The sequence below is a fragment of the Peribacillus sp. NPDC101481 genome (assembly GCF_044767165.1).
Taxonomy (GTDB): Bacteria; Bacillota; Bacilli; order Bacillales; family DSM-1321; genus Peribacillus.
Window position 1 is genome coordinate 825,720 of sequence record NZ_JBIWNJ010000001.1, and the last position, 115,343, is coordinate 941,062.

Genomic DNA, 115,343 nt, shown 5'->3' on the forward strand with positions numbered 1-115,343 from the left:
GGTTTCCAAATTGCCTGTTCAAAAGTAATATCCTCTAGCACTTTTTCAAGTGGTGGAAACCAGTCTTCTTCATCTAAGCAGCTTGCCCATTGTTGTAGCAAAAGTGTCTTTACATCCATTTTCTATTCCCTCCAATTTAACCCCTTTAATAGATAATCCCTTTGGTCAAAATTCATTTGCGGCGTGTTGTAGATAGCTCACGGTGTCGTGCCAATTCCTTGTTCAATTAAACTGGCCCTTTAACGGAACAATGAACGCTCCGTTATTTGGAAAATTCTGATAATATTAGTTTATCATAAGTTATGTTAAGTGAGAAAGAACAACTGTCTAAAACCATTTTGGTTTTCGTAAAGTTATCTTTTATATGTTTGATGGTGTCTAAGAATTGGAACCAGCTCAAAAAATGGTCTAGATATTAAGTCGCTACATCATCATTACTTAACGACCATTCGATCAAATCAAATAACAACATTATTCTTTAACAAAGCCAAATGAAAGGACCCCATCCCAAGATGGAGTCCTTTTTCAAATTAATCTTCTTCCCTCATTCCTGTATACATAAGCAGAAGACGAACTAATTCCAGTACGGCTACAAGAGCGGCAGCAACATAGGTCATCGCAGCAGCACTTAATACTTTTTTCGTTTCCCGTTCTTCATCATTCCGGATGACCCCAGCGGAAACGAGTTGATCCATAGCCCTAGAAGAAGCATTGAATTCAACCGGCAGTGTTATCACTTGGAACAATACAGCAGCTGACATAAATACGATACCCGCCAAAAGCAAATTAGGAATTGAAGCTAGCATCCCGATTAAAATCAAAATCCAAGATATGTTAGAGCCAAAATTAGCTACCGGTACTAATGCATGGCGGAAACGCAAGAAAGCATATGCTTCTTTATCTTGAATCGCATGTCCCACTTCATGGGCTGCAACAGCTACGCCGGCAACTGAATGGCCGTGATAGTTATCCGTTGATAAACGCACCGTTTTGTCCCTTGGGTCATAATGGTCCGAAAGCATTCCAGGTGTCTCTTCGACCCTGACATTGAACAATCCATTTTGATCCAAAATGGCACGAGCCGTCTCAGCACCATTCATTCCGGAAGAGGCCGATACCTTTGAATATTTTTTATACGTGCTTTTCACTTTCATTTGTGCATAAATCGGGATTAAAATAATAATCGCCAAATAAATGAAATACATGGAATCCTCCTATAAATCTTATTACCCTTAATTCTATGGATTGAAGGCAACCCTGTCAAATATAGTGTTCTCTACCCGTGTCTTTTTAATCATTATGCTCTTTCCTTGGTTTTTCCCTATCACCTTTATATTTTCTCCAGCCTACATAAGAAAGCGTCATGATAATAATTGAGCCTGTCGAAATGATGACCCACCAAAGGGAAGGATCTGCATCATCCTCACCCATATCATCAAAAATGGAGGTTAGTTCGTTTTGCAACGCATCCAGTTCCTCTTGATTATCTCCATCACTGATTACCTCCGGGCGGTATTGGTTGATGTATTGAATCCTCGTGTCCAGTTGCTGCATCGTTTCTTTTGAAAGGTCGACTTTCAAGCTTGGATATATCATTTCATATTGTGATAGGAATAAGTTCAATTGGCTATTGAATGTAATTGTGTCTTGTTTGATGGCGGCATTCTTTGTCTGCTGGAAAGAATTCATCATTTGATCCTCCATCTCTGTCCAAAGTGGCTGATGAGTGGACTTGACCGCATCAACAACAAGCCGGAACTTTGTAACAGAATTAACCTTTTCGGAATCTCCCTTGTTCATATCCTTTATTGTCATCAACGCCTCATTATGAGCTACAGTGATAATTCGAAGTTCGTCCATGTCAAGGATCTGCTCTTTCGCTGTATCTTTTAAAAACCGGTCAGAAAAAAACGTCAGCATCTTTTCCGAATCTCCATATCGCTTCAACTTGGTCATTTCCAAGGCTCTATCGGAAATGTCATCTAATTGCTCCAAACTTGAAGAGGATTCTGCATAGACAGGGAAATGTAAGACGACAAATAAAACAGCAATGGTTAATATGAATTTTTTCAACATGCTACTCGTCCCTCCTCATATCTCTACTAAAACGATATGAAAGAAAAAACATGAGTAGACCTCGTTCAACATAAAAAAGTTAACCATGCTTTTACAAAGCTGTATTTAGTGTTGATTTTTAAGAGATGAAGGACAGGGTGAACCGCTTTTTCCTATATCCAAAGAACCAGCCGACAAAAATGGAAAGTATGCTGAGCCAAAAAGTGAAATAACCTATCGAGTCCATATACACCAATAAATCACGGTATATTGGCATCATTTCAAAAACATAGTCGATTATGTCATTATGTATGGTCCAAATCCCTGCAACTATCAAATGCCAGGGTTTTATTCGATAAAACGGTGCATATAATACCCCTTGAATCGCCATCCCCAAATGAGAAGCCATTAACATATAACCTTCCCAAGGCAATGAACCTGTTGTCACGAGGGTCATCAAATTCATTGCAACTGCCCATATGCCATATTTGAATAGTGTCATTATCGCCAAGGCTTCAATAAGTCCAAAATTCCTTCTTAACAGGAACCCCAATAAAACAAAAACAAAAAACAGGCTAGCTGTCGGACTGTCTGGTACAAATGCCAAAAAAATCGCAGGAGTGTTTTCCAATTGACTGCCATACCAATAATATCCATAGGCAGTTCCGAATATATTTATTATTAATAACAAAACGAGCATTTGCCGATTTGCAAGCCAACTGTAGATAACATTCATTCTTTTACCCTCACTAACATTCTCATGTATTCTCATTTTACAGGCCATCAACCAGAAAACCAAGCATTCATTTCAATTTCTTCTCATTTACACTTCAATTTACCAATAAAAAAGCCGACAACCGTAGTCGTCAGCTTCATTTGCAGCATATGAAAGAAAATGCTGTGGATGGATATATTATTTTGCCGATAAACCAGATACAAATTCAGCTAATGTTGCCAATTCTTCATCTGTACCTTTGAACATGCCAGCTGGCATATTGCCCTGGCCTTTGACTGCGATTTTAGAGATTTCTTCTGGGCTCAAGCCAGTGTCAATTAAGCTTGGCGCTCCTGCTCCACCAGTTAATTCTGCTCCATGACAGCTAATACAGCCATTAGAATCCATCAATTTATACCCATCGCTCTCTTTATCAATATCTGCACCTTCCACGATTGCTCCTTGCTTCTTGGAGGCTTCCCAATCGTGATGGGCTGCGGACTCCCATGTTAAATAGAAAACGCCGGCCATTGCCAATAGCATGAAGCCTACAGCAAAAGGACGTTTCGCCGGGCTCCGCTCTGGACCACGATCTAGAAAAGGTGCCAAGAGCAATGCCCCGAAAGCCAAACCAGGTATTACCATGGACCCGATTGCGTTATAAGGACCTGAAGCATAGGTATACTTAAGTAATTGGTAAAGGAATAGGAAATACCAGTCCGGCAGCGGAATATACCCTGTATCTGTAGGATCTGCTATCCTTTCCAATGGTGAAGGATGTGCAATTGTCAGGCAAAGATAACCTACAAGAAATACGGCTCCTACCATCCATTCTTTTAAAAGGAAATTAGGCCAAAATGCTTCAGTTTTCCCAGGATATTCTGAATAATCTTTCGGAATATTCGGTTTACGGTCCGCGGAGATACGCGAGTCACCTACGAATTTCATACCTTTCCCACGATGCATTGAACAATTCCCCTCCTTTATGAAAAGGTTTTTTTGGTTTTTGGTTCACCATTCTTTTATAGCGGACCTGAAATACCTTGTTTTCGGATCATCAGGAAATGAGCCGCTAGTAAAGCAAATAATGCTGCTGGCAGGAAGAATACATGAATCGCAAAGAATCGTGTCAATGTCTGTGCACCAACGATTGTTGGATCTCCTGCTATCAAAGTCTTGAGTGCCGGTCCCATTAACGGTACCGATTCGACAATTGTCAAAGTAACTTTCGTTGCGAATAGCGCTTTCATATCCCATGGCAATAAATAACCAGTCAAGCCTAGCGCCAGCATAATGAAGAAAATCAATACGCCGACCATCCAGTTCAATTCACGCGGTTTTTTGTAAGCTCCCTGGAAGAAGACACGAAGAGTATGTAAAAACATCATAACGATAACTAGACTTGCTCCCCAGTGATGCATACCACGGACAATTTGACCGAAGGCAACTTCATTTTGTAAATAATAAACAGATTCCCAAGCGTTTTTAATGTCCGGGACATAGTACATCGTCAAGAACATGCCTGACAAGATTTGGATGACCGTAATAAAGAAAGTTAACCCACCAAAACAATATACGAATGCAGAAAAATGATGTGCGGGGTTAACATGTTCAGGAACCTCATGGTCAGCAATATCCCGCCATAACGGCGTAATATCTAAACGCTCGTCCACCCAGTCATATAACTTTGTTAGCAATGTTTACGCCTCCCCGTGCGGTTTTAGTTGACCCAAATAAAGTATTCCATCTTTTTCTTTCGTGTCAAAGACATCCAATGGTGAAACCGGCGGTGTCCCTTTGACATTCATCCCATCTTTCGTATACCTGCCATAATGGCAAGGACAGAAAAATTGATTCGGATTAGTCTTATCCGTATTCCAGCCTACCGTACAGCCTAAATGCTTACAGATTGGAGATAAAGCAACGATCTTACCGTCATCCGTTTTGTAAACCCAAGCTGTATTTGTTTCTTCAGACTCATACCACCCATCGACCTGTTTAAAACTAAAATCGACACGGGTTGGTTCGGTAGTCAGTTCACCTACCTTCTGTTTAGTTGCAACGTAATCCCCGCCTTTATCTGCTGATAATACAGGATCAATTGCAAACCTAACCATAGGCATCAACATACCGGCCGCCATAAATCCACCAACGCCAGTAAGTGTGTAATTAAGGAATTGACGTCGTGAAACATTATGCTTGCTCATGCGTTTTCCCCCCCTCTATTACTATACTGAGAGCCCAAAGGACCAATAAATAGCGACACTATAAAACTAGGACATTTCCATGATATCTCAATAATTTACCAAGGTCAATATTTGTAAAACCCAAAAGGTGGCAACTATGTGTCAAATAATGCGAAAAATCCTACTTTTTTTCATTTTTCCAATTATAAGAGAAAATATCAAGGATTTGGAGAACTTGCTGGTTAATCATTTCCCTTGCTTGTTCAATTTCAAGCCCTTCCAAGGGGATGGCAGGAATCCAAACTAAATTATTTTCTAATTCCCGCTCTTCCTTTTTCCACTCGAAATCCGATGTAAGAAAAAAAACATGCTCGAAATTATTTTCTTTCACTTCATTGGCCCAACGCTTTAACCGCTCAACCTTATCCAATTCACCACTTAAGTAGTGAAATGTTGGCAATAGAAGAATCCTTCCTTTCATCTGCTTTTCAATTTCCAAGCTTAAAATGGTAAGAAATTCATTCATTGAACCCGATTGCTTCATTTGCCCTCGAAAAGAAAGGGGAACCAAAGGAATTAAAACGGTATCCACATACTCTTTTGACTGCAAATACATGTCAAGATCTTTTGCTGTCCACTTCATGTTTTTTCTTCACTCCCGATTTTTAAATCAACTCCTTATCATTTTACCATTATTTTTATAACATCTTTACCATATACCCATAGTCTTTACAAAAATGTGGATTTTATCAATGTTTTATAAAAAATAAAAACCTTTCCTGATTACGGAAAGGTCAATTTATTTCATCCAAGTACTTTTAATTGATTCAATTGTTCGGTTAAGTTCTTAAATGCTTGTTCATCATGCTTATCAAGGGCTTCATCGATTTCCTTAAGCAGACGGTCCCTTTGAAAATACAACATGCTTCTTTCCAAAAATTGTTCAGCAAGCAGCTGGTCTTTTTCATTCGATGCCGTTGATTTCGGCATGAAGGGATTGTTCTCGAGTACCGCTGCATATTGATAGGAAGAATAAGACGATTTAAAATTAAGCTGAATATAAATGTCTTCATCTCGATTTAAACGGATATCATGAAAAGATTTCTCTGCATCGGTCGTCATGATATTGGACTTATAGAACCTGAAAGGGACCTCATCCACACAATGTGTCGACATAATCAATCCACGTGGGCAATATTGTGCATTTTCTACAAAATGAACCTTTTTCATTAGTTGATCATGACTCATTAAGTAATTCAATATCCACACACATTCTCTTCGTTTCAGTTGATAATGATTTAAAAACCACCGAATAAAATCCTTCTTCTCATTCACAGAAACAGGGGCAGCCACCATGAATTCCCTCCTCTGTCTAGATTTAGTTTCGTTTCACTTATCTACATTTCATCTTTGCTTTCACCTAGCCGCTCCAAAATCATCGCATACTCATCATTCGCCGGGTTCATCTCAAGGAGCTTATTAAATACTTCTCTAGATGTGGCTCTGTCTCCTTCTTCAATTAAAAAGAAACCATAATCTTCAAGGAAATCTTGATTGTTCTTGAATGAATTATATGCTTTATGATAGCTGGTTAATGCCTCTTTAAATTGTTCAGTATGCTGATATGATACAGCAGCTATCCATTCAAACTGCGGATCATCCTCTCCATATCGCCTTACTTCACCAATACACTCCAATACATCTTCATACCTTTCGTGGTGCATATACAATTTCAAGAGGGTGAGTGCAGCTTCCAGGTATCCCGGATCAATGGCTAGTGCTTCTTTAAATAGATTTTCCGCCTCTTCATCAAGCCCGCTTTTCAAGGCAATCTTTCCACCGAAGAAGAAAAGTTCCTTATTGAATTCATCAGCCTTGATTCCTTCTTTGACTGTTTTCAAGGCATTTTCCAAATCTTCAAGATGTTCATAACTCTTTGCCAGGTACAAATATAAAGAATGGTATTCATGATCTAATTCTTTCAGTTCAATGAACTTTCGTACGGCTGTGTCATAAAGACCTGCCTGAAATGCTGTAAATGCATATTCAAATAGGGTATTGATTTCAAGTCCATCCTTTAAGGCCTTTTCAAAATGCGGAAGGGCCTCCTCGAACTTCCCCGAACTGCTTAATGCTTCAGCAAGCCTCTGATTGACATTAACACCAGCGATTTCTTGTTCCTGTTCCAAAACCTTTATGTAATTTGCAATGGCTTCCTGATCCCTTCCTTGATGAAAGAACAGTTCAGCTAGTGCAAAATCAATGATGATCTCATCTGGAAGCATTTCCTTGGCCTGCAGTAATTTCCTTTCGCTGACCTCGTCCATCCCCTGTAATTGATAGAGGTCCGCTTCCAAAAGCAAAGCACTTGGATATACTTCATCATCTGCACTTACTTTTTCAAGCATCAGCATCGCTTCATCTTCCTGGTCCATGTCAATCAGGATTTCTGCCAACGAAACAATTAATTCTCCTTCATTGGGATAGAGTTGCAGCAGATGTTCAAAAAGATCCTTTGCCTCCTCCGCAAAACCAAGCTGGAGCATTTCTTCGGCCAGCAACAATATGTCCTCTGCTGACTCTGATGATTTAATTCGATTTATATGTTTAAGAGCTTCTGTTAATTCCCCTTTTTTTAAATGCTGTATAACTTGTTCCACTGTGTTCATTGTTGAATCCTTCCTTTTGCATGATAGACTTGGTCCCTAGTCATACACACTCACGCCATAATGTAACATACTCTGCCATTAAGAACAAAATACCATATAATCGCGAGATGCATAGTAAACAGTATTCATTAGTTTACCATACTGTAGCCCTGTATTCCATCGATGAAGTCCCCTCCCATTCTCATTAAAAAAAGGTTACTAGTTAATTCTCCACGCTATGGTAAATCTCCTTTTTGATCATGAACACCATTCTCATTATTTTCATGATCAATACAGATAGAAAAAGCCCAAATGTTAGCGCTTTCAACACTTTCCAGCATTTAAAAAAAGTTTACAGACCAAATAAGGTATGTAAACTTTTTTTATATTCACTTTATCAATTGCGTCAAATGCCCAAAAAATTGTGGATATGATACATCTATGGCATCAGGGTCGGCAAGTTCCACTTCCCCATCCGTTATCAAAGCCGCTACAGCAAGCATCATCCCGATACGATGGTCCCCATGGCTTGTAACCTTACCACCATTCAAGGCTTTACGCCCTTTGATGATCAATCCGTCTGCTGTCGGGGTTATATCTGCGCCCAGGACGGAAAGCTCATTTGCAACAGTATCAATTCGATTCGTCTCTTTCACTTTAAGTTCTGCTGCATCCTTGATTGTCGTTATCCCTTCAGCCTGTGTTGCCAGGAGTGCAATTACCGGTATTTCATCGATGAGACGGGGAATTAAATCACCGCTGATGGTCGTTCCCTTTAGCCGGGAGCTTCTGACAGTGATGTCTCCTGCAGGTTCACCCTTACTCGTCTTCTTCTCAATCGTAATATCCGCCCCCATCGATTTCATGACTTCGATGATTCCAGTCCTTGTCGAATTAAGGCCGACATTCTTTAAAACCACTTCACTATTTTCCGTAATCGCTGCAGCCACCATGAAGAAAGCCGCTGAAGAAATATCACCCGGGACATGGATGGTAGTCCCCTTGAAGACTTGGTTTCCGCTTACTTTAATCGTTTGACCGTCTTTTTCGATTTTTCCGCCAAACTCTTGAATCATTCGTTCTGTATGATCCCGGGTCTCTTCCGGTTCGATAATGATCGTTTCACCTTCTGCCTGTAAACCGGCCAAGATTATCGCTGATTTCACCTGCGCACTTGCCACAGGCAATTCATAGCGAAACCCTTGTAACTTGCCTCCTCTAATGAAGAGGGGGGTGTATTCGGCTCCTTTTCGACCGTCAATGACCGCTCCCATTTGACGAAGAGGGTTGACTACCCGGGTCATTGGACGTTTAGCTATCGATTCGTCACCTGCCAAAACGGCCGAAAATTCCTGTCCTGCCAAAATGCCCATCATTAACCTGATCGTGGTACCAGAGTTTCCGACATCCAGTACTGATTCCGGTTCCTTTAATCCATTAAAACCTTTGCCTTCAATTTTGACGTGCTGGCCATCTTGTTCAATATGAACTCCAAGCTGCTTAAAACAGGAAATCGTACTTAAACAATCGGCTCCTGGAAGAAAATTAGTGACTGTCGTTTCCCCCTCGGCAAGGGCTCCGAACATTATCGAACGATGGGAGATCGACTTATCTCCAGGTATGGCAATCGAACCACGTAATGATTGGATGTTCGTTTGTAATTTTTTTGTATTCATAAAACCATCCTTCCCTATAAATGTTATGCCAGGATCGTTTCATAATCTGTATGTCTTGAAATACACTCTGCAGCTTTTATGCGGTCAACATCCGTTTGGAAGCTGATGACCAGCACACCGTATATCTCTTCCCTGGTTTCAATGATCCTTATGTTTGTAATGCTGATACCTTCTTGTGCCAAATATCCGGTAATCTCAGAAATTATTCCGGCATAATCCGGTATATCGATATATAAATCATAAAACGCTGGTATGGCGCCTTTTGCATGTGTTGGCAAATCATCCCTGAAGATCTTGGCATCGGTAAAGAATCGAAGGATTTCTTCACTATCTTCATTCGCGACCAGGCCTTTTATATGCTCCATTTCATTCAGCCAATCATTCATTAATTCAAGTAACACATCCCGGTTATGTAACAAAATGTCACGCCACATTTCCGGACTGCTTGAAGCAATTCTTGTAATATCCCTAAATCCACCTGCTGCAAGCCTTGAAATCAACTTATTTTCCTTACTGTAATTTTCTGCCTGCTTAACGAGCCCTGATGCGACAATATGCGGGAAATGACTAATGACCCCAGTCAGCTTATCATGCATGGCAGGACTCACAACCAGAAAGTTCGCTCTTGTTCCTTGCAGCCACCCTTTCAGCTGCTCGACTTTTTCTTCTTCGATGGAATCTCCAGGAGTAAGCAAATAAAATGCATGTTCGAATAAATGCAATTTGGCTGCCGCAGCACCGCTTTTATGGGAACCAGCCATAGGGTGCCCCCCGATGAAGGCCACCCCTTTATCCATCAATGGTTTTGCTGCCTTAACGACTGTATCCTTCGTACTTCCTGCATCCGATATAAGGACATCACTTTTTAAATCCATTTCAGCCAATTGAGCTAAAATCTTCACGGTTTCATTGACAGGCACAGCAAGTAGAATCAAATCAGCATCACATGCTCCCGCTTCCAATGATGATACAGAATCATCAATGATCCCCAATAGCATCGATAGTTGAATATTCTTTTCACTTAGGTCCGTACCAACAATCACGGCTTCAGGATGTGCATGGCGTACAGCCATGGCCAATGATCCGCCAATTAGACCTAGACCTATTACAAAAACCTTACCTTTCACTCTTCTCTCCCCCGCATCTATTGTGCTCCTCTAGGTTTGATGAAACGTTAAAGCAGCGAATCAGAAGGTGCCTCAACTTCATTCAAAAAAGTTTTAATAGCGTTAATCATTCCTTCATTTTCTTCCGTCGAACCAACCGTGACCCTTAGGCTGTTAGGAAAACCGAAAGATTTCCCCGACCTTGCAATGTATCCGCGCTCAAGCAAATATTGAAACACCACATCGGCATCCTGTTTAAAATGGATAAAGATGAAATTACCTTGTGACGGGTAATAAGCTAAATTTACCTTATTGCAAAATTCATAGTACTGCTTGAGCCCTTTTTGATTTTCTTCCTTGCATTTTTCAATGAAGGCTTGATCTTCCAAAGCGACGATAGCAATATTCTGTGCGAATGTGTTGACATTGAATGGTTCCCGGGATGGATCCAGTTTCTGGATGATATCCTCATCCGCCAATCCGTACCCTACCCTAAAACTGGCAAGTCCATAGATTTTTGAGAATGTCCGGAGTATGATCAAATTTTTATATTTATTAATCCATTGATTCGTTCTCGGGTAATCCTCAGCCGTTGCATATTCACAGTAAGCTTCATCCAAAACGATAAGTACATCTTCCGGCACTCTTTCAATGAATGATAATAAGTCCTGTTCCGAAATGTATTTACCTGTTGGATTATTTGGTGTACAAAGCCAGACAACAGCTGTTTTTTCATCTATAACTTTAAGCATTCCTTCTAGATCATGAGCACCATCAATATGAGGAACTTCCCTGATTTCCGCACCTTCAAGCGTGGCATTATGGCGGTACTGTGAAAAAGTGCCTGTTGCCATGACCGTATTCTTTCCAGCTCCCAAAAGGCTTCTGGAGATGATTTGAATGTTCTCATCAGATCCATTTCCAAAAATAAGCTGAGTTTCTTTCACACCTGTATGTTTTGCAACAGCTTCCCTTAGCATCGTTGCATACCCATCTGGATAGATGGCAAACGAATGGGTTGAATTCCTAACGGACTCCTGTACCTTCTCCGAACAGCCGAAAGGATTTTCATTTGAAGCTAATTTCGTGATTTTTTCCAATCCGTATAATTTTTTCACTTCATCAGTGGATTTTCCCGGTTGATAAGACTTCAAGGAAAGGACCGCTTCATTCCATTTCATGTCAATCACCTCTATATTTTTATCACTTTAAAGTAAGAAAGTGTGAGAATAGTATATCATATTCATAGATTTAAAATCATCTTATATCTGCTTTGTCAAATCTGGCCGTAATACCGTAGCCCCTGCCTGGTATACATGCTGTATCTCTTTTTGAGATTTCGTCGTATTTACATGGATCATGACCCGAATGCAAAATGGCAAGGAATTGCTGACCGGTATTTCCTTCATGCATGTAACCGGTACATAAGTCCAGCCTTCGAATTTCCTCAAGGCTTTGGCAGGGAAGACAGAACGAATCTCTTCCGTAGCAGAAAAAAACACAGAAGCTACCATTTCGGGATCAATCTCGTTGACCTGAATGATCTCTGCCATCAACTTTTCGGCAGCGGAAATCACTTCCATTTCCGTGTCTCTTTCTACAGTAGTGGCACCCCTTATTCCTCTTATCACACATAGTCCCCCCTTCTCCTGAACTCTATATCATATCGGCCATTTCCTCTATCAGCTCAGTGTCGGCTATATCCATTAATAGCGGTGACCCCACTTCGTTTAGCAGGACAAAAGTAGCTGAATCATTGACCGATTTTTTGTCTGTTTTCATTAATTCAAGCAGCATTGCATGTTCAAGCCTGGTCGGAATCGTTATTTGATAGCCTAAAGAAGATACCCAGCAAATAAACTCATCCAGTTTAAAATCGAGATCCACTTTCTTTTTGCTTAATCTAAGAGCATATACCATCCCGATTAAAATGGATTCCCCATGCGTGAAGTTTCCGTATCCCATTGAACCTTCCACTGCATGACCGAGCGTATGACCAAAATTCAAAAAGGCACGAATGCCGTTTTCCTTCTCATCCTCTTCGACAATTTTAGCTTTGATTCCAATCCCTTTTGTAATCATTGTCAGGAATTGCTCATCCGTTATATCATTCAAATCAACAATATTCGACTTTAACCATAGATAAAATTCATTATCTGCTATCAATGAATGTTTAATGACTTCTGCAAAACCTGACCTTAATTCTTTAAGGGGCAGAGTTTTTAAAAATTCAAGATCATAAATGACCGCTTCAGGCTGATGAAAGGCCCCAATCATATTTTTCCCTAGCGGGTGATTGATGGCAACCTTGCCGCCCACTGCACTATCGTGGGCGAGTAAAGTCGTCGGAACCTGTATAAATGGAATCCCTCTCATAAATGTAGCCGCAACAAATCCAGCCAAATCACCTACTGCACCACCGCCAAGGGCGATAATCAATGACTTGCGATTAATCTGTTGAGTTAAGCAGAAGCTTTGGCATTCATAAAACACATCGAATGTTTTAGCATGCTCCCCTTCTGGCACTACATGATGCAGAACAGGTTTCCCCGTCTTGATCAGGGCGTTTTTCACGGTATGCAAATGAAGTGCCGCCACTTTCTCATCAGTTATGATCAGAATCTTGTTTAGATGATTTAATTCTTGTGATATTAATTCGGGCAATTCATTTATTGCCTTCTTGCCAATTAAAACCGGATATTGCTTGGAAGCCGTTTTTATTTGGATGGATTCCATGATTTAAAACCCCTTTACTTCTTCCCGATATGATCTTATGTATTCCGCTAATTGCTCATAACGATCTGAAGGGAATTGATCAACGATGGCAGCCGCCAGTTCCCATGCTACTACCGCCTCAGCAACCACCGCTGCTGCAGGAACCGCACAACTATCGGAACGTTCGACACTTGCTTCAAACACTTCCTTCGTATCAATATCAACGCTTTTCAAAGGTTTATATAAAGTGGGGATCGGCTTCATCACACCGCGTACAACTATCGGCATTCCAGTTGTCATACCGCCTTCAAAACCGCCAAGGCGATTGGTTTTCCGGTAATAGCCCTGTTCTTCGTCCCATGCTATTTCATCATGGACATCACTGCCAAATAGATGGGCAGCTTCAAATCCAAGACCTATTTCCACCCCTTTAAATGCATTGATGCTCATTATCGCTGCGGCTAGTTTTGCATCAAGCTTACGGTCATAATGCACATAACTTCCTACACCTACCGGCATTCCTTCTACAATCACTTCAACGATGCCGCCGATGGAGTCTCCTTTTTGTTTCGCTTCATCAATTGCATCCTTCATCTGCTGTTCTACGTTCTTGTCAAAACATCTAACAGAAGATTCTTCTGTTACTTGTTGCAATTGCTGAATATTTTCGTATTTTGGCGGTTCTGCCTTCACTCCGCCAATTTCCAAGACATGAGATGCCACTTCTATCCCCAATAAAGACAATAGTTTTTTAGCGACAGCTCCTGCTGCCACCCTTACTGTCGTTTCACGGGCTGAAGAGCGTTCCAGAACATTTCTCAAATCGCGGTGCCCATATTTAATCCCGCCGTTCAAGTCGGCATGACCAGGACGTGGCCGGGTGATTTTACGTTTAATTTCTTCAGCTTCCTCTTCTGAAAGCCCTTCGCTTCCCATAATCTTTGTCCAATGCTTCCAGTCATCGTTCTCAACCACCAAAGCAACCGGTGAACCGAGTGTGTAGCCATGTCTGATTCCCGAGGAAATAAAAGCCTGATCTTTCTCGATCTGCATCCTTCTTCCACGTCCATGCCCTTTTTGCCGGCGTCCTAATTCTTGATTGATATCCTCTTTCGAAATCGGCATTCCTGCCGGTAATCCTTCAATGATAGTAGTCAGTTGCGGACCATGTGATTCTCCCGCTGTTAAATATCTCATCTTCCAGCCCCCTTTTAGCACTTTAAAGTGTATATGTATCAATATACCACAATTTTATGAAATGTGGGTATATGTAAAACGTAAAAACCATATTGTTTGAATTTAATCACTTTTCTTTCTATTTTACAAGTACTTAAACATTTTCGATATAGTTTATTCTTTCAATTTAGAGTTCTACTGGAATTGCTATTACACGGCAAACGAAAAGGGACTGAATGCGCACGTGCAGAATCAGTCCCTTTTTTCTAAAGTATTTCCTTTTTCTTATAAAAAAATGTATCGATCGTTTCAAATTGATAGTTTCCTGGGGTGAATATTTGCTCTGTACTTCCTACAAAAAATACACCGCCGCTTTTTAGCGATACACTGAATTTTTCATATAATAAATTCTTGGCTTCTTCAGTGAAATAAATTAAAACATTGCGGCAAACGATTAAATCGAAGCCTTCGTCGAATCGGTCAGCAAGAAGGTTTTGTTTTTTAAAGGTCACCCTTCTCTTGATTTCATCATCGACACGATAATAATCCGCTTTTTTTTCAAAGCATTTCCTTTTTATTTCCTCAGGCACTTCATTTAAGGAACGTTCGGGATACATCCCCAATTTCGCTCGCGCCAATACATTTTCATCGAGATCCGTTGCCAATATCTCTATTTGGCTAAGTGGGACCAGATTGGATAATATCATGGCAATCGTATATGGTTCCTCACCAGTTGAGCAGGCAGCACTCCAAATTTTCAACTTTTTTTTGCTTTCTAATAACCTAGGCAGGATTTTCCGCTCCAACACTTCCCATCTTTTCGCATTTCTATAAAATTCGGAAACGTTGATTGTCATTCTATCCAAAAACTCATTTAAAACACCGGGATTGGCTTGCATGTCTTTGTAGTATTCACGAAATGAATGATATCCTCTTTTTTCATATAGAGATGTTAGTCGCCTTTTCATTTGTCCTTCCTTATATAATGCCAAATCAATACCTGTCAGCATTTTGATATTACGAATAAACTCTTCATATTCTTGAGGCATTCCCACGACTCCCCTGCACATAATTATTTTAGTAATTCTTACCTTTATATATATCGGAGAGTGCCATATTTTCTTTAAACTAAAATATCCCTTACGTTGCTGCTTGAAACTAAAAAAGCAATTAAAAAAAGCGGGTTCCATCGCATAATGACGATGGAACCCGCTTTTTTAAAGAGATCGTATTAATTAATAAACCCACTCGTTAACAAGTTTAGAGTACTCAACAAGTTCTTCTTCTTTGAAGAATAAACCGATTTCGCGTACAGCGCTTTCAGCTGAATCAGATCCGTGAATGATGTTTTTGCCGACAGTTACGGCAAAATCGCCACGAATTGTTGCTGCTGCTGCATCTTTAGGGTTAGTGGCACCCATCATTTGACGTGCAGTAGCGATTACGTTTTCACCTTCCCAAACCATTGCGAAGACAGGACCTGAAGTAATGAAGTCCACTAGTTCGCCAAAGAAAGGACGTTCTTTGTGCTCGCCATAATGTTGCTCAGCCAATTCTTGAGAAATGACCATTAATTTTGCTCCTGCAAGAAGGAAGCCTTTCTTTTCAAAACGGGAAACGATTTCACCGATTAAATTGCGTTGAACGCCGTCAGGCTTTACCATTAAAAATGTTCTTTCCATGAATGTCACTCCTAATATGTATCATTGTTATTTGCCTATATAAGGCAATACTTTTAGAATATTACCATTGTTTGATGAGTTTCGCAACTCCCATTATCAAAACTTTCTTTTTCCGATATTTTTCGCGATATCCGATAAAGTTTTTCTAGCTTTAATGGCAGGAAGACCTTTCAACTCGGTAAAAGCCTTTTCTAAATACATATCACTGATCCTCGCTGCCTGTTCAATGGCACCGGAAGTTTTTATAGCATGAATTATATGGGACATTTCGTCTTTTGGCGTATCTTCCCGAACTGTTTCGATAAGCTTTTTTAACTTTGGATCTTCCATAGCAATCAATACGGGTAAAGTGATATTACCTTGAATCAAATCACTGCCGGCAGGTTTCCCAAGTTCTTCTTCCGAAGCAGTAAAATCCAATATATCATCGGTGATTTGATAAGACATACCGACATAATATCCGAATTTAAATAGCTTTTGGTGAATTCTCTCTTCAACACCCGCTGAAATGGCTCCCAACTGGCAGCTAGATGCAATGAGCAGTGCTGTTTTCCGTTTGATCCTTCTAAAGTATATCCGCCAATTCTGTTCGAAATTGTATTTATCTTTTATTTGTTCAATCTCCCCAAGACATAGTTCAACCATAGTATCAGCGAGAATTTGATGCGCTAGCGGAGACTCGATAACCGCCATCATTTCCAGTGCACGAGCAAAAATGAAGTCGCCTGTGTACATGGCGACACGATTATCCCATTTTGATTTAATGGTAGCAGATCCCCTGCGTAAATCCGCATCATCCACAACATCATCATGCACAAGGGAAGCTGTATGAATTAGTTCCAAAGTCGCTGCGACATGCTTTACGACATGAATATCATAGTTGCCAAACTTCGCACCCAATAGGACGAATACCGGACGGATCCGTTTTCCACCGGATTGCAGCAAATGCAGGGAAGCTTCCCTTAAAACCGTGGAATCCGCTTCGATTGCGGCTTCCAGTTCTTTTTCTATTAATTGCAAATCTGCATTCAAAAATGAATACATCATTTTAAATTTCATACATTCCACCCAGCTTTGTCCATTGCTATTATGCTTATTTTGAAGGCTTGTACCCGAAATGTGTTGCTGCTACCCCACCGAAATGGGCCTTAAAACTGACTTTTTCCATTCCCGCCTGCTTGAACATGTTTTCAAGCTTTTTCATGCCAGGGAAATCCCGAGCCGATTCTTGCAGCCATGAGTATTCACTATAGCTTTTTGCGAATAATTTACCGAACATGGGCATGATGAAACGGAAATAAAAATAATAGCCCTGTTTAAAGCCAAGCATCGTAGGCTGTGAAGTATCCAGGCAAACGATCATTCCACCCGGCTTGGCTACCCTGTTTAACTCTTTAAGCACTTTCATGTAATCGGGGACATTCCGCAGCCCGAAACCGATCGTGACATAGTCAAAGCTATTATCCTCAAAAGGAAGCTCCATTGCATTCCCATGCATTAGGGACACTTGCTCTAGATTGAGTTCATTTACCTTTTGTTCGCCGATTTTCAGCATGTTCTTACTAAAATCCAGACCAACAACCTTTCCTTCTGGTCCTACTTCATTAGCAAGGGCAATGGTCCAGTCCGCTGTTCCACAGCATACATCCAGTGCATGGGCGCCTTTTGGGACATTCATGATGGCCATTGTAGCCTTCCGCCATTTAAGATGCTGTTTAAAGCTGATGAGGGAATTCATCTTGTCATAATTTCCGTAGATCTTTTCAAAGACATGATGAACTTTTTGCTCTTTAGACTGCTCCATGATTCACCCTTCTTTCACATATGAATTTGCTATACTCTCTGTTTGTTCCAAGATGGCCTTCACTCTTTCAAGAAGTTCATCATCCAACTTTGCCAGCTTCCGCATCGAGCACTGTACGGATTGCCTGGCATCCCTCAGGCACTTGTCGAATTGGGTGCGTACCTGTTCTTCTTTTTCCGAAATGGTAACTTCCCCGCCAATCGAGTCATCGAGAGGCATTTCCCTTAGGACATCAAAAACTATCGATTGCCCCGACTCCATATAACTGCTCTTCTCGGCATGCAACCGTTTTAAAAGCAGCAGATCTTCCGCTACTTCTATCCAGGCAGGCTCATTATAGTAATCCGCGAGTTTATGAATCAGGGAAGCCTCGATCGCTTTGATCGTCATTAAAAGCGTTGGGACATCATTAATGGACCCTTGTTGGTAAAGAATGATTTTATTGTCATTTATTTTTTTTATTGCGCTCGAAAGTATACGGATCATATCAACATTACCTACACTGGCAAGCACTTGATAATATAAGCCACTATAGTAATCACCGGCAAGCACTTGTAATTGACGATTTTTCAATACCTCGGGCAACTCGGTTCCTTCTCCTGAATTCGAGACGATTTCATGGGTATCCAGAGCTATTTGCACTAACATGGTTGAAATGATGTATTGATTGCGTTTTTCGCTTAAAACGTCCAAATCGTTAAACAATCCCCAAAGCAATATCAGTTTATCTTCGTCCAGGCTTGGCTTTTGTATATACTTCAATAAATATGGATGTTGAGCTTTCGTTTCTATTAATCGCTTTAATTGCCTTATGTCGTCCGTTATGTTTAACAATTGAGATCACCCTTGCATCCCCGAAAGATAATTTTTTTCATACATATTGGTTTCTGTCTGTGTAAAATACACATTATTATACCATAAAAACAATCAGATGAAATGGTCAACGTTTATAAAATGAAACTTCCAAAGGTAAGGAAATTATCGACTTTTGCTCTTCAAAAAAATGGATGCGGGAAATTTACAGCTTGTTAAACGTGATATCAGATGATTGATTTACTAATTAACCAAGTATTGAGAATATCATTTGTCAGGTGAATTCTTTTTGGAATCACTTTCTATCTCGCCGAATGGAGTATAGACTTTTGCATGGCCCCTGATTTTAATTGCCGAGGTATGTTCCGTGAATTGTGCGATCATCACCTCTCCTGAGTCAAGTTTTTCGGAGTGATGAAACTTGGTGTCCGTTCCCCTTGTCAACCCGATGACGTTCACACTATCCTCAATGGCTTTGATTACGACAAAATCATTCAAGATCTTTTTTTCATTCATTTTTTCCTGCCCCCATGTCCTTAGTCTTTAATGAATGCCAGCACTTCAGCTCTAGTACGATGATCCTTCGCAAAAGTTCCCCTTACAGCTGAGGTCACTGTTTTAGATCCAGGTTTTTTTACACCTCGCATGGTCATGCACATATGTTCAGCCTCTACTACAACCATTACACCATGAGGCTCGAGCTTTTCCATTATCGAGTCAGCAACTGTGGAAGTGATGCGCTCTTGAAGCTGCGGACGCTTCGATACAGCCTCAACCGCCCGTGCCAATTTACTTAAGCCAGTCACTTTTCCGTTTTTCGGAATATATGCTACATGGGCTTTCCCGTAAAAAGGGACTAAATGATGTTCACATACTGAGTAAAACGGAATATCCTTTACAAGTACGAGTTCTTCATGGTCCTCTCCAAAAACAGTATCGAAATATTCCTTTGGATCCTGATTAAGTCCAGAAAAAATTTCTTCATACATTCTGGCTACACGGCCAGGAGTATCCAGCAGTCCTTCCCTCGTTGGGTCTTCCCCTACAGCCTCAAGAAGCATTTTAACCGCTTCTTCCAATTTGGCATGATCAACATTAGCCATTTTTGTACCTCCTAAAAAATCAATAATATTATGTATTCAGATAAAAAATCCAAAGCGCGTTGCACCCGGATATCCATAATTGCAATTATTAAAGAAGACCCCTACATTGAGCCCTTGAACGGCAGTTTCGCCGGAAGCGGTTTTTGGATGGTCATTTCCTTGTGACGGATTAACCATCTACAGCGTTCCTAAAATATTCACTGTCTTTTATATTATCACAGATGGAATTTAAGAAGCAAAAAAAGGGCCGCGTTTTCACGCGGCCCTTTTCGGTTAAGCACCCGTATGTAATGGTAGAATTACTTCACTGCATCTTTCAGCGCTTTACCGGGTTTGAAAGCTGGCACTTTGCTAGCTGCAATTTCGATTTCGTCACCAGTTTGTGGATTACGGCCTTTACGAGCCGCACGTTCACGAACTTCAAAGTTACCAAAACCAATCAATTGGACTTTATCACCGTTTTTTAGAGCTTCTAAGATTGTATCAAAAACAGCATCAACAGCTTTTGTAGCGTCTTTCTTAGAAATTTCAGTTGCTGTAACAACTTCATTAATTAATTCTGTTTTGTTCATGCCATTCACCTCCTCCCAAAAGGAATCTTTATAAAAAATCATTATTACAACACTATAATAGTGATTTGATATTAGCTTCGGTCCAAAATTTTTATTCCCTGGCAATCAAGGATTACCAAGCCGAATTGATTTCCAAATAATTCATCCGGAAAGTTTATAAATACGTTGAAATCGCTGTTATAACGCGTTTTCTGTATGTAGATTATCACAAACCCTATTAGCTTAGCAAGGGAATTCAAAAAATAATGGGAATCTTTTCATTAATAATTGTATATATTATAAATTTTGTCTTTCGCTATTCATCATTTCCCTTTTTTATAGAAATTAAACTTATTATATTGCTGAAAATCGCTTAACCACAGGGTTTTTTCAAGATTATACTAAAAAACAGCAGATTATTTCAAATTTTAGCGCTCATAAATGATATTTTTCTTGTGATCCTGAGTATTTCGCATGCAAAAAGACCAATCCATAAATGGAGTTGGTCCAGCTTTTAAACATTTTTATAAGATGATGGCAATCAATCCCCCACTGCCCTCATTGATAATCCTCTCCAGTGTTTCTTTCAATTTGTAGCGGGCATTGTCAGGCATCATCGCTAATTTCACCTGTATGCCTTCCCTTACATAGGAACTTAGGCTTCTGCCAAAAATATCTGAGTTCCAAATGGAAAGTGGATTGTCTTCGAAATCCTGCATCAGATACCGGACTAATTCTTCACTTTGCTTTTCAGTACCGATGATTGGCGAGAATTCGGATTCGACATCGACCTTGATCATATGGATGGAAGGAGCTACGGCTTTTAGCCTGACACCGAACCTGGCTCCCTGACGGATGATTTCCGGTTCATCAAGACTCATATCGTTGAGGGAAGGGGCTGCGACACCATATCCTGTTTGTTTGACCATTCTCAATGCATCGGCCACCTGGTCATACTCTGCTTTGGCATACGCAAAATCCTGCATTAAAGATAATAGATGATCCTTGCCCCGAATCTCCACACCGACAATTTCCTTCAGAATATCATCATAGAGTTCATCAGGGGCGTATAGGTCGATCTCTGCAACACCCTGCCCCATCTCAATGCCTGCAAGCGCTGCACGGTCAATGAACTCGAATTCATTGAAATGACCGACAACACGATCTACATCCCTCAGTCGCTTAATGTCCTTGACGGTCTCTTTAACCGCTTCCTGGTAACTTTCCCTCAACCAATGATCCTCGCGCAAAACCATTACCCAGCTCGGAAGATTAACATTGACCTCGAGAACTGGAAATTCGTACAGGGCCTCGCGGAGTACGCTGTAAACGTCCGATTCCCGCATACCTTCGACACTCATCGCCAATACAGGGATATCATACTTTTCCTGCAGGGATTCCTTCAGGGCTATCGTATTCGGGTGGTGAGGCTGAACGGAATTGACAATCATGATAAATGGCTTGCCAACCTCCTTCAATTCTTCGACAACCCGTTCCTCTGCCTCTAAATAATCACTTCGCGGGATTTCTCCTATCGACCCATCCGTCGTAACGACCACGCCTAATGTGGAATGATCCTGAATTACTTTGCGAGTACCGATCTCAGCTGCTTCATTGAATGGAATCGGCTCTTCATACCAAGGCGTGTGAATCATGCGGGGACCATTTTCATCTTCATACCCTTTAGCCCCAGGTATTGTATAACCGACACAATCGACTAAGCGGATATTCACGTCGAGACCTTCAGCCACTTGAATCGATGCTGCCTGGTTCGGTACGAATTTGGGTTCCGTCGTCATGATCGTCTTTCCAGCAGCACTTTGAGGCAATTCATCCTGTGCCCTTGCGCGGTCCGCCTCTGACGGAATATTCGGAATGACGACTAGCTCCATGAATTTTTTAATAAATGTGGATTTCCCCGTCCTGACGGCACCGACCACCCCCAAATATATGTCGCCACCGGTCCGTTCAGCTATATCTTTAAAAATATCTACCTTTTCCAAGGTATCCCCTCCCGAATTAGAGTTTTGGGATTTCGTTTATCCATTTGCATTTATTTAGGACAATATATATCTATGATGTTGTCCTAAAAATTTATTCCAATTATTTCCCTGGTTCAATCCCTTCCTCCACCAGAAATTTTATATAAGGGTTGTTATTTTAAAAGTAAGATGAAATAAAGATAAAAGAAATAACCCTTCCCCTACAATATATTTTGCAGAAGAAGGGTTATGCCTATTTTGTAAGAAATATTGGATTTTTTGTTTTTTCATCAATTGTATATGGCAATGAATAGGCAGGGACGAACTCCGAACTCTGCACCAGCAGTTCCCGGATATCTTCACCTGGCTTCATTTCCCCCTCATGTTTCTTCAATGCCTCAATTAAATCCGGGGTATAATCAACAAAAATACTGCCTTGACCATCAACTACGAGATATAAGTCTTTTTGTGAAAATGGACTCGTGACCGTCGGAGCTTCCTTCAGGCCCATTTTTTCATAATCAAGCGTGAAGACATTACCGGATAACCTTTCCTTAAATGGCGGATATCCGTTGCTTTGCTGATAGGCAGTCAATCTCAAGGAAACATCCTGAATCTTTTGCGCCATCCTGACATCCAACAGCTTTACGGTCGGATCATTTTCAACATTAACGAGGATGTATTGAAAGACGCCTCCTGATTCAAATGCATTGTCCGGCGGTTCAGCCATATACCTCGGTGAAATCTTTGAAAACTTTATGACATATTTTTGATAAATCGGTGTATCAGCATCTTTTGTAACGATGGGCAGTATGCCACCTTCATCTTTCTGAAATTGATCCACTGCACTTTGGACGGATTGTATTTGCTCTTTATAAGGCAATTGGTTTTGTATTTTTTGCTTCTCTGGATATAAGCAGCCAGATAATGATACAGAGATGCAAAGTAAACATAATATTTTGAAAAAATTTCTCATCATTTCTCCTCACCTATCAAGTGGTTGGCCCGCTAAGAACAACGATAAGGATGATCAATCCGGCCAGAATCATAAGTATGTATGCGATAATTGCTGTCAAGACTCTCCAAAAACCTTTTAATTTATAGCGGCTTAAGTAAATTAGAAATATAGAGATAATCATAAAGCCCATTGCTATAAAGGATATCCACATTTTTTGCAGAGCAGGTGTCATATCTTCATCACTCCTTTTTCCAGAAATTATTATAACATACCAAATTACGTTAAAGGAATTAAATCCTTTTCCAATCTGGGTAATTCCCGTTTTCATGACGCATTTTCATAAAAAAAACTATAAAACGGGAACTAAGTATAGTAAAAGTGATTTCCATACCTCCTCCCTCCAAGCAACAAAAAAAGCCCAAAGACTGTTTCAGCTTATAAACAAACTCGATAATAACTGAGTTTGCCGACAATTTTTTAAGGTGTTTAAAGTTTACCGTTGATTGGAACGCAGGGCACTCGCTTTCCGCAGCCGGTCTTTGGAGCCTCCCCGGTGCTATTAGCGCCTGCGGGGTCTCTCTTGGACCGCTTTCCCCGCAGGAGTCTCGTACATTCTGTTACTCCTTAATTAGAAGGATGAAAACTTGAGGCGATGAGGGTACCTTTGATCAGCTTGAAATGTTTACTTTAGACCACCTGGTGCAGCAACCATTTGGTTAGTTAGGCTGCCATTAATGTAAAGAAGATGGCCGACTGGACTTGACGAAGGGTAGAAATGGTCTAAATAATAACCTTGGAGTTCACTATTCCTAAAATTGCTACAAAGCAAAAAATAACAAAAAGGTTTCGGAATAAGACCATTCCGAAACCTTTTTATCTAAAATCCGAATCAGCCCAAAGGCTGTTTTTCTGCTTTTTTAATTAAGATTGAAGCGTCGGCAAGACCTCTTTAAACGCTTTAATGACTGTATCGACTTCATCCAACTTAATAGTCAATGACGGCTCAATCCTGATTGTTTTGGAATTGATAAGCGTACCTGCCACCAAGATGCCTTTATCAAAGAGGGCTTTTGAGAATTCATAACCCACTTCATCTTTATGGAACTCAATACCAATCATCAATCCTTGGCCGCGGATTTCCAAAACCTTATCTTTGTGCTCAGCAGCAACTTCCCTTAACCCATTTAGGAAGTATTCACCAACTTCTGCAGCACGCTGCGGTAAGTTTTCTTCCAAAAGTACGTCGATCGTAGCAATGGCCGCAGCACAAGCGAGTGGATTTCCTCCAAATGTAGTTGTGTGCATGAATGGATTGTCGAACCAGCTTTTAAACACTTTCTCATTGGCTACGACAGCCCCTGCAGGCATTACTCCGCCGCCAAATGCTTTCGCTAAACAAATAATGTCCGGAACAACATCATATAGCTCAGAAGCGAACATTTTACCTGTCCGTCCCATCCCTGTTTGCACTTCATCCAAGATCAATAACGCATCATATTCGTCACATAATGCCCGAACCTGCTTTAAATAATCTTGCGGAGGAAGAATGACCCCTCCTTCACCTTGAATAGGCTCCAACAGCACAGCAGCAACATCTTCACCGACCAATGCACAACTTTCAAACGTTTTTCTCATCATATCCAGATCACCGAATGGTACATGACGCACACCTGGTACCAACGGGATGAAAGGTTTTCTGAACATGCCCTTTGCCGTTGCCGATAGGGAACCAAGGCTTTTCCCATGAAATGATTTTGTCGTGGAAATGATCGTGAATCGGTCACTGTACATTTTAGCCAGCTTAAGTGCAGCCTCCACGCTCTCGGTACCGCTGTTCGTAAAGAACGAGTATTTTAGATCTCCCGGTGTGATGTCGGCAAGGATCTTGGCAAGCATTGCACGTAATGGATCAAGTAAGTCCTGGCTATGAAGGGCTTGTCTTTGCAATTGATCGGTTACGGCCTTTACTACTTTAGGGTTACGATGGCCAACATTATAAATACCAAAGCCACCTAAACAATCAATATATTTTTTTCCATTTACATCGGTAAAACAGGAATCTTGATCAGACCACTCCACGGAAGCGAATTGCGTGTCTTTAGTGACCGTCTTCCGATATTCCAAAAATCCAGGGTTTACATGGTTACGGAAATTCTCGACCGTTTCTCTTGTTACCCACTGCGCGTCTTCTTTTGAAATTTCTTTTTGTTCGATTAATTGAAGCACTTTTTTAATATAATCTTGGGTTGCTGATTGGTTAGCTTGAGTGTTTTTACTTTCTACGTTAATTGACATTTTATAAGCTCCTTTTTTTTATAACTTTAGTGGATGGTTAATTGAGATTGCTTCTTTTATAAACTTTGATGCTTACCTCCCTTTTTTCTTATACTTACTTATCAAGCAAGAACCATGCCAAGTTAATTTACCAACAAAACAGCATTCTTTTTATTAAATTACGTTATAATTATGCAAATTTGCATAACGATATTTCAATTTGCATAACCATCCTTGTAAATCATCAAAAAGACTGCCCAAATGCTACTATAAAAATAAAAGCCGTTGACAAGCGATTTTTCATCACTCGGCAACGGCTTTTATTCAATATGCATTTTTTTCGATTTTCTTACTCTGTTCAGCTAACACTTTTTGATACTTCCTGCTCACTGACGATTGACTTATACCGAGCGCCTTTGCCGCTTTGGTCGTAGTTTTATACTGTTTCATGGCAAGCATGATCAATTGCTCTTCGACATGATCCTGTGCTTCCTGCAGCGGAAGGATTCTCGTAATGATGGGTTTCGATTGTTTAAAGTCACTGCCCACAGGTATGAACCTTTGAATGAAATCAGCATCGATCGTCTCTTCATCTGCAGAAACAACCAACCTTTCAATCATGTTCTGCAATTCACGGATGTTCCCCGGCCATGTATAGACTTCCAGGATATTTAATGCATCAGGGGAAAAGTGGTAATTCCGCTGATACCTTTCATTCAGTTTTTGCAGGAAATGAAAGGCTAGTGGCGGTATATCCTCCGGCCTTTCCCTTAAAGGGGGCACATGTATGGGTATGACGTTTAATCTATAGAATAAATCTTCTCTGAACGTCCCCATCTCGACCATTTTTTCCAGACTCTTATTCGTGGCCGCAACAATTTGAACATCAATGGAAATGGGTGTAGTGCTGCCAATCGGAATCACTTCCTGTTCCTGGAGGACCCGCAGTAGCTTGACTTGCAGGTGTATGGGCATGTCACCCACTTCATCAAGGAATAAAACACCTTTATTGGCCTGCTGAAAGTATCCTACCTTCCCATTTTTATCTGCTCCTGTAAAGGAACCCTTCGTATAACCAAACAATTCACTTTCGAGGAGGTTTTCCGGAATCGCCCCGCAATTTATCTTTAGGAAAGGCTGCTTGGACCGCCTGCCCATTTTATGAATGGCTTCGGCTATCACTTCTTTACCTACTCCCGACTCCCCGTTGATCAATACGGTTGATGAGAAATGAGCGATTTTCTTGACTTGGCTGATTATCTGCTCCATTTTAGGACTTGCAAAAACCAACTCTTTATAAAATTGATCCTGTTTTTTGAATGAATCCAGTTCTTTCCTCATTTCATTTAATTCAGATTTCAATTGTGTCGTTTCCGTTATATCCCTTGATGCAATGACTATTCGATCTATATCTCCTTTTTCATTGAACACAGGGGTGCCGACGGAAAGGACTTTCTTATTCATTTTCGTATCTTGGACAATCGATACTTTCTTTTTTTGATCAAGGACTAACCGGGTGACCGAAGGATTAAAAATCCCTTCATCTTCTAATTGCAAAAGATTCTTCCCAATATAATCTTTTAAATCCTTACCCCAGAATCCTGAGATGATGCTGTCACTATAACGCAGCAGCTCTCCTTTTTGATTGACTACAAGTATTTCATCATAGATATTCGCTAAAATGGCATTCAAGTCTTTATTCGAGCTTTTTATCAATTCTATTTCCATGGCCATTTCCTCAACCATCGGTAAATCCTGAACGATGATGATCAGGCCTTCAACTTCTTTTTCATGGTTCAGAATCGGGCTATAGTCGACAAGCACACTCATGACATCAGTAATCTCCAACTGATTCAGAATACTGCTCCCACTGGCAAACACGCTATGTATATGCTGCTTATTGAAGATGTCCGCAGCAGGTTCATTTAGGACTTGTTCAGAAGGCTTTTTTATCATCTTCAAGCCTGATTCATTGAAGTTCACGATATTTTTTTCTTTATCAGCTACAAAAATCCCCATAGGTATGGAGGTTAAAATAACATTTAGCAGGTCTAAATTCTGTTTGCTGTCCTGCTTGAATAATTCTGCTAACACATCTTCCCTTTTTACATAACCGGTAAGCAGGCCATCATCCGTTTTTATCAGCACGATAGGTTCTCCGATAATTTGAAACAGAAGCGGCAAGGATATGTTAGGGGTTAATTTACAGACATTATCAATCGAAAAAGCATACTGTAAAAGCTGATCGACTGTCGTTATTTTTTCATTTAACGGGAGGTCATCCATGCGGATATACGCAAACACATGATTTTCCTTCATAAGAAAGAAGAAAGGTTCCTGTATCTCATGAATTTTTTGGTCTGATAATGTAGGCTGATCAATTGTAATAGTTATGAATGGTCTTATTTTATCATCCGGAATAGATAACACAGTTTCACTCTCCTTTTGTAACCTAACCTATATTTTATCACAATTCTGAATTGCTAGATAAAAAATAACATGTACGATTACTCATATCCAGCATTTACCTTTATCCATTCCACAACAAAAGGGTCCTTTAACGGACCCTTTTGACCTAAAAACCTGCTATGCACTCTATACTTATTTTATAAAGGATCATTCACCTTTTCTTATTATTCCTGATCAGGATAGATAAAGCGATGAATATGATAATGAAAAAGCAGCCTTAGTACAGAACTCAGCCGGTTTCAACCCTATGATATTGATAACAGTCACAATAATCAGTAAATTAAGCACCTATTCAAAAGCCGGTACAAAAAGTAAAGCTACTGAAAAGAAAAATGCTGAACAAGTAATTGCCCTTTGAAATGAATAAATAATCCATCTAAGAAAACCGGCATATGTATTGATGGAACTTTGCGCATACGCTTATACCGAACCTGCCGAAGGAATGACCTTTTCCTTCTGTCCATAATATACGCTGTGAGAAGCATCACCATTAAAACGAGCAGGCAGGCCTCCGGAACCATTCCATATGACATCTATGCAGCAATCCAATATGCGCTAAATCACTGTTGCTAATTCCATGTACAAAAAAACGAATAGAAAGACCGTTAAAGACCTTTTCATTTTCTAATCAGCGATATTAAACCTCCTTCGTTCATGAAGTGAGTAAATTCACTATGCCTCTTCAAAACGGAATAACGGAGGGGATTCCGTAAACCATTTTGTTCGATACAGAAGATAACCAATCCCAATTACCGCCCATACAATTCCTAGGATCAATGAACTCGTCTCGAGATTAAGCCAAAGGATGAAGACCGATGCAGCACCTAAAACCGGGGACAGAATTGTTGAAAGAAATCCTTTAATCGTTCTGAAGCTTTTGTTTCTTATTGAATGGACGATTACACAAATATTCACGAAAGTAAAAGCAATTAATGCCCCGAAGTTTATGAGGGAAGTGGCGGTAACCAAATCAAGGAATAAGGCAACCAATGATATGGACCCGACAAATATGACATTAAAAAATGGCGTGTTGTATTTTGGGTGGACAAATCCAAATAGTTTTTTCGAGATCATTTGGTCACGTCCCATGACATATAGCAACCTAGAAACACTAGCATGGGATGCAAGCCCAGAGGCAAGTGTACCGCATAAAGTTCCTGCAAGAAAGAAGGCTTGAAATAACTTCCCGCCCACAAAAAGGGCTATTTCCGGAGAAGCTGCTTCTGGATCGCTAAAACGGGAAACATCCGGGAAAAATAACTGTGTAAAGAATGATGCCGTCACAAATAAAACCCCTCCGATAAGGGCGGTCAAAAAGATGGCCCGGGGAACCGTTTTAGATGGATTCGGTGTTTCTTCCGATAAAGTTGTGACAGCGTCAAACCCCAAGAAAGAAAAACACAGGATTGTAGCACCAGTTATGAGCGTCGACATCTCCATATGATGCCCGAAGAATGGCTGAACCGATAAGACCTCTCCAGTCCCTTCTCCACCCATGACCCCTTTTACGACAAGCGCCACAAATATAAGGATCACCAACATTTGAAAAAATACAAGGAAGCTATTAAAGTTGGCTGCAAAATTAACATTGAATAAGTTAATGCCTGTCATTAAAAGGACAAATGCCACCACCCATATCCACGGGTACACCTCCGGAAAAAGAGCAGTTAAGTATATTTTTGTTAATATGCCATTCACCATCGGTAAAAATAAATAATCAAGTAACGAAGACCACCCGACAAGGAAGCCTAAATGTGGATTGATCGTTTTTTGTGTGTAAGTATAGGATGAACCTGCCTGCGGATAAATTTTTACCATTTTCCCATAACTTGCGGCAGTAAACAACATCGCTAAAAGAGCAATGACATAAGCGGTTGGCACATGCCCCCCCGTTTTTTCGGAAACTATCCCAAATGTATCAAAAACAACCATCGGTGTCATATATCCAACACCAAGCAATACGATATGCCACAAGTTTAAAGACCTTTTAAGATTACCTGTTTGCATGTATCATTCCCCTTCCTTTTTTAGCGAGAAAAGTTAACCAACTTTTCTGGCCTCCCTTATAATTCTTTGGTCATATTACACCTCGCAATTTTCATACCAAAAAAAATAGTCGATTTATAACAAAAAACAAGGAAATATGTAGAATGTTTTATGCAAACTTGAATAACCTATTCAAGTTTGCATAATAGAACAGATGATTTTTTGCCCATAAAAAAAAGCAGAAGATATTAGATATCTTCTGCTCATTTGACTAAATCCCCCGTGCCGAGGTCAAATTACTAGTTTACTTTCGTTGCATTGTATGCTGATACACGGCAAGGCGCATCATCAAATGCCTAATTTAATGAAATTCTTTTATGAAAATCAACAGATTCGGATTTCAATCGTGCTGTCTGCTATCCAAAATGTTATAAAGTTCTTCCATTTCATTCGTTTTTGAACGATTCATCAAGAGGTCAACTGCCTTTTTCACTTCTTCCCCATTGAATAAAACATCGTACAGGGCTTCAGTGATCGGCATGTTCACTTCGTACTTTTGAGCTAGTTGATAGGCGGCTTTAGTGGTTCTGACACCTTCAACGACCATACCCATGTTTTCCAAAACTTCTTCAAGCTTTTGCCCTTTTCCAAGCATATTCCCAGCTCTCCAATTACGGGAGTGTACGCTTGTACAAGTGACGATCAAGTCGCCAATCCCAGCTAAACCTGAAAACGTAAGCGCGTTAGCCCCCATGGCCACCCCTAGACGGGATATTTCAGCCAATCCTCGTGTCATTAATGCAGCCTTGGCATTATCCCCATAGCCTAAACCATCCGTAATTCCGGCAGCCAATGCTATGATGTTCTTTAATGCCCCTCCGATTTCAACACCAATCAAGTCCGGATTTGTATATACACGGAAATTATTATTGATGAAGATGTCCTGAACTCTTTCGGCAGCCTTCATATTCTTGGAAGAAACGGCAACTGTTGTCGGGTGACGTAGACTGACTTCTTCAGCATGACTCGGTCCTGAAAGAACCACTATATCTTTAAGCCAATCCACCGAAGAGACTTCTTCAATCATTTCCGATATACGAAGCAGGGAATCAGGTTCAATCCCCTTACTTACATGAACGATTGTCAATGGCTTATCATGAGCCTCTTCAATCTGACCAAGCACTTCCCGGTAGGCTTTGGTCGGCACAGCCAAAATTATTATTTCAATCCCGACCAATGCTTCCTTAATCGAAGAATAACCTTTAATCCCCAAAGGCAATTCAATCCCAGGCAAGTATTTTTCATTCGTATGTTTTTGATTTATTTCATTGATTTGATTCTGATTATGTCCCCACAATCTCACTTCATGCTGGTTATCAGCGATCACGAGCGCTAAAGCAGTTCCCCAGCTCCCTGCTCCGATCACTGCGATACTTTCTTTATCTTTCACCATGGTATAACCACCTTTACTATTTTCTCTGACGTCCAAAAATTCGTATTGGTGTTCCTTCAAAACCAAAGGCATCCCTAATTCGATTTTCTAAAAATCTCTCATATGAGAAATGCAATAACTCCGGATCGTTAACGAATACAACGAAAGTTGGCGGCTTGATCGCTACCTGAGTCGTATAATAAATTTTCAAACGGTTACCATTATGTGTCGGTGTCGGATTCATCGCCACGGCATCCATGACCACTTCATTCAATACATTTGTCTGAACCCGGATAGCATGATTCTCACTAGCCTGATCAATGACCGGTATTAAGGTATGTGTCCGTTTTTTCGTTAAGGCAGAAAGATAAATGATTGGCGCATAATCCAAGAATAGGAAATGGGCACGGATCTTCTCTTCAAAATCCTTCATCGTTTTTTCATCTTTCTCGATGGCATCCCACTTATTGACGACGATGATGACCGCCCTACCCGCTTCATGGGCATATCCGGCAATTTTTTTATCCTGCTCACGAATTCCTTCTTCAGCGTTCAGGACTACAAGAACAACGTCTGAACGTTCAATTGCCCTTAATGCACGAAGTACGCTATATTTTTCCGTGCTTTCATACACTTTACCTTTTTTCCGCATCCCTGCTGTATCTATAATGACATATTCTTTGCCATTGTATTTATACGGAGAGTCAATCGCGTCACGAGTCGTACCTTCAATATCACTGACAATGACACGTTCTTCACCTAACAATGCATTGACCAGAGAAGATTTACCTACGTTCGGTCTTCCAATCAAACTGAATTTAATGACATCATCAGCATAATCCTGGCCGTCGAATTTAGGGAAATGTTTAGCCGCTTCATCCAGAAGGTCACCAAGACCAAGTCCATGAGACCCGGAGATTGGGAATGGATCGCCAAAACCTAACGCATAGAAATCATAAATTTGATCCTTCATTTCTGGATTATCTACTTTGTTTACTGCAAGGACAACTGGCTTTCTCGATTTATAGAGAATCTTAGCGACTTCTTCATCAGCAGCCGTTACCCCTTCACGACCATTCGTCATAAAAATTATCACATCAGCTTCGTCAATGGCTATTTCAGCCTGCTGGCGAATTTGTTCCAGGAACGGCTCGTCACCGATATCAATTCCACCTGTATCGATAATGTTAAAATCATGTGTCAACCATTCACCAGAACTATAAATCCTGTCCCGGGTCACTCCAGGAACGTCTTCGACAATCGAAACCCGTTCTCCAACTATTCTATTAAAGATTGTCGATTTTCCCACGTTCGGACGACCGACTATCGCAATTACCGGTTTTGGCATTGCTCTTCACCCTTTCTGCTACTATATCTCTGTCAAAGTCACGAAATTCATGAATGCATTTATACGGTTGCTTTGCATTATTGATTTTCATTATTTCCTTTTAAAGGAAAGAGCTGTATCCATCATCATTTAAAGGAATCTTTCATCAGTAAAAAATTCGCAACTGATGTTCATTTAAATGCAAGTATTCACAGGCAGTTTGTCCACTTGACGCCGCAATTCCTGAGGTGACGTGAAGCTGACCCTCTGCTTGCTCAAACTTGATTATAAACAGCCCAAAAAAATGAAGAAAGCTTCGGCATACGGCTTCCTTTTTAATTGTTTAGAGCATTTTACGATTATCTACAGACCTCTAACTATCCTATAGTAACAAATTTCTCGCCAATCAACAATGATTGTATGAATAAAAGCCTTCTAATTCCAGCTTGCACCATTTTGATAAATTTTTCACCATACTCTTCATTGATTAAAATTCTCTTTTCCTTGTTTTGATAAAAATCTCGATTGAGAAATTGAATAAATGTATTGGCCAGCCAGTTCCAATATTCTCCACAATATGTTTGCGCCCAAAACCAGCACTGCATTATCATGCCATGCGTAAGCAAGGGCCACATAAGGTAAAGAGTGGTAAGCAAGCAATCCAGAATATATGATATCTCCCATCATCATCCCAATTAAAAGGACGAACAATCGATGTTTCCAATTTTTAAAAAGTAATAGGATAAGATAATTCAGGAAAATACACAAAAGATAAATCGGTTTCATGATGAGCCATATCGGATCAAGCAAAGAAAAAAGTTGAAAACTGGCATAAGCGAGAGTGATAATAAGACTTCCGCTGATCAGTTCCATCATCTTGATGATTGATTCCTTCCTAATATACACACACAGTATAAAGAAAAGATACGGCCCGCTCAAATGCATGGAAACCAAGGGAGCATCCAGTTTATATCCAGCTAAAACCATTACGGCTAATAGATGAAATAGAAAATCAAAACGAAAGGGAACCGTTTTCGGAATAAAAAACATGACAATGACCCAAACTATCCATGAAATCCAATAAAATATTATTCCATCCATGCAGCGCCCCCCTTTTAGGAACATTATGGCTTGTTTATTCAAAGTATAAACGTATAGCACGGCATTTAATGAGGAAACCTTCGTCCTATCATTAGAAAAGGAGGTGTAAACATGGGAAAAGATCGGCAAGAGAAGAAATTGAAAGAAAGTAAACGGGTGGAGTCCGACAGGGACCAATCACTGGAGCATAAAGGAGCAACTAGAATGGAAAGCCCTGAAGAGGCTCGAAAAAGGAATAGTTAAGTCTATCCCTGAACAAAAAGAAGCATCTCAATCCGTTCAATTGAGATGCTTCTTTTTCTGGTCATTCATTTAGCATATGCCGAACAATCAATGCCTCTTTGAGATAACCAATGATAGGTATTGCCCTTGATGACTAATTTCGATTTCCTTAGGTCTGAGATATTACCGCACCCGAGTGCAGTCATGATGATCTTTAAATCTTCATGTATGTAATTTATTTCTTTAATCAGTTGTTCCAAGCCCAGCTCTTTATAGAGCTTGAGGAAATGCCCGGCCAAGCCGACACCCTTCGCTCCTAATGCCAGGCTTTTTGTAATTTCCAGAGGACTTTGAATTCCGCCTGACCCAATGACTGATAGCTGTGGTGAAACATTAACTGCTTCGACGATCGAAGCGGCTGTCGGTATGCCCCATTCATTGAAATATCCGAGTATTTTTGCGCGTCTCTCATTCTCGATTTTAGCAAAATTCGTTCCGCCAAACCCGCCTACATCAATGATCGAAATACCAATAGAATGTAATTGCTGCACCGTTTCCATACTCATCCCAAATCCAACCTCTTTTACGATGACAGGGATTCCGATCGTTCTATTGATTTTTTCAATTCTCGAAAGGGTACCGGCAAAATCCCTGTCCCCTTCAGGCATCGTCAATTCTTGAATTACATTGATATGAATCTGAAGGGCATTTGCACCGATCATATCGCTGGCCCGCTTAGCCTGTTCGACTGTTGCTTCGCCACCGAGATTACCAATCAACACACCATTAGGATTTTCCTGCCTTACAACTTTAAAAGAAGCCTGCTGGCTAGAATCCTTGATGGCTGCCATTTGAGATCCGACCGCCATGGCGATTCCTGTTTCCCGAGCAGCAATGGCTAGGTCACCATTCAATTTTTCGGTTTCAGGGCCTCCGCCCCCGGTCATGGCATTTATGAAAATTGGCGAACTTAATTCAAGTCCGCCAACTTCTGCTGTGAGGTTCACATTATTCAAGGAAATACCTGGTAAGCTTTGGTGAATAAACGAAATATCTTCTAATCCTGTTTTATGCTGCTGCCCTGTCTTTAGCGCAAATTCTATATGATCTAATTTTCGTTGTTTTCTCTCCAAGGACATCACCATTATTATCTTATTTTAGTTTTTTCAATTGATCACCGATCATTTCACCTAGCTGAAAGCCCTTCGATTCTTCAGGGATCTCATAATCCGATGTATTGTAATTAGCTTGAGGTTCTTCAAGTTCCTTAATGCTCAATGATAGACGTTGATCCGTTTCATTGACTTCCAGCACCTTCACTTCGACAGACTGACCTTCTTTAAGCACTTCTTGCGGCGTGGCAATATGCTTGTGGGAAATCTGGGAAATATGAACAAGCCCTTCCACCCCTGGGAAAATCTCCACGAATGCACCGAAAGAAACAAGGCGTTTGACGATACCTTCCAGTGTAGAGCCTTTGGCCGCTTTTTCTGCAATGCCTGCCCAAGGTCCCGGAAGGGTATCTTTAATGGAAAGTGAGATCCTTTCGTTATCACGATCGATGGATAGTACTTTAACTTGCACTTTATCCCCTTCGGAAACGACATCGGATGCCTTGTCGACATGCTGATGGGAAAGCTGGGAAATGTGGACAAGACCGTCTACGCCCCCAATATCCACGAATGCACCAAAATCGGTAATCCTTTGGACCACGCCCTCAAGCACTTGACCGCTTTCAATCTTATCCAAAACATTTGCTTTTTGCTTTTCCTTTTGTTCTTGGACTACTGCCCGATGCGAGAGGATTAAGCGATTCTTGTCTTTCTCAAGTTCAACGATCTTGAATGTTAAAGTTTTGTTTTTGTAATCAGAAAAATCTTCAACGAAATAGTCTTCTACTAGAGAAGCCGGAACAAAACCACGTACGCCTAGATCTACAACAAGCCCGCCTTTGACGACATCTTTAACTTCAGCCTCAAATACGTCTCCATTTTCAAATTTCAATTCCAGGTCATCCCATGCTTTAAGAGCGTCAATTTTACGTTTTGATAGAATGAGAGCTTCTTCTTCGACCTTAATGACTTCCAGCTCCAATGCATCACCTTCCGAAACGGCATCTGACGCCTTTTCGACATGAAGGCTTGAAAGCTCACTGATTGGTATGATTCCATCAGTCTTGCTGTTTTCCACATCGACAATGACCTGTTTTTCTTCTACCTTTGAAACGGTTGCTTTAACTTGATCCCCAACTTTGTAATTGTTCACTTCTACCTGGTTCATATCTTCTGTCATTACTAACTCCTCCTTAACCCATGACTGATCAGCAAATTTCCTCTTCATCGGCCACATTTTTTATTTAAAGTGGTTCAATAAAAACACTTTCCTAATAAAGATAAAAACAGTTTTTTTAGAGTAATAAAGTTATATTCCTTTTTATCGGCAATAAGGAACAATACCCTTATTTTATAAATTCTAACAAAATCAGAAAATTGTCAAGTATGAAGGACTATTTATGCTCGGAAATCAATTTCCCGATTTGGTCCATGATGATTTTGGTAGCTTCATCGGCTGATATTTTCTGTTCGCGATATTCAGTAAAATTTATTGGAGGACCGTAAACGACCTTCAACGGACGCAAAAATTTATATGGGCCGATGATTGCACATGGTATGATAACGGCATCAGACCGCAAAGCGAAAAATCCGGCACCCGCCAAACCTTCTCCCAATTCACCAGTCTTGCTTCTGGTTCCCTCGGGAAACAGTCCGATCGCCTTGCCCTCCTTCAAAAGCTTTAAACCTTTTCTCAGGGATTCCCGATCGCTATTGCCCCGCTTCACGGGAAATGCATTTACTCTGGGTAATATACCCTTTAAAACAGGTGCTTGAAACAACTCTTCTTTCGCCATGAAATGAATATCCCTAGGAGATGTCATTCCAACTATGGGCGGATCAAAATTATCAATGTGATTGGCACAGATCAATACTCCGCCCTCTTTAGGGATATGTTCCTTTCCGAGCGCTTTAACCCTAAACGAAGGCGTTAAAACGCCTTTTACGATGTTCTTGGCAAATGTGTAAAAATCCAATGTCATCTTTTCCTCTCTTCTATTAAAGACATGATACTTTCTGCAACTTCCTGAATCGATAATGAAGTCGTATCGATTTCGATAGCATCCGCAGCCTTTTTCAGTGGCGATACCTCGCGTTCCGAGTCCAGCTTGTCCCTTGTTGCAATTTCCTCCCTTAACTTTTCAATATCTGAAGGAAAACCTTTCAATAAATTTTCCTGATGCCTCCGCTGTGCCCTTTCGTCCACAGATGCGATAAGAAATACCTTTACTTCGGCGTTGGGTAAAACATGCGTACCAATATCCCTGCCATCCATGACGACACCGCCATTTTCACCAAAGATTTGCTGCCTGCGAACCAATTCTTCCCGGATGCTTCGGTGCTTTGCCACTTCCGATACGGAACCAGTCACTTCATTATTCCTGATTTGGGCTGTCACGTCCTCATTATCCAAGAACACCAACTGTCCATTTTCACTTGGTCTTAATTCGATTTCCGTATTGATGAGAACTTCTGATAACGCTGGTTCATCATCAAGAAGAATCTTTTGATTAAGGGCCTTATAGGTAAGGGCCCTATACATTGCACCTGTATCCACATATATGTAATTAAACTTTTCTGCAACAATTTTAGCAACCGTGCTTTTTCCAGCAGCAGCTGGTCCATCGATTGCGACTGATAATTTTTTTTCCATAAATCCTCCCAAGAATCCTACAATCATGCTGATTATTTAGTACCCTTTCATTTTATCACAACTAGCGGGAAAATCATTAATAAAAGGGATGTGTAGGTTCAAAATCACCTTAGTTCTTTTTTTATCACTACAGCCATCAATAGTTATCCTTTTTTGAAAATCTTCATACAAAAAAGCGGATCACCGCTTCAGACTGTAGACAATTCATAGAAAAACGGGTTTGCCTGCAGTATTTTCATTAAATTGTTCAATCTAGGTAGGGGTTTTTTCCATATAAAAAGGAAAATATATTTTACTTCTAAATCACGGTTCGGAGGAGATTCCTAACCTCATTTTGTCAACAAGATGAAATTAATCACCGCTTTTACTATCGGTCCCATTGAATGTTTCAATGATTTTCGTATAATTATTGCTGGTGACACCTTCATATCTCGAGAGCTTGGTCAAATCAATGATTTGATCCTCCCTGCTCAAAAGGAATTGGAAAAAAAATAAGCAGGCCAATTGAATGATGATCACTTTAATTAATAGTCTTTCAAATGTTTTCATAAGCCGCACCCTCCATCTGTTTATATTAGCAGTATGGATGGAATCGCTGTTTTTCATTCAATCATGTTAAACGTGCAATCCTTTTTTCTTTAATTCGATCTGCTTTTCAAATATAAACCTCATTAATGCCTGTACATCATTTTTTGTAGGTTCAAGAAATTTGACGTGCAGCAGCATATTTCCATGCTCTTTCTCCGTTACGCGAATGATTTTGCTTTTTAACCTTAAATAATGAATCTCACCTGATTTAAGCGTGAGCGCCATCCACAGGTATAAATGGGAAACCGATGGTATATCAGTGCCTTTTAAAAGCCTTATCGAAGCCCCGCCTGCACTTATATCCTCTGTTAATGCGCGAAAAGGGGGAAACTCGGAATGTTCTGGATGAATGGCTGTATCCAGGGTTACATCCAGGCGCACGTATTGCCTCCGTTGGATTTTCACAAACGTTTCTGCTTCGGGCAGCAAAATTTGCATCATGGGTATCCTGCCTTTCACTTTTCCAAGCACTTCAGAATCAAATATATAAACAGCCTGCTCTTCATTGGAAAATGTGACGTTCAATAGTGTCCCATCCATAAGGAATGCAGTTTTACCAGTCTCTAAATTGATGGGAAAGTCGGTATAGACACAGCCCTGTCCCATTTCGACAACCATACAATTGAACTTTTCCTTCTGTGATGAGTATTTCGGTTCGAGCATTAATATATCACCAATTTTAAACATTGTTATCCACGTCCTTTGATAGAAAGGGAACTACGTAATATTATCTATTTATTTCCCATATTATCCAATGATCATTTACGTTATTATGTCATGAAATAAAAAAAAGGGAAAGCGACTAAGCACATTTCCCTGCAACTAATGATTCATGTTAACAATTAACATTAAATTAAATTCTCGTATATCGGTTCGGAATTCTTTAATTTTTCCACCTTTTCTTCTTGACCGGTATCTGCATTAATGAAAATACGGTAGGTATCATCTTTAATCGTACCGAGAAATTCATAACATAGGACTTCTTCACCAATATCATTGGTGATTAACGCTTTTCCTTCTTCCATTATTTTTACATTATTGTTGATTTTGTCCTTAGCTTCTTTCTCGGATATGTTCGGATTCGCTAATTCCCTGGTTTTATGTGATTTTAAATACTCGTCGGCTGAAAATCCAATAATTGATCCATCATCCAATGCGACTTTGACCTTGACTGAATCCGGATAAATCTTGACGCCATTTTCTGATGTCACGAAATTCAATAACGCGATATTATCGTACTGAGCACTTTCAAATAATTCAAGTGAACTGAAATCATGTTCCTTTAAAAATTCTTCGGCTTTTGTATAGGCTTGATTCAAATCAATATTTGTTTTATTCACGTCCCTATTATTGATATACCAAATAGGGTAACCGCCTTTTTTTGTCAAATCCATATTCAATTCGGTATCGGAATCTTTATCGAGGATGCTCACACTATAAAATCCAAAATCGGAACCTTTTCCGTTTTCCTCCACATTCACCTGCAAATTTCTGCTTTTTGAGTGTGCATAGTTTTTAGCTGTCGCAATGGCTTCTTTTTTTGTTATGGTTTCACCTTGCAAATTTTTAAAGTTTTCATCCCTCTGTTGTGCAGATGTAAAAGTCGGATTCATCTCATTCGTTTCGCCGTACCCAGATACTTTTTTCTCCACCGTCTTTAATCCGTCGATGATCGTGTTATCCGAATTTTCTTTCCCTGATGCAAGAGCCATTTCGACATCCATCCATCTTAAATTGTTTTTCAGGACTAGATATTGCACTTTTCTTAACTCGCCCTGGATGTCCCCTGCCTGTGTGTACAAGGATTGTAGAGTCGCATATTCCTTATCATTCAATGGTTCTTTTTCAAGGTCACGTACTGCTGTTTTATAACTGAAGTCTGCAATTTTCGATAAAAATTCTTCGGTCTTATTAAAAGGAAGCAAGGTCAATGGCAACTGCCCGACATCACTTTGGGCTTCGGAAGTGATACGCCAAACATCCGTTAAAGCCGGACTTAATGAATAACGTGAATTCATGGCCAAAGTACCGCCGACCTTATCATGCAATAAATCCACTTGATAGCTTAAATCATGAAAGGCTCGCTGATACGTATTTTCAGCGTTGATTAATACAGCATTTTTTTCCTTATGTTCTTGATAGCCCCAGAATGCAGTTCCCGCAACAACTACAACAAGCAGGGCAATCACTATATTCCTGATCATTTTCCTTCACCTCTTTACTTACAAAAGATATGTTTTCCGATTCTTTTAATTTGTTCCCTTGACCAGATCCATTTGCTTGTTGCCGTGTCGGGGTTAAAATAATATTCTGCATTACCGCTTGGATCCCATCCATTGATAGCATCCACCACGGCTTCTTTCGCCCTTTCGTTCGGTGTCAGCCAAATCTGTCCATCCGCAACAGCCGTAAAGGCCCCAGGTTCAAAAATCACTCCTGAAATGGTATTAGGAAAAGCAGCACTTTCCACTCGATTCAGTATTACTGCCGCAACGGCAACCTGACCTGTATATGGCTCCCCTCGTGCTTCTCCATAAACTGCATTGGCCATCAACTGTATATCGTTTTGAGAATATCCTCCTGGAAGATTGGCTGTAGTTGTTTTGGAAGGAGCTTTTCCGGAAGCGGCCCCTCCAGACGTAGTGCCATTTCCTTTCGCTTTTACCTGATTTTCAATGGGGACTCCCCCATAATAGGTGAATTCGTTCCCTTTATTGATCTGTTCGTGAACAAATTCTTTATTGAAATTAGAGGCATTCGTCAACTTCTGTTTTGTTGTAGTCCCTGCCAAACCATCTATTGGAAGCCCGAAATCTTGTTGAAAATTCCGAAGTGCCCAATAAGTGCCCCATCCATAGGCTCCATCAATCTTTCCATTATAGTAACCGATGTTTTGTAGGCGTGCCTGCAGTTCAATTACATCGTCTCCAACCGCACCTTTTTGAATGATTTGGCTCGAAAAGGCATTTGTTCTTGTTTCCGGGTAAATTCCGAAACAAATAGTAATACACGAAAACAGCAAAAGCCATTTCCAATTTGACGAAATTCCTTTCATCAAAAACACTCCTCTTTTTCTTGAATTAATGTAATTCTATTTTCTTCTTTACTGGCTTTTTTATTCCAAACATAAAAAAAACGGAGCGGGCAAAATATGCCAGCACTCCGTTTTGATAGTATTCTTCATTTGCTTAGGAATTGATTTTGAGAAAGTTTTTCAGCATGAAAGTCAGACAACAAACGTGCTTTCTTTACTTTTTTCATGCCTAGCCACCATAGATAAATCATGAATGGCATGATAAAGTAAACCCAAAATTTTTGGGAAACTAAAATATAATCGTAAACCCCATGTAACGAAATTGGTATGATCAATGCCAATGATAAATAGACCTTATTATTCGATGCTGAAAATTTCGCCTTGCCCAAATAATATCCCATGATCACACCGAACAAAGCGTGACTGGATACAGGGAGAATGGCCCTGAGAAAAGCATGTTCCACCCCGTTGGCCAACAGATACAAAATATTCTCCATTGTAGCGAATCCAAGGGAGACTGCAGCTCCGTAAACAATCCCATCATACGGCTCATCGAATGCTACATGCTGATAAATGACATAAATGAGTATGAACCACTTGAAGAATTCCTCAAGCAGTGCAGCCCATAAAAAAGCATTTGCTAAATCGGTATTCAAGATATGTTCGGTTTCGAGCACATACTGTATGAACATAATCGGCAATACAAGAAAGACACCGAATAAAAATGTTTTGACCACAACCGATATCGGTTCGGTTTCATATTGATCTTTCAAATAAAAATAGCTCAGTAGCGCCAATCCAGGCGCAATGGCCGCTGACAACATGACCAGCATTAGCTGACCCTCTTTTCATCTTCGTTTCCTTAATCGTACCATGGAATGAAGAAAAACTGAATCCAAGAATCAAGTCTTCCAAATTTTATTTTATACTTCAGTATTTAAAGAAGATCTCATCTATAGTGTTTTCGCTTGCCAGCATGACAGCTAACTTGATCCGGGCCTTCTTGCTGTCATAGTCTGCGCCTAATATCACACCGCGTTGTTTTAGATCAAATGCGCTGCCTTCATAATCATAAGCTGGGTAAACTTTTCCTTCCTCCGCACTTGTAGTCATGATGATCGTTATGCCTTTATCGATTGCAGCCTGTATGGAAGTTACCATTACAGGGGTAACCTGTCCCCTTCCTACACCCTCGAGCACGATGCCTTTCGCACCGTTTGCAACCGCAGCATCAATAAAGAGGCCATCAGCGCCTGTATGGCACTTGATGATATCCACCCTGGGAATGCAATCCCCAATATCATAACACTCCCTATGTAATGGTTTTTGATAGATGCTGACGACATCATTATCAATTATCCCCAAATATCCATAGCCAAAAGATACGAACCCCTGCAAATTGGAAGCATGAACTTTTTTGACATACTTGGCTGAATAGATTCGCTCATTAAAAACGACTACTACTCCGACATCCCTTATAAGATCACTCGCAGCGCATAATATCGAATTCCTTAGATTGGAGTATACATCGGTGCCCACGTCTTGAGGAGAACGTTGTGAGCCGGTTATTACGATTGGACGTTGATCCTTAGTCGTGACATCAAGGAAATAAGCCGTTTCCTCAAGTGTATCCGTACCGTGGGTCACGACGATTCCCGTGACATCAGGATCCTCCAATTCCTTTTGAATGGCTGATTTAAGCTGCTGCATTTTCTCGAAGGACATGGACATGCTTGAAATCTGGAAAAGATCAACCACTTTAACCTCGATATCGTTGGGCAATTCGCAAAGTGCTGCCAATTCATGGCCAGTCAATGCACCAGAGGCCAACATACCATTCGCTGTTGCTTTACTGGCAATAGTCCCACCAGTCGTTATTAATGATATTTTATCCATACGGTCCCAGCTCCTTATTTATATAATCACTTTTCTTTAACAGCCAAATGATAAGCAATCAATCCACCATGGAACCTGCCGTTCTCGATGAAGATTTCGTTCGCATTATTTCCGGCTGCCAGAACTCCTGCAATATAAAGACCTTTAACGTTCGTCTCCATCGTTTCCTCGTTATATGCGGGCCTTCCAGTCTCCTTATCAATAGTAATGCCCATTGAAGCTAAAAATGAATGATCAGGATGGTATCCAGTCATAGCAAATACAAAATCATTTTTAATGACTTTTTCCTCATCGCCGACATGATAGATGACGCTGTCTTCCGTTATCCTGTCAACATTCGCATTAAACTCCATCTTGATCGTTCCATTGCGTACCAATGATTCGAATTCGGGAAGGATCCAAGGTTTGACACTTCGAGAGTAATCCGATCCTCTATAAAGGACTGAAACCCTTGCTCCTGATTTGACCAATTCCAGAGCTGCATCCACGCTTGAGTTTTTGCCACCGATGACGGCAACATCACAATTAAAGTAGGGGTGGCCCTCCTTGAAGTAATGAAACACTTTTGGAAGCTGTTCACCCGGTATGCACATATAGTTCGGATGATCATAGTATCCGGTCGATACGATGACATGCAGAGCAGTATAGTCACTCTTCGATGTCTTGACTAAAAACTTCCCATCTTCACGCTTTTCCACTTTCTCCACTTTTTCGAATTTATTGACCCGCAATTCTTTCCTTCTGACTACCTCCCTATAATAGGCTAGCGCCTGATTGCGGACCGGTTTACGGTTTTCGATTATAAAAGCGATATCACCAATCTCCAGTTTTTCACTCGAACTGAAAAATGTTTGATGTGTCGGATAACGGTAAATGGAATCAACCACATTGCCTTTTTCAATGATCAGGGACTGTATTCCCACTTCTTTAAGAGCGATTGCAGCAGCCAATCCACAAGGGCCCCCACCTATGATAATGACTTCTTCAACATTCATCTTTATTCCACTGCCTTTCCATGCACTATGTAATTCGTTCGTCTAAATATAAAAACTCCTATCAATACATGATAGGAGTTTTTACAAATCATTTCAATGATAAAGCAATGAACATGATTTTAACTATAATTAATACATGATTTGAAGTTTTTAGATCCAACCGCGGAAGCGAGAAGCTTCAGCCATTTTTCTTACGCCAATCATATAAGCAGCTAGGCGCATATCTACACGTCTTGATTGTGCAAGTTCATATATATTATTAAAGGATTTCACAAGGATTTTTTCCAGCTTTTCGTCCACTTCTTCTTCAGACCAGTAATACCCTTGGTTATTTTGTACCCATTCGAAGTAAGAAACCGTAACACCACCAGCAGAAGCAAGGACATCAGGAACAAGAAGGATTCCGCGATCCGTTAGGATTTGTGTCGCTTCAATTGTTGTTGGTCCGTTAGCTGCCTCGACAACGATCGATGCTTTGATATCTGCAGCATTTTCTTCAGTGATTTGGTTTTCAATTGCAGCCGGAACTAGAATATCACATTCCAATTCAAGCAGTTCTTTATTAGAAATTGTGCTTTTAAACAATTTCGTTACGGTTCCGAAACTATCTCTCCGATCGAGAAGATAATCGATATCCAAGCCTTCAGGATCATGAAGAGCGCCATATGCATCCGAAATCCCAATAACTTTAGCACCAGCGTCGTGCATGAATTTAGCTAAGAAACTACCTGCGTTACCAAAACCTTGAATGACGACCCGTGCCCCTTTAATATCGATGCCGCGTTTCTTGGCAGCTTCATTGATACAAATCGTTACACCCTTGGCAGTCGCTGATTCACGGCCATGGGAACCACCAAGCACTAGCGGTTTACCCGTAATGAATCCTGGCGAGTTGAATTCATCCATACGGCTGTATTCGTCCATCATCCAAGCCATGATTTGAGAGTTTGTGAAAACATCAGGTGCCGGGATATCTTTAGTCGGCCCAACGATTTGGCTAATTGCGCGAACATAGCCCCGGCTCAGCCTTTCAAGCTCACGGAATGACATATTACGAGGATCACATACGATACCGCCTTTACCCCCGCCGTATGGCAAATCAACGATGCCGCATTTCAAACTCATCCAAATGGATAATGCCTTCACTTCACGTTCCGTTACATTAGGGTGAAAACGGATACCACCTTTTGTAGGCCCAACAGCATCGTTATGCTGTGCACGGTAACCCGTGAAAATCTTAACCGAGCCATCATCCATGCGGACTGGTATCTTCACCGTTAATAAGCGCAATGGTTCCTTCAACAGCTCAAAAACTTCTTCCGGGTAACCCAGCTTATCCAAAGCTTTATGTATTACAGTTTGGGTAGACCTCAGTACGTCGTGTTTTTCTTCTTCATTTACATGGCTATTGCCTTTTGCCGATTCCATTAAAGTACCTCCTAGAAAATCTCATCCATATATAAAATCTATAATGTACAAATAGTCCTCTTCATGTGCTAGTATACACCTTCGATACAGATATGCAAGAGTAAAAATGGGAATTTAAAAGTTGGAAATATTCTAAAAATGAAAACGTTATCATATCAACTGTTTTCATACACTTTAACCGTATATCTTCTTCGGCCGAGGGCTGAGACAAATAAGGCAAACCGCATTGTTTTTTCCTAATGTGGCTGCCTTGTCTCATTCGTTTTACATCAACTGAAGTGTGTGAGCAAAACATGTATCGCTTCATTTTCGATTATACATGTTCCGTATTCGTTTATGCGGCAGAGTGTCAATGTAGATGCATGGCCATACTCAGCCGCTAAGGATATGACCGTGTCGTAGGTGGTGTCTTTAACATTTTCGATAAGTAAATAGTATCTTCCCTCAAAATGATAAAGAGTACTTTTAAGCAAACCTTGAAAAGATAATCTGTGAGATAATTGGACGATATCTTCAAAGTCATTGAAAACATACAGAATATGGGGGAAGTCATCAATTTTCACTTGTAAATCCAAGTACTCCTCTTCATCTGTCAATAATTCCTCTTCGTCCTTTGTCACAATGATTATCAATCCTTGAGCAGGCAAGGAGAAAATTTCAATTGCAATGGAGCCACTCATTTTAAAGCTGAGTTCTTCGCATGCTTCTTCGACCATATCCTGAAATAGCTTGTGGACCTTTAAGGAATTCCCTAAAATATCTTCTTTTGTAATGCCTCTATCAATTAAATCATCAAGGGTCAAAAAAATCTTGATTTTATTATTGGTTAATCGCTCCAGCTTCATAAAAAAATGCCCCCTGGTTACCATCTTCATACATCATATGAAGCCTTGGTCGCAGGGTGCATATCCATTATTTCGCCTAAGCGGCGCAGCTAACCTTTCAGCCATTCCTCCCATTTAGATTGCGTGTCCCCCATTAAAACTCCGCTGAAGGCCGAACGGTTTTCTTCGGATATATCGCTCAGCGCCGCACCGCCAAGACCCACCTTCAAATCCGGGAAATCCTTTATTAACGATTCAAGCAGCATAAATGTTCCATCAAGATTCTCTTTCAGTGAACATGACATGAATAGGTATGAGGGCTTTATGATGTTTAAAACGGTGAAAAGGTCCTTATCAGCAATGGATTCACCTAAATAAATGGTTTCATACCCTTTCCGCTTCAAAAAAATGGTGAAGACCAACAGTCCAAATTCATGTTTTTCACCGGGAGCACAAACGGTAAGGGCCTTCGGAAGGAAACCATTAGTCGGAATCGCATGCATGACTGAACTGATCCTGGATTTTAGGATGTTCGACGCAAAGTGTTCATGAGCGGAAGTAATTTCTCCCCTTTCCCACTTATCCCCAATCTGAACCAATATTGAACCGAGTATTTCAACTATGGTTTGTTCGATTGTATACATACTGAATGCTTGGCTTATCAGCATATGGGCTTTATTTTCATTGAAATTTAATAGAGCTTCAATCAATTCATCCGATAACTTAACCGTTTGTTCATCCTTACGGTTCGTTTCAGGAACTCCAGGCGCTAGAGTGCCTGTACTTTCGAGAAGTGAAACGGCTTGGCTTATTGTAAAACCTTGCTTTGTTTTAGTAATGAGCCACTTAAGGATTTGCAGATGTTTTTCAGTATACAGCCGGTGCCCCGATTCATTCCTGACAGGTTCGATAAATTTATAGCGCCTTTCCCAAGCCCTAAGGGTTCCCGACTGAATGTCCAGCAGTTTTGATACTGCCTTTATATTATATTTACCTTCTTGCATGGTTTTACAAGGCCTCCAATAACTGTACGATCATTTGATGAAATTATAGTGGATTTTTCAAGGTCTGTAAAATCCCGGTATGCTCGCTTAAAAGCAGCCTAATAGGATTTTTCCACAGCTTCGCCTATTTCAGTGTCTGTCCCCCTTTTCAGGGTGAAGAGGTGCGTTTCAGGCTTAGCTTCAAGCCTTAAAGGCACTGCGCTTGTCCCATAGCCATTACTCGTCATATATATACAGTCCCCCTCTTTTTTAACGCTTCCGATTTGATAGGGCCCGAATCCGAATATGCGAATCTGCCCGCCATGGGTGTGACCTGACAGGACAAGACTAATATGGTGTTCCGGAGTCAACTGTTTCTTCACCAATGGATTATGGCTCACCAAAATCCGGAAATCTTCATTCCCGCAATCCGACAGGGCAAGGTCAAGCCTATCACGTTCTTCCGATATATCATCAATGCCCAGAAGAGCGATTTTACTGCCATTCTGAGACTCAAAAGAAACAGCTGTATTATCAAGGATCTTCACCCCATGTTTCAAAAGAGTCGCATCCAGTTCATGGAAGTCGCCTTCATAATCATTATTACCCCAAACAAAATAAAGGGGACCAAGTTCTTTTAGTTTCAATAAATTTTTTTCCACACGTTCTAAGGGAACCCCGCTTTCCCTAATGTCACCGCCGATTATCACCAAATCTGCCTTGTCACGTGTTTCCTCAATCAATTTATCCGCAACGATTCGCCGATGAAGATCGGAAATGAAAAAAATCCGCACATCTCCAAAGCCTTCAGGAAAGTCTTTAAAATATAGGTCTTGAGAAATCACCCTATCTTGCATAGCCGTACGCCACATGTAAAAGATCGTGGCAAATGACAGCAGGATGATGATTAAAAATAATCCAGATAACCATAACATCTTCGTTAAACCTTCTTTCCATCCTTATCCAAACGTACTTTCATATAACCATAAAACGGTATTACCCGCAATTAAATATGATTTAACGCGCCCGTCATTTATTTTCATGATATAAGTTAATATCATAATTCTTCTTCATCATTTCAAAAACCTTATGGCGATTTTTCCATTCTTCCTCTTTTTCCCACAATTGCTTACTTTTGTTAATGATTTCACAGCGTAGCAGTTGAAACTCCTTTTCAGCTTTATCTAGCTTTTTTTTAATTAAAACCATATATCCATATAGACCAATTGCTGCCGCCAAAAAAAGGAAATGGCTAAAATGGTCGACGAAAACACTAAACATACTGAAAAAGGAATAGGAATAAGGTACAACGATATAAAAATAAAGATAAATCATAAAAAGGACAGCAACAATCATGGTTGCCCATAAGCTTTGAAGGTGCTTCTTTTTAAGTGCCTCGAATTTTTTCTTCCGATCCACGACATTTTGCAGCATTTGTTTTGTTGCTTGATCCGTTTTCTTATCCAGTAAAATGATTGTCGATTCCATCGCATTTCCTCCTCTGCTCTTTCAAATCATGATATGAAAGAGTAGAGGAAAAAATGATAATGTACCTGACACGATTGCCTTCATACTTACCGAGTCAAACAATTTTAAAAACACCCTGCCTATAAAAGACAGAGTGCCATCATTATTTCTTGATTGGAATTTTCAATACTTGACCTTTGGAAATTTCATTGCCATTCAGCCCATTCCACTCCCTGATCAGAGCAATCCCTTCCTGTGATTTGTAGTAATTCATGGAAATGCGAAATAATGTTTCTTCACCTTGAACAGTATGTAAGACAACTTTGTATCCCTCTTTATCCGTTTTAGCGGCTTGTACATTTTTCTTTTCTGCTGCTGCTTTCTTTGCCTTTTCCTCAGCTTCTTGCTGTGCTTTGGCCTTTTCCGCTGCTTCTTGCTGTGCTTTGGCCTTTTCCTCTGCTTCTTGCTGCGCTTTGGCTTTAGCCTCAGCTTCTCGCTGCACTTTAGCCTTTTCTTCAGCTTCTTGCTTTGCCTTGGCTTTTTCCTTAGCTTCTTGCTGCGCTTTGGCTTTAGCCTCAGCTTCTTCTTTCTCTTTCTCCGCTTCAGCCTTTGCCGACTCTTTTTCCTTTAAGTCCTCTGCCGTTGCTGTAGTTGGAATCGATTCTTTATCTTCCTCTTTTAAGACGACTTGGTCACTTTTAGTAACAGGTACAGGCCTATCCTGCAGATATGTATAAAGGGTATAAAATCCAATTGGAAGCAAAATAAAAAATAACGCTAATAATTGTATCATTGGGAACTTAATCTTCACTTTACTTTTTTTCTTTTTATTCTGGTGGACTTTGCTGCGCTTGGGCAATGATGATTTAGCCTTCTGACGTTCAATTCGCGAACGAAGTTCACCAGCCTGATCATTTTCTTTTTCATTCTTTTGTACCCGGCTCATTCAAGTCACCCCCTTTCTTGCTCAACCCTCTTTGCTTTTTGTTCCTGATTAAAATACCAAGGATAAAGTCAATCAAAAAGTGGGCCGTAATCGTCACGATGATATTATTAGTCATTTCAAATAGAAAACCGATAAAGAAGCTTAAAACCAAAACATTCAAAAATAAAAACCAATTAAAAAGGTAACGATAATGGACGGCTGCAAAAATGAGGCTCGTAAGAAGCAAACCAAAATGTGTTTGCAGCACTCCACGGAATAATAATTCTTCGCTAATCGCCACCACTAAAGCTACGACAAAAATCATCGGGTATGACAAATTACTGAAAATGCGTTCGTTAATACCACCATCATCCTGATAGGAAGAGGGTGTCACTTTCATAAGCAATAAGTCAAATAGCACGACAATGACTCCTGCGGGAATTCCAATCAGCAAAATGTTCAGGTCATCATAGATAAATAAGTCGAAAAAGGCAGAACGGTCTTTAAATAAAATAATACCTAAAAAGATGGCTAACGTTAAGAGAATAATTTGTGTAAGAAACAAATTAAATAGCAACTGTTTATCTGTAAGTTGTTTAATCATTTCAGCTTGCTTATTTTTCATTGCCATATTCCTTCTTTAATAAGATATAAGCCAATTCCTTTTTCCACGAGGAAAAGGAATTGACCGGATCCACCTTGACCTCCGGCCATACATCAGCCATTTTTTCGGTATCCATCCCACAAATATCACAACAGATGGGATTCACTTCCCGATGCTCTTCTCCAAAGTAGTCCAGTATTCCTAAACGTCGACATTCCGGTGCATAGATCCAGTGCAGGAAGTTATGCAGCTTTTCTTGATTCCTGGATTTCCTCTTTTGACAATACTCTTTCATCGCAGCCACTTGATGTAGGTTATTTCCCGTAAACTGGGTAAAAAAACGCAGCTGGACTTCGTTTAACGAAAAGGATTGAGACAGCTGTTCTTTTTCTGAAAGGGTCAAATTCACCGGAATCTTTTGTGATGCATTAAGGAAAGAACATACACCATCGATTTGCGAATCCGAAGGCAACTGCTGCTCCATCAAATGCAGCGGAAGCCCTTCATCCCCTTCGCTATATAATAAGACAGCCACACTTTGCTTACGATCCCGTCCCGCCCTGCCTATCTCCTGAAGATATGCTTCCATCGTCGATGGGATATGAAAATGGATAACATATCTGACATCGGATTTATTCACACCCATTCCAAAAGCACTTGTTGCACATATAATCTTTAACTGGCCAGAAATGAATTGCTGCTGAATCAGCATCCTTTGTTCCTGTTCCATTCCACCGTGATAATAATTGACACTATCAATCCCGTTTTCCTGTAAAAATCCCGTGACAGATTCCGCCACTTTTTTAGAGGAAAAATAAATAATCCCGCTTCCGGTAAATTTCCTGACAAGCTCCAGCACACGTGCTAGCTTCTCATCGTAGCTGAACATTCGCTCGACAATAATTGCGATATTTTCCCGATCAACAGATGAGACCGTTTCATTGACCGGCTCAATATTGAGTTTACCAACGATGTCCCTCCGGACCTCATCGGTTGCAGTTGCTGTCAGGGCAAGAGTCAACGGATTGTTCAATTCACGCCTCACTTCTCCTAAATTCAAATAATCCGGACGGAAATCATACCCCCATTGTGAGATGCAGTGAGCTTCATCTATGACGAACAAACCTATATCTATGGATTTCAAGGATTTTATTACACCCTCCAGGCTTAACATTTCAGGAGATAAAAAGATAAAACGATAACTATGCAACCGGTCGAAAGCTTTCCTTTTTTGATTTAATGTCAAAAAGGAGTTGAGGGTCAATACACTTTTTTCGCCACTCATCTTCAGCTGATCTGCCTGATCCTGCATTAATGATAATAATGGGGAGACAATTAGGACAGTCTTATTTAAAAGATAAGCCGGCAGCTGGTAGCATAATGATTTACCTGATCCGGTCGGTAGCATCGCTAAGGTATGATTGCCGGACATCAATGATTCAACCACTTCCTTTTGTCCAGGACGGAATTCATCAAAACCGAATTTTTCTTTGAGGACTCGTTCTATATTCATCATCACTCACCTATTTTCGCAAGTACAAGTCTTATTTGGAAAAAGCTTATCTCTTTATTATCGACCATCTGCTTGATTGCTTTAAGCTTTTTTGTTCCAAGTTCCTTAATAGCTTCAGCAATTTTCCTCTCATCCTCGATATTCACATAATCTGAAATCGGAAAACTCTTGTCCGATAAGACAATTTCTACGAGGTGATCTTCGATGGTGTTGACTTTCAATCTGCGGATTTCAGCAATTTCACCCAGACTTTTCCCTTCATGGATGTATCGTAAAGTAGCCTGTGTAGATTGTGTCAAATGAGGATTCCCACTACTTTTCCAATCATTTGTTAATGTGGACAAGAGAGGGTAATCCTTTCCCGTTTCCATTTCAGCAAGCATTTGATGCAATGAGTCAAGGAATGTAAAGCGGACATACTCTTCTTCTACATCCTTCCTTTTTGCAATCTGTTCAAACGTAAGTCCAATCCTGTTGATTCCGGTTATTTTCATAATGAAAATGTCTCGTTTCATATCACTTTGACTTTCTAAAAGGGATATCAGTTCATCATATAGATGTTGGGCAATCAATGCTCGATCCTGACGATTGGCATGTAAAAATTCCTTTACGAAGAATTGGATTTTGGGATTTCTTTGTATCGGATAAAAACGTCTTTCATTGTGGACAATATGGGATATGGTTTGAATGAGTAAGTTTAACCTTCCCCAGAAAACCGGGATGATATTGTGATATTTCCAACCATTAATATACGCCGGAAAAGGATTATTTTTAAAGTAATCGACTAACATTCCTTCACCTTGCATACTAATTTCATATGCATCTGGTTTATCCGTTAATTTAATCAAGTCATGCTTAAGTAAATGTTCAATGTTTTGATTTAATTGCTGACGGGTAAATCGAGGTATTGTCCCAAAAATATCCGTTAGCCCGAATAAATGGGCATCCTGGATTGTTTGTGACGATTTCTTCCCCTGCAGCATATGGTATATAGCATAAATGGAGCGTTCGCCTTGAAATTTTTTTATCGCATATAGAATGATGGCCTGTAGATAATTATTCATGGGACTCACATCCTTGTTTCATTTAACCAATAAACCCATTGTAACAAATAACTGCAAAAATCGCCGTTATTATTGATGAATACAAGGAAAATTATGTGACTAAATGACGAATCATGGAAAGAACCAAGTTAAGTATTTCGATGTTTTCCGTTGACATTGTGCTACATGATAGTTATTATCAATACAATTTCTATTGAAAAGTTTGGCATTCGGTCTTACAATAAGAAAGAGATAATAATCTGAAATAAAAAGATTATCAGTTGTCAATCAACTTAGGAGGGGTTATATTCATGGCTAAATTTACTATTGTGGATAAAGAAACATGCATAGCTTGTGGAGCTTGCGGAGCAGCGGCACCAGATATATATGATTACGATGACGAAGGGATTGCATTTGTTACCCTTGACGATAACGAGGGAATCGTTGAAATTCCTGATGTACTTATAGATGACATGATGGATGCATTTGAAGGATGCCCAACGGATTCTATTAAAGTTGCTGACGAGGCATTTGACGGAGATGCACTTAAATTCGAATAACGTACAAGCCATTTTCAATCGAAAATGGCTTTTTTTTTGCCATCTCCCCATCCCAAAATGAAACAGGCATAAAAAAACAACCGAATACGAATATCCGGTTGTTTTTTTATTTCTATCGTTAATGCCATTAAGCATTTTTATATAATGTTTGTTTATTGATCCATGTCTGTAATTTAATGAACAGCAACATGAATACGGATGTGATGAGTACGCCTTTTATCACATTGAAAGGCAAGATTGCCGTCGTAACGAGCTTTCTTGACTCGGGTGCCGACATTGCATCCCATCCCATAAAGAAGGTATAAGCCGGTAAGAAGACATAATAGTTTAAAACACTCATGAATACTGCCATGGAAACTGTTCCCGCAAGTAAAGCGAATGTCATCCCTTTTTTTGAATTGATTTTCTGAAATACATAATAAGTCGGCAAGACAAACAGTATTCCGGCTATGAAGTTAGCGATATGCCCCACAGGTACAGCAGTCAAGGTCCCTGTCATGACTAAATCCAATAGGTTCTTAATGAACTCGACTAGAATTCCAGCCATCGGTCCGAAAATCAATGCCGCCATCAGTGCTGGTATGTCGCTAAAATCAACATTGAGAAAAGGCGGGAATCCCGGAAACGGGAAATTTAAAAGCATCAATAAATAAGAAATGCTTCCCATCATGGCAAGTGTGACCGTTTTTTTCACTTTGTTCTTTTTCATAGGTCTCTCTCCTTCTTTTTCCGATCTACCTGAAAAAGAGGTTAGGGTTCCAAAATATGTTGATGTTCAATAAAAAAACCTTTAATTCCAATAGAATTAAAGGGATAAATTAAAGGTTACATCAAACAAACGTTCAGCAAATAACTGTTGAAACGCACTCAGGAACCTCCATCTTCTCCCATCCAGACTATACTGTCGGCTTTGGAATCGCACCAAATCCTGCCTTGTAAGGCTCGCGGGCTTAGAAGAAGAAACTCTTCATCACCGCCGGTGGGGAATTGCGCCCCGCCCCGAAGATAGATCTATAAAATTTTTTTATACTTCCCATTATATCTGAATTACCTGTTTTTTGATAGCACTTTTTTTCTCAGTTGATTCATTCAGTATGAATATCGATCGTCACAGTGAATGGCTTAAAATAAATAGTGGATACACAAAATGAAGATTCGAAATAATAAAAATTATTTTTTTACACTATTCAATCCTTGATGAAGCCATTTATATCGCGACATTAAACAGATGATCAGAAGATTACCATTCTATTAAGCGCTTACATCCAGTTAAGCCAAATTGACATATTCAGCATTTCAATTGTAAAATTAACTGAAATTTAAGATAATTTTTTCCTAGGAAGGTGTTAAGTCGTGTATCGGATTTTAGTAGCAGACGCCATTAAACCAGAAGGACTCGGACCGCTATCTGAGGCATCCAATATTCATCTTATTCAAAAGACCGTAGAGGAAGCTGCAAACGAACTTGATCAGATTGATGCAATTCTTGTAAGAAGTGCTACGAAGGTTTCAGAGGATTTAATGAACCGTATGCCGCAGCTAAAAATTATAGCACGCGCTGGTGTCGGTGTTGATAACATAGATATCCCCTCGGCGACAAAACGCGGGATTGTCGTGGTTAATGCACCTGACGGCAACACCATTTCAACAGCTGAACATACATTCGCCATGATGGCTTCATTAATGCGCCACATTCCGCAAGCTTATGCTTCACTGAAGAATGGGGAGTGGAAACGTTCTTCATATACGGGTACTGAACTTCGTGGTAAAACATTAGGAATAGTTGGCTTTGGACGTATCGGAGGGGAAATTGCCAAACGCGCTAAGGTATTCGGCATGGATGTCATTGTCTATGATCCGTTCCTTACTGTCGATCGTGCAAAGAAAATGTCCGTAACTGCCCTGCCGTTAGATGAATTGCTTCCTAAAGCAGACATCATTACTGTTCATACACCACTTACGAATGAAACTAGAGGATTAATCAATAAAGAAAAACTGCTTACCTGTAAAAAAGGGGTTTATGTACTTAACTGCGCCCGGGGCGGTATTCTGGACGAAGATGATTTATATGAAATGTTAGTTCAAGGACATGTCGCAGGGGCGGCACTGGACGTTTTCGTCGAAGAACCTCCAATTGGCCATAAACTGCTTGAACTGGATAGCGTCATTGCTACACCTCATCTGGGTGCTTCAACTAAAGAAGCCCAATTAAATGTTGCCGTACAGGTTGCCCAGGAGGTATTGACCTATTTCGAAGGAAATCCAGTCTCAAGTTCGATCAACCTGCCAGCCATATCTAAAGAAGTGTTTGAAAAAGTACAGCCATTCTATCAACTTGTTCAGCAAATGGGATCCATTGCTTCTCAGTGCATGAATGAAGGAATTCAGGAGATCTCCGTTACGTATGCCGGAGAATCATTGGATTTCGATACAGCGATTCTTACAAAAAGTCTAATCTCCGGCTTTTTCAGATCAAGAGTCGATGCATCTGTAAATGAAGTGAATGCCTTGTTGATCGCAAAAGAGCGTGGCATAACCGTTGGTGAAAAAATCTCTACGGACTCTTTAGGTTACTCGAATTTGATCAGCCTTAAAGTAAAAGGTGACCACCGTGAATTAACGATCAGTGGGACCTATATCGAAAATTACGGTTCTCGAATTGTAAGTTTGAATGGTTTCAAAATCGACTTTCATCCAGAACCGAATTTACTTTATATCCAGCATACCGATAAACCTGGTGTAATCGGTAACGTAGGTAAGGTCCTGGGTGATCACGGAGTGAATATCGCCACCATGCAGGTTGGCCGTAAAGAAGCTGGCGGGGAAGCCATCATGGTTTTGAGCTTTGATTTACCATTGGAAGATAACATGAAACAATTTTTAATGGAAACGGAAGAAATTACATTCATGGCCCGTATTTCATTATAAGACAAAAAAGTGCCCGTCAGCGCGGGCACTTTTTCTGTGAATGCAAGTGGCTTTTGCTTACCATGGACAGTGTGTTTATAACGCACCATCATATGAAAAGCCTTCATATTTATTAAATCTAAGCCCCCGCTGCATCAATTCACTTGGTTCGGAGCTTTGGGCACCAATATGTCTTCAGTTAAATTCAGCTGGCCTACCTCTTCAATTGGAGCATTTTCAAACTTCACTTTTTCAAAACCAAAATCCTTAGCTATGAAGAGGATGGCTTCTAAAGCTTGAAGGGATTCCTCACTATTTTCAATAGCAGCTTGATCTGATAATTGAATGATCACAAGATCTCCATTCGAGCTTATCCTTTCCCATTTCAGGTCAGGCGGGATTGCAGGTGAAATTCCCTCGATGTCTGCCTCCCCTTTTCCAGCCTGCAGCGCTTCCTCAAAGTCCTGATATCCCATATTGCTTGGAACAAGAAACCTTGGGGAGGACTCATCCTTCTGGTAAAGCAGGTATGTGCGATTTTTTTGATGAGGTATATCCAACTCCTTTAAATATCCCGCATGCGCAAACATGGCACCTTGCTCACCATCTGTAGAAAATGTCATTTTCTCTATATTATTATAGGAAAGAGTCTCCTCCAACGAATGGAGAAAAAGTGTATCTTCATCCAATAGTTGGCTTTTTTCTTGAAAGTCAATATGAGCAGTGGCCGTATCGTTTCCTTGGCTAATCTTTATATCAAGTGGAAAATAATCAGATAGCCCATATTGCTCTTCATTGATATCGGACATTTGATTAACTAACTGTTTCAATGTATCACTTTGATCGTAATCTTTGAGTTTAATTGAAATGGGAACGATGAAATTCATTTGATCATCTGGGATCCCCATCGTAATGATCGATGCATCGTTAAGGTCATTTTGATAAATCGCTTGTGCAAAGTTTTTTTCCTTTTTCCCTTTTCCGGGTTCCATTTCTGAAACCTCGTCTTTAGATTCAATTTTTGCTTGCTTACTCGAAAACTCTTGATAATCCTTTTTATCTTCTGGAGGAATTTCTTTGTTGCTTGCATCCTGCCGTTCATGATCTGCCGTTTCCTTATTTTCAGATAGAGATAATTTCCCACTACTGCCGCTGTCCTCTTGACTTGTCGTTCCTTTTTTTTCGATAATTAACGATGATGCCAAAACAACCATTAAGAATAAGGAGGCAACACCCGCAATTAGAGGTATCCAGTGTTTCTTTCTCTTTTTATCATGTATTCTCGCAAACACCTCTGCCTTGGTTCGGTCATCTTTAAATTTCGGAAGCTCTCGGAGCAAGTCTTCAATTTCGCTTTCTTTCCAACGGGACCTTCTCAATGCGGTGGCCCTCCTTTCCTGATAAATCCTCCATCAACTTTTTAATAGCCTTCAAAGCACGGTGCTGGGTTGTTTTTACCTTACTTTCACTCCAATTCAATACTTCAGCAGTTTCCGTAATGGACAATCCCTGAATATATCGTAAAATGATGACGGATCTTTGATTCGTGGTACACCGGTTTAGGCATTGATAAATATCTTGGATTTCATCGTTCATGATAGCCACTTCTTCGGGAATGGGTTCTTTATCTTTTATCAATTGCCTATCCCATTCAAAGTTGGGAAAGATTTTGTCTTTCCACCCTTTTTGTTTCCGAAAATAATCAATCGTCACATTTCTAGCAATCGAATACATCCACGTTTTTTCACTGCTCTTTCCTTCGAAGCGTTCATACGCCTTCATCACCCGGATATAGACCTCCTGAACAAGGTCCTCAGCCGTTTCTCGATTCTTGGTCATATAAAAAATGAATTGATAAATTTCCTGATGATATTTCTCATAAAGATCGTGGAAAACGGAATCCATCATTTCCCCACATCCGTTCATAAATATAGTCGTCAATCCTAAATAAAAGTTACATACTTCGGCTTTTATATTATTATAAAATTCCGTTAATTTCCACATATTCGGGACTTTCCTAAAAAAAAACAAAGGCAAGTTGGAAAGAAATCCAATTGCCTTTGTCTTCTCAGTTCCTTATGAAACAAGATTTTTTGGCAAGCCACCCGTCATTCATTCAGCATTCTCCAAAATTCGAGGCAGGATAAAACTGAACGTTGTCCCTTTATTAGGTAAACTGTTTACCGATATGAAGCCATCATGGGCATTGATTATATTTTTTACGATTGCCAAACCCAATCCGGTGCCCGAACGCCCGCGGGTCCTTGCTTTATCCGCTTTATAAAACCTCTCGAATACAAAAGGTAAATCTTCTTCGGGAATTCCAGATCCAGAGTCCTTCACATCAATGATAAGACCCCTTCGATCACTTGTCCTCTGAATGACATCAATGTTACCTCCTGGAGGAGTATGACGAATCGCATTATCTATTAAATTGGTCAAAACCTGTTCAATACGGTCCGGATCGAAATGCCATTGAATTTGATCATCTTCAAGACTGGCTGAAATTGTAATCCCTTTTTCTTTAGCTAGCCCGGAAAACTTACTTGTAATCCTCTTTAAATAAGGAGAAATAGGTACACATTCATAGCTAAGGTTCATTTTACCCGATTCCAATTTAGCAAGATCGAGCAGATCATTGACCAACCGTCCCATTCTCAAAGACTCATCATAGATGATGCGGGCCATTTCCACCTTTTCCTCTTCACTGCTCGCAATGTCATCTACGATCGCTTCACTATATCCCTGCAACATTGAAATCGGCGTTCTTAACTCATGCGAGACATTAGCTATGAAATCAGTCCTAAGTTTGTCCATACGTCTTTCATCACTCATATCCCGTATGATGGCCACCGCTCCCCGAATATTGTCGGCATTTGTGTATAGGGGACTGACAATCAATCCCCAATCTCGGCCCTGCAAGGTAATTTCACCGACCTTCTCCTTATCGAAGGATTCTGATTCATCAAAAAGATTCATTAAAACCAACGGGACATTCACATTATCTTCCCGGTTATAGCCCTTTTCAAAGTACCAGGATTGCAGGAACCTTTCCGCAGGCGGATTCGTTTCAAGAATTGTGCCATCTTTATTGAAGGTAATGACCCCATCTGCCATACTGCTAAGAATGCTTGAGAGATGTTCCTTTTCCTGACTAAGTGCATTCATATTGAATTTCAGCTGCTTCCTCATCTGATTAAACGCTATGGCCAGCTCACCGATTTCATCTTGAGTCAGAATTGGAACCTTTGTATCAAATTTCCCCCGGGCAATCGCTAGAGCGGCTTCCCTCATCTTCACCAATGGGGCATTGATTCTTGTGGATAAAAAGAAAGCAAAAATCGTTGTCAAAATAATGGCGATGCCTGCTGCCAATAAAATGAACTGTGTAGTGGATTTTGTGGTTTCTTCCATGGACTCCAACGATTGAAATAGAAATACCTCATCCTGTTCTCCATTCAATTCAAGTGGAATGCCTACTACGATTGCTGACAATTCCTCGTTACCCGCATCATCGGAAAGCGACATTTCCTTTTTCACAGTCTTTCTTTCCGTAAAAACCTTGAGTAATTCGGAATCATTTTTTATGAGTTCCGGTGTGATTTCGAACTCCTTATCTCCTCCGATGGACGAGAATATCATTTTGTCATCATTTAGAATGATCATTTTCGCTTCGTTGCCTATTAGTTCCGAAGCTATTTGTAAAACCTCATTGCTGGATCCCTGATGTTCATTGGTAACCTTTATGATTTGTTCAGCGGTTTTGGTTAAATCATTTTCAATATTTTCAATTTGGAAATTCTCAAAGAATTCGACCAGCAGTACAGTTAACACGATTAATACAAACGACACGAGCAATAGGATCGTTGCCCATAGCTTCCCTACAACACTGCCCCATAGCATCAGTCATTAACGACTTCGAACTTGTAACCTACACCCCAAACGGTGACAATCATCTTGGCTGCGTTTTCGGATATGCGGTTTAATTTTTCACGTAAGCGTTTAACATGCGTGTCTACAGTTCGAAGATCTCCAAAGAATTCATAGTGCCACACTTCTTTTAACAATTGCTCCCGATCGAAAACCTTATCTGGGGATTTCGCCAAGAAATATAATAATTCATATTCTTTTGGTGTTAATGAAACCTCTTTGTTATCTGCAAGTACACGGTGGGCATCATTATCAATGGTTAGATGTGGGAAGACGATCACATCTTTCGCCGTCGTTTCCGTCTGCATGTAACTTGTGCTTGATGATCGACGTAATAAAGCCTTAACCCTTAACACCACTTCACGCGGACTGAAAGGCTTTACGATATAATCATCGGTACCCACTTCGAACCCTTGAACGCGGTTCACTTCTTCACCTTTAGCAGTCAGCATGATAATCGGTGTCGTTTTCTTTTCCCTTAAATCACGGCAAACTTCGATTCCATCTTTACCAGGCATCATAATATCCAATAAAATTAAATCATAATCATTTTCAAGGGCTTTTGTTAAAGCCACTTCTCCATTTTCAGCTTCATCGATCATGTATTCTTCTCTTTCCAAATACATCTTTAACAGCCGGCGGATTCTTTCCTCATCATCCACCACGAGAATTTTAATAGCGTTATACATTATGTAATCAGCCTCCTATCATATATTCTACAAAATGAAAACTTCCATGACTAATACTTTTTCCTCACAAAGTACGATAAAGAGCGTATTTCGCATGGCTTCCATGAACCTTTCACCATTTTGTCACAAAAAAAGACTTTGACCGCCCACTTAGAATTCTTAAATGCATTTTCAACGAAATATTGTTTTATTAAAGGGAGCGACAAAAAAGGGGGCATTTTCCAGAAAAATCGATAAACCTACTCCTCGACGTTTCTATCAAAAGACCCCCTTCATCTAAATATTACAATACAGAATCAAGCATATGAATGCAAACCAGCAATAACAAGATTTACGAATATCAAGTTAAACATTATGATGGCAAAACCGATTACGGCAAGCCAAGCTGATTTTTCCCCTTGCCACCCCTTTGACATGCGGAGATGCAAGAAAGCCGCATAAAACAACCAAGTAACCAGTGCCCAGACTTCTTTCGGATCCCAGCCCCAGAATCGTGTCCAGGCCACTTGAGCCCAGATCATTGCAAAAATGAGGGCACCGAGTGTAAAGATCGGAAAACCGATAAGGACCGAACGATAACTAATCTCGTCCAATAAATTCAAATTCACATTTTTAACGATCGGTTTAATCAATGCCGCCACTCTTTTGCGAGCGATCAACCTTATTAAACCATACAGGACGAGTCCCGCACCGATTGACCAAATTACAGTATTCAGTTTCTTGGCATTGATCAGTGCAGGCATGTCCACCAGAGGTTCAAACCGATCCGTCTCGATAAGTTTCCCTTCATGGGGACCTACCAATGCCGGCAGGTTGAATTCCTGTTTGACCTCGGCACCATGTTTATCGACCCAATCAAAATTTGCCTTATAATCCATGGCAGCAAAAGAAGAAGTGATGATGACGAAACCGAGGGTGCAGACTAATGTAAACATGATGGCTTCAAGCCAGAACGTTCTTTTGCTTGATTGTGTCTGATCGACGAATTTGATTAAATAAATGATGGCAGTAACGAAACTTATGGCAAGGATTGACTGTCCTGCCGCAGCAGTCGTAACATGAATATGAAGCCAATCGCTCTGCAAAGCAGGAATGAGTGGCGAAATTTCTGTTGGGAACATACTTGCATAAGCGATTATCAATAATGCGATCGGTAAAGCGAATAGCCCAAGGGCAGGTGTTTTATAAAGAAAATAAATTAATATGAAAGCACCGACCAGCATCATTCCGAAAAAGGTCGTAAATTCAAACAGGTTACTTACCGGGGCATGGCCTGCAGCAATCCATCTTGTGATGAAATACCCAATTTGCGCTGCAAATCCGATAATGGTAATGAAAATGCCCAGCTTAGCCCATTTGTTTTGTTTCTTTTCCTCCGCCCCGCGTTTATCCTTGATCGATCCCCCAAATAAAAAGGTAGCGATCAGATATAAAATGAAAGCGGCATATAAAAGGTTACTGCTTAATTCAGCCATTTAAAACTTCCCCCTTACTAGAAGATTTCTCCTCTTCAAGTTGATCCATTGGTTCGGAAAGTGATGTTGATTCTATCGCTTGTTTTATATCTCTTTTAATGCCATGCCAGTTTTTGTTTGTATGGCCGGCCAAAAGTATCTCATCATCTTTCCTCTTAATCCATATACGCCGGTGATTCCAATAAGACCCTTGGACAACGCCGATCATAAAGATGATCCCACCAGTGAATAGGATCCAAAGCGTTAAATCCTTCCTGACGGTCAAAGCCGTGACATCTTGGGTTTCCACACCATTAAAAGCCATTTTATAAGTGTTTTCCCCTAAGGGCTCCACAGTCTCCTTAATCGCCACGAAACTGACTTCACCCTCTGGCTTATCCGGAGTATGCATTTTAAAGATAAATGCTGGATTATTCGGAATCTTCGATATCGTTCTAGGCTCGCCTTTTTCATCGAACTCGAAATCTGGGAAGTAACTGATCAAGTCAACGGAATATCCTTCTTTCAACTCGTATTTCTTTTGAGGATTATTCAAATCAACCTTTAAGCTGCCATATTTCTCTTCGGTTTTTTTATTTATCAAATTAAAAGCCATCGTACTGAGCTCATCCAATTTATAGTCTACTTGGTAGAGAGCATAATGATCATGTTTCAGAGGTTCATTGACTTTGATTTTGTAATCTTTAAGCTTATCAAGGTCCACTTTTTCCCCTGGTAAGGTTTCTCCCTTGCGCTCATAGAGCGTAACATCGGATTGATAGGTTTTTGCGATCGTACCGGTTTTATCAATTGCAGCACTGTACTGCTCATCTTCTTCATTCTCTTTGTCATACACCTCTAAGGTAAATTCATTATTCTGGAGGTAGTATTCACCATTTGTACCCGGGATTTCTTTTCTCTCGCCTTCACGCAGCCAAAGTACTTTGTCGATATACATCCCAGGGACGGAACGCAATAATGCTCCAATTAAGAAAATGATAAGTCCAATATGATTTACATAGGGTCCCCAACGTGAAAAACGACCCTTTTCGGCAAGTATATGACCGTTTTCCTCTCGTATATGATAACGCTGCCTTTTTAGTCTATCCTTTACTCCTTCAAGGTTTATATCTTGGTCTTCAAGCTTTGTCACCCCATAAATCCGCTGACGTTTCATGAACCCGTCATGACGTGTGACCCCTTGTTTTTTTAACGATCGATATAACGGAAAGAACCGGTCGATACTGGCAATCAATAGTGATATGCCCAGCATGCCTATGATAATCAAATACCACCATGAGCTATACAAGTTATGAAACCCGAGTTCATAATACACCATTCCGAACCAGCCGTATTCCAGTTCATAATGCTCTGCAGGTGTTGCTGTTGAAGGGATGTACATTTCCTGGGGTAGAATCGTCCCGATAGCCGAAGCGATCAAGGCAATGACAATGAGCGTCACCCCGACCTTAACGGAAGAAAAGAAGTTCCATATTTTATCGATGATCGTTTTTTTATATGTTTGTGAACGCCTGGCACTTCCTTCATATCTCATATCAATAAGCTTGTTCTCTTTTTCGTTATCAAGCACCATACCGCATTTCCCACAAATCTTTGTGCCAAACGGATTTACATGACCACAATCGCATTTTACTTCTTTCATGTCAAAAACTCCCCAATATTATGGTTTAATTCTCTCCATATGCTTTTGGATGCTCTCTTCTGTCAAAGCTCCAGTGATGATATCTATCACTTTCCCCTCTTTATCAACCAAAAAGGTGACAGGCAATATATCCACGCGATAAGCATTTTCCACTTCCCTACCTTTATCGATCATGACAGGAAAGGTAAGATCATGCTTTGTAATGAAATTATTGACAGCATAGTCAGATTCCCCGACATTAACCGCCAATATCTCAACGCCCTGGTCTTTAAAGTTTTTATATTGATTTTCCATATAAGGCATTTCATATTCACACGGCTTGCAATATGTACCCCAAAAGTTCAGGAAGACGCCTTTTCCCTTGTAATCGGAAAGTTTATGCTCTTTGCCTTCCATATCAGTCAAGACGAAATTGGGTGCATCGGATCCTTTTCTCAGGCTTTCATTCTTATCTTTAGTGAAGTTCGTATAAAGGGCAAACACTAAAGCTGCACCTAAAAGCAGGAGAATGATGGTTCTGCTAATTAGGCGTCGCTTCTTCTTATCCATAGAGATCCTCCTAAGGCCACACTAAATTTAACCATACCATTATACCATTTAACGCCATGTCCTTTTTATTTACATTTCTGAAGGTTTTGTGACATTCTTTCCCGATTCATGAAGGAAAAGGTATTTACAGGTTGTTTTCCACCACCCATTCTTCCAGGAGAAGAATGGGGTAGTGGTTTCAACCTATCAATACAGGAAAAAATCTTGTCTACATTCTCCGCTGTTTAGGTTCGGTCGTTGCTAATGTCCGCATTAATTTAACTTCATGTGGAGTCAGCTCCCGGGAATCTCCTGCTGTTAAACCGTCCAATGTCAAGAAACCATATTGTTCCCTCTTCAATTTAATGACGGGATGGCCAATTGCTTCGAACATCCGGCGGACTTGCCTGTTCCTGCCTTCATGTATTGTGATTTCAACGATGGCCGTTTCCTTTTTCTTGTCGGTAGACAATACCCTTGTCTTGGCTGGAGCAGTCTTGCCATCCTCCAACTTGATACCTTTATCCAGCTTTTTCAAGCTTTCACGCAAAGGCATTCCTTTCACTTTTGCCACATACACTTTATCCACTTCATGCTTCGGATGCATTAACGTGTTTGCAAATTCTCCGTCATTCGTTAAAATCAATAAGCCCGAAGTATCGTAATCCAATCGGCCAACTGGATAAATCCGTTCATTGATATAAGGGAAAAAGTCCGTTACGACTTTTCTGTTCTTATCATCAGAAACTGCCGAAATGACGCCGCGCGGTTTATAGAATAGGAAATAAACCGGGGCTTCTTTTTCAAGCGGGACTTCATTAACCTCGACCTTATCATTAGGCCCTACCTTCACACCTAATTCCTTCACTACTTTGCCGTTCACTTTTACCTTACCTTCTAAAATCAACTCTTCTGCTTTACGGCGGGAAGCCAGTCCAGCATGTGCTATCACCTTTTGTAATCGTTCCATCTATCTTCACCCCATAGTATAATCATTCGTTTGTTATTGTCTATACATACACAATCATACAATTATTACATATTGAGAGGCAAAAACAAAAGGTTTTTCGCTATTAAGAGCTTTTCTTTTATTATTACACCAATAATGGGACGGTTAAATGGGTTGGTTTCCATAATGAGTGTAACATAGCTTATTTTTCCATACAAAAAAATGTTTCTTTTGATGAAATTTTGAATGAACCCTATTAATTGAGGACTAATTTTAAGAAAAAAGACAAAAAAAAAAGAAATGGAATCGCCCATTTCCCTACCTTTAATTCATACCGAAAACCAGTGTGACGACAATAACGGCAGCTATGATTCCGATCAAGTCTGCCAAAAGGCCGACCTTAAGGGCATCACCCATTTTTTTGATTCCGACGGCTCCAAAATAAACGGTCAATACATAGAAGGTGGTATCTGTACTTCCCTGAATCGTGGCAGCCAAGCGCCCAATAAAGGAATCCGGTCCATAAACCGATATCAGGTCGCTGGTGATTCCTAAAGCGGCGGTTCCGGATATTGGTCTAATAATCGCAAGGGGTAAAACCTCAGACGGAAAATGAAGAAAGGAAAGCAAGGGCTGCAGTGATTGTACAATGAAATCCAACGCCCCTGATGCTCTAAATACTGAAATCGCCACAAGCATCCCTACCAGGAAAGGGATGAGGGAAAAAGACATGCTGATTCCTTCTTTCCCCCCCTCAACGAAGGTCTCATAGGTGGGAACTCTTTTCAATGTGCCGTAGAGTAATATGCAGAGTATCAAAATCGGTATCATCCAAATCGAAATGGTGGTCATCCAGTGCAACATCCTATTCCCTCCCGTTCCTCTTTCTCCTGTAATAAAAATATCGATCTATCGCGATTCCTCCAACGGCAGAAATGGCCGTTGCTATTATGGTCGGAAAAACGATGTCCGTCGGGGAGTGGGCATCGTAATTCATGCGGATCGCAATGACAGTAGTTGGAATCAACGTTACGCTTGAGGTATTGATTGCTAAAAAAGTGACCATCGAGCGGCTGACCGTTGCTTTTCCTCCATTTAGTTTCTTTAGCTGTTCCATGGCTTTTATACCAAGAGGCGTAGCTGCATTCCCCAATCCGAATGTGTTCGCCATCATATTGGAAAGTATATACCCCATAGCGGGATGATTAGGAGGAACTTCCGGGAACAGCCATCTCATGAATGGCTTGAACAAGTTGGATAGTTTATCTAACAGCCCCGACTCCTCCGCTATTTTCATCAGGCCCAGCCAAAAAACTAGTATGCTCATCAATCCCAGACAAAGCGTGACCGCTTCCTTTGCGCTGACAAAAAGAGCTTCATTCACCTGTTCCATCGTCCCATTAACCATGCCAAAGACAATACCGATCACAAACATCCCGAACCAAATGTAATTAACCATTTCGTCCGATTCCCAATACCGCTTCAAATACCTCAGCCCATGAAGATTGGAATGATTGTTGCTTGAAGCTTTCTTTTGCTACCCCATAAAAAATCGAACGAGTGCCTATTTTCTTTCCATCGAGATAGATGGATGCTCTGCCAACCACTTCCGGGATTTTCCTTTTATCTTTCCAAGCCTTCTGGGGCTTCAGCAATTTCATTTTCACATTGACCATTTCTCTCTCTTCTTTTGTCAGTGGGTACGAAAAATCATTTTTAATGTAGACATGCCCTTTATATATTTCATTTTCCATATTTTTTACCATGCCTTCGGGTAAAATTTCTGTCGGCTTATAATCCTTAAAGGCGGATTCGTACATTTGAATATGATCATTCCAATCATCCGGGCCATTCAATGTCACAGCAATCAGGTCATGTTCGTTTTTTGTTGCCGTCGTGACCAAGGTACGTTTTGCTAGTTTGGTATAACCTGTTTTCCCACCTGTGCAATACTCATATAGTTGTGTAAGCAAACGGTTTTTGTTCTTCCATACATAATCCCATTGTTCTGTGGAATTAGGTGCCCTGTGTTCCTTTGTGCCGGCAATCTTTACATACGTTTTATTTTGCATGGCATAACGAGTGAGTATGGCCATATCATATGCGGTTGAATAATGGTTCTTCGTATTATCCAAACCATGTGGATTTGAAAAATGGGTATTTTTCATTCCGATTTCTTCAGCTTTTTGATTCATCATCCAGACGAATCCATCCAGGCTTCCGCCAACCTTTTCGCTGATCGCGACTGCTGCATCATTACCTGAACGAAGCATCAAGCCATAAACCAAATCTTCGAGCTTAATTTTTTCTCCTTCTTTTAAATAAAGGGAAGAGCCCTCCGTCCCGAAGGCATTGCTGCTTATCTTCACTTTTTCATCCATTTGTCCCGATTCAATAGCCAAGATAGCCGTCATTATTTTCGTAATGCTTGCAATACGGTTCTTTTCATGGGCATTCACTTCATAAATGACCCTTCCGCTATCCTCATCCATTAAAATCGCACTATGGGCACTTACGGATACATTTGCTTTCGCGCTTTGTACAGGAGCCATAAAAGACAACAGGAGAATGACGATACACAAACTTGATAACCCTTTATATGGAAAACGCATGAGTGCCCCCTCGTCTCTTTACTTGTTTTTGTACAAGTTTATGCAAAGGGACAAGGGTTATGATTAAAAGAATGTAATCCTTCATGTCATCCACTGATTTTCTCAGTGATTTCCCATAAAAAAAATCGATAGGGGACCCCTATCGATTTAGTGTTCTATCATACTAATAATGCAGCGATTTCATCAATTTTCTTAGCTCCGAATACCACTTCTTCATCATTGATGATCATGGCCGGCACGCTCATGACTTTATATTTCTTCTTGATTTCCTGGAAATTGCTTATATCGACCATTTCAGCTTCAACGTTAGGGTTTTCAATCGCTATGCGCTGTGCGCCCACTACAACGTCAGGACAGTAGTGACATGCCAATGAAACCATAACCTTAATGTTCGCTTTTTTACTGATACCCTTGATTGAATTCAATACGGCTGAATCCAATGCTTGACCAGGTCCGGCCAGGTTATAGATAGCCAGAATGAAGGAATTCAACTCATGGCCGCCTGGTACACCGTGATATTTGACGCCACTGTATTCACCATTCGAATTTAAGAGGGAAACGACAGGGAACTTATCTGCATTGATTTTTTCTTCAATTTCCGTATTTTCCCCTTTGTTGTATAACTCAAGATGGAGCTTATCCCCTAATTCCGCAACATCCAACAAGAAGTCTCGCAATTCGACTGATTTTGGCAAACTTTCATCGACGATGGACACTAATGTAACGTCGCTCTCCATCTTGCCGAAGATTCCCTTTAATTGGCCACGTAACGCATCACTCAATAAAGCGCTCTTGCCTGCTGGGACAGCGGCCTGTTCTTTTTTCGCCGGTTTCTCAACTTCAGGTTCATCTTTGATTCCCAGGCGATCTTTTTCTTCTGCAATATATTTACCGGCATCCGTTGCTGCAATCGCTCCATCAGATACAGCTGTGATAATCTGGCGCAAGGATTTGGGTCTTAGGTCGCCCGCTGCATAAACACCCCTCACACTAGTCTTCATATCATCATCGGTTAAAATGTAACCAGCATCATCCATTTCGATATGGCCATTGAAAATCTCTGTTTTCGGCTCGTAACCTATGAAAACGAATACGCCAAACGTACTGTCTTCTTCCTTCGCCTTATATTCAAACTCTTCTTTAGTCGCATTATTGATGAAACGGGCACTTTGAATCATCCCGTCTCCATATACCCCAAGGATTTCCGTATTGAATTTCACTTCAATCTTATCATTTTCCATTACTTTATCAACAATGGACGGGGCACACGAGAAGCTTGATTCCCGGGCGATGATTGTAACTTTTGTTGCAAAGCGTGTCAGGAAAATAGCTTCTTCAGCAGCTGCATATCCTGCCCCGATAACGAAAACTTCCAACCCTTCAAAGAATTCACCATCACATGTTGAACAATAAGCTACACCGCGGCCGGTAAATTCCTCTTCACCTGGAAATCCTAGTGTTCTTGGAGAAGCACCCGTTGCAATGATGACTGCGCGTGCATGGTAGTCCCCTCCAAGGGTTTTTACGACTTTCACCTCACCGGAGAAATCCACGCCCGTTACATCGGCTTTGGCGAACTCAACGCCAAAATCTTCATTTTGAAGCTTCATTTCTTCAACTAACCTAGGGCCCGATATATGACGGATACCAGGATAATTGGCTATTTCCGACGTAGTTGCAGCTTGTCCGCCGCCAGTTCCTTTTTCTAGGATTATTGTTTTTAGCTTGGCTCTTCCTGCATAAACACCTGCTGAGAGGCCTGCAGGACCGCCACCAATAATTAATAAATCATATATTTTTTTCATCTTTTGTGCTCCTTGCTGAATGATTATAACGTGCTAAAATGATTATTTTGAAAAACAAAAGGCACTTATTTTAGGTAAGTGCCTTTTGTCATTAGATCATGTCGGACGAATTGTCCAGTAATCGTAATCAATGCTGGGTATGTCCATTACCTTTAGAAACGGACCCCCCCATTAAAAATTAAAGTTTACCTACAAGGTCTAGGCTTGGTTCAAGTGTAGCTTCACCTGGAGTCCATTTTGCAGGGCAAACTTTATCTCCATGTTCCGCTACGAATTGTGCAGCTTGAACTTTTCTTACAAGTTCTTCTGCATTACGGCCAATTCCTAAATCATTGACTTCGTATGCTTTAATTTGTCCTTCTGGATTTACGATGAAAGTTCCACGTAGAGCCAAGCCATCTTCTTCAATCAATACACCGAATTGACGGGATAAAACGTTTGCCGGGTCAGCTAGCATTGGATATTGGATTTTACCGATTGTATCAGTAGCATCAGCCCATCCTTTGTGGCTGAAATGAGTATCTGTTGAAACTGAGTAAACTTCACAACCGATTTCCTTGAATGTTTCATAGTTATCTTGAAGATCAGCTAATTCAGTTGGACATACGAAAGAGAAGTCAGCTGGGTAGAAAAAGAATACTGCCCATTTTCCTTTAACATCTTCAAGTGTAACTTCTTTGAACTCTCCTGCATGGTAAGCTTGTACTTTAAAATCTTCAACTTGTTTATTGATTAATGACATAATAAATTCCTCCAATAGCTAATTTTTTTATCTGCTCCTATTTATAATAATTATTAAATAGAAACTAGTCAATAAATATACCTTAATAATTTTTAAGTTCACAAATTGGTCACAGTTTTTATATTGATATAAATTAAATATTTTTAAAAACCCATAGTACTTCAGATATGCAGTAATAACACATTTCCAATGTTATTTCAAGGATTTAAATAAGACATGTACTCATTATTTCGTGAGATGATATCATCTCCCTTTCAATCTAATTATAATATCCAAATGAGAATCATAAGTCGCTTTAAAATTAAATTAGCAGGTTCTCCTTTATATCCTTGCCATAATTTCCCTAAAAAATTCTTGATACAAAATTTCAGGCAAAAAAACACGAACCTTTACGGCTCGTTTCAGTTTGGTGGCAAAATGTTGTTCGGATTCCAAATAGTAAGGTGAAGGTCGAAAAAAATTTGTGAACGGTCGAATATAGTGCCTCGACGGTCGAATACTGTGCGAGGTAGGTCGAATAAAGTGTAGTTTAGGTCGATAAACTGCGTTAACGTCCCACGACAGTGCTGCGGGTCGAAAAAAGCTCTCCGGTCTTTATGGTTTTTACTGTCATCTTCATTGAATTGAGAAATTTACGACACTACTGCCGAAAAACTGGCTAGCAGAGACACCAAAGGCGCTTGCTTTGATTTTGCTTGGCAGACAATCGGCGGAACTTTTCAAATAAAAAACTGCAGGCAAACTGAGTTTTCATCGAGTTTGTCTACAGTCCGGAACGAACCTTTACGGCTCTGTATTTGTATTTGGTTCTCCAAAAACTTTACTATATTTTATCTGTTATTGCATTTTCCAAATAAGCTTTTTCGCTTCGGTGAACCTTACGGCTGTTTTCGGCCAGTTTACAATGTCCCACCATTTGTCCACATAGGCTGCCCGATTATTTTTATATTGCAGGTAATAAGCATGTTCCCATACATCAAGAACAAGGATCGGGATTGTATCCCACTGAGTCAAAACCATATGCAATTCCGATTGAAGTATTTCTAGCCGCCGCGCACGCGGAACCCAGACTAAAATCGCCCAGCCAACACCTTCCACTTGTTTGGCAGCTTCACTAAAATGACTTTTAAAAGCGGCAAAGCTTCCAAAATCCTTCTCAATCTGGTTAAGTAAATCCCCCCTTGGCTGTCCGCCTCCTCCCGGGATCATCTCTTCCCAGAACAACGTATGGAGATAATGGCCTGACCCATGAAAGGCTGCTTCCTTTTCCCAATGTTTCAACAAGGAAAAATCTTTTGTTTCCCTCGCTTTTTTCATCATCAATTCCGCTTTATTCAGACCATCGACATATGCTTGATGATGCTTATCATGGTGCAGATACATGATTTCCCTCGAAATCGTCGGCTCCAACGCATCATAGGCATAAGGTAACGGCGGTAGCGTATGCTTCCCAATCGGCACCGATTGCCTTTCCTGTATATTGAATTCCCTAGCAAGCTCTTCAATTTCCTCGTAAACCCGAGCCATCTCTTCTTCAATCAGGACCATATCCTCATAATCCATTTCTTCTGCATCCATATCTTTTGTCATCTCGGAAAGCCGTTCAATATTTGACAGCAATGGCGAATCGGTGATATCGATCTTCTCAAGATATTCCATCACTCCATCAACCCAATCACTTACCTCTTTAGCATAATCTCTTACATCAGACATCTTGCAACCTCCTCTTAGCCTTTATGCACATAAATCATCAAAGTATTTTATGTTTCGAATAAGCGGAGATTCCATTTATAGATAAAAAAAACAGCTAGGCCTATTAAGCCTAGCTGTTTCATTATCTTGACTGTAACATTTTCGTCCGGTAATCCGTTTCATAAAACTCCAATTCTTCACGCATGGTCTGGAATCCACTTTCCACTGCCTTCAGAATGGTTATTATGCTGTCAGGTACACTTTGGTGAAATTTAATCGAGTTTTTCCCTGTATAGGCAGATCTGCTGTCCTCAAACCACCGATCTGATTTTGGGGAAAAGTATTCTTCGATACATTGATGATAAATTCTATAAAGCGTCTTTTCAGCTGCAGCTTTATTGAAAACATCATTTTTCAGAACGATTTGGCAAGCCTCCAAGCCCTCTTCACAACTTACAAGCATTCTTCTTAAACTAGAAAGGATCCCTTTATAATAGGTTTCATCCCCGCTTTTTTCTTCTTGCAGCTTAGAATAGGTCGTCTCATTTATAAATTCCTCTAGCTGAGCTACTGTCGTTTCTAAAAAGCCTTTTACATCCTCAAGCTGAGATTTTACCAATGTATTCCCCAACCGTGAACCCTCCTCAAAATGATTAAGATTGAATATAATAGTCAACATGTGATTCTATATCATATGGTTTAGCTTGGTCAATAGATATAAACACTTTCTCCAATTTTTCAAAATCCATATTTTCGAAATAACCAGCCAGCTCTTTTTCTGCATTTATATATATACGTTTTCGGTTAACCAGGCTCGGGTCCTTGAGTAAACAGACAATGGCAATGATATCAGCCATATAAATATCCCTGTTAGGGCTTTTGAATATGGGATTGGCGGGATATGGGGTCCAACGAGTGACCATCTCATCAAAATAGCGAAGATACAGTACATTCAGCGTCTTTTCTTCTCCATCCTTTATGTATTGTATAACGGATCGATTAAAAAAATCCTCAGGTGAATTTGACTTTGACTTTTCAAGCCCAAATCCATTGCATGCTACAATTTGCACCCGCAATCCCCCCGCATTCATTTTTTTCTATATTATCACAATTTAAAGAAAAATGTTATTCGATTGTTTGCTGAAATTTTTCAAAAAACAGATCGGCTTCACCATTTTCAAAGCTATCATCCGAATTATCGGCTAGTGGCGGTAATTCTTCTATGGAATTCAGGCCGAAGTAATCCAAAAACTCTTTTGTTGTCCCATATAAATAAGCCCGGCCGGAGCCTTCAGCACGGCCGACCTCTTTTATTAAGACTTTAGTGACAAGTGTATGAATGGGGCGTTCCGTTTTCACTCCCCGAATTTCATCAATTTCCGCTCTGGTAATCGGCTGCTTATAGGCAATGATTGCGAGTGTTTCCAAGGCAGCCTGGGACAAGCCTTGAGTGCTTGATGTTTCCACTAGTCTTTTCAAGTAATCCGAGTGCTCTTTCTTTGTCGTCATTTGATAAACACCCGCTATTTCGATCACCTGAATCCCGCGTACATCAGATATATATTCTTCCTTCAAACTTTCAACGATGTCCGTTGCTTGATATTCCGTAATTTCCAGGACAGAGGCAATTTGTTTGACGGAGAGCCCTTCATCTCCGGCAGCAAACAATAATGCCTCAAGAATCCCTTTCCAATTAATAACTTCCAACTGGTTCTACACCTTCCTTAGCAGCAATCATGATTTCCGAAAAGTTATCTTCCTGTTCAACGATGATTTCATTTAGTTTCATCAGTTCCAGCACCGCCATGAAAGTGATGACGATATGCTCCTTAACCGGGAGCGAAAACAGTTCAAAAAAACTTTTCTTCCCTTTTATTGATTGTAACTCAATCATGATTTCATCCATTCGTTTCTCGATCGATATCTCTTGTTTCGTTACTTTCGTGTATAGCGGCTTTTGAATTTTTTGCCTTCGCAGCAGTTTTTGCAGAGCACCCAACATATCATATAGACTTATATTCAACTCTTGTTTATCACTTTCCGCTTCTTTAACATAAACAGATAAATCACTTGGGGGTTTAGTGAACAGCAAGCTGCGTTCTTCTTCCATCCCTTTAAATTCTTCGGCTGCATATTTATACTTTTTATATTCTAATAGTTTTTCCACAAGCTCGTCCCGTGGATCTTCCTCAAATATTTCCCCATCTTCATCAATCAATTGTTCATCTTCATGCTTTGGAAGCAACATTTTACTCTTGATGGCAAGCAGAGTTGCAGCCATCACCAGATATTCGCTGGCCACATCCAATTCCAGATGCTGCATCGTATGGATGTACCCTAGGTATTGATCTGTTATGTCAGCCATCGGAATATCATAGATGTCTATTTCCAGGCGATTAATCAAATGCAGGAGTAAATCCATCGGACCTTCGAAAGCGTCAATTTTAATATTATAACCCATTAAATTACCTCATTTAAATCTAATTGGCCGATAAAGGCCTATTTCTTTTACTTATCAAGTATAGTGGATTGCCGCCCTTTATCCAAATAATAATTTACTGTCCTCAGAAAAGTTCTTTAATGGATTTCCGACAAATGGGTTGATGCCCAATCACATTCCGAAATCCAACATAACCTAGAAATGTAAGAATAGCAGAACAAAGGAGGTACTCATTATGGGTGCAGGTGGTTTTGGACACGGCGGCGGATTCGCGTTTATTGTAGTATTGTTCATTTTATTAGTTATCGTCGGTGCTTCTTGGTGTTAAATGAAGGCTGATGAATCAAGCTGATTGCCTTGCAATCGGCTTTCTTTATTTTCCAAGAAAAAATTCTATGCTAAACTTGGTGAGTATACATAGTGGGTGTTAGGCTATAAGAAAATGTTATTTGCCTTACCTTAGATAATTCCATCAAACAAAAGGGGTGCTCCTATTGAATTACGCGGAAGACTACCTTTCTTTCCTAGTCCATTTCCATGGGACTAGGGATTACTTCGAATGTCATGAAATTCTTGAAGAATATTGGAAAGAAACCGCACCAAAAGAGCGTGACTCTCATTGGGTCGGGCTCATTCAAATTGCGGTTGCCCTGTATCATGATCGTAGGGGAAACAAAAAAGGGGCTGCAAGGACCCTGTCTAAAGCCCTATCAAATCTCCACCATAAAAAGGCCGAGCTCCTGGAGTTGGGACTCGATCCAGAACGACTGTACAAATTGCTCGAGGACACACATGAGCGAATGTTATCTCAAAAGCCATATGAAAGCATTAATCTGCCTATTGCGGATCAAGGCTTGATCGAAATTTGCCAGACCATGTGTTTGCAAGAAGGGTACATATGGGGTGCAGACAGCGACATGGCTAATTCCTCCATAGTCGATAAGCATCTAATGCGTGACCGTTCGGATGTCATTTCTGAAAGGGCTCGGCAGCTATCCCTTCGAAAAACAAGAAAGGAGGACCGCCCTTAAAGGTGGTCCTCCTTTCCAGCTTTCATATTCAGAATTCTTCACATCTGTCAAGAAAGCTTTCGGTAAACTCATTTGCTTTTAATTCTTTGTCAGGATATTGCTCCTTGATGGCCCTGACCATCGTTTTACCGATACCTTGCTTCCGGAAGGATGGATTTACAGATATATGTTGTATCTCAATGTGGTTTGGAGAGACTTCTATTCCGATCAAGCCCGTAATCTCTTCATCTTTCCATAAGAACAGCTGTAGATTTTCATCCGTTTCATAATTCTTCATCGTATTCCGAAGTGTTTTTATCTCTTTTTCATTTGGCATGAAAGATAATAATCCCATGGCAAACTTCTCATAACTTTTCTTATACTTAATCAACATAATATCCCTCGTTACTAAATAACGTTTTTATTATCTTCCTGTTTCCAATTAATTTGCTTTGAATAATAATCCTCACATATAACATTTACATCATACATAAAAACCTCGTTCGTTTCAACATCACTTTCAGCACTTGATTTATCGATGTGCTATGTGCTAAGCGATAAACAGCCAGTAAACGATTCCCCACATCAAAGCGATAATAAGCATCATAAGTAAAAGAGTCTTATTACTTTTCCTCATCCCATACTCCCTTTATGAATGGTCCAAATATTTAAATAACGAATTCATTCTACTATAACTTAACACAATCTGACAAATATCCTTGCAATCTTGCTTCGATTTTACTACATTGGTAAAGTGATCTAGGTTCATAGAATGCCCTCTTAGGTATAAAAGACAAAGATACACCAAACTTTTTCGTTAAAAAAACGTAGCTATCTTGGGCTATATAAATTTTTTCTAGAAAATATGTATCTTTTTTATCCTTTGTTTCGTCAAATACTATGAATCTGATTTAAAGTGCCGCCCTTTTATTGAAAGATTCCCAATTCAGCAGGAAAAGTTAAGGAGGATTATCATGAAAAAAATGAATAAATGGGTCATTGTAACCATTTTATTATGCCTATTATTGCCATATAAGGCTTTTGCAGATGCAGCTGTTGGTGAAATGATCGTCACACTTGGTGAGAATCTGACGAATGAACAAAAAAATATGATTTTATCAGAAATGAAAGCACCTAATGATGTTGAGGTCCTTACGGTTACAAATGCGGAGGAACATGAATACTTAGGAGACTATATTGCTAGCCGTCTGATCGGTACAAAAGCGATTTCATCTTCTGCGATTACTTTGGAGGAAAAAGGGACCGGACTTAAATTGGAGTCGAAAAACATTAACTGGGTTTCCGATGAAATGTATATCAATGCATTGGCAACAGCTGGAGTAAAGGATGCTACCGTTTATGTCACAGCGCCAATACCCGTCTCCGGTACAGCGGCTTTGACAGGGGTCATTAAAGCCTATGAAATCTCTGCCGATAAGAAGATTCCTGAAAATGTGAAACAGGCAGCGAATGAAGAAATGGTGAAAACAGCAAAATTGGGTGACGAAATCGGTACAGAAGAAGCCTCTGCACTTGTAACGAAAATCAAAGAGGAAATGGCTGCAAATCCACCAGCCAATACTGAGGAGGTCCGCGAGGTTGTCGAGTCTTCAGCAAAAGACCTTGGAATCACCTTAAATGATGCTCAAGTCCAAAGTTTAATTGATTTATTCAATAAACTAAAAGAATTGGATATTGATTGGAACGCTGTCGGTGATCAGCTTACTGCAGCTAAAGATAAGCTTTCCAATTTTCTTGAATCCGAAGAGGGTCAATCATTTCTGGATAAATTGAAAGAAGTCTTCAGTAGTTTAATAGACGCGATCAAGTCACTTTTCAGTTGACTCCAATAAAAAAAGGATGGCCAATGCCATCCTTTTTTCTATTCTTTATTGACGACTGCCTCTTCATGAAGGGCCAAATCCAAATGGATAAGATCTTCGTACGTCTCGCGTTTGATGACCAACCGGGCTTCTCCATTTTCGGCAAAGACGACTGCCGGTCTCGGAATCCGATTGTAATTATTCGACATGGAATACCCATATGCCCCTGTACAAAATACCGCCAAAACATCACCGCGGCCGGCTTTTGGCAATGGTAAATCCCAAATCAGCATATCTCCGCTTTCACAGCATTTCCCGGCAATGGACACTGTCTCTTCTACAGGGTCAAGCGGCCGGTTTGCCAGAATTGCATCATACTTCGCCTCATAAAGAGCTGGACGTATATTATCACTCATTCCCCCATCAACGGCAATATATTTACGGACATTAGGAACTTCCTTTTCAGAACCGACCTTGTACAACGTCACACCGGCATCTCCGACTAAAGAACGGCCAGGTTCAATCCAGATTTCAGGCATAACTAAATCGGAATCAGCAATCAGGTTCTGCACTTCCCTAACGATTTCCTCAACATATTGAGACGCCGGTAGCGGATCATCCTCTTGTGTATATCGAATCCCGAATCCCCCTCCAAGATTCAATACCTTTGGTTGATACCCTACCGAATCGTGCCAATCATTCAGCTTGCCAATAATTTTTTGGGCCGCGAGAAGGAAACCTGTCGTTTGAAAGATCTGGGAACCTATATGGCAGTGCAGCCCTAGAACTTCCAGGAATTCACTTTGCAGCGCTTGCCTAAGGGCTGCTTCGGCCTGGCCATTAATAAGATCAAAACCAAATTTCGAATCTTCTTGCCCTGTCAAAATATAATCATGCGTATGGGCTTCAATACCCGGTGTTACACGAAGAAGGATTTTCACCTTTTGTTCACGGTTTGTACAAATTTCTTCCAACAGTGTCAACTCTGAAAAATTATCGACTACTATACAGCCAATGTCATAATCCAAAGCCATATGTAGCTCTTCTTCACTTTTGTTATTTCCATGAAAGTGAATCCGTTCTGTTGGGAAATTTGCCTTAATTGCCGTATACAATTCCCCTGCTGAGACAACATCGAGAGAAAGTCCTTCTTGCTCAGCCAACTGGATCATGGCAATCGAAGAAAAGGCCTTACTTGCGTAAGCAACTTGAGCCGAAATCCCCAATTCCTCAAAAGTTCTCTTAAACCCTCTTGCCCGTTCGCGAATTAGCTCTACATCATAAACATATAATGGTGTGCCAAATTGTTCGATCAATTCGATCGTGTCCACTCCGCCAATCTCCAGATGTCCACGTTCATTGACACCACTGGTTCCGTACAAATGCATGATAGCCTCACCTTCCTGACTTAAAACTAAAGATTAATAAGAAATGAGGCAGCCTCAAATAAAGAAACCCTGCTGTAAAAGGTTCTCTATATGAACAAGCCTCATCCTAATCGATTATCCCATGTAAATATTGTCCTCTATGACTGCTTAGTAGTTCGAAGGGAAAGACAGATTGGTTTAAACTCCAAAGAGTCATAGTAGCTTTATCTCTTTGTGAATCCTAACTTTACCGCTTTATCCGAATAAAATTAAATTACCACAACTTTTCGACAACATCAACCTTTAGATTTTCTTGGCTGCCTATATAAATCCTGGGGATGTACAATACTCGGACGTTCTATAGAACCTGGATAAGGTCTTCTAAATATTATATGTGACAAGGCTTTCGGCTGAAACGGTAGAAGCGGCCATAAATAAGGTGTATTTAACGTTTTTATGCTAGTAAGCATAATAATGTAGAGCGTGATGCCTATGACTAGGCCAGGCACTTTAAATATAGCGACCAAAACTAGCAGTGCCAAACGGGAAATTTTATTCGCAACCCCTAGTTCTAAACTCGGAGTGACAAATGTACCGATTGTAGCCACTGAAGCGTAGAGAACCACTTCAGGAACAAAGAGGCCAACATCTATCGCTATTTGCCCTATCAAAACTGCCGCAACCAAGCCCATCGCCGTTGAAAGCGGGGTCGGAGTATGAACGGCTGCCATCCTTAGAAATTCTATCCCAATATCGGATATGAAGATTTGGACTACAATGGGTATATGCGTTTTTTCATTCGGTCCGATATACTCGAACTTTTCCGGCAGAAGGGAAGGCTCTAAACAAAACAATAACCAAATCGGCAGCAAGAATAACGAAACAAAGATCCCGAGAAACCGGACCCAGCGCACCAAGGTCCCAACGGCAGGTGCCTGCCGATACTCCTCAGCGTGTTGCATGTGATGGAAAAGAGTGGACGGGGTAATGATGACACTCGGTGAAGTATCCACATAAATAAGGACATGCCCCTCAAGCAAATGCGTTGCCGCCACATCAGCCCGTTCCGTGTATCTGACAAGCGGGTATGGATTATACTTTTGATTGACGATGAACTCTTCGATCGTTTTATCAGACATCGTTATTCCATCAACCTCAATACTATTCAATTCCTTACGAACGATTTCTATTAAATCGGGATCGGCAATATCTTTAATGTAGCCGATGGATATATCCGATTTCGATCGTTCCCCTACATGCAGCATTTCGAAACGTAATCTTTCATCCCGGATTCTCCGTCTGGTTATCGCTGTGTTAATGATGATATTCTCGACAAAACCATCCCTTGATCCACGGACGACTTTTTCCGTATCGGGTTCTACTGGCTGTCTCCCAGGATAACTCCTGACATCCACAACCAATCCTATTGGTTTACCATCAACAACAACGACGATTAAACCGGATAATACCTGATCAACAAGCTCATCCATCGTCTTTATTTCCTGAACGGATTGGTGTACGAGTAAGTCTTTGACTACATCAAAAACTTTAGTAGACACGATATCGGCATTTTTGTTATGAATAAGAGAATCGAGGATATCAATGATGTACTCTGTATCCGTCAGCCCGTTTATATAGTAAATATGCACATCTTTTCTATAGACCTTTATCTTTCTTACTCCTAAGTCGAAGCTGACGCCTAGACCCACTTTCTCTTCCATGTATGCGTCAACTTCCGCTACCCTACTCGGAATCGGCATCATGTTTTCAGGTTTTTCTGAAGTCATCATGACCACTCCTTTCCAATATGATTTCCACCGCTAGCTTCGTTATCGGTGCTCCTCTTTTAAAATCGTCCTGATGGGACATTTTTCCAATATCCCCTATCCCAACTACGATGGGAACATGTAATTGATCGATGCAATAAACCGTATCTCCTGTTATCTTGCCCAGTTCAAATTCCTCGGCGCCGTATTTATCAACCCCGTTCGGTGTCAAATTACCATCACGGTCAATACAGATATCCACCTTGGTCCATTCTTCCCTTCTAGTCTTTGAAGCGACCGCTATCACGCCAAGGACATCAATATCAGGATGTCCGGCAACTACCTTCATTGCCTGTTCGCCTGATCCTTCTCCTATAAAACCGCTATCATCAAACATGACCAATACAGGATCATACTTCGCCTTTTTTATTAATTCAACTAACTCCAAGCCCGTATATCGTGATGGATTACCTTGGGACATGGAGATACATCTTCCCCCTATTTCCTTGGCTACATGCTCGACAGCCCGTTTCGCATACTCATCTCCATCCGTAATCAATATCACTTTTCGTTTGGTCACCATCTTGGGCCTACCTTTCATCATCAGGAATAGTTACCTCTTACACTTATAAATCGACAAAATAAATCCATTGGAATAATGATCCGGCTATTTTTCCCAATACGAGTGCCATTAACAGATATATGATCTTCTCTTGAATTCCGATTCGTTTTGAAAGAACCGGAAATACATTCAGGACTTCAGTTAAGGCTGCCGCAAGCATCCCATTAAATATCCCGTCAGCCAAACCGATCGGAATTAATAAAAAATGCGGGAGGGAAAGTTCCGTTTCCTGTAATCCTAACCATGTTCCTGCGACAACTCCGGCAATGATGGCTCCTTCGTAGTAATGTATCATTTTCATTGTTTTTGTCAGCTGAGTCAGCCTTGGAATCACCCCAAGTACAGTTAAAAACGCTACAAAACCGGCACCTGTCGCAAAACCCCCAGCTAAACCGACAAAGATTCCGAAGATGATTTTACCGGTCATCAAGGTGGCGCACGTTTTCCTTATTTTCATTCATGATTACATAACGGTCCAAATCCTGCTGATAGTTGAACATTTCAACCTCGAGCGGACTAGGTTCCTCATTGAAGCGTTTTTTAAAGAAGTGATTAAAAAATAGAATCATGCCCATACCAAGGCCGAAGCTATATGGGATTTGAATCAATAACGGCTTATCATCCACTTTTCCCGTTATTATAGTAAAGATTTTTTGATGCACTTCCCCCATGCTGACATCCACATGAAAATTCATTATCGTCATTCCGCCGCCGACAAATAATAAAAACCAAACTAAGGCGAATGTCAGGTATGACATTTTCTTTTTCGAGAGGATGATTTCGATGATCGTTTGAGATGGCCCGAATGTCTCCACTTCAATAGTCGAATCCACCTTGCGGATGGCCATGATAACTTGAGCCAAATCAATGACTATAATATTCCTATCTTCCTTCTTGACCGTTAATAATATGATTTCTTCAATTAAGGTGATCACTTCTTCAGGTCCGATTATCCTTGCAATATCTTTTATCCTCACCGTTTGATTTCCCTTTACTTGTACACGGTTCCTCATCCTGATATATACAACTGCCACTATCATCACATCCCGACCTTTTATTTCCTTATGCTAGTAGTATGGATTGGAAGCAGTTTGAAAATGCAGGAAGTGAACCATGTCCATATATTACTAATTTGAAAACAAAAAAAGACATGCTGCAATGACAGCATGTCTTTTTGATTTAGATTCATACTTTAATGAGTGGGGAAGAAAATCAGCTGAACCAAAAATATCAATCCAAAAATATAAATGAGCGGATGTACGGATTTTCCTTTTCCACTAAATACCTTCATAAGGGGATAAGTAATGAACCCGATTGCAATGCCTGTAGATATACTTGAAGTAAGAGGCATCGTTAAAATGATCGCAAATGCAGGAAATGCCTCATCGAAAATTTTCCAATTGACTTTTGCCAGCCCTTCCATCATGAAACATCCCACGATGATCAAAACAGGAGCTGTGATTGCTTGAACTGAAGAAATTGCCGATATCAATGGAGAAAAGAAAATCGATGCAGCAAACAAGATTGCCACGACTGTAGAGGTTAATCCCGTACGTCCGCCAGCAGCCACTCCCGTACTTGATTCAACATAGGCAGTCGAAGGGCTTGTACCAAACATCGAGCCGACTGTCGTCGCAATCGCATCACCTAAAAAGGCTTTCTTGGCACGGGGGATTTTCCCATCCTTCGTTAGTCCTGCCTGTTCCGTCACGCCAATCAAGGTTCCTGTCGTATCAAAAATCGTCACAAGTAAAAAGGCGAAAACAATTGAATATAAAGAATTCGTGAAGACCCCGGCAATATCGATATCAAAAAATACCGGTGTTGGAGGTACAGATAAGACCCCATCGAAGTTGAGCAAACCGATAAAGTAGCCAATGATTGCCGTAACGATCATACCAATGAAAATTGCCCCTTTAATATTACGGGCCATAAAAATCAAGGTAATGAATAAGCCTGCTAATGCTAAAACGGTTCCAGGGTGATGCAAATCGCCAAGCGTCACCATAGTTGATTCATTAGGAACTACGATTCCAGCATTTTTTAATCCGATAAACGCAATGAATAAACCAATTCCTGATGTGATGCCATATTTTAATGAATTAGGAATCGCATCAATTATCATTTTACGCAAGCTTGTCACGCTAATTAGCAGAAATAGCAAACCAGCAATGAAAACCGTACCGAATACGGTCTGGTATGAAAGACCCTGAGCACCCACTACGCTGGCAAAATACGCATTCAAACCCATCCCTGGTGCTATCGCAATCGGGTATTTTGCAACGAGTCCCATGATAAGGGTACCGATCACCGCTGATATGACCGTTGCCATGAAAACTTGCTCAAATGGTATTCCGATTGAAGACAATAAAGCCGGATTCACGATTAGGATATAAACCATAGTTAAAAATGTCGTAACACCCGCCATGACTTCTGTACGGACATCCGTCCCATTTTCTTTCAGGGAGAAAAACTTTTCCATAAACATATTTTAGACCTCCAGATCTAAAGGAAACACCGACAACCGTTTGCACGAAAAGACAAGGTGTCCTAATATTGTACTGCATCAACGTTTTTCCTAATCAATATTGATTAAAAGAAAGCTAAAAAAACGAATGAAAAACGCGACCTTTACTATAATATTCGTTTTTAATCCTAAATTCAACTAAAAAATTCGACCCCGCTCATATTTTCATTCTACTTGATAAGAACCACTTTTACTTTTTCCTAAAATCAATCATTTATTTTCAAGCTCAATGAAAAACCACATGAATCATTGATTCATGTGGTTTTTCATTTGCTGAAGAATCTTCTTTTCCAGCCTTGACACCTGGACTTGGGAGATACCAAGCCTTGCCGCCACTTCCGATTGCGTCTGATCTTTATAATACCTCAGGAAAACAATCAGCCTTTCACGTTCATTCAATTCTTGTATGGCTTCTTTCAAAGCAATTTGATCGAACCAGGAGGTTTCATTATTGTCGGCAATCTGGTCAAGAAGAGTAATCGGATCTCCATCATTTTCGTAAACCGTTTCATGGATGGATGAAGGGCTCCTGCTAGCTTCTTGGGCCATGATGATTTCCTCTGGCGACAGCTCTAGATGTTCCGCCAATTCATTGACAGTCGGAACTCGGCCATACGTCTTTGAAAGCTCCTCTTTGGCCCTGCGAATTTTATTCGCCATTTCCTTTAATGACCGGCTTACTTTAACCGTTCCGTCATCACGGATAAAACGTTGGATTTCACCAATGATCATAGGCACAGCATACGTTGAGAATTTCACTTCAAACGATAAGTCAAATTTATCCACGGACTTTAACAGACCAATACAGCCTATTTGATAAAGGTCATCCGGTTCGTAACCTCGATTGAGGAATCTTTGCACTACTGACCATACAAGCCTCAGATTGCTGTTGACAATCAGATTTCTCGCATCTTGGTCACCGCTCTGGCTGCGTTGGATTAAATTCCGCAATTCCTCATCTTTTAAATGGGGCTGGCCTTTCTTGCCCTTCTCGTTTTTAACCTCCACATCCATATGCAAGTCTCCCTTAATTGCACAAAGCTCTGCTTGTAGTTAAGTGCTTTTTTAATCGAATGATCGTGCCTTCGCCCTTATGGGAAATTATATTGATTTCATCCATGAAGTTTTCCATGATGGTGAATCCCATTCCGGAACGTTCAAGTTCGGGTTTTGTCGTAAATAACGGCTGTTTAGCCTCCTCGACGTCTTCAATGCCCAGTCCCTCATCCCGGATGGTCAATTCCACAGTATCGCCTTCGATGATCACTGAAATGTATACCCAACCTTCCGGGTCACTCTCATACCCATGGATAATCGAATTCGTAACGGCTTCTGACACGACAGTCTTGATCTCTGTCAATTCATCCATCGTCGGGTCCAATTGGGCAATGAAAGCCGCAACAGTTACCCTGGCAAAAGATTCATTTTGGCTAAGTGCAGAAAATTTCGTTTCCATTTTATTTTTCATTTTAGGCAACCCCCAGTCTTTGCAAAGCGTTTTTTTCGGATAGTTCCATTTTAACAATTTTAAACAACCCTGACATCTCAAATAACCGCTTTACTGCCGGAGAAATTGCACATACTACCATTTCACCTTGCTTTTTATTCACCTGCTTATAGCGCCCTAAAATAACTCCAAGCCCTGAACTGTCCATAAAATCCAATTCTTCCATGTTAAGGATGATATGTTTGATATTATGCTTTTGAATGGCTGCCTCTGCCTGGTTTTTCAATTTTTCTGCTGTATGATGATCTAAATCACCTTTGAGACGAATGCACAATACGCGATTTTTCGCCTCCATATTAATCGTAAGACTCATTATATACAGCCTCCTTCACTGTCTTATAAAGAGTCAAATTCTCTTTTTCACCTGCCGATTCCTCCTTACTAGCAAAACTAGTGGAGTTTCGCCTAAATTAGTACGATTAACAGGCATTGCGACAATTTATTCTATTTCGCTTGGGTAAACATGCCGAAAGCCCGTTTATACAATTGCCACCAGCTGGCATTTTCAACAGTTTCCTTCGCAACAATCGGAGATTCGACATACACCTTGCCGTTTTTCTTCAATTCAAGCGTACCAATTTCATCACCTTTTTTAATCGGGGCATCCAAATCTTTATCAAGCGTGATTTTTTTTGTAAAGTCCTTTGCCGTTCCATTTTTGGCTGTCAAAACTGAAATAGGTTCACTTGTCACACCCACCACCGATTTCTTGTCGCCTTTACTTACCTTTGCTTCACCTAACACCTCGCCGCGTTTATAAATCGGGTATGTGATATATTGTGAAAATGCATAATCTAACATCTTTGTGACCTGAGCATTTCGTTCCTTAGGAGAAACGGCTCCGAAAACGACGGCAATGACACGCATATTCCCTTTTTTTGCGGTCGCTGTCAAACAATACTTCGCTTCATTTGTGAATCCTGTCTTCAGTCCATCGACCCCAGGGTAAAATTTCACTAATCTGTTCGTGTTGACTAGCCAGAATTTCTTTTCGGTATTTTCACGGAGATAATCTTCATATGTACCCGTGAACCTTGTAATCGTATCGTATTTCAATAATTCCTTCGCCATGATCGACATATCATGTGCCGAACTGTAATGATCTTTAACAGGAAGGCCTGTTGCGTTTTGGAACTTTGTATTTTTCAACCCGAGGTCTTTCGCCTTTTTGTTCATTTTCCTAACAAACTCTTCTTCCGATCCAGCTAGACGTTCTGCCATCGCCACCGATGCATCATTCGCCGAACCAATCGAGATGCCCTTGAGCATTTGTTCTGTGGTCATTTCTTCACCTGGCTCGAGGAAGATCTGGGAACCGCCCATTGATGCTGCATACTCACTAGTCCTGATTTTCTCCTTCATGCTAAGTTCGCCTTTATCGATCGCTTCCATGATCAGCAGCATTGTCATGATTTTCGTCATGCTTGCCGGCGAAAGACGAACGTCTGCATTTTTATCATAGAGAACAGTACCTGTATCCCGTTCAATCAAAATAGCCGATTTAGCATTTGCCGCCAATTCGACTCCTTTTTCCTCAGCTGCTTTTGTATGTGGGATGCTAAAACCCATTGCTACCAATACGGTTAAAAATAGAGAAAGAATCCGCTTCATCTCCATACCCTCCAATCTTTATAGGATTTATTTTTTCCATTAAACCCATTTTTATACAAATAAAGATGAATTTTGAACATATACTGGATATAGGGTAACGAAGTGAACCAAATTAAAAGAGGATGCGCATGGGCATCCTCTTTTAAACATTCAATGAAATAAACGTAAAAAGGCCACGCAAAAGCGCGGCCTTTTTTGGAAAATATTTATTCCATGATCTCTTTATAGATCAATGTAGGTTTTTCTACTTTCTCTTTTGAAATCGCAATGCTTTCATACAATTTTTCTTTTACCTTTGAAACATCTTCAAAGTTGCTGTAAATCGTCACAAGGGATTCACCTTTTGCCACGGTTTCCCCTATTTTTTTACGAAGTACCAGTCCGACTGCCAAATCAATCTCTGATTCCTTAGTCGCCCGCCCGGCACCTAACAGCATGGCTGCCGTTCCTACTTCATCAGCGATGATCTCCGATACATATCCGTCCTCTTTCGCTTCCAGCTCGAAAGTATGGGCAGCCTGCGGCAGTTTTTCCGGCTGATCCACAACCGAACCATCGCCTCCCTGCGCTTCTAGGAAAACCTTGAATGAGTTAAGTGCAGAACCATCCTTAATCGCATTTTCCAGCAAGGTTCTTGCTTCCTTCAGAGAACTTGCCTTTTTGGCAAGGTATACCATATGGCTTCCTAGTGTTAAAGAAAGTTCCGTTAAATCTTCCGGTCCTTCTCCTTTAAGTGTATCGATGGCTTCCTTCACTTCTAAAGCATTTCCGATTGCGTAACCCAACGGTTGGCTCATATCGGAAATGACAGCCATCGTATTTCGCCCTACATTGTTTCCGATGCTAACCATTGCATGCGCCAACTCTTCGGAATCTTCAAGCGTTTTCATGAAAGCGCCCGCTCCCGTTTTAACATCAAGTACGATTGCATCAGCACCAGCTGCGATTTTCTTACTCATGATCGAGCCAGCAATCAAACCGATACTGTTAACGGTAGCCGTAACATCACGCAATGCATATAGCTTTTTGTCGGCTGGAGTCAGGTTACCACTTTGTCCAATGACAGCTATCTTATTTTTATTAACAAGTCGTATGAACTCGTCGTTTTCTATTTCGACATGAAATCCCTTTACAGACTCCAACTTATCGATCGTTCCGCCTGTATGGCCAAGACCGCGTCCTGACATCTTTGCCACTGGAACACCTACAGCAGCAACCAATGGCCCAAGCACTAATGTTGTCGTATCACCAACACCGCCTGTTGAATGTTTATCGACCTTAATTCCTTCAATCATCGATAAATCAATTTGATCTCCTGATTCGACCATTGCCATGGTTAAATCAGCACGTTCCTGCTCATTCATGCCTTTGAAATAAACAGCCATTGACCAAGCGCTCATTTGGTAATCCGGAATCGATCCGTCGGTAAACCCTTTGATGATGAACTGTATTTCTTCTGTAGTAAGAGCCTTTCCATCACGCTTTTTCTCGATTAAATCTACCATTCTCATATTAGAATCCCCACTTTTTTAAGGACACCGCTTCTCTTTAGGTGTACTTGTATTTTTTGGTCCGTTTTATATGTCTTTAACGATGTGCTTAACAAATTCCAGAAAGCTGCTTTTCACTTTTTCCGTCGTTTCAATTACCTCTTCATGCGACAAAGGCTGATCCAGAATGCCTGCGGCCATATTGGTAAGGCATGAGATTCCGAGCACTTTCATATCGCTATGCCTTGCTACGATAACTTCCGGAACTGTTGACATACCAACTGCATCCCCGCCAAGGATCCGTGCCATTTTCACTTCTGCAGGTGTCTCATAGGTCGGTCCTGTATTCCCGATATAGACACCTTCTTTAATATCCAATCCTAGTGAAGCTGCTATTTTTTTCGCTTGTGACCGAAGGTCTTTATTATAAGCTTCCGACATATCAGGGAATCTAGGACCGAAACGCTCTTCATTAGGACCAATCAATGGGTTTGCCCCCATTAAATTAATATGATCCGTAATGAGCATCAAGTCACCTGGTTCATAGCTTTCATTAACGCTTCCGGCAGCATTCGTTACAATTAACTGCTTAACACCAAGAAGTTTCATTACACGTACAGGAAAAGTGACCTTCTCCATGGAGTAACCCTCATAAAAGTGGAAACGCCCTTGCATGGCTACAACTTTTTTGCCACTTAATTGTCCAATGACAAGCTGTCCAGCGTGTCCTTCAACAGTCGATACCGGGAATTCCGGGATTTCGTGGTATGGAATCGTAATGGGATTTTCAATTTCATCTGCCAATACTCCAAGTCCGGAACCAAGAATCAGGCCTATCTCCGGAGAGCCTTCAATTTTACTTTTTATGAATGACGCAGCAGTTTCTATTTTATTAAACATCTATTTAATCTCCCCTAAATTTAGATCGCCCAATATATTTTTCCCGTAGGCAGGCATTTTCACATCAAAGTTAGCAGCGACCGTCGCCCCGATATCAGCAAATGTATCTCTTATCGGGAGTTCGGCACCTTCTGTAAATCGTTTGGAATAGACTAATAAAGGTACATATTCACGTGTATGATCGGTTCCTTCATGGACCGGATCATTCCCGTGATCGGCAGTGATGATCAATAAATCATCCTCTTTCAGTTTATCAAGGACTTCCGGCATCCTAGCATCGAATTCTTCCAATGCCTTTCCGTATCCCTCTGGATCGCGGCGGTGACCGTATAAAGCATCGAAGTCGACTAGATTAAGGAAACTTAACCCTTTAAAATCCTGTTCCACCGTTTGGATTAATTTATCCATTCCATCCATATTGGATACGGTCCTTAATGATTCAGTGACGCCTTCCCCATCAAAGATATCCGAGATCTTCCCGATTGCGAGCACGTCATATCCAGAATCTTTCAATTCATCCATTACTGTCCGATTGAAAGGCTTCAATGCATAATCATGACGATTAGGCGTTCTTTTGAAGTTTCCTGGTTCACCTGTGAAAGGTCTGGCAATCACGCGTCCAACCTTGAACTCATCAGCCATTGTCACTTCACGGGCAATTTCACAAATCTTGTACAATTCGTCTATCGGGACGATGTCTTCATGTGCAGCAATCTGTAATACGGAATCTGCTGATGTATATACGATCAGCGCACCCGTTTTCATATGTTCCTCGCCGAGCCTTTCAATGATTTCCGTGCCGCTTGCAGGGACGTTCCCAATAATTCCCCGACCCATCTTCGCCTCGAGTTCATTGACTAATAATTCCGGGAAACCATCCGGAAATACACGGAATGGAGTCGATATGTTCAAACCCATGATTTCCCAATGTCCAGTCATCGTATCTTTTCCTGTAGAGGCTTCCTTCATTTTCGTATAGTATGCGAGAGGTTGCTGAGCTTTTTCTATCCCCTTGATTTCACGGATATTGCCTAAACCCAATTTTGCGAGAGTCGGCATGTTCAATCCATTCATTCTTTCTGCGATATGGCCGAGTGTATCCGCCCCTTTATCACCGAATAAATCTGCATCAGGTGCTTCACCAATTCCAACTGAATCCATAACTATTACAAATATTCGATTAAATGCTGAATTCCCTTTCATAAGTCATTCCTCCTAAAATAGTAAATCACTTTTTATACTCTCTATAATACCCTTATTCTGCTCATTTACTCTTCATTTTAAATGAAACTGCGAGAACGTCAGAAGTCTGACCTCTCTACATTGTAAACGATTACCATGATGGAGACAAATAATATATTTCGGATTAAACAAACTGACACTAGAGCATGCTTTAGAATCATCAGTAGCCTTACTGAAATAAAAAGGCTGCTCCTTCAACCGCTTCGCAGTTGAATTCACAACCTTTCTATCATTCTACTATTCTTTTAAGCGCGCGGATGGAATTTTGAATATACATCCTTGATCCTTACGTTCGTAATATGTGTATAAATTTGAGTTGTCGAAATATCCGCATGACCAAGCATTTCTTGGACGGCACGTAAATCAGCCCCGTTCATCAATAGATGTGTCGCGAAAGAATGTCTTAGTGTATGCGGTGTAATTTCTTTTTCAATTTGTGCCGATTTTACAAGTTTTTTTAGAATTTTCCAAAATCCCTGCCTTGTCAGCCTGTTTCCATGATGATTCAAAAAAAGTGAATCTGTCCTGTGCTTAGGGCTGGCCATTTTTCCCCGGGAACTTTCCATATAATGTTCAATCGCACCCAATGCAGTTTGGCCAATCGGAATGATTCTCTCTTTATTTCCTTTCCCTACACAACGGACAAAACCCATGGATGCATGGACATCACTTACATCCATGGATATCAACTCACTGACACGCATACCCGTCGCATACATCAGTTCTAGCATCGCCTTATCGCGTAAGCCGAATTCATCCATTTTCTTTGGGGCTTCCAATAGTGCTTCAACCTCTTCCATGCTTAATACCTTTGGAAGACTTCGTTCTGGTTTTGGCGTTTCTATATGTATGGACGGATCCTGATCGGTTACTTTTTCCCTTAGAAGAAATTGATGAAAAGACCGAATGGAGGCTATATGACGCGCCACCGTCTTCGATGATTTCCCTTGATCCTTCAAATGCACGAGAAAATGCAGGATGTTGACCCGCCGTGAATCATTCCAATCTTCGATGGCTTCAGCTTCTTTCAGAAAGCTCCAATATGATCTTAAGTCACGCTCATACGAAACGAGCGTATTCTTGGCAAGCCCTTTTTCAATGGTTAAAAAATGAATGAAATCCCTAATTTGATTCTCCATATTCATTACTCCCCGTTTAAATAAAACAACATTAAGCGTTCAAGCCATGCATCATCACCCGTATCTACTGCCTTCGATACTTTTACAGCCATGCCTTTCGGTTCATCATAACGATGATAATCTTGATATTCCTGATTTAACCATACCATTCCTATATAAAAAAGAACAGTGAAGCTAACAAAGAGAATCATCACTTTAGCCGTATGCAAAACAAGCGATAATGATGTTTTCATCATCTTTCCCCTCCCATTCGATCCTTTGTATCAATCTATGCCCAACAGGACAAGTTTTATACGTGTTTCGGAAAGGAGAAAACAAAAACAACTCTTACTTGAGAAAATAGGTTTTAAAAATGCAGAAAACCTTCTCCATTAAATGGAAAAGGTCCGACTTCATTCACCTTTATTTTCTTCTTTGTCATGACATCGATGACAAATGCCATGAAAGGTTAATCTATGGTCTTTTATCTTGAAGTTCCAGTCGCGTTCCACAATGTCTTCTACGTCTTCAAGTAGGTCTTCCTGAATCTCATCTACCGCACCACATTCCACACAAACAAGATGATGATGGAAATGCGCAGCTCCTTCTTGTCTTAAATCATAACGGGAAACCCCGTCTCCAAAGTTAATTTTATCTACTATCTTCAATTCAGTCAGCAACTCTAGTGTACGGTAAACTGTTGCCAATCCAATTTCCGGCGACTTTTCTTTGACAAGGAGGTAAACGTCTTCTGCGCTTAAATGATCCTCTTCATGCTCAAGTAAAACGCGGACGGTCGCTTCTCGCTGAGGCGTTAATTTGTAGCTGGACGAGTGTAACTGCTTTTTTATCCTATCAATTCTGTTTTCTATTTCCATACCTAATATTCCCTCCCGCGCCGCTATCCTATCCATTATATCAAAAGAGGGAAAACTGTCAAAATAGATTTCTTGTTAATGATAAAAAAATTTGCGGGAACGGCAAATTTCAATCAATGACCCAATAAACTTACGACATTTTTCATTAAAGAAGGGGATAGGTACGCTTCAAATGCAGCAGCTGTAATCAAAAATATTCCCGACAAGATCAATGAGAAAATATACCGTGAAATTATCGGCTTCAGCGGTTCACGAACCTGCTTTAGGAAAATCCGGCTGATCATTTTCATTGATAGCGAGACGGCAAGCACGGTTATCACGATGAATATCGGGACGATGAATATGTTTTGGGGCAAAATAGCGACAAACGATAATAAAAAACCGCTCCATCCCATTTGATTGACTAAAAAGCCGACTGTGAATCCAACAACCATCCCTTTTATAAATAACAAAACCAGGATGACTGGCAAACCGATGACCGATATTCCGAGAATCCAGATGACCCCGATATATTTTATATTATGCATAATACTTTGGCTGAACATATCATGCGAAGAGGCAAATTCACCTTTGGATACTTGTCCGAAAAATTGCGATAAATAATAGAACAAGTCTTCCTTTTGGGTAAAGCTCAAACTATTCACTAATATTGCCCCAAAAATGACACCCATCAAAAAAAGCACAGTGATAAAGACATATAATGAGGAATGTTCGTTAATATGTTTCATTACGGCATTTTGTACGACAGATTTTTTTTTCATCTTTCATCCTCCCAACTCCGCTTACTAGAATCTATGTTTTCACTCTCTCATTTATGCTAAGAAAACTTTCTCCCTCAGCCGAACACCTTGAGCTCAATTCATGTTATAATTTTCCATACTAACGATATGGAGGCAGGATATGAAAGCTATATTAATGGATTTCCCCGAAAAAATTGAAACCCCACGATTATATCTAAGGCCCTGTCAGCCTGGCGATGGCATGGACGTTCACGAGGCCATTGTCCATTCCAAACCTGAATTGAAACAATGGCTGCCGTTTGCCCATCAAGATGTTTCTTTGGAAACTTCTGAACAGAATGTCCTTAAGTCCTTTTCGGATTTCATTTTAAAAGAGGATATCAGACTCCATATTTATAGGAAAGAAGACGATCAATTCATCGGCTCCACCGGTCTGCACCGAATTAACTGGGATATTCCCAAATTCGAAATTGGCTATTGGATTGATACGAGATACAGTAAACAAGGCTACATAACGGAGGCGGTAGAAAAGTTAACCAAATTCGCCTTTTACCATTATGGAGCAAAGCGGGTCGAGATCCGCTGTGATCCTAATAATATCGCCAGCAAACGGATTCCCGAAAAGCTGGGGTATACCCTTGAAGGAATTTTGCGTAATGACTTTCTTAGTGCAGATGGCAAGGAAGTGCGGGACACCTCCATTTATGCAAAAACAACTAACTAAAAAAGCCCTGACAGATCTCCATCTGTCAGGACTTTTTTCAGGTTAATTCCTTTTTGACCTTTCCGTACTTTCCTCCGCCCCCCACTTCAAAAGATAGCGTCCCTTTTCTGGCAGAATCGATATAGCCCGCCAATTTTTCAGGAACGATTTCCTTGAGCTGTTCAAGCGTAACTTCATGTAGAATATTCATCTCTGTTCCAAATGCCACCAGCAGTTTTTCCATGGATTTAGGACCGAGTCCCGGGATGAAATCAAGTGGTACTTGGTGGATATACGGCGGCCTTTCCCTGCCATTTCTTCCGTCCGTCCCGGAAATGGAGAGCTCTTCAATCCTGGACGATACCCCTTTTATAATGGATTTATTACCGCATTCGGGACATTGTTCACTATCCCTCAATACCTGGTGTAAGCACCCTGAACATACAGTTTGATGATACTTTCCCAATAAGGGGTTCAATCCATAATTAACGGTCACCTTACGATTCCCTTTTTCTTTAAGGGCTTTTGCCAGCTCATTGAAACTTGGTTCCTCAAGCAGGACTTTTTGATATTCCCGAGCGATTTTCCCAAGCGAATGCGCATCGGAATTTGTTACGAATACATAGGAGTCCAACTCCTCGATATCCTTGACCATTTCTGTATCAGAACTTAAACCAAGTTCGATGGCATCAATTAGCTCCGGATCGAATACTTCTGTAAGACTGGATCGCACCCCTTTTCCATATAAGCTTTTAAATGGGGTGAAAACATGTGCCGGGATAAACAGGCCGCCCAGTGATTTCACGATCTTTTGCAGTGTTCTTCCATCACAATAAATCCTTTGGGAGCTCAAGGTAATATTTTTAACATGTCCGCTCATCCATGAGGAGAATTCCTTCATCGCTTTTATAGTGGGAAAATAAGCGAGGACATGGATCGGTCCATTACAATTCTGATCATAAATTTCAATCTCCGAGCCTGGAATGATGGTTGTATTCTTGTATTGAAGTCCGCCTTCAATCTTCTCCGTGATTTCGCCGTCCAGCATCCCCGCTTCGATTTCTTCGATAATTTCAGGAGAATGGCAATCGATTATCCCGATTAGATCAAGGCCCTTCCTTTCACTTGCCACTTGCAGCACATTGCTGAAGGTTAACGTTTTAGCACCTGTTATTTTCACGGCACTTCCGCTTCTCGTTCTGCCTATATGGATATGCAGGTCAGCGTAAAACTCTTTCATTTACGATTTCATCGCCTTTTTCAACTGTAGATACTGAACTGCATATGCCGTTTTGGCATCTTTGATCTTCCCTTCATCCATATAAGTTTGAGCTTCCTCCAGCGTGAGTTCAATCATCTCGACGAATTCATCTTCATCCAGCGGGGCTGCATTTTCTTTCTTTTTCAAATTGTGGGCCACATATAGGTGGACCAATTCATCGGCGAAACCTGGCGATGTATAGAAGGATATGATGTGCTCCATTTTTTCACATTCATAACCTGTCTCCTCTTCCAGCTCCCGTTTAGCCGACAGAACCGGTTCTTCGCCTTTTTCCAGCTTTCCTGCAGGAATTTCCACCAAGCTTCTCTCCAGCGCTTTACGGTACTGTTCAACCATGATGATTTTATTTTCTGCCGTGAGAGCTATGATGGCAACCGCTCCCGGATGCTTGATTATTTCACGTTTACCCGTTTTCCCATCAGGAAGCTCTACATCATCCACTTGCAGGCTGATTACCTTTCCTGTGAAGATTTTTTCCGAAGACAGCGTTTTTTCTTCAAATTTTTTCATCCTGACCACTCCTCTGTTCTAATTGCAGCATGATTCCTCATACATTTTACCATAATAGAGATGGAGGGCGATTTAATGAAAGTTTACGTACTGGAAAAAAGCGTTACTTTATCCGGAAAGAGTTGGGAAATCCTTCAAAAACTAAAACAATTGCAAAATCAATATGTCTATATCAATGATTGGATAGCCGACATACACGATCAGGTGCCGCCCACTCCTTTAAAACGGATCAAGTGAATTCTTTGAGTGAAATGGATTTCTCCTTTACAATGAAATGTAAGGGAGTGGATAACATGAAAAAACGCAGACTAGGAAATTCAGACTTGCTAGTTTCTGAAATCGGGCTCGGATGCATGTCATTGGGGACTGTTGAAAATCAGGCATCCGAAATCATACAGGCCGCTTTAGATGAAGGAATCAATTATTTTGATACTGCTGACTTATATGATTTCGGCATGAATGAAGAAATCGTCGGAAAGAATTTAAAATCGGTCCGCGATAAGGTATACATAGCCACCAAGGTCGGAAACCGCTGGAATGAAAACAAAGATTCCTGGAGCTGGGATCCATCTGGCGAATATATTAAAACGGCAGTAAAAGATAGCATAAAGAGATTGGGAACTGACTATATTGATCTTTATCAGTTACATGGCGGCACCATTTCAGACAATATCGGAGAAACGATAGAAGCATTTGAAGATTTGAAAAAAGAAGGCTATATCCGATATTATGGAATTTCCTCGATTCGTCCGAATGTGATCAAGGAATTCTCGGAAAAGTCTAAGCTTGATTCCGTGATGATGCAGTTTAATCTACTCGACCGCCGCCCAGAAGAGTGGATGTCCCTTTTGGCCAACAAACAGATCAGCATTATTGCCCGTGGCCCCCTTGCCAAAGGGCTGCTCAGTGAAAAAATGCTTGAAAAGGCAAATGAGGATGGATACCTTGACTATAGCTATCACGAACTTAAAGATTTGCTTCCGGAAATAAAGGACAAACTTTCCGATAGGAAGTTGAATGAAACGGCACTTCAATATGTATTGTCCCATCCAAGCGTCGCTTCCGTTGTACCAGGAGCAAGCTCAGTACAGCAGCTCCGTGAGAACTGCCAGGCCGCTAACAGTCCTTCACTGTCCAAAACCGAGTTGGATATCTTAAAGCAGTTGACCAAAGCGAACAAATATGAAAGTCACCGGGATTAAAAAGAATGGAACTAAACTAAATGTTTCAAATAAATTAGGCTGCACTATCTCCGTTTAAACAACGTGATAGGCAGCCTTTTTCCGTTCCAACGTTTTTTTCGCCATACTCTCTTCTGTACCGCTTTCAAGTTTCCGATCATTCTAATTCCTTTCCAAACCCATTTAACGGTTTTAAACTTTTCATTGGACATCCCAAAATTAATATTGTAAAATTCAGTTGTGCACAATTAAAAATAAAAATATAAGGGAGAAAAAATGATGACAAAAACATTATTTACAACGTCTGTAACAGTTGATGGCGGAAGAGAAGGAACGGCAATTTCTGCTGACGGCAACTTCACGGTTGATATTGCGATGCCTGGAACACCAAGGGCTAAACAGATGCCTGAAGCATCTAATCCGGAACAGCTTTTTGCAGCTGGATATGCTGCATGTTTTGATAGTGCTTTGCAATCAGTTGGTAAAATTGAACGCGTTCCCTTCGATTCCAAGGTCACCGCAAGCGTCAGCCTATTGATGGGTGAGATGCATCAGTACAGCTTGGCTGTAACTTTGGCTGTGAAGGGATCCGGGGTCGATAAGGCGACATTCGAAACCCTTGTTCATAAAGCACATCAAATGTGTCCTTATTCAAAAGCAATCAACGGCAATGTGGACGTCGCCTTTGAAATAGATGTAGATTAAATCCGACAAAAAGACGCTTGGGGAACCCCAAGCGTCTTTTCTTTGCTAAAATTGCTGTAAAGTTTTCAATAGTTGGAGCAGTGAAGCTTTTAAATCCTCAACCACCTTCTTATCATCACCCGACATAGCCGAAATGCGATCGGGAATGAAGCAGGCCTCTTCCTGTAAACCAAGTCCCTTTTCCGTCAGCTTGATCATGACAGACCGTTCATCTTCAGTCGAACGTTCACGGACAATCAAGCCATTCTGCTCCATTCGTTTCAACATGGGAGTAAGCGTTCCTGAGTCGAGGGCAAGGAGCTCCCCAAGTTTTTTTACTGTAAGTGTATCCTGTTCCCATAATAGAAGCAGGACAAGATATTGAGGATATGTCACTTCAAGTTTATCAAGCAGCGGTTTATATTTCTTCGTCATTTCCCGCGAACTTGCATAAAGCAGGAAACATAATTGGTCTTCCAGTACTTTTTCTATTTTATTTTGCATCATATCACCAGCTAATAGTAGTCCATCCGATATGAAAGCATATCGAACTTATCTTTAATATAATCGTTATACTTTATAAAATAAAGGAATATCAGCAAGGAATGGTCTTCCTGAACAGAAAAAGGGAGCCAGCCCACTTAAAACTTAAACTGCTCCCTGTCCTTCATTTATAGTTCTTCCAGTTCAGATTGCTTTCACCCAATAGTTCTTCAAATGATTTATTCTTCTCCCGCCGCTTTCTTTCTTCTCGTTTCTTTTCTTCTTCCGCTGCCCTTTTTTCTTGTTCAGCCTCATTAAGTTCCTTTTGCTTTTGACGAAGCTGGGACATGATATCTTGATTGATCATATCACCAAGTTTCAATGAAGATGAATCTTTATCTTGGTTTTTGCTTTGAGTTTGATTTCGCGGCTGTTTCTTTTTCATCCTTAAAACCTCCTGGCCCATTTATGAAATTATTATATCACGACTGCCGTTTTCCTCGTCATCGTTTTCAAACAGTGTTTTCCCATTTCCCACATGGTAAAATAAAGAAAATCAACCTAGGAGGACCTTTCATGAAGAAATGGTGGTTTACACTCGCCGGAATCCTATCGTATATCATCGGCGTCGGCATTTATTTTTCCAATCGGATCATGTACATGAAAAAGAAGGAAGATGATTTTATCCAGAATCGTGAAATCATGGCTAAACGCCTGATCCGGGAGGATTTTGATAATCTGCCTAAAACGGAAATTTGGGTATCGTCACCATCCGGATATTCCTTGAAATGCTTGTTTATCGAACCGCATGACACCAATAAGTGGGTGATCATTTCTCATGGTGTGACGGAAAACAAAGTCAATTCGATTAAGTACATGAATATTTTTCTTAAGCGGGGCTTCAACGCAATCATTTATGACCACCGCCGGCATGGGGATTCCGGTGGCAAGACGAGCAGTTACGGACATTATGAAAAATTCGACCTGAAGGCCGTAATCGATGAATTGAAAAGACGTAAAGGTCCCGACCTTCATATTGGCATTCATGGTGAATCCATGGGGGCCGTAACCCTGCTTTTATATGCCGGAATGCTTGAAGATGGTGCTGATTTTTACGTTGCCGACTGTCCATTTTCAAATTTCGAGGATCAAATCAAACACCAGCTCAAGCATGAAGTCCCATTTCCTTCCTGGACCGTGTTTCCGCTTGGGCGTACGTTCATCAAACTCCGTGACGGATATTGGACCAACGAAGTGTCCCCAATCGATTATATAAAAAATATCCGAAACCCGGTGCTCTTCATCCATAGTGAAAATGACAGTTTCATTCCCGCTTCCATGACAGCGGAATTATATGCAGCAAAAGAGGGCCCAAAGCAGCTTTACATCGCTAAAAAAGGGGCCCACGCTCAATCTTATAATGAAAATCCAAAAGAATATGAAGATCAAATCGATCAGTTTCTAAAACTTGTCTGAGAAGAAAAAAGAGGGTATCCAAGATCCCCTCTTTGCTTTTTAGTCAGATTTTATTAAAATAACTCATCCTTGGATTCAAGATTTGATTCGGACTTTTTAATTGAAAGCTGTTCGCTTCCGGAACAAAGTCTATTTTCATGACTTCATCAAGAAAAATCTTTTTTGATTTCTCCACATATAGTGGAATCCCGTTTGTTTCCACTTTTTCGGTACCTTCTTCAGGTTCGTTGACCCACCATAGCGCGGTCACACCGCTTACCACGCAGCCACAGCCATCAGTATCATATTTCAACTGTAAATATCCTTCTTGTCCCTGTACCTTATCGGCCATTTTCTCAGCCGCTGTTTCCGTCCATTCAATATACATGATTGTACGCCTCCCGATGTTTCCCCCATTATAAACGATAAATACGCTTCTGTTAAAGAAACTGCCTTCCTTTGCAAGCTTCAGCCGACACGAAAATCACTTTCTTCATTGACCGTGCTAACAAATGCCGATTCTCATACTCCTCCGTGATACCTTTCATCACGATGCCGTTTTGAAAGGCTGTCCCTTGGGAACAGCCCTTCCGCTCATCATTCCATTATCCTTACATCCGTGATATCGGAAAGCCTGATATAGTGAGCCTGCTGAAACCGATCGACGATATGAAGCTTTTGGGTGAGCTCATTATAATAATGGATCCTGCCGATTAACAGCTGATACCGGTTGCCTTCATAATGAGCAATCGTGACATCCTTTCTTTCCTCCATCGCTTCCCCCATTACCGCATTCATTTCTTCCAGTTGCTGCTCATCCAGGATGCGCTTCGTTTCATAGCCATCCTCCACCACCCAATCCCGAAGCATCTTCACATGCTCCGGCAACATCATCGATGTCCATTTGATACGGCCGCGATCACGTATCATTCTTTTCCCTCCCTTCAAAGTCAACCTTACGCCTTATGACCACCAAGCAGCTTGCTTCGGTAAACGGCTGTACCTGCTTCTGTATACGAAACGGCACGCAATAACGATTTGGCTCCATATTTATGGCGGATTCGATCAACCGTGTAACTCAATTCCCGCTTCTTCCAGCGCGAAGCATCGAATAAAGTCAGCTGCATTTCGTTATCATCCACAATATTCGAGAGCCTGACCTCTATGCTCCGAACCGTTTTTTGCTTATAGTTCTCATGAAAAAGCTCCAGGCAAACTTTATATAGCTCCATCGTAATGTTGGTCGGTTCGCTAATTGAACGCGAACGTTGGAAACCTCCGCCGAACTCATCCTTGCTGTAACCAATGCTTAGGCTCACCGTCCTTCCTGCCTTGCGATGGGTGCGTGCCCTTCTTCCAACTTCTTCGCAAATTTCCAGCATGACCTGCTTTACCTCATGCTCCTCCTTATAATCCCGCAGCAGGATTTGACTTTTACCGAAGCTTACCTGCCCTTCGATGATCGCTGCCCCCATATCGGATAAATCTATTCCCCAAGCATGGTGGTAAAGCTGATTGCCCATAATTCCAAACTTCGCTTCAAGTAATTCAAGATCATAATTGGCAAGCTGTCCAACCGTAAATATTCCCATTCCATGAAGGGTTTTTTCTACGCGCCTGCCGATCCCCCACATTTCACGAAGCGGGGAAATCGGCCAAAGTTTGCTTGGCACATCCTCATACTTCCATTCTGCAATCCCATTATGTTTGGCTTCCAAATCAAGGCAAAGTTTTGCCATAAGCATGTTCGGTCCAATTCCAATGGCACAGGGGAGCTGTAATTCCCGTTCGATTTCATCCTTTATCTTTTCAGCTATCATCCGGGCATCTCCCCATAAAGAAGCGGCACCATCGACTTTCACAAAACTTTCGTCCACACTATATACGTGAATCGCTTCTTTGGGCACATAACGGTTGAACAAGCGGGTGATTTCCGTCGAAACCCTTAAATAGGTCGCCATTTTAGGTTCAACGACGACAATCCTCGGATCATTCGGGATCTCAAACATCCGCGAACCTGTCTTGATGCCAAATTCCTTCTTCATCTTTGGAGAAGCCGCAAGCACAATGCTCCCTGTCCTCTTCAAATCACCAACCACCGCCAGATAACAATCAAGCGGGTCCAGACCAAGCATGACCGCTGAACAGCTTGCATAAAAACTTTTCATATCGATACACATAATTGATTGTTTCGGCATCGTCCCATAATCCATCACTTCTCACCCTAACAAGAATATATGTTCGCTTTTATTATATTCATAACTTTAACCGAATATACGTTCTTATTCAATGGAAGTTTTCATACAAATTTCTACTTTTTAATGTAATTTCCTTGAAAAATATAATAGATACTAAAAATGGTTAAAATACCATATTTAAACTGAATACCCAAATAGTTTTTTTAAAAAGAATCAATTCGTAGCTTGAATAATTTTTAATGGATCCTTATACTTAGTTTTTTTAATTTTTTTCACCCTTTTCAACAGTCTTTCGTCTATTTTAAATTTAGTCTTACTACTCATTTTTTGTAATAAAACTGTAACCAAAATTATGTCTAATTGTCATAATGGTATTGTAGGATAATATTGTTAAGAATATAGAGAGATAGATAGAGAGGAAATGAAAATTATGAAGAAATGGATCGCTTCAGCTGCTGTTGCTTCTGCCATGATGCTAACCCCGCTGCAAGCCTTTGCAAATATTGGAGATCAAACCCTCAGACCCGGAATGACACATAGTGATGTCAAACAACTACAACAACTTTTAAAAACCAAAGGTTATTTCACATATTCAGGTTCACTGACTACATATTACGGCACCTATTCTGTATCAGCAGTAAAAAAATTCCAAAAAGCCAAAGGACTGACTGCCGACGGAATTGCGGGCCGTAACACATTTAATAAGCTTGGTGTTTATAAGGTCAATAATACAAGCTTGATCAGCTATGCAAAAACCTTAATAGGCAAACCCTACAAATGGGGCGGAACAACACCAACTGGATTTGACTGCTCAGGCTTCGTCTATTACGTATTCCAGAAATCACAAGGAATCACCTTACCGCGTACAACATCCTTGCTTTATTCCAATACAGGTTTAAAAGTATCTTCACCATCTAAGGGTGACCTTGTATTCTTTGATACTTCTTCTGGAAGAACAGGGGTATCCCATGTTGGTATCTATATCGGAAATGGTCAATTCATCAGTGCTACTTCTTCTAAAGGAATAACCATCACGGATATGGATAATTCTTATTGGAAACCAAAATATTTAGGTGCGAAAACTTTATAAAATCCCATAAAACAACCGGACAGAATTCATAGTGATTCAGCCCGGTTGTTTTATTTTATATATAATATTTCATCCGTTAAATCCTCAACTGTCACCATGAATGAAGCGTCCAAGTTGGAACGGTTCATCATTTCGATATTATAAACATGCTCTGACGGTAAATGGACGACTTCGAGAACCATGAATCGCTGACTTTCCGCTTTACTGACATGATTGAGGGCAGCAGTGACCGCCCTTTGTTCGGCCAAGCTTTTTACATCCGACAAAACAAGAATCAGTTCCGCTTCCGCTTTCCCAGGAAATGCTTTCTTCACCCCGCCCCGGTGCCATGGTTTCACTTTCATCCCGATTTCCAGGTCGGAATAATCGAGAGCGTTACCATATTGATCTTGAATGGATGTATCAGTGGTCACCTTATAATACGTCCTTTTAATCAAAATCCTTTTATCGTCAAGATCCGTAATGAAACCTTCTTCCCCCTTACCGACGGCATCATCCCTGTTCCAATCAGGGGATTGACAGCTACCCAGAATAAAGGCAACGAATATGGATATATAAAGGTTTACAATCCTCTTCATACAAATCCCTCCTACTAGAAATAGACGGATCCCCCATGAAATAGTTACCAATTCATATGAAAACTTCGGTTATTTCAAAAAAGGGGAATGTCATCGACATTCCCCTTTTGCCTATTATTATATTAGACCATCTTTCGCCTTGTCCGACATCGAAAGTTGCTTACTTTTTAAAAAATGCTTTTTTTCCTAATGTTTCGGTGATTTTTGGAAACATGTTATACCATTTCCCAGCAAAATTCATCCAGCCAGGGAGATTGATTTCCCTCTTATTGGTCAGCATCGCCGCTACGATTTTAGCAGCGACATCTCCAGGCTTAAGCATGAATTTTTCAACATTTTTTAAATATGTACCTGATTCATCGGCAATGTTAAAGAAATTCGTTTCTATGGGGCCAGGATTAACGGTGGTCACAAAAACATGATCTTCCATCAGCTCAAGCCGAAGTGCGTTTGAATAGCCAAGAACCGCGAACTTAGTCGATGAGTACAATGTTGATTTAGGAGTGGCGATTTTACCGGCCTGTGAAGCGATATTGATGATATGCCCCGATTTTCTCTGCTTCATATACGGAAGAACCAGCTTTGTGCAGGCCATCAATCCAATGACGTTGACAGCAAACATTGCTTTCGTTTCATTTAATTCCGTATCCTGCGCTTCTTTAAACGTGCCGAAACCGGCATTGTTGACCAACACATCCACTTCACCTATTTGCGCATGGATGTCATTAAATACATTTGTCACCTGATCAGTGTCTGCCACGTCAAGCTTATAGGCATATGCATCAATTCCATATCGGGTGATCAATTCATTCCTTAGCTGTAGTAATTTATCCATACTTCTGGCCAAGAGGACGAGACGCCCCCCCTGCTTTGCACTTTGAATGGCAACTTCCTTGCCAATCCCTCCGGAAGCTCCAGTAATAACAATGACTTTGCCTTGCAACTTATTCAAAAAAGTGAGCCTCCTTGCGAACATTAAGCGATTGAATACAGAATGACCCCTGATTGAATTTCTGTTTCGACTTCACCCAAGTCTTCTAAATAGTCCAGCTGACCGACCGTTTCCGAAAGTGTCAGGCCCACTTCCTGAAGGTATACTTTCGGAAACAACTGCTGACATACTTCAAAGACCGATAAAGGCTTATCTTGAAGCATGCTTTTCACCTGCATGGCACGGTTATGCTGCCGCTCGAATCTATAGTGAATCAAGTCGGCAACCGCATCTCCATCCACTTCAGATCCATGTCCGGAGTAAACGGTGGATATGGAAAAATCCAATAATTTCTGAAGTGATGCATTATACTGCAGTAACGGACGAGGCCTCATGCCTCCGGGAAGTAAAGGTGGTTCCATTAATGGATTAGGTGAAATCTTGGCAAGCAAATGATCGCCAACGATCATGACCCCGTCACTTTCGCGGTAAAAGGATAAATGGCTTTGCGCATGCCCTGGAGTCTCGATCACTTTCCAGCCTGGAAGACCAGGGAGTTCATCTCCCTCAGCCAAATATCCATTCAGCTTCCGTTCACTAAGGAAACTGATTTCGTCGCGATTGTGGATCAGTTTATTTTTCAGCTCTTCTGCCACTCCGAACTTTGCGGCATAATCAAGGAAAAAACGATTATGGGTTTCTAGGAATTCATCACTGATGGTCAGCCAGCGCTGATTGTTTTTGTGTCCATAAACCGGGATCTCTTTTTCAAAGAAATCGAGTCCACCAGCATGATCAGGATGATGATGGGTTAAAATGATTTGTTCGATATCAGTCAGTTTCAGGCCCAAATCCCCAAGCCCATTAGTCAAGGCTTCTTTTGATCGTTTTGTTTTCACTCCAGTATCGATTAGCGTTAAAGCATCCCCTTTAACTACATAAACATTCACATCACCCACTGCAAACGGCGTAGGCAAAGTAATTTTTGCAATATCTCCATTCCAATTCACCATAATCTTTTCCACCTTAGAAAATTATATTTATATAAAACTTTTTATACACTAAACAGAATTCTAAGTATACTTATCATGTATAATTACCATTTTACATGTATTTTTAATTACTGTCATTATTTTCACATAATTCATGTCTATTTTTTCTCGTCCATGCATATATTATCATTGACAGAGTGCTAATTTATCCTTCATAATCACAAGTAATTAAAGACGGCATGGCTTTGATTAAGGCCAAGTAAATTATTGATGGCGTAAAGAGAGTGAAGCTCGGAATGTGCTGAAAGGCTTCATCGCCCCCTCATTATTGAACCTACCTTATGAGCCTTCAGGAAAACCTGACGTAATTCCCGCGTTAGAGGATTCAAGTGCAGCTTTTCTGTTTATTTATTATGGGAAAGTTGAACAAAGGTGGTACCACGGAAGCTAGACCTTTCGTCCTTTATTGGATGAGGGGTCTTTTTGTTTTTTAAAAAAAGGCCGAAAACTTTAAAAGAAAAAGGAGCGGGAAATATGAAGAAAATCGCATTTATCGGAGCTGGATCGATGGCAGAAGCAATCATTTCGGGGCTGGTGACCCAACAGGTAATTGAACCGGCAAATATTTTTGTAACAAATAAATCAAATGATGATCGGTTCGATTATTTAAAGAACCAATATGGTGTAACTGCCACAAGATCGCTGCAGCTATTAGTACAGGATGCCAACCTTGTCGTGCTGGCGGTGAAACCGAAAGATATTTTAGAAACAATGCAATCAATAAAAGAATATATTCGTGAAGAAATGCTGTTCATTTCCGTTGTTGCCGGGGTCCATACAACAAGCTTGGAAGGTATCGCCAACAAACGGTTCTCGATTGTCCGTGCCATGCCTAATACATCGGCAGCTGTAGGAAAATCAGCAACGGCCCTTGCGGCTAACTGTCATACGAAAGAAGGGCAATTACAAACGGCGATTACCCTTTTTGAAACGGTAGGTACAGTGGCAGTTGTCGAAGAAACCCAGCTAGATGCGGTAACAGGCTTATCTGGCAGCGGTCCGGCTTATATTTATTACTTGGTCGAGGCATTGGAAAAATCAGCAGAAAAAATAGGTCTCGATTCCGAAACCGCTAAGCAATTGATTCTCCAGACACTGATGGGTGCGGCCGATATGTTACAGAAATCACCTAAAACGCCTGCCGTACTAAGAAAGGAAGTAACTTCACCAGGCGGAACGACTGAAGCAGGTCTGAAAGCACTTCAAGCACATCAGGTGGAAGAAGCATTCATTGCCTGTGTACAAGAAGCGACTGAGCAATCGAAGCGGATGGGCAATCAAATAAGTAAAGAACTAGCCAAATATGTCGTTTCGCAGTAAGGCATGATGATGATCGGCTGTTGCAAGGCAACAGCCCTTTTTTCTAAGGGGTAATCTTTCCGTAGTGTGCGTTACTTTATAATCAGCATATCATTTTCATCAAAACTCCAATCCTTCGAATACGCAACCTCCCAATAGTAACCATCGGGGTCTGAAAAATATCCGCTGTACCCTCCCCAAAAAACATCCTGGGGTGATTTCTCGATTGTTCCCCCGGCCTTTTCAGCTTTGTTGATCACATCATCCACTTCTTCAATTGATTTAGCATTATAAGCAAGCGTAAGTCCCGGGAAACCATTTTTCTTAGGCGGTTCTTTCTCATTGATGTCTTTTGCTAGCTCCTCTAAAGGATACAAAGCAAGTTTCGTTCCGGCATTATTAAAAAAAACGATTGCGGGTTCGTCCTCTTTAACCGTTGTATGAAATCCCAACCCGTCCCGGTAAAACCTTAATGATTCAGCAATATCCCTGACACCTAAAGTTATAATATTGATCCTGTTCATACTGGTCCTCCTTTTTCATGTTTTAAGGGTAAATTCGACATCTGCATCACATTTCCCTTTTTAGCTTGTTTACCATCATCCATGCCATCACAAATGCTTCTAAAAGTTCCTAACAACGCTACCATTTGCAAAAAGCTGTCCACAGGGAATTCCACCTTGGATTGCCCCTCATGCAAATTACGTAGGAATTCCACTTTCTTTGCCGAATGAATACATGTTTTGTCAACTGTAAAGGAATTTCCTTATACTTATCGAATTCAACAACCAAAAGGGGGAATCTCGATGAATACAAGTGCAGTTGCCCGGTTACTGAATGTTTCCCATAGTACGATTCAACGCTGGGTCACCCAATTGAACATGGAAGTAGAACGGAATCAGCTTGGCCACTACCAGTTTTCGGATGAAGACATTGCATTATTGAGAAAAATCCAAGATCAGCTGAACGAGGGCATCATTCTCCAAAAGGTCAGCATCTCAGAGAAGAAGCTTAGAAAAGCAACCATCCAGAAACACTCCGAACCGAATGATCAACTGCTTGAACGGGTCAACAGGCTTGAAAATGGCCTGAAAACAAAAGCGGACGATGTTGTATCTTATCAGCTTTTACAGCACAGAAGTGAAATGGAAGAAATGCACAAACTCGTTAAGAAGCTTGAAGCCCGTATCGAAGCGCTAGAAAAACCAATGGGTCAAAACTTTGATTATTTCCTCGCGGCTGAAGAAGCTGCTGCCACTAAAAAGACGAAGAAAAGGCCATTCATAAAAATGATTTTTGGAAACAGAAAGAACGATAGTTCATCATGGAGCACAGCCGACAGCGATTGACATCGTTTTTCAAGATCACTCATGAACACCCACGATAGCCATTTTTCTTAAGCAAAACATTTCTTCAGTAACAGGACTTCAGTAATAGGACCTGACCTTATTAATTACCCCAAAATAAAAAGGCCCTGACCCAATATTAATCTATCTGGGTCGGGCCTTTTCATCATCTTAAATCAACACTGCACGGTCATTGAGCATTTTTTCGCCTTTAATGCGCTGGAATTCGTTAAGCAGTTTTTCGACGGTTAGCTTCTGCTTTTCAGCGCCTCTGGCTTCAAAAATGATCTGTCCCTTATCCATCATAATCAAGGAATTTCCAAGATCGATTGCCTGCTGCATATTATGAGTCACCATCAACGTCGTTAACTGGTTATTTTCGACGATTTCCTTCGTCAGGTTTGTAACGAGCTCTGCCCGTGAAGGATCAAGTGCTGCTGTATGTTCGTCAAGTAGCAGGATTTTAGGGTCGGTGAAGGTCGCCATCAGCAATGATAGTGCCTGGCGCTCCCCTCCTGATAATAATCCCACTTTTGCAGTCATCCGATTTTCCAAGCCTAAATGAAGGGTGCCCAAACACTCTTTAAAAAGTTCTTTCCGTTTTTTTGTCACCCCAAAGCCTAAACCTCTTTTATTGGTTCTGCCATAGGCAATCGCCATATTTTCTTCAATAGTCATATGTGGTGCCGTCCCCAGCATGGGATCCTGAAAAACACGGCCAATCATTTTGGCACGGGCATGTTCTTCAATGGCCGATACGTTTTCACCATCGATGATGACTTCACCTGCATCAGGGAGAATTTTACCGGAAATCATATTCATCAACGTCGATTTACCTGCTCCATTACTTCCGATGACTGTTACAAATTCACCTTTTGTCATCTGCAGTTCCAGATTTCCAAGGGCTAACTTTTCATCTGGCGTTCCCTCATTGAAAACTTTATAAATCTGATTTAACTGAAGCATATTCTTCCCTCCCTTTCGGTAAAGTCCCATCATGGCGCATCTGTATTTCTTTAAGCCGCCTTTTCTTCCGGGTTTTTTCCTTTTGCTTATCAGAAATTTTAGGAATGACAAGTGCCCCGACCACAATAAGTGCCGTAATTAATTTAACATCACCCGTTTCAAGGAATTCAACGCGAAGTGCCAAAGTTACGACGATTCGGTAAATGATCGCCCCTCCTATGACTGCCAGCGTAGCACGTGCAATCGTTTTTGCACCAAATAGAGCCTCACCGATTATGACGGATGCCAATCCGATGACAATGATTCCAATCCCCATGCCTATATCGCTAAAACCGTTATATTGGGCAACCAAGGATCCCGAAAAAGCCACTAGTGCATTTCCGATTGCAAGTCCCAGGATCTTCATGTTGCCGGTATGGGCGGAAAAACTCTTGACCATGGCCTCATTATCACCAGTCGCCCGTAAGGCAAGACCAATTTCCGTTTTTAAAAAGGCTGACATTCCTGCTTGGATGACTACAGCCACAATCAGCATAACGATTAATATGGCCCACGTTTTCGGCAGGCTGTCACCGAGACCCACGAATGATAAAAGACCATTCAACAAATTGTCCAACCCGGTGCCAGCCCAGGCATCCTGGATATTCGTGACAATGGTTGTTTGGGAAAGCAACGGAATGTTGGATGCACCCATGATCCTCAAATTGATCGAGTAGAGCGCAATCATCATTAAGATACCCGCCAAGAGAGGATTGATTTTCCCTTTCGTATGCAGGAACCCCGTTATCGTCCCAGCGATGAACCCTGCCACCATGGCACTCAACGTGGCAACGATCGGCGAGTAACCGTTAACGATCATAATCGCGGCAACAGAGGCCCCTGTCACAAAACTGCCTTCCACAGTCATATCCGGGAAGTCGAGAATCCTGAATGTTAAATAAACACCTAGTGCCATGATCGCATAAATCATTCCCGACTCAAAAGAGTTGAATAAGGCTGAGAACATTTTTTTCTTCCTTCCCCGAACAAAAGCAGAGTTTATTTTACAAACTCAGCATCTGCTTTCCATTCTTCTTTTATTTCAACACCCATATCTTTTGCTGCTTTTTCATTGATGACCAATTTCAGTTTTTGTGGATATTGAACCGGGATATCTCCAGGTTTTTTACCATCCTTCAGGATTTCAACCGCTTTTTGCCCCGCTTCATAACCAATGTCATAGTAACTGAAGCCATATGCTGCAAAACCGCCAGCATTCACGGAATCAAGTTCGCCGACAAACAATGGGATATCTTGATCATTTGCCACGGAAATGACCGATTCCAATGCCGAGACAACTGTATTATCAGTAATGATATAGAAAGCATCCGCTTTTCCGATTAAAGATTCCGTTGCCTGTTTAACATCCGCTGAAGTCGAGACGGATGCTTCCACGACTTTCAAACCAGCTTTTTTCGCTTCCGCTTTCACATTCTTTATTTGGATGACTGAATTTTGCTCCCCTGTATTATAGACAGTTCCAATTGTCTTCGCCCCAAGCTCTTCCGCTAGGAATTTCATTGACTTTGCAATGGCTTCAGGATGGGAATCCGTCGTACCCGTCACGTTTCCGCCTGGTTTTTCCAAAGAAGTAACAAGTTCACCCGCTACAGGATCGGTAACAGATGTAAAGACGATCGGGATATCCTTGGTCGCATTTAAAGCACTTAGAGCACTAGGAGTCGAATTGGCAAATATCAGATCCACTTTATCCCCAACAAAGTTATTGGCAATCGTCTGACTGTTGTTTTGGTCACCCTGTGCAATTTGAAGATCATATTTGGCATTGATGTCACTGTCCTTCAGTGCCGCCTGGAATCCTTCATATGCTTGATCCAGGGAATCATGCTGAACGATTTGCGTTACCCCAATGTTGAAGGTATCCTTTCCGCTTTCATCCTTTGCCGTATCTTTTTCCTTGTCATTTCCACACCCAGCCAATAATAAACCTGCGACCAATGTCATGGCTGCTGTTGAATATAATTTCTTTTTCATATTTTCCCCCCGCTTTTTCCTTATTTAAAATAATGTTTTTCTAATGATGCCAGCTATTTTCGCTTTTATTTCCTAAATTATAATCGTTTAGTCCCAATTATTCCAATATATTTTTTAACTTTTTAGAATTTTTTGAGTTCTAAAGATAAAACATGAAAAAAGCTGCTGTGAAAGGTAAGGTAACTTTCACAGCAGCTTTTTGAAAAATCAGTGTTCGACGACCTGGCTGACAATTTCGGTAACTGTAGCACGATCAATTTTTTCTTTGCCTTCTTTTAGGGCTTTCAATGTGGCTTTTGCCAATTCCAAAGGTATTTTACAGAATTGGATGATCTCTTTCGTTTCAATCTCTCCAATGTACGCATCGGCTAATGCAAGATTATGTTCCGTATGGGCAAGCATCTCGTCGAAACCCCAGCCATCCGGATAAAAGTTCACACCACGTTCTGCATCTTCCTCACGGTTTCGCAGGATATTGACCGTTTGAAGTCCACGGCCAAATGCGATGGCAAGTTCACGGTCCGTTTCGGTTCCATCGTACCAGTTCCACATATCGGACAGCATGACCCCCACTAAACCTGCAACATAATATGTGTAATCATCGAGTTCCTCTTCATTATGGATTTGCCAGTCCTTAGTAACCCATTTTGCCATTCCTTCGGCCATTTCCTTAGTCGACTCCAAGACTTTGGATTTTGCACCGGGAGGACAAAATTCAATCCAGTCCGAAAGAAACAGGGTCACCTCGGGCAGATCATCCTTATATGGTTCAAATAACGATTGAAGATCTTCTTCCCTGAAATCAGCATCAAGCTCACTAAGGGCCTGTAACAGGGAAACCTTAATATCTGCTGGAAGACCTGGGTGGTCCTCGATCTCATCGATGGCGCGCATGCAAAGGTATGCAGCTCCAATGGCCTCTTGTAATCCCTTTGGAAGATAGCTGATCGGAATGAAAAAAGTCCGGCTTGTTTTTAGGAGAAAATCCATTGCTTTAGTATGTAGGGCACTTTTGTCAGTCATATTTACACTCCTTTAAATATCCAATGAACAATTGATTAATTATATCAAACATTAGCTTTGATTTCAGCTGCCCGATTCCTCTGAATACAAAGGAATTTTAATGGCCATTAGATCTTCACCCATAATCGTGTTTGGAAAAATCGCATTGCTTTCCTCTTTTAGCCTCTCGGCATCCTCCGGAGTATACCGTGAGCTGATATGCGTAAGGATTAGATGCTTAGCTCCCGCTTTCAAAGCCGTTTCTGCAGCCTGAACGGTGGTCGAATGATAATAGGCTGATGCCATTTCCGCTTCTTCCGCTGAAAATGTAGCTTCATGAACAAGGTAATCCGCCGATTCAGCAAGAATGAGCGCATTGCTGCACATTCTTGTATCACCAAGAATCGTGATGATCCGGCCTTTTTGCGGAGCACTGAGATAGTCCTTCCCATTTAAGACACGGCCATCATCGAGAGAGACCGTTTGCCCATTTTTCAATGCTTTAAAAAGAGGCCCCGGCTTCACACCTTCAGACCGCAGCCGGTCGACCAGTAAGCTTCCCGGACGATCTTTTTCCACAATCCGGTAACCGATGCTGTAAATGCCATGATCAAGCGACATGGCCGTCACTGTGAATTGTTCGTCCTCAAACACTTCGCCTTCTTCTATTTCGATGATTTCCAAGGGATATTTTAAATGAGTTCCACTCACCTGTAAGCTCGTCATAATAAATGCCTCTATGCCTTGTGGACCATATACGGTCAATTTATCCACTCCGCCCTGAAAAGATCTGCTGCTTAAAAATCCAGGTAGTCCGAAGATGTGATCACCATGTAAATGGGTGATGAAAATTTTTTCAACCTTTCGCGGTTTGACTGCCGTTTTTAATATTTGATGCTGTGTTGCTTCCCCACAATCGAATAACCAAACCTTCCCACGTTCTTCCAATAATTGAAGGGCGATTGATGTCACATTACGCGCTTTAGCCGGAACCCCAGCGCCTGTACCCAATAAAACGAAATCCACTCATACTACCTCCGTTGCAAATACTTTATGACTTAACTATAGCATAACCAAGGTGCTCTTTCATTTATGACCCATTAAAACAGAAACCAAATTAAACTTTTAATGAAATATAGAGAAAAAATGCGCAAATTGATTGCTTTGAGGGAAAGCTAAACGTAAAATTAGAAATTGGTACACATTCGGGAATTCCAACTTTATAGACAGATTTAACGGAAAGTTGAGGTTTTAAACATGACAGAAAACAATAAACCCACAGCATTGATCATGATTTTTGGTGCTACCGGAGATTTAGCGAAAAGGAAATTGTTTCCTTCCATATATCGACTATTTCAAAAAGAGAAAATCAATAAGTTCGCCGTCGTTGGAGTGGCAAGGAGGCCATTGACGAACGAGGAGTTTCAAACAAGTGTCAAGGACTCGATACTTACGTTCGGACATGCGGAAGAAAAGGTCGACGAATTCATTTCCCATTTCCATTATCACTCCCACGACGTTTCCAGCTCGGAATCATACCTGCAGTTAAAAGACATTGCCGAAAAATTAGACGGACAATATCAATTAGAAGGAAACCGGATCTTCTATTTGGCGATGGCGCCTGAGTTTTTCGGAACGATTGCCGAACAGATTAAAGCACAAGGCCTGAGTGACACGGATGGATATAAGCGCCTGGTCATAGAAAAGCCATTTGGACACAGTTTCGAAACAGCACAAAAATTGAATGAGCAGATTCGAACTGCATTCGCTGAAGATGAAATCTACCGTATCGATCATTATTTAGGTAAGGAAATGGTACAAAATATCGAGGTCATCCGTTTTTCCAATGCCCTATTCGAGCCGCTTTGGAATAACAGATATATATCAAACATCCAGGTTACTTCAAGCGAAACACTTGGCGTTGAAGAACGCGGGCGTTATTATGAAACCAGCGGTGCCCTAAGGGATATGGTCCAAAACCATCTGCTGCAAATGGTGGCCTTGCTAGCCATGGAGCCTCCGATCGCTTTGACGACGGAAGAGATTCGAAGCGAAAAAGTGCGGGCATTGCGTTCACTTCGACCAATGAAAGTGGACGAAGTCAATCAATACTTCGTCCGAGGCCAGTATGGTGAAGGAACGATAGACGGTCAAACACTTCCGGCCTACCGCAATGAACATAACGTAAATCCGGAATCAAACACAGAGACCTATGTTGCGGGTAAATTGATGATTGATAACTTCCGATGGGCCGGTGTTCCTTTTTATATCCGCACCGGTAAGAGAATGGATGTCAAATCAACGAATATCGTTGTTCAATTCAAAGATATCCCAATGAACCTGTATTATAAAACGGAAGAAACACTGAACCCGAATCTTCTCGTTATCAATATCCAGCCTGACGAAGGTATCACATTGTACCTGAATGTGAAGAAATCCGGGACGACATCCAATACAAAGCCAATGAAGCTGACCGTCTCGAACAAAGGGATCGAACACATCAATTCTCCCGAGGCATATGAAAAGCTACTGTTTGACAGCATGCGCGGGGATGCTACAAACTTTACGCATTGGGACGAGGTTGCCCTCTCATGGAAGTTCGTCGATACCATTTCCAATGCATGGGAAAACACTAAAGACGAGTCTTTCCCTAACTATGAAGCTGGATCCACAGGTCCACTTGCATCCGATGAACTCCTGGCAGAAGATGAACATATTTGGTGGCAAGTCAAGAAAAACGAAAAATGATTGAAATGAAGAAGGGACGCAGATTTGAATCTGCATCCCTTTTTCATTCATGAAACACTCTTCCTCAGCAATTTATCACGGATAATATGATACATTTCCTTGGGCTTAGACATTTCTTCCCCCACTTCCGAATTGAGCCAAAATGAAACACCGAATTCTAAGGCGATGAAAAATAAAAATATG

123 protein-coding genes, 1 pseudogene and 1 riboswitch (2 of these 125 cut by a window edge) are annotated in these 115,343 nt (G+C 40.8%); of the genes and pseudogenes, 15 read left to right on the forward strand and 109 right to left on the reverse strand.

Going from position 1 to position 115,343, the window contains the following annotated elements; all coding sequences use genetic code 11:
* From ACIROD_RS03875 to ACIROD_RS04040, 34 genes and pseudogenes are all read right to left on the reverse strand, one after another.
* A protein-coding gene (locus tag ACIROD_RS03875; RefSeq protein ID WP_402938135.1) for a DinB family protein crosses the window boundary here: on the reverse strand, positions 1-119 show its start. Its footprint begins 376 nt before the window's first position; the window shows 119 of its 495 coding nt (coding positions 1-119); the start codon lies at positions 117-119; the stop codon falls past the left edge of the window.
* A gap of 143 nt (positions 120-262) precedes the next feature.
* Positions 263-415, reverse strand: a pseudogene (locus ACIROD_RS03880) (IS1595 family transposase); the annotation flags it as partial.
* Between the two features lie 115 nt (positions 416-530).
* Positions 531-1,205: a zinc metallopeptidase gene (locus ACIROD_RS03885; protein WP_402938138.1), complete on the reverse strand. Its 675-nt coding sequence runs from the start codon at positions 1,203-1,205 to the stop codon at positions 531-533.
* Positions 1,206-1,290: 85 nt separating this feature from the next.
* Positions 1,291-2,076, reverse strand: a complete 786-nt coding sequence (ypjB, locus tag ACIROD_RS03890; protein ID WP_101222408.1) for a sporulation protein YpjB — start codon at positions 2,074-2,076, stop codon at positions 1,291-1,293.
* Between the two features lie 118 nt (positions 2,077-2,194).
* Positions 2,195-2,791: a lipoprotein heptaprenylglyceryl N-acetyltransferase LhaT gene (gene lhaT, locus ACIROD_RS03895; RefSeq protein WP_101222409.1), complete on the reverse strand. Its 597-nt coding sequence runs from the start codon at positions 2,789-2,791 to the stop codon at positions 2,195-2,197.
* 177 nt (positions 2,792-2,968) lie between these two features.
* Complete coding sequence (locus tag ACIROD_RS03900; protein WP_402938142.1) at positions 2,969-3,736, reverse strand: menaquinol-cytochrome c reductase cytochrome b/c subunit; 768 nt, start codon at positions 3,734-3,736, stop codon at positions 2,969-2,971.
* Between the two features lie 56 nt (positions 3,737-3,792).
* Positions 3,793-4,467: a menaquinol-cytochrome c reductase cytochrome b subunit gene (gene qcrB, locus ACIROD_RS03905; RefSeq protein ID WP_034307974.1), complete on the reverse strand. Its 675-nt coding sequence runs from the start codon at positions 4,465-4,467 to the stop codon at positions 3,793-3,795.
* 3 nt (positions 4,468-4,470) lie between these two features.
* A complete protein-coding gene (locus ACIROD_RS03910; protein WP_034307977.1) occupies positions 4,471-4,977 on the reverse strand; it encodes a Rieske (2Fe-2S) protein in 507 nt (168 codons plus the stop codon).
* A 160-nt stretch (positions 4,978-5,137) separates the two neighbouring features.
* Positions 5,138-5,599 carry a YpiF family protein gene (locus ACIROD_RS03915; RefSeq protein ID WP_402938145.1) on the reverse strand — a complete coding sequence of 154 codons (462 nt, stop codon included), beginning with the start codon at positions 5,597-5,599 and terminating at the stop codon, positions 5,138-5,140.
* A 161-nt stretch (positions 5,600-5,760) separates the two neighbouring features.
* The gene (locus ACIROD_RS03920; protein WP_101222412.1) at positions 5,761-6,312 is read right to left on the reverse strand and encodes a ReoY family proteolytic degradation factor; all 552 of its coding nucleotides are present in this window, start codon (positions 6,310-6,312) and stop codon (positions 5,761-5,763) included.
* Between the two features lie 41 nt (positions 6,313-6,353).
* The gene (locus ACIROD_RS03925; RefSeq protein ID WP_402938149.1) at positions 6,354-7,625 is read right to left on the reverse strand and encodes a tetratricopeptide repeat protein; all 1,272 of its coding nucleotides are present in this window, start codon (positions 7,623-7,625) and stop codon (positions 6,354-6,356) included.
* 368 nt (positions 7,626-7,993) lie between these two features.
* On the reverse strand, positions 7,994-9,280 hold the full coding sequence (gene aroA, locus ACIROD_RS03930; protein ID WP_260358995.1) for a 3-phosphoshikimate 1-carboxyvinyltransferase: 1,287 nt from the start codon (positions 9,278-9,280) through the stop codon (positions 7,994-7,996).
* 23 nt (positions 9,281-9,303) lie between these two features.
* The gene (locus tag ACIROD_RS03935) at positions 9,304-10,407 is read right to left on the reverse strand and encodes a prephenate dehydrogenase (RefSeq protein ID WP_402938153.1); all 1,104 of its coding nucleotides are present in this window, start codon (positions 10,405-10,407) and stop codon (positions 9,304-9,306) included.
* Positions 10,408-10,454: 47 nt separating this feature from the next.
* Positions 10,455-11,567: a histidinol-phosphate transaminase gene (gene hisC / locus ACIROD_RS03940; RefSeq protein ID WP_101222416.1), complete on the reverse strand. Its 1,113-nt coding sequence runs from the start codon at positions 11,565-11,567 to the stop codon at positions 10,455-10,457.
* Positions 11,568-11,648: 81 nt separating this feature from the next.
* A complete protein-coding gene (gene aroH / locus ACIROD_RS03945; RefSeq protein ID WP_101222417.1) occupies positions 11,649-12,017 on the reverse strand; it encodes a chorismate mutase in 369 nt (122 codons plus the stop codon).
* Between the two features lie 25 nt (positions 12,018-12,042).
* A complete protein-coding gene (gene aroB / locus ACIROD_RS03950; protein WP_402938157.1) occupies positions 12,043-13,122 on the reverse strand; it encodes a 3-dehydroquinate synthase in 1,080 nt (359 codons plus the stop codon).
* Between the two features lie 3 nt (positions 13,123-13,125).
* On the reverse strand, positions 13,126-14,298 hold the full coding sequence (gene aroC / locus ACIROD_RS03955) for a chorismate synthase (RefSeq protein ID WP_101222419.1): 1,173 nt from the start codon (positions 14,296-14,298) through the stop codon (positions 13,126-13,128).
* A gap of 245 nt (positions 14,299-14,543) precedes the next feature.
* Positions 14,544-15,326: a CheR family methyltransferase gene (locus ACIROD_RS03960; RefSeq protein ID WP_402938161.1), complete on the reverse strand. Its 783-nt coding sequence runs from the start codon at positions 15,324-15,326 to the stop codon at positions 14,544-14,546.
* A gap of 186 nt (positions 15,327-15,512) precedes the next feature.
* On the reverse strand, positions 15,513-15,959 hold the full coding sequence (ndk, locus tag ACIROD_RS03965) for a nucleoside-diphosphate kinase (RefSeq protein WP_034308008.1): 447 nt from the start codon (positions 15,957-15,959) through the stop codon (positions 15,513-15,515).
* Between the two features lie 96 nt (positions 15,960-16,055).
* Positions 16,056-17,018: a heptaprenyl diphosphate synthase component II gene (gene hepT, locus ACIROD_RS03970; RefSeq protein WP_402938164.1), complete on the reverse strand. Its 963-nt coding sequence runs from the start codon at positions 17,016-17,018 to the stop codon at positions 16,056-16,058.
* Positions 17,019-17,052: 34 nt separating this feature from the next.
* Positions 17,053-17,763 carry a demethylmenaquinone methyltransferase gene (locus ACIROD_RS03975; RefSeq protein ID WP_402938167.1) on the reverse strand — a complete coding sequence of 237 codons (711 nt, stop codon included), beginning with the start codon at positions 17,761-17,763 and terminating at the stop codon, positions 17,053-17,055.
* 3 nt (positions 17,764-17,766) lie between these two features.
* Positions 17,767-18,597: a heptaprenyl diphosphate synthase component 1 gene (locus ACIROD_RS03980; RefSeq protein ID WP_101222422.1), complete on the reverse strand. Its 831-nt coding sequence runs from the start codon at positions 18,595-18,597 to the stop codon at positions 17,767-17,769.
* Positions 18,598-18,843: 246 nt separating this feature from the next.
* Positions 18,844-19,092, reverse strand: a complete 249-nt coding sequence (gene mtrB / locus ACIROD_RS03985; protein WP_076365643.1) for a trp RNA-binding attenuation protein MtrB — start codon at positions 19,090-19,092, stop codon at positions 18,844-18,846.
* Positions 19,093-19,112: 20 nt separating this feature from the next.
* On the reverse strand, positions 19,113-19,679 hold the full coding sequence (gene folE, locus ACIROD_RS03990; protein WP_063233209.1) for a GTP cyclohydrolase I FolE: 567 nt from the start codon (positions 19,677-19,679) through the stop codon (positions 19,113-19,115).
* Between the two features lie 299 nt (positions 19,680-19,978).
* Positions 19,979-20,251, reverse strand: coding sequence for an HU family DNA-binding protein (locus ACIROD_RS03995; protein WP_034308023.1), 273 nt, complete (start codon positions 20,249-20,251; stop codon positions 19,979-19,981).
* A gap of 503 nt (positions 20,252-20,754) precedes the next feature.
* Positions 20,755-22,233, reverse strand: coding sequence for a stage IV sporulation protein A (spoIVA, locus tag ACIROD_RS04000; protein WP_101222423.1), 1,479 nt, complete (start codon positions 22,231-22,233; stop codon positions 20,755-20,757).
* A gap of 232 nt (positions 22,234-22,465) precedes the next feature.
* Complete coding sequence (locus ACIROD_RS04005; RefSeq protein ID WP_402938171.1) at positions 22,466-23,188, reverse strand: hypothetical protein; 723 nt, start codon at positions 23,186-23,188, stop codon at positions 22,466-22,468.
* A gap of 16 nt (positions 23,189-23,204) precedes the next feature.
* A complete protein-coding gene (locus ACIROD_RS04010; RefSeq protein WP_101222425.1) occupies positions 23,205-23,402 on the reverse strand; it encodes a DUF2768 domain-containing protein in 198 nt (65 codons plus the stop codon).
* A 689-nt stretch (positions 23,403-24,091) separates the two neighbouring features.
* A complete protein-coding gene (locus ACIROD_RS04015; RefSeq protein ID WP_402938174.1) occupies positions 24,092-25,465 on the reverse strand; it encodes a putrescine aminotransferase in 1,374 nt (457 codons plus the stop codon).
* A gap of 303 nt (positions 25,466-25,768) precedes the next feature.
* Positions 25,769-27,874, reverse strand: a complete 2,106-nt coding sequence (locus tag ACIROD_RS04020; protein ID WP_402938177.1) for a sigma 54-interacting transcriptional regulator — start codon at positions 27,872-27,874, stop codon at positions 25,769-25,771.
* A 711-nt stretch (positions 27,875-28,585) separates the two neighbouring features.
* The gene (locus tag ACIROD_RS04025; RefSeq protein WP_101222427.1) at positions 28,586-29,920 is read right to left on the reverse strand and encodes an APC family permease; all 1,335 of its coding nucleotides are present in this window, start codon (positions 29,918-29,920) and stop codon (positions 28,586-28,588) included.
* Between the two features lie 379 nt (positions 29,921-30,299).
* A complete protein-coding gene (locus tag ACIROD_RS04030; protein WP_402938181.1) occupies positions 30,300-31,352 on the reverse strand; it encodes an NAD(P)H-dependent glycerol-3-phosphate dehydrogenase in 1,053 nt (350 codons plus the stop codon).
* 16 nt (positions 31,353-31,368) lie between these two features.
* On the reverse strand, positions 31,369-32,679 hold the full coding sequence (gene der / locus ACIROD_RS04035; protein ID WP_101222429.1) for a ribosome biogenesis GTPase Der: 1,311 nt from the start codon (positions 32,677-32,679) through the stop codon (positions 31,369-31,371).
* 459 nt (positions 32,680-33,138) lie between these two features.
* A complete protein-coding gene (locus ACIROD_RS04040) occupies positions 33,139-33,759 on the reverse strand; it encodes a YphA family membrane protein (protein ID WP_402938184.1) in 621 nt (206 codons plus the stop codon).
* A 111-nt stretch (positions 33,760-33,870) separates the two neighbouring features.
* Between ACIROD_RS04040 and ACIROD_RS04045 the strand changes: the two genes are divergently transcribed.
* A complete protein-coding gene (locus ACIROD_RS04045) occupies positions 33,871-34,002 on the forward strand; it encodes a YpzI family protein (protein ID WP_101222431.1) in 132 nt (43 codons plus the stop codon).
* A 65-nt stretch (positions 34,003-34,067) separates the two neighbouring features.
* On the opposite strand, the gene fni is transcribed toward ACIROD_RS04045, so the two are convergent.
* The 20 genes from fni to ACIROD_RS04145 all read right to left on the reverse strand — a co-directional run bounded on the left by fni (position 34,068) and on the right by ACIROD_RS04145 (position 53,067).
* Positions 34,068-35,114: a type 2 isopentenyl-diphosphate Delta-isomerase gene (gene fni / locus ACIROD_RS04050; protein ID WP_402938187.1), complete on the reverse strand. Its 1,047-nt coding sequence runs from the start codon at positions 35,112-35,114 to the stop codon at positions 34,068-34,070.
* Positions 35,115-35,133: 19 nt separating this feature from the next.
* Positions 35,134-36,273 (reverse strand): 30S ribosomal protein S1, encoded by a 1,140-nt coding sequence (gene rpsA, locus ACIROD_RS04055; protein WP_101222432.1) that lies wholly within the window; start codon positions 36,271-36,273, stop codon positions 35,134-35,136.
* A 214-nt stretch (positions 36,274-36,487) separates the two neighbouring features.
* A complete protein-coding gene (locus ACIROD_RS04060; protein WP_402938190.1) occupies positions 36,488-37,075 on the reverse strand; it encodes a lysophospholipid acyltransferase family protein in 588 nt (195 codons plus the stop codon).
* Positions 37,072-37,746: a (d)CMP kinase gene (gene cmk, locus ACIROD_RS04065; RefSeq protein ID WP_230176957.1), complete on the reverse strand. Its 675-nt coding sequence runs from the start codon at positions 37,744-37,746 to the stop codon at positions 37,072-37,074. The genes ACIROD_RS04060 and cmk overlap by 4 nt, the downstream gene beginning before the upstream one ends.
* 351 nt (positions 37,747-38,097) lie before the next feature.
* On the reverse strand, positions 38,098-38,295 hold the full coding sequence (locus tag ACIROD_RS04070) for a YpfB family protein (protein ID WP_101222433.1): 198 nt from the start codon (positions 38,293-38,295) through the stop codon (positions 38,098-38,100).
* Positions 38,296-38,361: 66 nt separating this feature from the next.
* Positions 38,362-39,021 (reverse strand): flagellar brake protein, encoded by a 660-nt coding sequence (locus tag ACIROD_RS04075; protein ID WP_402938195.1) that lies wholly within the window; start codon positions 39,019-39,021, stop codon positions 38,362-38,364.
* 161 nt (positions 39,022-39,182) lie between these two features.
* Positions 39,183-40,538: a germination protein YpeB gene (gene ypeB / locus ACIROD_RS04080; RefSeq protein ID WP_402938198.1), complete on the reverse strand. Its 1,356-nt coding sequence runs from the start codon at positions 40,536-40,538 to the stop codon at positions 39,183-39,185.
* A 14-nt stretch (positions 40,539-40,552) separates the two neighbouring features.
* The gene (gene sleB / locus ACIROD_RS04085) at positions 40,553-41,389 is read right to left on the reverse strand and encodes a spore cortex-lytic enzyme (RefSeq protein ID WP_101222436.1); all 837 of its coding nucleotides are present in this window, start codon (positions 41,387-41,389) and stop codon (positions 40,553-40,555) included.
* Positions 41,390-41,514: 125 nt separating this feature from the next.
* Positions 41,515-42,201, reverse strand: coding sequence for a glutamic-type intramembrane protease PrsW (gene prsW / locus ACIROD_RS04090; protein ID WP_101222437.1), 687 nt, complete (start codon positions 42,199-42,201; stop codon positions 41,515-41,517).
* 97 nt (positions 42,202-42,298) lie between these two features.
* Entirely contained in the window at positions 42,299-43,264 is a 966-nt protein-coding gene (locus ACIROD_RS04095) for an asparaginase (RefSeq protein WP_402938202.1), read from the reverse strand.
* 26 nt (positions 43,265-43,290) lie between these two features.
* Positions 43,291-44,259 carry a YpdA family putative bacillithiol disulfide reductase gene (locus tag ACIROD_RS04100; RefSeq protein WP_101222439.1) on the reverse strand — a complete coding sequence of 323 codons (969 nt, stop codon included), beginning with the start codon at positions 44,257-44,259 and terminating at the stop codon, positions 43,291-43,293.
* Between the two features lie 150 nt (positions 44,260-44,409).
* Positions 44,410-45,687 (reverse strand): Glu/Leu/Phe/Val family dehydrogenase, encoded by a 1,278-nt coding sequence (locus ACIROD_RS04105; RefSeq protein ID WP_048681753.1) that lies wholly within the window; start codon positions 45,685-45,687, stop codon positions 44,410-44,412.
* 269 nt (positions 45,688-45,956) lie between these two features.
* Positions 45,957-46,532, reverse strand: coding sequence for a genetic competence negative regulator (locus tag ACIROD_RS04110; protein WP_101222440.1), 576 nt, complete (start codon positions 46,530-46,532; stop codon positions 45,957-45,959).
* Between the two features lie 89 nt (positions 46,533-46,621).
* Positions 46,622-47,515, reverse strand: a complete 894-nt coding sequence (locus ACIROD_RS04115) for a MerR family transcriptional regulator (RefSeq protein ID WP_402938205.1) — start codon at positions 47,513-47,515, stop codon at positions 46,622-46,624.
* A 98-nt stretch (positions 47,516-47,613) separates the two neighbouring features.
* Positions 47,614-48,429, reverse strand: a complete 816-nt coding sequence (locus ACIROD_RS04120) for a metallophosphoesterase (protein ID WP_402938208.1) — start codon at positions 48,427-48,429, stop codon at positions 47,614-47,616.
* 94 nt (positions 48,430-48,523) lie between these two features.
* Positions 48,524-48,982, reverse strand: a complete 459-nt coding sequence (locus tag ACIROD_RS04125) for a YpbF family protein (protein ID WP_402938210.1) — start codon at positions 48,980-48,982, stop codon at positions 48,524-48,526.
* Between the two features lie 142 nt (positions 48,983-49,124).
* Positions 49,125-49,907 carry a LysM peptidoglycan-binding domain-containing protein gene (locus tag ACIROD_RS04130; protein ID WP_402938213.1) on the reverse strand — a complete coding sequence of 261 codons (783 nt, stop codon included), beginning with the start codon at positions 49,905-49,907 and terminating at the stop codon, positions 49,125-49,127.
* Positions 49,885-50,511 (reverse strand): CPBP family intramembrane glutamic endopeptidase, encoded by a 627-nt coding sequence (locus ACIROD_RS04135; protein WP_101222445.1) that lies wholly within the window; start codon positions 50,509-50,511, stop codon positions 49,885-49,887. The genes ACIROD_RS04130 and ACIROD_RS04135 overlap by 23 nt, the downstream gene beginning before the upstream one ends.
* Entirely contained in the window at positions 50,501-52,003 is a 1,503-nt protein-coding gene (locus tag ACIROD_RS04140; RefSeq protein WP_402938217.1) for a RecQ family ATP-dependent DNA helicase, read from the reverse strand. The genes ACIROD_RS04135 and ACIROD_RS04140 overlap by 11 nt, the downstream gene beginning before the upstream one ends.
* A gap of 2 nt (positions 52,004-52,005) precedes the next feature.
* Positions 52,006-53,067 (reverse strand): YpbB family protein, encoded by a 1,062-nt coding sequence (locus ACIROD_RS04145; protein ID WP_402938219.1) that lies wholly within the window; start codon positions 53,065-53,067, stop codon positions 52,006-52,008.
* 290 nt (positions 53,068-53,357) lie between these two features.
* Between ACIROD_RS04145 and ACIROD_RS04150 the strand changes: the two genes are divergently transcribed.
* Positions 53,358-53,606 (forward strand): ferredoxin, encoded by a 249-nt coding sequence (locus ACIROD_RS04150; protein WP_034308087.1) that lies wholly within the window; start codon positions 53,358-53,360, stop codon positions 53,604-53,606.
* 127 nt (positions 53,607-53,733) lie between these two features.
* Here the strand turns inward: ACIROD_RS04150 and ACIROD_RS04155 are convergent, their stop codons facing one another.
* Positions 53,734-54,315, reverse strand: coding sequence for an ECF transporter S component (locus tag ACIROD_RS04155; RefSeq protein WP_101222448.1), 582 nt, complete (start codon positions 54,313-54,315; stop codon positions 53,734-53,736).
* A gap of 166 nt (positions 54,316-54,481) precedes the next feature.
* A riboswitch (FMN riboswitch) is annotated at positions 54,482-54,617 on the reverse strand.
* A 342-nt stretch (positions 54,618-54,959) separates the two neighbouring features.
* Here ACIROD_RS04155 and serA point away from each other — a divergent pair.
* Positions 54,960-56,534, forward strand: a complete 1,575-nt coding sequence (gene serA, locus ACIROD_RS04160) for a phosphoglycerate dehydrogenase (protein ID WP_101222449.1) — start codon at positions 54,960-54,962, stop codon at positions 56,532-56,534.
* 134 nt (positions 56,535-56,668) lie between these two features.
* Here serA and ACIROD_RS04165 read toward each other — a convergent pair whose 3' ends face one another.
* The 18 genes from ACIROD_RS04165 to ACIROD_RS04250 all read right to left on the reverse strand — a co-directional run bounded on the left by ACIROD_RS04165 (position 56,669) and on the right by ACIROD_RS04250 (position 75,038).
* Positions 56,669-57,892, reverse strand: a complete 1,224-nt coding sequence (locus ACIROD_RS04165; RefSeq protein ID WP_402938224.1) for a hypothetical protein — start codon at positions 57,890-57,892, stop codon at positions 56,669-56,671.
* The gene (gene sigX, locus ACIROD_RS04170) at positions 57,858-58,418 is read right to left on the reverse strand and encodes an RNA polymerase sigma factor SigX (RefSeq protein ID WP_230177091.1); all 561 of its coding nucleotides are present in this window, start codon (positions 58,416-58,418) and stop codon (positions 57,858-57,860) included. Before sigX ends, ACIROD_RS04165 begins: the two co-directional genes overlap by 35 nt.
* 207 nt (positions 58,419-58,625) lie before the next feature.
* Complete coding sequence (locus ACIROD_RS04175) at positions 58,626-60,419, reverse strand: ATP-binding protein (RefSeq protein WP_402940096.1); 1,794 nt, start codon at positions 60,417-60,419, stop codon at positions 58,626-58,628.
* Positions 60,416-61,132 (reverse strand): response regulator transcription factor, encoded by a 717-nt coding sequence (locus ACIROD_RS04180; protein WP_402938227.1) that lies wholly within the window; start codon positions 61,130-61,132, stop codon positions 60,416-60,418. The genes ACIROD_RS04175 and ACIROD_RS04180 overlap by 4 nt, the downstream gene beginning before the upstream one ends.
* Positions 61,133-61,428: 296 nt before the next feature.
* Entirely contained in the window at positions 61,429-62,607 is a 1,179-nt protein-coding gene (ccsB, locus tag ACIROD_RS04185) for a c-type cytochrome biogenesis protein CcsB (RefSeq protein WP_101222453.1), read from the reverse strand.
* A complete protein-coding gene (gene resB, locus ACIROD_RS04190) occupies positions 62,600-64,249 on the reverse strand; it encodes a cytochrome c biogenesis protein ResB (protein WP_101222454.1) in 1,650 nt (549 codons plus the stop codon). Before resB ends, ccsB begins: the two co-directional genes overlap by 8 nt.
* An 18-nt stretch (positions 64,250-64,267) precedes the next feature.
* Positions 64,268-64,798, reverse strand: a complete 531-nt coding sequence (resA, locus tag ACIROD_RS04195) for a thiol-disulfide oxidoreductase ResA (RefSeq protein WP_144478468.1) — start codon at positions 64,796-64,798, stop codon at positions 64,268-64,270.
* Between the two features lie 208 nt (positions 64,799-65,006).
* Positions 65,007-65,747, reverse strand: coding sequence for a 23S rRNA pseudouridine(2605) synthase RluB (gene rluB / locus ACIROD_RS04200; protein WP_034308106.1), 741 nt, complete (start codon positions 65,745-65,747; stop codon positions 65,007-65,009).
* A gap of 303 nt (positions 65,748-66,050) precedes the next feature.
* A complete protein-coding gene (locus tag ACIROD_RS04205; protein WP_397315852.1) occupies positions 66,051-66,578 on the reverse strand; it encodes a spore maturation protein in 528 nt (175 codons plus the stop codon).
* A 13-nt stretch (positions 66,579-66,591) separates the two neighbouring features.
* The gene (locus ACIROD_RS04210) at positions 66,592-67,185 is read right to left on the reverse strand and encodes a nucleoside recognition domain-containing protein (RefSeq protein WP_101222457.1); all 594 of its coding nucleotides are present in this window, start codon (positions 67,183-67,185) and stop codon (positions 66,592-66,594) included.
* Entirely contained in the window at positions 67,178-68,338 is a 1,161-nt protein-coding gene (locus tag ACIROD_RS04215) for a D-alanyl-D-alanine carboxypeptidase family protein (RefSeq protein ID WP_402938233.1), read from the reverse strand. Before ACIROD_RS04215 ends, ACIROD_RS04210 begins: the two co-directional genes overlap by 8 nt.
* Positions 68,339-68,496: 158 nt before the next feature.
* Positions 68,497-70,143, reverse strand: coding sequence for an FAD-dependent oxidoreductase (locus tag ACIROD_RS04220; RefSeq protein ID WP_402938236.1), 1,647 nt, complete (start codon positions 70,141-70,143; stop codon positions 68,497-68,499).
* A 178-nt stretch (positions 70,144-70,321) separates the two neighbouring features.
* The gene (gene ahpC / locus ACIROD_RS04225; RefSeq protein WP_057217417.1) at positions 70,322-70,885 is read right to left on the reverse strand and encodes an alkyl hydroperoxide reductase subunit C; all 564 of its coding nucleotides are present in this window, start codon (positions 70,883-70,885) and stop codon (positions 70,322-70,324) included.
* 837 nt (positions 70,886-71,722) lie between these two features.
* Positions 71,723-72,598, reverse strand: coding sequence for a superoxide dismutase (locus ACIROD_RS04230; RefSeq protein WP_230176969.1), 876 nt, complete (start codon positions 72,596-72,598; stop codon positions 71,723-71,725).
* 121 nt (positions 72,599-72,719) lie between these two features.
* Positions 72,720-73,208, reverse strand: a complete 489-nt coding sequence (locus tag ACIROD_RS04235; protein WP_101222461.1) for a YpuI family protein — start codon at positions 73,206-73,208, stop codon at positions 72,720-72,722.
* 22 nt (positions 73,209-73,230) lie between these two features.
* A complete protein-coding gene (locus ACIROD_RS04240; RefSeq protein WP_402938241.1) occupies positions 73,231-73,647 on the reverse strand; it encodes a hypothetical protein in 417 nt (138 codons plus the stop codon).
* Between the two features lie 55 nt (positions 73,648-73,702).
* Positions 73,703-74,284 (reverse strand): SMC-Scp complex subunit ScpB, encoded by a 582-nt coding sequence (gene scpB / locus ACIROD_RS04245; protein ID WP_230176970.1) that lies wholly within the window; start codon positions 74,282-74,284, stop codon positions 73,703-73,705.
* Positions 74,271-75,038 carry a segregation/condensation protein A gene (locus tag ACIROD_RS04250; RefSeq protein WP_101222464.1) on the reverse strand — a complete coding sequence of 256 codons (768 nt, stop codon included), beginning with the start codon at positions 75,036-75,038 and terminating at the stop codon, positions 74,271-74,273. The genes scpB and ACIROD_RS04250 overlap by 14 nt, the downstream gene beginning before the upstream one ends.
* Positions 75,039-75,252: 214 nt before the next feature.
* On the opposite strand from ACIROD_RS04250, the gene ACIROD_RS04255 reads away from it, so the two are divergent.
* Positions 75,253-75,345, forward strand: coding sequence for a YjcZ family sporulation protein (locus ACIROD_RS04255; protein WP_081108854.1), 93 nt, complete (start codon positions 75,253-75,255; stop codon positions 75,343-75,345).
* Positions 75,346-75,511: 166 nt separating this feature from the next.
* A complete protein-coding gene (locus tag ACIROD_RS04260; protein ID WP_230176972.1) occupies positions 75,512-76,048 on the forward strand; it encodes a DUF309 domain-containing protein in 537 nt (178 codons plus the stop codon).
* A gap of 28 nt (positions 76,049-76,076) precedes the next feature.
* On the opposite strand, the gene ACIROD_RS04265 is transcribed toward ACIROD_RS04260, so the two are convergent.
* Entirely contained in the window at positions 76,077-76,421 is a 345-nt protein-coding gene (locus ACIROD_RS04265; protein WP_101222466.1) for a GNAT family N-acetyltransferase, read from the reverse strand.
* Positions 76,422-77,001: 580 nt separating this feature from the next.
* On the opposite strand from ACIROD_RS04265, the gene ACIROD_RS04270 reads away from it, so the two are divergent.
* Positions 77,002-77,871, forward strand: coding sequence for a DUF1002 domain-containing protein (locus tag ACIROD_RS04270; RefSeq protein WP_402938246.1), 870 nt, complete (start codon positions 77,002-77,004; stop codon positions 77,869-77,871).
* 38 nt (positions 77,872-77,909) lie between these two features.
* On the opposite strand, the gene lysA is transcribed toward ACIROD_RS04270, so the two are convergent.
* The 17 genes from lysA to spoIIM all read right to left on the reverse strand — a co-directional run bounded on the left by lysA (position 77,910) and on the right by spoIIM (position 93,639).
* Entirely contained in the window at positions 77,910-79,238 is a 1,329-nt protein-coding gene (gene lysA, locus ACIROD_RS04275) for a diaminopimelate decarboxylase (protein ID WP_402938249.1), read from the reverse strand.
* A 275-nt stretch (positions 79,239-79,513) separates the two neighbouring features.
* Positions 79,514-80,980 (reverse strand): spore germination protein, encoded by a 1,467-nt coding sequence (locus ACIROD_RS04280; RefSeq protein ID WP_402940100.1) that lies wholly within the window; start codon positions 80,978-80,980, stop codon positions 79,514-79,516.
* A gap of 4 nt (positions 80,981-80,984) precedes the next feature.
* Entirely contained in the window at positions 80,985-81,566 is a 582-nt protein-coding gene (spoVAEA, locus tag ACIROD_RS04285) for a stage V sporulation protein SpoVABEA (RefSeq protein ID WP_057278873.1), read from the reverse strand.
* A 43-nt stretch (positions 81,567-81,609) separates the two neighbouring features.
* On the reverse strand, positions 81,610-82,032 hold the full coding sequence (locus tag ACIROD_RS04290) for a stage V sporulation protein AB (RefSeq protein WP_034308131.1): 423 nt from the start codon (positions 82,030-82,032) through the stop codon (positions 81,610-81,612).
* A complete protein-coding gene (locus ACIROD_RS04295; RefSeq protein WP_363320591.1) occupies positions 82,022-82,645 on the reverse strand; it encodes a stage V sporulation protein AA in 624 nt (207 codons plus the stop codon). The genes ACIROD_RS04290 and ACIROD_RS04295 overlap by 11 nt, the downstream gene beginning before the upstream one ends.
* 152 nt (positions 82,646-82,797) lie before the next feature.
* The gene (locus ACIROD_RS04300; protein WP_402940103.1) at positions 82,798-84,087 is read right to left on the reverse strand and encodes an NCS2 family permease; all 1,290 of its coding nucleotides are present in this window, start codon (positions 84,085-84,087) and stop codon (positions 82,798-82,800) included.
* A gap of 291 nt (positions 84,088-84,378) precedes the next feature.
* Positions 84,379-85,146, reverse strand: a complete 768-nt coding sequence (sigF, locus tag ACIROD_RS04305; RefSeq protein WP_101222470.1) for an RNA polymerase sporulation sigma factor SigF — start codon at positions 85,144-85,146, stop codon at positions 84,379-84,381.
* A 13-nt stretch (positions 85,147-85,159) separates the two neighbouring features.
* Positions 85,160-85,600, reverse strand: a complete 441-nt coding sequence (spoIIAB, locus tag ACIROD_RS04310) for an anti-sigma F factor (RefSeq protein WP_053346844.1) — start codon at positions 85,598-85,600, stop codon at positions 85,160-85,162.
* Position 85,601: 1 nt separating this feature from the next.
* Positions 85,602-85,952, reverse strand: coding sequence for an anti-sigma F factor antagonist (gene spoIIAA, locus ACIROD_RS04315; protein WP_034308142.1), 351 nt, complete (start codon positions 85,950-85,952; stop codon positions 85,602-85,604).
* Positions 85,953-86,083: 131 nt separating this feature from the next.
* Positions 86,084-87,250 carry a D-alanyl-D-alanine carboxypeptidase family protein gene (locus tag ACIROD_RS04320; protein WP_402938255.1) on the reverse strand — a complete coding sequence of 389 codons (1,167 nt, stop codon included), beginning with the start codon at positions 87,248-87,250 and terminating at the stop codon, positions 86,084-86,086.
* A gap of 206 nt (positions 87,251-87,456) precedes the next feature.
* On the reverse strand, positions 87,457-88,761 hold the full coding sequence (locus ACIROD_RS04325) for a pyrimidine-nucleoside phosphorylase (RefSeq protein ID WP_101222472.1): 1,305 nt from the start codon (positions 88,759-88,761) through the stop codon (positions 87,457-87,459).
* A 66-nt stretch (positions 88,762-88,827) separates the two neighbouring features.
* Positions 88,828-89,640, reverse strand: coding sequence for a purine-nucleoside phosphorylase (locus ACIROD_RS04330; RefSeq protein WP_101222473.1), 813 nt, complete (start codon positions 89,638-89,640; stop codon positions 88,828-88,830).
* Complete coding sequence (deoB, locus tag ACIROD_RS04335; RefSeq protein ID WP_101222474.1) at positions 89,641-90,843, reverse strand: phosphopentomutase; 1,203 nt, start codon at positions 90,841-90,843, stop codon at positions 89,641-89,643.
* Positions 90,844-91,127: 284 nt separating this feature from the next.
* Positions 91,128-92,021 (reverse strand): site-specific tyrosine recombinase XerD, encoded by an 894-nt coding sequence (gene xerD / locus ACIROD_RS04340; RefSeq protein WP_101222475.1) that lies wholly within the window; start codon positions 92,019-92,021, stop codon positions 91,128-91,130.
* 5 nt (positions 92,022-92,026) lie between these two features.
* Positions 92,027-92,254, reverse strand: a complete 228-nt coding sequence (locus ACIROD_RS04345) for a YqzK family protein (protein ID WP_101223458.1) — start codon at positions 92,252-92,254, stop codon at positions 92,027-92,029.
* 159 nt (positions 92,255-92,413) lie between these two features.
* A complete protein-coding gene (fur, locus tag ACIROD_RS04350) occupies positions 92,414-92,872 on the reverse strand; it encodes a ferric iron uptake transcriptional regulator (RefSeq protein WP_101223459.1) in 459 nt (152 codons plus the stop codon).
* 119 nt (positions 92,873-92,991) lie between these two features.
* On the reverse strand, positions 92,992-93,639 hold the full coding sequence (gene spoIIM / locus ACIROD_RS04355; RefSeq protein WP_101222476.1) for a stage II sporulation protein M: 648 nt from the start codon (positions 93,637-93,639) through the stop codon (positions 92,992-92,994).
* 139 nt (positions 93,640-93,778) lie between these two features.
* Between spoIIM and ACIROD_RS04360 the strand changes: the two genes are divergently transcribed.
* Positions 93,779-94,342, forward strand: coding sequence for a GNAT family N-acetyltransferase (locus ACIROD_RS04360; RefSeq protein ID WP_402938260.1), 564 nt, complete (start codon positions 93,779-93,781; stop codon positions 94,340-94,342).
* Positions 94,343-94,379: 37 nt separating this feature from the next.
* Here ACIROD_RS04360 and ACIROD_RS04365 read toward each other — a convergent pair whose 3' ends face one another.
* Positions 94,380-95,561: an endonuclease Q family protein gene (locus ACIROD_RS04365; protein ID WP_230176978.1), complete on the reverse strand. Its 1,182-nt coding sequence runs from the start codon at positions 95,559-95,561 to the stop codon at positions 94,380-94,382.
* On the reverse strand, positions 95,562-96,113 hold the full coding sequence (locus ACIROD_RS04370; RefSeq protein ID WP_230176979.1) for an NUDIX hydrolase: 552 nt from the start codon (positions 96,111-96,113) through the stop codon (positions 95,562-95,564). It lies immediately after the preceding gene.
* A 75-nt stretch (positions 96,114-96,188) separates the two neighbouring features.
* On the opposite strand from ACIROD_RS04370, the gene mciZ reads away from it, so the two are divergent.
* The 3 genes from mciZ to ACIROD_RS04385 all read left to right on the forward strand — a co-directional run bounded on the left by mciZ (position 96,189) and on the right by ACIROD_RS04385 (position 97,999).
* On the forward strand, positions 96,189-96,350 hold the full coding sequence (mciZ, locus tag ACIROD_RS04375; protein WP_076365517.1) for a Z-ring formation inhibitor MciZ: 162 nt from the start codon (positions 96,189-96,191) through the stop codon (positions 96,348-96,350).
* 56 nt (positions 96,351-96,406) lie between these two features.
* Positions 96,407-97,315 carry an aldo/keto reductase gene (locus tag ACIROD_RS04380; RefSeq protein WP_402938265.1) on the forward strand — a complete coding sequence of 303 codons (909 nt, stop codon included), beginning with the start codon at positions 96,407-96,409 and terminating at the stop codon, positions 97,313-97,315.
* Between the two features lie 258 nt (positions 97,316-97,573).
* Positions 97,574-97,999: an Ohr family peroxiredoxin gene (locus ACIROD_RS04385; RefSeq protein ID WP_101222481.1), complete on the forward strand. Its 426-nt coding sequence runs from the start codon at positions 97,574-97,576 to the stop codon at positions 97,997-97,999.
* A 45-nt stretch (positions 98,000-98,044) separates the two neighbouring features.
* On the opposite strand, the gene ACIROD_RS04390 is transcribed toward ACIROD_RS04385, so the two are convergent.
* Both ACIROD_RS04390 and ACIROD_RS04395 read right to left on the reverse strand, forming a co-directional pair.
* The gene (locus tag ACIROD_RS04390) at positions 98,045-98,482 is read right to left on the reverse strand and encodes a MarR family winged helix-turn-helix transcriptional regulator (RefSeq protein WP_096337652.1); all 438 of its coding nucleotides are present in this window, start codon (positions 98,480-98,482) and stop codon (positions 98,045-98,047) included.
* Positions 98,483-98,645: 163 nt separating this feature from the next.
* Positions 98,646-98,906 (reverse strand): YqkE family protein, encoded by a 261-nt coding sequence (locus ACIROD_RS04395; RefSeq protein WP_101222483.1) that lies wholly within the window; start codon positions 98,904-98,906, stop codon positions 98,646-98,648.
* 131 nt (positions 98,907-99,037) lie between these two features.
* On the opposite strand from ACIROD_RS04395, the gene ACIROD_RS04400 reads away from it, so the two are divergent.
* On the forward strand, positions 99,038-99,937 hold the full coding sequence (locus ACIROD_RS04400; protein WP_402938270.1) for an alpha/beta hydrolase: 900 nt from the start codon (positions 99,038-99,040) through the stop codon (positions 99,935-99,937).
* A gap of 43 nt (positions 99,938-99,980) precedes the next feature.
* On the opposite strand, the gene ACIROD_RS04405 is transcribed toward ACIROD_RS04400, so the two are convergent.
* From ACIROD_RS04405 to ACIROD_RS04415, 3 genes are all read right to left on the reverse strand, one after another.
* Complete coding sequence (locus ACIROD_RS04405) at positions 99,981-100,304, reverse strand: iron-sulfur cluster biosynthesis family protein (protein WP_402938273.1); 324 nt, start codon at positions 100,302-100,304, stop codon at positions 99,981-99,983.
* 209 nt (positions 100,305-100,513) lie between these two features.
* Positions 100,514-100,846 carry a YolD-like family protein gene (locus tag ACIROD_RS04410; RefSeq protein WP_402938276.1) on the reverse strand — a complete coding sequence of 111 codons (333 nt, stop codon included), beginning with the start codon at positions 100,844-100,846 and terminating at the stop codon, positions 100,514-100,516.
* A gap of 26 nt (positions 100,847-100,872) precedes the next feature.
* Complete coding sequence (locus ACIROD_RS04415) at positions 100,873-102,132, reverse strand: Y-family DNA polymerase (protein ID WP_101222487.1); 1,260 nt, start codon at positions 102,130-102,132, stop codon at positions 100,873-100,875.
* Positions 102,133-102,544: 412 nt separating this feature from the next.
* Here ACIROD_RS04415 and ACIROD_RS04420 point away from each other — a divergent pair, with 412 nt between their 5' ends.
* Complete coding sequence (locus ACIROD_RS04420; RefSeq protein ID WP_402938279.1) at positions 102,545-103,204, forward strand: C40 family peptidase; 660 nt, start codon at positions 102,545-102,547, stop codon at positions 103,202-103,204.
* Positions 103,205-103,254: 50 nt separating this feature from the next.
* Here the strand turns inward: ACIROD_RS04420 and ACIROD_RS04425 are convergent, their stop codons facing one another.
* The 3 genes from ACIROD_RS04425 to ACIROD_RS04435 all read right to left on the reverse strand — a co-directional run bounded on the left by ACIROD_RS04425 (position 103,255) and on the right by ACIROD_RS04435 (position 105,726).
* The gene (locus tag ACIROD_RS04425; protein ID WP_402938282.1) at positions 103,255-103,782 is read right to left on the reverse strand and encodes a hypothetical protein; all 528 of its coding nucleotides are present in this window, start codon (positions 103,780-103,782) and stop codon (positions 103,255-103,257) included.
* A gap of 160 nt (positions 103,783-103,942) precedes the next feature.
* Entirely contained in the window at positions 103,943-104,734 is a 792-nt protein-coding gene (locus ACIROD_RS04430; protein WP_402938284.1) for an SDR family NAD(P)-dependent oxidoreductase, read from the reverse strand.
* A 23-nt stretch (positions 104,735-104,757) separates the two neighbouring features.
* A complete protein-coding gene (locus tag ACIROD_RS04435; protein WP_402938287.1) occupies positions 104,758-105,726 on the reverse strand; it encodes an MBL fold metallo-hydrolase in 969 nt (322 codons plus the stop codon).
* Between the two features lie 513 nt (positions 105,727-106,239).
* On the opposite strand from ACIROD_RS04435, the gene proC reads away from it, so the two are divergent.
* The gene (gene proC, locus ACIROD_RS04440; RefSeq protein WP_402938289.1) at positions 106,240-107,085 is read left to right on the forward strand and encodes a pyrroline-5-carboxylate reductase; all 846 of its coding nucleotides are present in this window, start codon (positions 106,240-106,242) and stop codon (positions 107,083-107,085) included.
* A 71-nt stretch (positions 107,086-107,156) separates the two neighbouring features.
* Here the strand turns inward: proC and ACIROD_RS04445 are convergent, their stop codons facing one another.
* On the reverse strand, positions 107,157-107,588 hold the full coding sequence (locus ACIROD_RS04445) for a VOC family protein (RefSeq protein WP_101222493.1): 432 nt from the start codon (positions 107,586-107,588) through the stop codon (positions 107,157-107,159).
* A complete protein-coding gene (locus ACIROD_RS04450) occupies positions 107,585-107,731 on the reverse strand; it encodes a hypothetical protein (protein ID WP_402938292.1) in 147 nt (48 codons plus the stop codon). The genes ACIROD_RS04445 and ACIROD_RS04450 overlap by 4 nt, the downstream gene beginning before the upstream one ends.
* Positions 107,732-107,870: 139 nt before the next feature.
* Here ACIROD_RS04450 and ACIROD_RS04455 point away from each other — a divergent pair, with 139 nt between their 5' ends.
* A complete protein-coding gene (locus ACIROD_RS04455; RefSeq protein WP_101222495.1) occupies positions 107,871-108,413 on the forward strand; it encodes a MerR family transcriptional regulator in 543 nt (180 codons plus the stop codon).
* A 168-nt stretch (positions 108,414-108,581) separates the two neighbouring features.
* On the opposite strand, the gene ACIROD_RS04460 is transcribed toward ACIROD_RS04455, so the two are convergent.
* From ACIROD_RS04460 to rnz, 5 genes are all read right to left on the reverse strand, one after another.
* Positions 108,582-109,376: an ABC transporter ATP-binding protein gene (locus ACIROD_RS04460; RefSeq protein ID WP_402938296.1), complete on the reverse strand. Its 795-nt coding sequence runs from the start codon at positions 109,374-109,376 to the stop codon at positions 108,582-108,584.
* Entirely contained in the window at positions 109,351-110,382 is a 1,032-nt protein-coding gene (locus tag ACIROD_RS04465) for an ABC transporter permease (protein WP_402938299.1), read from the reverse strand. Before ACIROD_RS04465 ends, ACIROD_RS04460 begins: the two co-directional genes overlap by 26 nt.
* 32 nt (positions 110,383-110,414) lie before the next feature.
* Complete coding sequence (locus ACIROD_RS04470; protein WP_239858465.1) at positions 110,415-111,410, reverse strand: ABC transporter substrate-binding protein; 996 nt, start codon at positions 111,408-111,410, stop codon at positions 110,415-110,417.
* 207 nt (positions 111,411-111,617) lie between these two features.
* Positions 111,618-112,433 carry a squalene/phytoene synthase family protein gene (locus ACIROD_RS04475; RefSeq protein WP_230176986.1) on the reverse strand — a complete coding sequence of 272 codons (816 nt, stop codon included), beginning with the start codon at positions 112,431-112,433 and terminating at the stop codon, positions 111,618-111,620.
* Between the two features lie 63 nt (positions 112,434-112,496).
* Positions 112,497-113,438 carry a ribonuclease Z gene (gene rnz / locus ACIROD_RS04480; RefSeq protein ID WP_402938304.1) on the reverse strand — a complete coding sequence of 314 codons (942 nt, stop codon included), beginning with the start codon at positions 113,436-113,438 and terminating at the stop codon, positions 112,497-112,499.
* Between the two features lie 231 nt (positions 113,439-113,669).
* Here rnz and zwf point away from each other — a divergent pair, with 231 nt between their 5' ends.
* Positions 113,670-115,160, forward strand: a complete 1,491-nt coding sequence (zwf, locus tag ACIROD_RS04485; RefSeq protein WP_402938307.1) for a glucose-6-phosphate dehydrogenase — start codon at positions 113,670-113,672, stop codon at positions 115,158-115,160.
* A gap of 47 nt (positions 115,161-115,207) precedes the next feature.
* Here the strand turns inward: zwf and ACIROD_RS04490 are convergent, their stop codons facing one another.
* Positions 115,208-115,343: the 3' portion of a hypothetical protein gene (locus tag ACIROD_RS04490; RefSeq protein ID WP_157831000.1), read on the reverse strand. 26 nt of this gene lie beyond the right edge of the window; only the last 136 of its 162 coding nucleotides appear in the window; its start codon lies beyond the right edge, outside the window; it ends in the stop codon at positions 115,208-115,210.

What these genes read in the sequence shown, in the direction of transcription:
- ACIROD_RS04475 (WP_230176986.1), bottom strand. Translation starts at nt 112,433, where the DNA reads ATGACTGACAAAAGTGCCCTACATACTAAAGCAATGGATTTTCTCCTA.
- ACIROD_RS04095 (WP_402938202.1), bottom strand. Translation starts at nt 43,264, where the DNA reads ATGGATAAAATATCATTAATAACGACTGGTGGGACTATTGCCAGTAAA.
- aroC (WP_101222419.1), bottom strand. Translation starts at nt 14,298, where the DNA reads ATGAGATATTTAACAGCGGGAGAATCACATGGTCCGCAACTGACTACT.
- ACIROD_RS04120 (WP_402938208.1), bottom strand. Translation starts at nt 48,429, where the DNA reads ATGTTATGGTTATCTGGATTATTTTTAATCATCATCCTGCTGTCATTT.
- lysA (WP_402938249.1), bottom strand. Translation starts at nt 79,238, where the DNA reads ATGCATTTGTACGGAACCAGTGGTGTCAATGAACGTGGACATCTGGAG.
- spoVAEA (WP_057278873.1), bottom strand. Translation starts at nt 81,566, where the DNA reads ATGGTGACCAAACGAAAAGTGATATTGATTACGGATGGAGATGAGTAT.
- ACIROD_RS04075 (WP_402938195.1), bottom strand. Translation starts at nt 39,021, where the DNA reads ATGTTTAAAATTGGTGATATATTAATGCTCGAACCGAAATACTCATCA.
- ypeB (WP_402938198.1), bottom strand. Translation starts at nt 40,538, where the DNA reads ATGATCAGGAATATAGTGATTGCCCTGCTTGTTGTAGTTGTTGCGGGA.
- proC (WP_402938289.1), top strand. Translation starts at nt 106,240, where the DNA reads ATGAAGAAAATCGCATTTATCGGAGCTGGATCGATGGCAGAAGCAATC.
- ndk (WP_034308008.1), bottom strand. Translation starts at nt 15,959, where the DNA reads ATGGAAAGAACATTTTTAATGGTAAAGCCTGACGGCGTTCAACGCAAT.
- ACIROD_RS04280 (WP_402940100.1), bottom strand. Translation starts at nt 80,980, where the DNA reads ATGATGCCGATTCCGAGTAGGGTAGCGGAAGTTGACGCATACATGGAA.
- ACIROD_RS04040 (WP_402938184.1), bottom strand. Translation starts at nt 33,759, where the DNA reads ATGGATGGAATAATATTTTATTGGATTTCATGGATAGTTTGGGTCATT.
- ACIROD_RS04015 (WP_402938174.1), bottom strand. Translation starts at nt 25,465, where the DNA reads ATGTCAATTAACGTAGAAAGTAAAAACACTCAAGCTAACCAATCAGCA.
- ACIROD_RS04320 (WP_402938255.1), bottom strand. Translation starts at nt 87,250, where the DNA reads ATGAAGCGGATTCTTTCTCTATTTTTAACCGTATTGGTAGCAATGGGT.
- ACIROD_RS04130 (WP_402938213.1), bottom strand. Translation starts at nt 49,907, where the DNA reads ATGAGCCGGGTACAAAAGAATGAAAAAGAAAATGATCAGGCTGGTGAA.
- ACIROD_RS03975 (WP_402938167.1), bottom strand. Translation starts at nt 17,763, where the DNA reads ATGGAGCAGTCTAAAGAGCAAAAAGTTCATCATGTCTTTGAAAAGATC.
- ACIROD_RS04220 (WP_402938236.1), bottom strand. Translation starts at nt 70,143, where the DNA reads ATGAAAAAAATATATGATTTATTAATTATTGGTGGCGGTCCTGCAGGC.
- ACIROD_RS04345 (WP_101223458.1), bottom strand. Translation starts at nt 92,254, where the DNA reads ATGAAAACATCATTATCGCTTGTTTTGCATACGGCTAAAGTGATGATT.
- hisC (WP_101222416.1), bottom strand. Translation starts at nt 11,567, where the DNA reads ATGAAATGGAATGAAGCGGTCCTTTCCTTGAAGTCTTATCAACCGGGA.
- ACIROD_RS03910 (WP_034307977.1), bottom strand. Translation starts at nt 4,977, where the DNA reads ATGAGCAAGCATAATGTTTCACGACGTCAATTCCTTAATTACACACTT.
- ACIROD_RS04405 (WP_402938273.1), bottom strand. Translation starts at nt 100,304, where the DNA reads ATGTATATTGAATGGACGGAAACAGCGGCTGAGAAAATGGCCGATAAG.
- ACIROD_RS04105 (WP_048681753.1), bottom strand. Translation starts at nt 45,687, where the DNA reads ATGGAATCGGCAAAAGGCAATAGCCATGTAAATGAAGAAGAAAAACAC.
- zwf (WP_402938307.1), top strand. Translation starts at nt 113,670, where the DNA reads ATGACAGAAAACAATAAACCCACAGCATTGATCATGATTTTTGGTGCT.
- ACIROD_RS04205 (WP_397315852.1), bottom strand. Translation starts at nt 66,578, where the DNA reads ATGACCACCATTTCGATTTGGATGATACCGATTTTGATACTCTGCATA.
- ACIROD_RS03995 (WP_034308023.1), bottom strand. Translation starts at nt 20,251, where the DNA reads ATGAACAAAACAGAATTAATTAATGAAGTTGTTACAGCAACTGAAATT.
- ACIROD_RS04025 (WP_101222427.1), bottom strand. Translation starts at nt 29,920, where the DNA reads ATGCAAACAGGTAATCTTAAAAGGTCTTTAAACTTGTGGCATATCGTA.
- ACIROD_RS03900 (WP_402938142.1), bottom strand. Translation starts at nt 3,736, where the DNA reads ATGCATCGTGGGAAAGGTATGAAATTCGTAGGTGACTCGCGTATCTCC.
- ACIROD_RS04370 (WP_230176979.1), bottom strand. Translation starts at nt 96,113, where the DNA reads ATGAAAAAATTTGAAGAAAAAACGCTGTCTTCGGAAAAAATCTTCACA.
- ACIROD_RS04230 (WP_230176969.1), bottom strand. Translation starts at nt 72,598, where the DNA reads ATGTCTGATGTAAGAGATTATGCTAAAGAGGTAAGTGATTGGGTTGAT.
- ACIROD_RS03920 (WP_101222412.1), bottom strand. Translation starts at nt 6,312, where the DNA reads ATGGTGGCTGCCCCTGTTTCTGTGAATGAGAAGAAGGATTTTATTCGG.
- der (WP_101222429.1), bottom strand. Translation starts at nt 32,679, where the DNA reads ATGCCAAAACCGGTAATTGCGATAGTCGGTCGTCCGAACGTGGGAAAA.
- ACIROD_RS04425 (WP_402938282.1), bottom strand. Translation starts at nt 103,782, where the DNA reads ATGAAGAGGATTGTAAACCTTTATATATCCATATTCGTTGCCTTTATT.
- ACIROD_RS03915 (WP_402938145.1), bottom strand. Translation starts at nt 5,599, where the DNA reads ATGAAGTGGACAGCAAAAGATCTTGACATGTATTTGCAGTCAAAAGAG.
- ACIROD_RS04180 (WP_402938227.1), bottom strand. Translation starts at nt 61,132, where the DNA reads ATGTATAACGCTATTAAAATTCTCGTGGTGGATGATGAGGAAAGAATC.
- sleB (WP_101222436.1), bottom strand. Translation starts at nt 41,389, where the DNA reads ATGAAAGGAATTTCGTCAAATTGGAAATGGCTTTTGCTGTTTTCGTGT.
- ACIROD_RS04295 (WP_363320591.1), bottom strand. Translation starts at nt 82,645, where the DNA reads ATGATAGTGGCAGTTGTATATATCAGGATGAGGAACCGTGTACAAGTA.
- spoIIAB (WP_053346844.1), bottom strand. Translation starts at nt 85,600, where the DNA reads ATGAAAAATAAAATGGAAACGAAATTTTCTGCACTTAGCCAAAATGAA.
- prsW (WP_101222437.1), bottom strand. Translation starts at nt 42,201, where the DNA reads ATGCTGGTCATGTTGTCAGCGGCCATTGCGCCTGGATTGGCGCTACTG.
- ACIROD_RS04045 (WP_101222431.1), top strand. Translation starts at nt 33,871, where the DNA reads ATGGGAAAAGATCGGCAAGAGAAGAAATTGAAAGAAAGTAAACGGGTG.
- ACIROD_RS04385 (WP_101222481.1), top strand. Translation starts at nt 97,574, where the DNA reads ATGACAAAAACATTATTTACAACGTCTGTAACAGTTGATGGCGGAAGA.
- ACIROD_RS04150 (WP_034308087.1), top strand. Translation starts at nt 53,358, where the DNA reads ATGGCTAAATTTACTATTGTGGATAAAGAAACATGCATAGCTTGTGGA.
- rpsA (WP_101222432.1), bottom strand. Translation starts at nt 36,273, where the DNA reads ATGACAGAAGATATGAACCAGGTAGAAGTGAACAATTACAAAGTTGGG.
- ACIROD_RS04140 (WP_402938217.1), bottom strand. Translation starts at nt 52,003, where the DNA reads ATGAATATAGAACGAGTCCTCAAAGAAAAATTCGGTTTTGATGAATTC.
- deoB (WP_101222474.1), bottom strand. Translation starts at nt 90,843, where the DNA reads ATGAAAGGGAATTCAGCATTTAATCGAATATTTGTAATAGTTATGGAT.
- spoIIAA (WP_034308142.1), bottom strand. Translation starts at nt 85,952, where the DNA reads ATGAGTCTTACGATTAATATGGAGGCGAAAAATCGCGTATTGTGCATT.
- ACIROD_RS03925 (WP_402938149.1), bottom strand. Translation starts at nt 7,625, where the DNA reads ATGAACACAGTGGAACAAGTTATACAGCATTTAAAAAAAGGGGAATTA.
- ACIROD_RS04420 (WP_402938279.1), top strand. Translation starts at nt 102,545, where the DNA reads ATGAAGAAATGGATCGCTTCAGCTGCTGTTGCTTCTGCCATGATGCTA.
- ahpC (WP_057217417.1), bottom strand. Translation starts at nt 70,885, where the DNA reads ATGTCATTAATCAATAAACAAGTTGAAGATTTTAAAGTACAAGCTTAC.
- ACIROD_RS04265 (WP_101222466.1), bottom strand. Translation starts at nt 76,421, where the DNA reads ATGTTGATTAAGTATAAGAAAAGTTATGAGAAGTTTGCCATGGGATTA.
- ACIROD_RS03960 (WP_402938161.1), bottom strand. Translation starts at nt 15,326, where the DNA reads ATGCCTCAAGAATATGAAGAGTTTATTCGTAATATCAAAATGCTGACA.
- sigX (WP_230177091.1), bottom strand. Translation starts at nt 58,418, where the DNA reads ATGGATTCCGTTTTCCACGATCTTTATGAGAAATATCATCAGGAAATT.
- ACIROD_RS04470 (WP_239858465.1), bottom strand. Translation starts at nt 111,410, where the DNA reads ATGAAAAAGAAATTATATTCAACAGCAGCCATGACATTGGTCGCAGGT.
- ACIROD_RS04110 (WP_101222440.1), bottom strand. Translation starts at nt 46,532, where the DNA reads ATGAAGCTGGAGCGATTAACCAATAATAAAATCAAGATTTTTTTGACC.
- ACIROD_RS04060 (WP_402938190.1), bottom strand. Translation starts at nt 37,075, where the DNA reads ATGACATTGGATTTTTACACATTTGCCAAGAACATCGTAAAAGGCGTT.
- ACIROD_RS04115 (WP_402938205.1), bottom strand. Translation starts at nt 47,515, where the DNA reads ATGCAAGAAGGTAAATATAATATAAAGGCAGTATCAAAACTGCTGGAC.
- ACIROD_RS04465 (WP_402938299.1), bottom strand. Translation starts at nt 110,382, where the DNA reads ATGTTCTCAGCCTTATTCAACTCTTTTGAGTCGGGAATGATTTATGCG.
- ACIROD_RS04145 (WP_402938219.1), bottom strand. Translation starts at nt 53,067, where the DNA reads ATGAATAATTATCTACAGGCCATCATTCTATATGCGATAAAAAAATTT.
- ACIROD_RS04380 (WP_402938265.1), top strand. Translation starts at nt 96,407, where the DNA reads ATGAAAAAACGCAGACTAGGAAATTCAGACTTGCTAGTTTCTGAAATC.
- ACIROD_RS04455 (WP_101222495.1), top strand. Translation starts at nt 107,871, where the DNA reads ATGAATACAAGTGCAGTTGCCCGGTTACTGAATGTTTCCCATAGTACG.
- ypjB (WP_101222408.1), bottom strand. Translation starts at nt 2,076, where the DNA reads ATGTTGAAAAAATTCATATTAACCATTGCTGTTTTATTTGTCGTCTTA.
- hepT (WP_402938164.1), bottom strand. Translation starts at nt 17,018, where the DNA reads ATGAAATTTAAAATGATGTATTCATTTTTGAATGCAGATTTGCAATTA.
- mtrB (WP_076365643.1), bottom strand. Translation starts at nt 19,092, where the DNA reads ATGAATGAAAAAAAGATCTTGAATGATTTTGTCGTAATCAAAGCCATT.
- lhaT (WP_101222409.1), bottom strand. Translation starts at nt 2,791, where the DNA reads ATGAATGTTATCTACAGTTGGCTTGCAAATCGGCAAATGCTCGTTTTG.
- cmk (WP_230176957.1), bottom strand. Translation starts at nt 37,746, where the DNA reads ATGGAAAAAAAATTATCAGTCGCAATCGATGGACCAGCTGCTGCTGGA.
- ACIROD_RS04435 (WP_402938287.1), bottom strand. Translation starts at nt 105,726, where the DNA reads ATGGTGAATTGGAATGGAGATATTGCAAAAATTACTTTGCCTACGCCG.
- ACIROD_RS04290 (WP_034308131.1), bottom strand. Translation starts at nt 82,032, where the DNA reads ATGACCGGTAAAATCATCTTCGGAATCTTTGTCGGTTTAGCTGGGGGT.
- ACIROD_RS04030 (WP_402938181.1), bottom strand. Translation starts at nt 31,352, where the DNA reads ATGGTGAAAGATAAAGAAAGTATCGCAGTGATCGGAGCAGGGAGCTGG.
- resA (WP_144478468.1), bottom strand. Translation starts at nt 64,798, where the DNA reads ATGGATAAGAAGAAGCGACGCCTAATTAGCAGAACCATCATTCTCCTG.
- ACIROD_RS04210 (WP_101222457.1), bottom strand. Translation starts at nt 67,185, where the DNA reads ATGGTTAATTACATTTGGTTCGGGATGTTTGTGATCGGTATTGTCTTT.
- ACIROD_RS04215 (WP_402938233.1), bottom strand. Translation starts at nt 68,338, where the DNA reads ATGCGTTTTCCATATAAAGGGTTATCAAGTTTGTGTATCGTCATTCTC.
- ACIROD_RS04300 (WP_402940103.1), bottom strand. Translation starts at nt 84,087, where the DNA reads ATGGAAAAGTTTTTCTCCCTGAAAGAAAATGGGACGGATGTCCGTACA.
- folE (WP_063233209.1), bottom strand. Translation starts at nt 19,679, where the DNA reads ATGGCTAATGTTGATCATGCCAAATTGGAAGAAGCGGTTAAAATGCTT.
- spoIIM (WP_101222476.1), bottom strand. Translation starts at nt 93,639, where the DNA reads ATGAAAAAAAAATCTGTCGTACAAAATGCCGTAATGAAACATATTAAC.
- ACIROD_RS04460 (WP_402938296.1), bottom strand. Translation starts at nt 109,376, where the DNA reads ATGCTTCAGTTAAATCAGATTTATAAAGTTTTCAATGAGGGAACGCCA.
- ACIROD_RS04365 (WP_230176978.1), bottom strand. Translation starts at nt 95,561, where the DNA reads ATGAAAGAGTTTTACGCTGACCTGCATATCCATATAGGCAGAACGAGA.
- ACIROD_RS04360 (WP_402938260.1), top strand. Translation starts at nt 93,779, where the DNA reads ATGAAAGCTATATTAATGGATTTCCCCGAAAAAATTGAAACCCCACGA.
- aroA (WP_260358995.1), bottom strand. Translation starts at nt 9,280, where the DNA reads ATGAATACAAAAAAATTACAAACGAACATCCAATCATTACGTGGTTCG.
- ACIROD_RS04155 (WP_101222448.1), bottom strand. Translation starts at nt 54,315, where the DNA reads ATGAAAAAGAACAAAGTGAAAAAAACGGTCACACTTGCCATGATGGGA.
- ACIROD_RS03885 (WP_402938138.1), bottom strand. Translation starts at nt 1,205, where the DNA reads ATGTATTTCATTTATTTGGCGATTATTATTTTAATCCCGATTTATGCA.
- ACIROD_RS04410 (WP_402938276.1), bottom strand. Translation starts at nt 100,846, where the DNA reads ATGATACGTGATCGCGGCCGTATCAAATGGACATCGATGATGTTGCCG.
- ACIROD_RS04135 (WP_101222445.1), bottom strand. Translation starts at nt 50,511, where the DNA reads ATGAAAAATAAGCAAGCTGAAATGATTAAACAACTTACAGATAAACAG.
- ACIROD_RS04395 (WP_101222483.1), bottom strand. Translation starts at nt 98,906, where the DNA reads ATGAAAAAGAAACAGCCGCGAAATCAAACTCAAAGCAAAAACCAAGAT.
- ACIROD_RS04400 (WP_402938270.1), top strand. Translation starts at nt 99,038, where the DNA reads ATGAAGAAATGGTGGTTTACACTCGCCGGAATCCTATCGTATATCATC.
- ACIROD_RS04330 (WP_101222473.1), bottom strand. Translation starts at nt 89,640, where the DNA reads ATGTTTAATAAAATAGAAACTGCTGCGTCATTCATAAAAAGTAAAATT.
- sigF (WP_101222470.1), bottom strand. Translation starts at nt 85,146, where the DNA reads ATGGATGTGGAGGTTAAAAACGAGAAGGGCAAGAAAGGCCAGCCCCAT.
- ACIROD_RS04005 (WP_402938171.1), bottom strand. Translation starts at nt 23,188, where the DNA reads ATGAGAAATTTTTTCAAAATATTATGTTTACTTTGCATCTCTGTATCA.
- ACIROD_RS04250 (WP_101222464.1), bottom strand. Translation starts at nt 75,038, where the DNA reads ATGGGTTATAATATTAAAATTGACGCTTTCGAAGGTCCGATGGATTTA.
- ACIROD_RS04445 (WP_101222493.1), bottom strand. Translation starts at nt 107,588, where the DNA reads ATGAACAGGATCAATATTATAACTTTAGGTGTCAGGGATATTGCTGAA.
- mciZ (WP_076365517.1), top strand. Translation starts at nt 96,189, where the DNA reads ATGAAAGTTTACGTACTGGAAAAAAGCGTTACTTTATCCGGAAAGAGT.
- ACIROD_RS04010 (WP_101222425.1), bottom strand. Translation starts at nt 23,402, where the DNA reads ATGACACCTGCTCTGCAAAAAATGTGGATATCCTTTATAGCAATGGGC.
- ACIROD_RS04070 (WP_101222433.1), bottom strand. Translation starts at nt 38,295, where the DNA reads ATGAAAACATTTGAAAGACTATTAATTAAAGTGATCATCATTCAATTG.
- ACIROD_RS04255 (WP_081108854.1), top strand. Translation starts at nt 75,253, where the DNA reads ATGGGTGCAGGTGGTTTTGGACACGGCGGCGGATTCGCGTTTATTGTA.
- ACIROD_RS04125 (WP_402938210.1), bottom strand. Translation starts at nt 48,982, where the DNA reads ATGGAATCGACAATCATTTTACTGGATAAGAAAACGGATCAAGCAACA.
- ACIROD_RS04100 (WP_101222439.1), bottom strand. Translation starts at nt 44,259, where the DNA reads ATGAATGTTGAAGAAGTCATTATCATAGGTGGGGGCCCTTGTGGATTG.
- aroB (WP_402938157.1), bottom strand. Translation starts at nt 13,122, where the DNA reads ATGGAATCCATCCAAATAAAAACGGCTTCCAAGCAATATCCGGTTTTA.
- rluB (WP_034308106.1), bottom strand. Translation starts at nt 65,747, where the DNA reads ATGGAACGATTACAAAAGGTGATAGCACATGCTGGACTGGCTTCCCGC.
- resB (WP_101222454.1), bottom strand. Translation starts at nt 64,249, where the DNA reads ATGAAAGAAGTAAAATGCGATTGTGGTCATGTAAATCCGTTTGGCACA.
- ACIROD_RS04390 (WP_096337652.1), bottom strand. Translation starts at nt 98,482, where the DNA reads ATGCAAAATAAAATAGAAAAAGTACTGGAAGACCAATTATGTTTCCTG.
- ACIROD_RS04270 (WP_402938246.1), top strand. Translation starts at nt 77,002, where the DNA reads ATGAAAAAAATGAATAAATGGGTCATTGTAACCATTTTATTATGCCTA.
- ccsB (WP_101222453.1), bottom strand. Translation starts at nt 62,607, where the DNA reads ATGGCTGAATTAAGCAGTAACCTTTTATATGCCGCTTTCATTTTATAT.
- ACIROD_RS04325 (WP_101222472.1), bottom strand. Translation starts at nt 88,761, where the DNA reads ATGAGAATGGTAGATTTAATCGAGAAAAAGCGTGATGGAAAGGCTCTT.
- xerD (WP_101222475.1), bottom strand. Translation starts at nt 92,021, where the DNA reads ATGGAGAATCAAATTAGGGATTTCATTCATTTTTTAACCATTGAAAAA.